Annotated in this window: 114 protein-coding genes and 1 pseudogene (2 of these 115 only partly in view); 46 read left to right on the top strand and 69 right to left on the bottom strand. The window is 62.7% G+C overall.

Annotated elements, in window-relative coordinates:
- The 10 genes from FKL89_RS04190 to FKL89_RS04145 form a co-directional block, all read right to left on the bottom strand.
- Positions 1-222, bottom strand: the 5' end (the start) of a protein-coding gene (locus FKL89_RS04190) for a hydantoinase B/oxoprolinase family protein (RefSeq protein WP_156861585.1). It extends 3,420 nt beyond the left edge of the window; the window shows 222 of its 3,642 coding nt (coding positions 1-222); the start codon lies at positions 220-222; its stop codon lies beyond the left edge, outside the window.
- Positions 219-1,202: a TRAP transporter substrate-binding protein gene (locus tag FKL89_RS04185; RefSeq protein ID WP_156861584.1), complete on the bottom strand. Its 984-nt coding sequence runs from the start codon at positions 1,200-1,202 to the stop codon at positions 219-221. The genes FKL89_RS04190 and FKL89_RS04185 overlap by 4 nt, the downstream gene beginning before the upstream one ends.
- 113 nt (positions 1,203-1,315) lie before the next feature.
- The gene (locus tag FKL89_RS04180; protein ID WP_181955217.1) at positions 1,316-2,608 is read right to left on the bottom strand and encodes a TRAP transporter large permease; all 1,293 of its coding nucleotides are present in this window, start codon (positions 2,606-2,608) and stop codon (positions 1,316-1,318) included.
- 8 nt (positions 2,609-2,616) lie between these two features.
- Positions 2,617-3,087, bottom strand: a complete 471-nt coding sequence (locus tag FKL89_RS04175) for a TRAP transporter small permease (protein ID WP_162527392.1) — start codon at positions 3,085-3,087, stop codon at positions 2,617-2,619.
- 166 nt (positions 3,088-3,253) lie between these two features.
- A complete protein-coding gene (locus FKL89_RS04170; protein WP_156861582.1) occupies positions 3,254-4,219 on the bottom strand; it encodes a TRAP transporter substrate-binding protein in 966 nt (321 codons plus the stop codon).
- 32 nt (positions 4,220-4,251) lie between these two features.
- Positions 4,252-5,073: a putative hydro-lyase gene (locus FKL89_RS04165; RefSeq protein ID WP_156861581.1), complete on the bottom strand. Its 822-nt coding sequence runs from the start codon at positions 5,071-5,073 to the stop codon at positions 4,252-4,254.
- 90 nt (positions 5,074-5,163) lie between these two features.
- A complete protein-coding gene (locus FKL89_RS04160; protein WP_156861580.1) occupies positions 5,164-6,063 on the bottom strand; it encodes a LysR family transcriptional regulator in 900 nt (299 codons plus the stop codon).
- 46 nt (positions 6,064-6,109) lie between these two features.
- Positions 6,110-7,408 carry a TRAP transporter large permease gene (locus FKL89_RS04155; RefSeq protein ID WP_156861579.1) on the bottom strand — a complete coding sequence of 433 codons (1,299 nt, stop codon included), beginning with the start codon at positions 7,406-7,408 and terminating at the stop codon, positions 6,110-6,112.
- Positions 7,409-7,425: 17 nt separating this feature from the next.
- Positions 7,426-7,935: a TRAP transporter small permease gene (locus tag FKL89_RS04150; protein WP_156861578.1), complete on the bottom strand. Its 510-nt coding sequence runs from the start codon at positions 7,933-7,935 to the stop codon at positions 7,426-7,428.
- A gap of 82 nt (positions 7,936-8,017) precedes the next feature.
- On the bottom strand, positions 8,018-8,995 hold the full coding sequence (locus FKL89_RS04145; RefSeq protein ID WP_156861577.1) for a TRAP transporter substrate-binding protein: 978 nt from the start codon (positions 8,993-8,995) through the stop codon (positions 8,018-8,020).
- A gap of 337 nt (positions 8,996-9,332) precedes the next feature.
- Between FKL89_RS04145 and FKL89_RS04140 the strand changes: the two genes are divergently transcribed.
- The 5 genes from FKL89_RS04140 to FKL89_RS04120 are packed head-to-tail and all read left to right on the top strand — an operon-like array spanning position 9,333 to position 13,432.
- On the top strand, positions 9,333-9,977 hold the full coding sequence (locus FKL89_RS04140) for an aspartate/glutamate racemase family protein (RefSeq protein WP_156861576.1): 645 nt from the start codon (positions 9,333-9,335) through the stop codon (positions 9,975-9,977).
- A complete protein-coding gene (gene xerD / locus FKL89_RS04135; protein ID WP_156861575.1) occupies positions 9,977-10,891 on the top strand; it encodes a site-specific tyrosine recombinase XerD in 915 nt (304 codons plus the stop codon). Before FKL89_RS04140 ends, xerD begins: the two co-directional genes overlap by 1 nt.
- A gap of 7 nt (positions 10,892-10,898) precedes the next feature.
- Positions 10,899-11,384: a Cys-tRNA(Pro) deacylase gene (ybaK, locus tag FKL89_RS04130; protein WP_156861574.1), complete on the top strand. Its 486-nt coding sequence runs from the start codon at positions 10,899-10,901 to the stop codon at positions 11,382-11,384.
- Positions 11,385-11,434: 50 nt separating this feature from the next.
- Positions 11,435-12,304, top strand: a complete 870-nt coding sequence (locus tag FKL89_RS04125) for a Stp1/IreP family PP2C-type Ser/Thr phosphatase (RefSeq protein ID WP_156861573.1) — start codon at positions 11,435-11,437, stop codon at positions 12,302-12,304.
- Positions 12,305-12,313: 9 nt separating this feature from the next.
- Positions 12,314-13,432, top strand: coding sequence for an FHA domain-containing protein (locus FKL89_RS04120; RefSeq protein WP_156861572.1), 1,119 nt, complete (start codon positions 12,314-12,316; stop codon positions 13,430-13,432).
- Between the two features lie 105 nt (positions 13,433-13,537).
- Here FKL89_RS04120 and FKL89_RS20205 read toward each other — a convergent pair whose 3' ends face one another.
- The 4 genes from FKL89_RS20205 to FKL89_RS04105 all read right to left on the bottom strand — a co-directional run bounded on the left by FKL89_RS20205 (position 13,538) and on the right by FKL89_RS04105 (position 17,605).
- Positions 13,538-13,678, bottom strand: a complete 141-nt coding sequence (locus FKL89_RS20205; RefSeq protein ID WP_170293812.1) for a hypothetical protein — start codon at positions 13,676-13,678, stop codon at positions 13,538-13,540.
- Between the two features lie 3 nt (positions 13,679-13,681).
- Positions 13,682-15,361: an MFS transporter gene (locus FKL89_RS04115; RefSeq protein WP_170293811.1), complete on the bottom strand. Its 1,680-nt coding sequence runs from the start codon at positions 15,359-15,361 to the stop codon at positions 13,682-13,684.
- A gap of 61 nt (positions 15,362-15,422) precedes the next feature.
- Positions 15,423-16,865, bottom strand: a complete 1,443-nt coding sequence (locus FKL89_RS04110) for a sensor histidine kinase (protein ID WP_156861571.1) — start codon at positions 16,863-16,865, stop codon at positions 15,423-15,425.
- Positions 16,862-17,605 (bottom strand): response regulator, encoded by a 744-nt coding sequence (locus FKL89_RS04105; protein ID WP_156861570.1) that lies wholly within the window; start codon positions 17,603-17,605, stop codon positions 16,862-16,864. Before FKL89_RS04105 ends, FKL89_RS04110 begins: the two co-directional genes overlap by 4 nt.
- A 267-nt stretch (positions 17,606-17,872) precedes the next feature.
- Here FKL89_RS04105 and FKL89_RS04100 point away from each other — a divergent pair, with 267 nt between their 5' ends.
- Both FKL89_RS04100 and FKL89_RS04095 read left to right on the top strand, forming a co-directional pair.
- Complete coding sequence (locus FKL89_RS04100; protein WP_162527391.1) at positions 17,873-18,937, top strand: Bug family tripartite tricarboxylate transporter substrate binding protein; 1,065 nt, start codon at positions 17,873-17,875, stop codon at positions 18,935-18,937.
- A 13-nt stretch (positions 18,938-18,950) separates the two neighbouring features.
- On the top strand, positions 18,951-19,703 hold the full coding sequence (locus FKL89_RS04095; protein ID WP_156861568.1) for a class II aldolase/adducin family protein: 753 nt from the start codon (positions 18,951-18,953) through the stop codon (positions 19,701-19,703).
- Here FKL89_RS04095 and FKL89_RS04090 read toward each other — a convergent pair.
- Positions 19,680-20,561, bottom strand: coding sequence for a LysR family transcriptional regulator (locus tag FKL89_RS04090; RefSeq protein WP_156861567.1), 882 nt, complete (start codon positions 20,559-20,561; stop codon positions 19,680-19,682). The genes FKL89_RS04095 and FKL89_RS04090 overlap by 24 nt on opposite strands.
- Before the next feature lie 101 nt (positions 20,562-20,662).
- Here FKL89_RS04090 and bla point away from each other — a divergent pair, with 101 nt between their 5' ends.
- Complete coding sequence (bla, locus tag FKL89_RS04085) at positions 20,663-21,586, top strand: class A beta-lactamase (RefSeq protein ID WP_156861566.1); 924 nt, start codon at positions 20,663-20,665, stop codon at positions 21,584-21,586.
- Positions 21,587-21,811: 225 nt separating this feature from the next.
- On the opposite strand, the gene FKL89_RS04080 is transcribed toward bla, so the two are convergent.
- Positions 21,812-22,639: a tRNA threonylcarbamoyladenosine dehydratase gene (locus FKL89_RS04080; RefSeq protein ID WP_156864536.1), complete on the bottom strand. Its 828-nt coding sequence runs from the start codon at positions 22,637-22,639 to the stop codon at positions 21,812-21,814.
- A gap of 49 nt (positions 22,640-22,688) precedes the next feature.
- On the opposite strand from FKL89_RS04080, the gene FKL89_RS04075 reads away from it, so the two are divergent.
- Entirely contained in the window at positions 22,689-23,090 is a 402-nt protein-coding gene (locus FKL89_RS04075; protein ID WP_156861565.1) for a hypothetical protein, read from the top strand.
- 21 nt (positions 23,091-23,111) lie between these two features.
- On the opposite strand, the gene FKL89_RS04070 is transcribed toward FKL89_RS04075, so the two are convergent.
- Positions 23,112-23,300, bottom strand: coding sequence for a DUF3460 family protein (locus FKL89_RS04070; protein WP_156861564.1), 189 nt, complete (start codon positions 23,298-23,300; stop codon positions 23,112-23,114).
- A gap of 426 nt (positions 23,301-23,726) precedes the next feature.
- On the opposite strand from FKL89_RS04070, the gene FKL89_RS04065 reads away from it, so the two are divergent.
- The 3 genes from FKL89_RS04065 (at position 23,727) to FKL89_RS04055 (ending at position 26,040) form a co-directional block, all read left to right on the top strand.
- Positions 23,727-24,689, top strand: coding sequence for an IS5 family transposase (locus FKL89_RS04065; protein ID WP_156861563.1), 963 nt, complete (start codon positions 23,727-23,729; stop codon positions 24,687-24,689).
- Between the two features lie 213 nt (positions 24,690-24,902).
- On the top strand, positions 24,903-25,265 hold the full coding sequence (locus FKL89_RS04060; protein ID WP_156861562.1) for a BRCT domain-containing protein: 363 nt from the start codon (positions 24,903-24,905) through the stop codon (positions 25,263-25,265).
- A 67-nt stretch (positions 25,266-25,332) separates the two neighbouring features.
- Positions 25,333-26,040: a hypothetical protein gene (locus FKL89_RS04055; protein ID WP_156861560.1), complete on the top strand. Its 708-nt coding sequence runs from the start codon at positions 25,333-25,335 to the stop codon at positions 26,038-26,040.
- A gap of 19 nt (positions 26,041-26,059) precedes the next feature.
- Here FKL89_RS04055 and FKL89_RS04050 read toward each other — a convergent pair whose 3' ends face one another.
- Positions 26,060-26,284 (bottom strand): hypothetical protein, encoded by a 225-nt coding sequence (locus FKL89_RS04050; protein WP_156861558.1) that lies wholly within the window; start codon positions 26,282-26,284, stop codon positions 26,060-26,062.
- 97 nt (positions 26,285-26,381) lie between these two features.
- On the opposite strand from FKL89_RS04050, the gene FKL89_RS04045 reads away from it, so the two are divergent.
- Positions 26,382-26,672, top strand: a complete 291-nt coding sequence (locus FKL89_RS04045) for a nucleotidyltransferase family protein (protein WP_156861556.1) — start codon at positions 26,382-26,384, stop codon at positions 26,670-26,672.
- Between the two features lie 87 nt (positions 26,673-26,759).
- On the opposite strand, the gene FKL89_RS04040 is transcribed toward FKL89_RS04045, so the two are convergent.
- The 14 genes from FKL89_RS04040 to FKL89_RS03975 form a co-directional block, all read right to left on the bottom strand.
- On the bottom strand, positions 26,760-28,172 hold the full coding sequence (locus FKL89_RS04040) for a THUMP domain-containing class I SAM-dependent RNA methyltransferase (protein WP_181955216.1): 1,413 nt from the start codon (positions 28,170-28,172) through the stop codon (positions 26,760-26,762).
- A complete protein-coding gene (locus tag FKL89_RS04035) occupies positions 28,172-28,537 on the bottom strand; it encodes a 6-carboxytetrahydropterin synthase (RefSeq protein WP_156861554.1) in 366 nt (121 codons plus the stop codon). The genes FKL89_RS04040 and FKL89_RS04035 overlap by 1 nt, the downstream gene beginning before the upstream one ends.
- A 97-nt stretch (positions 28,538-28,634) precedes the next feature.
- Positions 28,635-29,273 (bottom strand): 7-carboxy-7-deazaguanine synthase, encoded by a 639-nt coding sequence (gene queE / locus FKL89_RS04030; RefSeq protein ID WP_156861552.1) that lies wholly within the window; start codon positions 29,271-29,273, stop codon positions 28,635-28,637.
- On the bottom strand, positions 29,270-29,989 hold the full coding sequence (queC, locus tag FKL89_RS04025) for a 7-cyano-7-deazaguanine synthase QueC (RefSeq protein WP_156861550.1): 720 nt from the start codon (positions 29,987-29,989) through the stop codon (positions 29,270-29,272). The genes queE and queC overlap by 4 nt, the downstream gene beginning before the upstream one ends.
- A complete protein-coding gene (gene hemJ, locus FKL89_RS04020; RefSeq protein ID WP_156861548.1) occupies positions 29,989-30,411 on the bottom strand; it encodes a protoporphyrinogen oxidase HemJ in 423 nt (140 codons plus the stop codon). The genes queC and hemJ overlap by 1 nt, the downstream gene beginning before the upstream one ends.
- Before the next feature lie 18 nt (positions 30,412-30,429).
- Entirely contained in the window at positions 30,430-31,041 is a 612-nt protein-coding gene (locus FKL89_RS04015) for an alpha/beta hydrolase (protein ID WP_156861546.1), read from the bottom strand.
- Positions 31,038-32,162, bottom strand: a complete 1,125-nt coding sequence (locus FKL89_RS04010) for a VanZ family protein (protein WP_238363480.1) — start codon at positions 32,160-32,162, stop codon at positions 31,038-31,040. Before FKL89_RS04010 ends, FKL89_RS04015 begins: the two co-directional genes overlap by 4 nt.
- A gap of 42 nt (positions 32,163-32,204) precedes the next feature.
- Positions 32,205-33,233, bottom strand: a complete 1,029-nt coding sequence (locus FKL89_RS04005) for a DUF3426 domain-containing protein (protein WP_156861542.1) — start codon at positions 33,231-33,233, stop codon at positions 32,205-32,207.
- Between the two features lie 61 nt (positions 33,234-33,294).
- Positions 33,295-34,209, bottom strand: coding sequence for a 50S ribosomal protein L11 methyltransferase (gene prmA / locus FKL89_RS04000; protein ID WP_337786223.1), 915 nt, complete (start codon positions 34,207-34,209; stop codon positions 33,295-33,297).
- A 96-nt stretch (positions 34,210-34,305) separates the two neighbouring features.
- On the bottom strand, positions 34,306-35,664 hold the full coding sequence (accC, locus tag FKL89_RS03995; RefSeq protein WP_156864533.1) for an acetyl-CoA carboxylase biotin carboxylase subunit: 1,359 nt from the start codon (positions 35,662-35,664) through the stop codon (positions 34,306-34,308).
- Between the two features lie 54 nt (positions 35,665-35,718).
- Positions 35,719-36,204, bottom strand: coding sequence for an acetyl-CoA carboxylase biotin carboxyl carrier protein (accB, locus tag FKL89_RS03990; protein ID WP_156861540.1), 486 nt, complete (start codon positions 36,202-36,204; stop codon positions 35,719-35,721).
- Positions 36,205-36,345: 141 nt separating this feature from the next.
- Positions 36,346-36,855, bottom strand: a complete 510-nt coding sequence (aroQ, locus tag FKL89_RS03985; protein WP_156861539.1) for a type II 3-dehydroquinate dehydratase — start codon at positions 36,853-36,855, stop codon at positions 36,346-36,348.
- Between the two features lie 350 nt (positions 36,856-37,205).
- Positions 37,206-37,727: a TlpA family protein disulfide reductase gene (locus tag FKL89_RS03980; protein ID WP_162527388.1), complete on the bottom strand. Its 522-nt coding sequence runs from the start codon at positions 37,725-37,727 to the stop codon at positions 37,206-37,208.
- A gap of 21 nt (positions 37,728-37,748) precedes the next feature.
- Entirely contained in the window at positions 37,749-38,327 is a 579-nt protein-coding gene (locus tag FKL89_RS03975) for a protein-disulfide reductase DsbD N-terminal domain-containing protein (protein WP_156861537.1), read from the bottom strand.
- Between the two features lie 84 nt (positions 38,328-38,411).
- Between FKL89_RS03975 and FKL89_RS03970 the strand changes: the two genes are divergently transcribed.
- Positions 38,412-38,783: an FxsA family protein gene (locus FKL89_RS03970; protein ID WP_162527387.1), complete on the top strand. Its 372-nt coding sequence runs from the start codon at positions 38,412-38,414 to the stop codon at positions 38,781-38,783.
- A 48-nt stretch (positions 38,784-38,831) separates the two neighbouring features.
- On the opposite strand, the gene FKL89_RS03965 is transcribed toward FKL89_RS03970, so the two are convergent.
- Both FKL89_RS03965 and lgt read right to left on the bottom strand, forming a co-directional pair.
- Positions 38,832-39,965 (bottom strand): hypothetical protein, encoded by a 1,134-nt coding sequence (locus FKL89_RS03965; protein ID WP_156861535.1) that lies wholly within the window; start codon positions 39,963-39,965, stop codon positions 38,832-38,834.
- Between the two features lie 22 nt (positions 39,966-39,987).
- Complete coding sequence (lgt, locus tag FKL89_RS03960; RefSeq protein ID WP_156861534.1) at positions 39,988-40,767, bottom strand: prolipoprotein diacylglyceryl transferase; 780 nt, start codon at positions 40,765-40,767, stop codon at positions 39,988-39,990.
- A gap of 184 nt (positions 40,768-40,951) precedes the next feature.
- Here lgt and ilvD point away from each other — a divergent pair, with 184 nt between their 5' ends.
- From ilvD to coaBC, 4 genes are all read left to right on the top strand, one after another.
- Positions 40,952-42,628 carry a dihydroxy-acid dehydratase gene (gene ilvD, locus FKL89_RS03955; protein ID WP_156861533.1) on the top strand — a complete coding sequence of 559 codons (1,677 nt, stop codon included), beginning with the start codon at positions 40,952-40,954 and terminating at the stop codon, positions 42,626-42,628.
- Positions 42,629-42,773: 145 nt separating this feature from the next.
- Positions 42,774-43,226: a DUF3617 domain-containing protein gene (locus tag FKL89_RS03950; protein ID WP_162527386.1), complete on the top strand. Its 453-nt coding sequence runs from the start codon at positions 42,774-42,776 to the stop codon at positions 43,224-43,226.
- 77 nt (positions 43,227-43,303) lie between these two features.
- Positions 43,304-44,746: a pyruvate kinase gene (pyk, locus tag FKL89_RS03945; protein ID WP_156861530.1), complete on the top strand. Its 1,443-nt coding sequence runs from the start codon at positions 43,304-43,306 to the stop codon at positions 44,744-44,746.
- A gap of 159 nt (positions 44,747-44,905) precedes the next feature.
- Positions 44,906-46,171 (top strand): bifunctional phosphopantothenoylcysteine decarboxylase/phosphopantothenate--cysteine ligase CoaBC, encoded by a 1,266-nt coding sequence (coaBC, locus tag FKL89_RS03940; RefSeq protein WP_156861528.1) that lies wholly within the window; start codon positions 44,906-44,908, stop codon positions 46,169-46,171.
- On the opposite strand, the gene tfpZ is transcribed toward coaBC, so the two are convergent.
- The 16 genes from tfpZ to FKL89_RS03860 all read right to left on the bottom strand — a co-directional run bounded on the left by tfpZ (position 46,155) and on the right by FKL89_RS03860 (position 59,739).
- The gene (gene tfpZ, locus FKL89_RS03935) at positions 46,155-46,889 is read right to left on the bottom strand and encodes a TfpX/TfpZ family type IV pilin accessory protein (protein ID WP_156861526.1); all 735 of its coding nucleotides are present in this window, start codon (positions 46,887-46,889) and stop codon (positions 46,155-46,157) included. The genes coaBC and tfpZ overlap by 17 nt on opposite strands.
- Positions 46,890-47,059: 170 nt before the next feature.
- On the bottom strand, positions 47,060-47,488 hold the full coding sequence (locus tag FKL89_RS20450) for a pilin (protein ID WP_156861524.1): 429 nt from the start codon (positions 47,486-47,488) through the stop codon (positions 47,060-47,062).
- A gap of 357 nt (positions 47,489-47,845) precedes the next feature.
- Positions 47,846-48,661 (bottom strand): DUF3025 domain-containing protein, encoded by an 816-nt coding sequence (locus tag FKL89_RS03925; protein ID WP_156861522.1) that lies wholly within the window; start codon positions 48,659-48,661, stop codon positions 47,846-47,848.
- Positions 48,645-49,817 carry a zinc ribbon domain-containing protein gene (locus tag FKL89_RS03920; protein WP_156861520.1) on the bottom strand — a complete coding sequence of 391 codons (1,173 nt, stop codon included), beginning with the start codon at positions 49,815-49,817 and terminating at the stop codon, positions 48,645-48,647. The genes FKL89_RS03925 and FKL89_RS03920 overlap by 17 nt, the downstream gene beginning before the upstream one ends.
- Positions 49,818-49,832: 15 nt before the next feature.
- Positions 49,833-50,054: a hypothetical protein gene (locus FKL89_RS03915; RefSeq protein ID WP_156861518.1), complete on the bottom strand. Its 222-nt coding sequence runs from the start codon at positions 50,052-50,054 to the stop codon at positions 49,833-49,835.
- 156 nt (positions 50,055-50,210) lie between these two features.
- Positions 50,211-51,326 (bottom strand): SPFH and helix-turn-helix domain-containing protein, encoded by a 1,116-nt coding sequence (locus FKL89_RS03910; protein WP_156861516.1) that lies wholly within the window; start codon positions 51,324-51,326, stop codon positions 50,211-50,213.
- A gap of 80 nt (positions 51,327-51,406) precedes the next feature.
- Positions 51,407-52,219, bottom strand: a complete 813-nt coding sequence (locus FKL89_RS03905; RefSeq protein WP_156861514.1) for a DsbC family protein — start codon at positions 52,217-52,219, stop codon at positions 51,407-51,409.
- Positions 52,220-52,254: 35 nt separating this feature from the next.
- Entirely contained in the window at positions 52,255-53,469 is a 1,215-nt protein-coding gene (locus FKL89_RS03900; protein ID WP_156861512.1) for an FAD-dependent monooxygenase, read from the bottom strand.
- 17 nt (positions 53,470-53,486) lie between these two features.
- A complete protein-coding gene (gene hslV / locus FKL89_RS03895) occupies positions 53,487-54,035 on the bottom strand; it encodes an ATP-dependent protease subunit HslV (protein WP_156861510.1) in 549 nt (182 codons plus the stop codon).
- A gap of 55 nt (positions 54,036-54,090) precedes the next feature.
- On the bottom strand, positions 54,091-55,317 hold the full coding sequence (locus tag FKL89_RS03890) for a hypothetical protein (protein ID WP_156861508.1): 1,227 nt from the start codon (positions 55,315-55,317) through the stop codon (positions 54,091-54,093).
- A gap of 29 nt (positions 55,318-55,346) precedes the next feature.
- Entirely contained in the window at positions 55,347-55,844 is a 498-nt protein-coding gene (locus FKL89_RS03885) for a DUF3299 domain-containing protein (RefSeq protein ID WP_156861506.1), read from the bottom strand.
- Between the two features lie 6 nt (positions 55,845-55,850).
- On the bottom strand, positions 55,851-57,029 hold the full coding sequence (locus FKL89_RS03880) for an ABC transporter permease (RefSeq protein ID WP_156861504.1): 1,179 nt from the start codon (positions 57,027-57,029) through the stop codon (positions 55,851-55,853).
- Positions 57,026-57,730 (bottom strand): ATP-binding cassette domain-containing protein, encoded by a 705-nt coding sequence (locus FKL89_RS03875; protein WP_162527385.1) that lies wholly within the window; start codon positions 57,728-57,730, stop codon positions 57,026-57,028. The genes FKL89_RS03880 and FKL89_RS03875 overlap by 4 nt, the downstream gene beginning before the upstream one ends.
- Positions 57,731-57,834: 104 nt before the next feature.
- Positions 57,835-58,437 (bottom strand): superoxide dismutase, encoded by a 603-nt coding sequence (locus tag FKL89_RS03870; protein ID WP_156861500.1) that lies wholly within the window; start codon positions 58,435-58,437, stop codon positions 57,835-57,837.
- A 129-nt stretch (positions 58,438-58,566) separates the two neighbouring features.
- Positions 58,567-59,121 (bottom strand): RNA polymerase-binding protein DksA, encoded by a 555-nt coding sequence (gene dksA / locus FKL89_RS03865; RefSeq protein ID WP_238363479.1) that lies wholly within the window; start codon positions 59,119-59,121, stop codon positions 58,567-58,569.
- Between the two features lie 78 nt (positions 59,122-59,199).
- Positions 59,200-59,739, bottom strand: a complete 540-nt coding sequence (locus FKL89_RS03860) for a Fur family transcriptional regulator (RefSeq protein WP_238363478.1) — start codon at positions 59,737-59,739, stop codon at positions 59,200-59,202.
- On the opposite strand from FKL89_RS03860, the gene pyrC reads away from it, so the two are divergent.
- Positions 59,738-60,889 (top strand): dihydroorotase, encoded by a 1,152-nt coding sequence (gene pyrC, locus FKL89_RS03855; protein WP_156861498.1) that lies wholly within the window; start codon positions 59,738-59,740, stop codon positions 60,887-60,889. The two genes, FKL89_RS03860 and pyrC, sit on opposite strands and share 2 nt — an antisense overlap.
- A 66-nt stretch (positions 60,890-60,955) precedes the next feature.
- Here the strand turns inward: pyrC and FKL89_RS03850 are convergent, their stop codons facing one another.
- A complete protein-coding gene (locus FKL89_RS03850) occupies positions 60,956-61,960 on the bottom strand; it encodes a DMT family transporter (protein WP_156861496.1) in 1,005 nt (334 codons plus the stop codon).
- Positions 61,961-62,054: 94 nt separating this feature from the next.
- Here FKL89_RS03850 and FKL89_RS03845 point away from each other — a divergent pair, with 94 nt between their 5' ends.
- On the top strand, positions 62,055-62,906 hold the full coding sequence (locus tag FKL89_RS03845) for a 3-hydroxybutyryl-CoA dehydrogenase (RefSeq protein WP_156861494.1): 852 nt from the start codon (positions 62,055-62,057) through the stop codon (positions 62,904-62,906).
- A gap of 183 nt (positions 62,907-63,089) precedes the next feature.
- Positions 63,090-64,121: a Gfo/Idh/MocA family protein gene (locus tag FKL89_RS03840; protein WP_156861492.1), complete on the top strand. Its 1,032-nt coding sequence runs from the start codon at positions 63,090-63,092 to the stop codon at positions 64,119-64,121.
- Between the two features lie 209 nt (positions 64,122-64,330).
- On the opposite strand, the gene FKL89_RS03835 is transcribed toward FKL89_RS03840, so the two are convergent.
- From FKL89_RS03835 to FKL89_RS03820, 4 genes are all read right to left on the bottom strand, one after another.
- Positions 64,331-65,275: an isopenicillin N synthase family dioxygenase gene (locus FKL89_RS03835; RefSeq protein ID WP_156861490.1), complete on the bottom strand. Its 945-nt coding sequence runs from the start codon at positions 65,273-65,275 to the stop codon at positions 64,331-64,333.
- 72 nt (positions 65,276-65,347) lie between these two features.
- A complete protein-coding gene (locus tag FKL89_RS03830; protein ID WP_156861488.1) occupies positions 65,348-67,306 on the bottom strand; it encodes an ATP-binding cassette domain-containing protein in 1,959 nt (652 codons plus the stop codon).
- A gap of 485 nt (positions 67,307-67,791) precedes the next feature.
- Positions 67,792-68,259, bottom strand: a complete 468-nt coding sequence (locus FKL89_RS03825) for a hypothetical protein (protein ID WP_156861486.1) — start codon at positions 68,257-68,259, stop codon at positions 67,792-67,794.
- Positions 68,260-68,768: 509 nt separating this feature from the next.
- The gene (locus FKL89_RS03820; protein WP_156861484.1) at positions 68,769-69,545 is read right to left on the bottom strand and encodes an exodeoxyribonuclease III; all 777 of its coding nucleotides are present in this window, start codon (positions 69,543-69,545) and stop codon (positions 68,769-68,771) included.
- Positions 69,546-69,657: 112 nt separating this feature from the next.
- Between FKL89_RS03820 and pyrE the strand changes: the two genes are divergently transcribed.
- The 8 genes and pseudogenes from pyrE to FKL89_RS03780 all read left to right on the top strand — a co-directional run bounded on the left by pyrE (position 69,658) and on the right by FKL89_RS03780 (position 76,329).
- Positions 69,658-70,332 (top strand): orotate phosphoribosyltransferase, encoded by a 675-nt coding sequence (pyrE, locus tag FKL89_RS03815; RefSeq protein WP_156861482.1) that lies wholly within the window; start codon positions 69,658-69,660, stop codon positions 70,330-70,332.
- Complete coding sequence (locus FKL89_RS03810; protein WP_162527384.1) at positions 70,316-71,152, top strand: DUF4124 domain-containing protein; 837 nt, start codon at positions 70,316-70,318, stop codon at positions 71,150-71,152. The genes pyrE and FKL89_RS03810 overlap by 17 nt, the downstream gene beginning before the upstream one ends.
- 152 nt (positions 71,153-71,304) lie before the next feature.
- Positions 71,305-72,249, top strand: coding sequence for a glutathione synthase (gshB, locus tag FKL89_RS03805; RefSeq protein WP_156861478.1), 945 nt, complete (start codon positions 71,305-71,307; stop codon positions 72,247-72,249).
- 135 nt (positions 72,250-72,384) lie between these two features.
- Positions 72,385-72,840 (top strand): PTS sugar transporter subunit IIA, encoded by a 456-nt coding sequence (locus FKL89_RS03800; protein ID WP_156861476.1) that lies wholly within the window; start codon positions 72,385-72,387, stop codon positions 72,838-72,840.
- Positions 72,841-72,899: 59 nt separating this feature from the next.
- Positions 72,900-73,169: an HPr family phosphocarrier protein gene (locus FKL89_RS03795; RefSeq protein ID WP_156861474.1), complete on the top strand. Its 270-nt coding sequence runs from the start codon at positions 72,900-72,902 to the stop codon at positions 73,167-73,169.
- A gap of 110 nt (positions 73,170-73,279) precedes the next feature.
- Positions 73,280-75,061 (top strand): annotated as a pseudogene (ptsP, locus tag FKL89_RS03790) (phosphoenolpyruvate--protein phosphotransferase); the annotation flags it as partial.
- 176 nt (positions 75,062-75,237) lie between these two features.
- Positions 75,238-75,423: a hypothetical protein gene (locus tag FKL89_RS03785; protein ID WP_156861472.1), complete on the top strand. Its 186-nt coding sequence runs from the start codon at positions 75,238-75,240 to the stop codon at positions 75,421-75,423.
- A gap of 171 nt (positions 75,424-75,594) precedes the next feature.
- Entirely contained in the window at positions 75,595-76,329 is a 735-nt protein-coding gene (locus tag FKL89_RS03780) for a DUF429 domain-containing protein (RefSeq protein ID WP_156861470.1), read from the top strand.
- Here the strand turns inward: FKL89_RS03780 and FKL89_RS03775 are convergent.
- Positions 76,312-76,830: a P-loop NTPase family protein gene (locus tag FKL89_RS03775; protein ID WP_238363476.1), complete on the bottom strand. Its 519-nt coding sequence runs from the start codon at positions 76,828-76,830 to the stop codon at positions 76,312-76,314. The two genes, FKL89_RS03780 and FKL89_RS03775, sit on opposite strands and share 18 nt — an antisense overlap.
- A gap of 225 nt (positions 76,831-77,055) precedes the next feature.
- Between FKL89_RS03775 and metX the strand changes: the two genes are divergently transcribed.
- The 4 genes from metX to FKL89_RS03755 all read left to right on the top strand — a co-directional run bounded on the left by metX (position 77,056) and on the right by FKL89_RS03755 (position 81,642).
- Complete coding sequence (gene metX / locus FKL89_RS03770) at positions 77,056-78,204, top strand: homoserine O-succinyltransferase MetX (protein ID WP_156861466.1); 1,149 nt, start codon at positions 77,056-77,058, stop codon at positions 78,202-78,204.
- Complete coding sequence (gene metW / locus FKL89_RS03765) at positions 78,201-78,794, top strand: methionine biosynthesis protein MetW (RefSeq protein WP_156861464.1); 594 nt, start codon at positions 78,201-78,203, stop codon at positions 78,792-78,794. The genes metX and metW overlap by 4 nt, the downstream gene beginning before the upstream one ends.
- 89 nt (positions 78,795-78,883) lie before the next feature.
- Positions 78,884-80,980, top strand: coding sequence for a reprolysin-like metallopeptidase (locus tag FKL89_RS03760; protein ID WP_156861462.1), 2,097 nt, complete (start codon positions 78,884-78,886; stop codon positions 80,978-80,980).
- 104 nt (positions 80,981-81,084) lie between these two features.
- Complete coding sequence (locus FKL89_RS03755) at positions 81,085-81,642, top strand: superoxide dismutase family protein (RefSeq protein WP_238363475.1); 558 nt, start codon at positions 81,085-81,087, stop codon at positions 81,640-81,642.
- Positions 81,643-81,823: 181 nt separating this feature from the next.
- Here the strand turns inward: FKL89_RS03755 and FKL89_RS03750 are convergent, their stop codons facing one another.
- Together FKL89_RS03750 and FKL89_RS03745 are read right to left on the bottom strand one after the other, a co-directional pair.
- Positions 81,824-82,387, bottom strand: coding sequence for a flavodoxin family protein (locus tag FKL89_RS03750; protein WP_156861461.1), 564 nt, complete (start codon positions 82,385-82,387; stop codon positions 81,824-81,826).
- Positions 82,388-82,484: 97 nt separating this feature from the next.
- A complete protein-coding gene (locus FKL89_RS03745; protein ID WP_156861459.1) occupies positions 82,485-83,192 on the bottom strand; it encodes a pirin family protein in 708 nt (235 codons plus the stop codon).
- Between the two features lie 129 nt (positions 83,193-83,321).
- Here FKL89_RS03745 and FKL89_RS03740 point away from each other — a divergent pair, with 129 nt between their 5' ends.
- Both FKL89_RS03740 and FKL89_RS03735 read left to right on the top strand, forming a co-directional pair.
- Complete coding sequence (locus FKL89_RS03740) at positions 83,322-84,215, top strand: LysR substrate-binding domain-containing protein (RefSeq protein WP_156861457.1); 894 nt, start codon at positions 83,322-83,324, stop codon at positions 84,213-84,215.
- 150 nt (positions 84,216-84,365) lie between these two features.
- Complete coding sequence (locus FKL89_RS03735) at positions 84,366-85,643, top strand: esterase-like activity of phytase family protein (RefSeq protein WP_156861455.1); 1,278 nt, start codon at positions 84,366-84,368, stop codon at positions 85,641-85,643.
- Here the strand turns inward: FKL89_RS03735 and FKL89_RS20325 are convergent.
- The gene (locus FKL89_RS20325) at positions 85,640-85,987 is read right to left on the bottom strand and encodes a hypothetical protein (protein ID WP_238363655.1); all 348 of its coding nucleotides are present in this window, start codon (positions 85,985-85,987) and stop codon (positions 85,640-85,642) included. The genes FKL89_RS03735 and FKL89_RS20325 overlap by 4 nt on opposite strands.
- Here FKL89_RS20325 and FKL89_RS03730 point away from each other — a divergent pair.
- Complete coding sequence (locus FKL89_RS03730) at positions 85,892-86,716, top strand: tripartite tricarboxylate transporter substrate binding protein (RefSeq protein ID WP_238363650.1); 825 nt, start codon at positions 85,892-85,894, stop codon at positions 86,714-86,716. The two genes, FKL89_RS20325 and FKL89_RS03730, sit on opposite strands and share 96 nt — an antisense overlap.
- Before the next feature lie 19 nt (positions 86,717-86,735).
- On the opposite strand, the gene FKL89_RS03725 is transcribed toward FKL89_RS03730, so the two are convergent.
- From FKL89_RS03725 to FKL89_RS03695, 7 genes are all read right to left on the bottom strand, one after another.
- Positions 86,736-87,929, bottom strand: a complete 1,194-nt coding sequence (locus tag FKL89_RS03725) for a GGDEF domain-containing protein (protein WP_156861453.1) — start codon at positions 87,927-87,929, stop codon at positions 86,736-86,738.
- A gap of 10 nt (positions 87,930-87,939) precedes the next feature.
- Complete coding sequence (locus FKL89_RS03720; protein ID WP_156861451.1) at positions 87,940-89,208, bottom strand: FAD-dependent oxidoreductase; 1,269 nt, start codon at positions 89,206-89,208, stop codon at positions 87,940-87,942.
- 233 nt (positions 89,209-89,441) lie between these two features.
- Entirely contained in the window at positions 89,442-90,227 is a 786-nt protein-coding gene (locus FKL89_RS03715) for an exodeoxyribonuclease III (protein WP_156861449.1), read from the bottom strand.
- A 21-nt stretch (positions 90,228-90,248) separates the two neighbouring features.
- Entirely contained in the window at positions 90,249-90,845 is a 597-nt protein-coding gene (locus FKL89_RS03710; protein ID WP_156861447.1) for a glutaredoxin family protein, read from the bottom strand.
- Between the two features lie 98 nt (positions 90,846-90,943).
- Positions 90,944-92,971 carry a M3 family metallopeptidase gene (locus FKL89_RS03705; protein ID WP_181955215.1) on the bottom strand — a complete coding sequence of 676 codons (2,028 nt, stop codon included), beginning with the start codon at positions 92,969-92,971 and terminating at the stop codon, positions 90,944-90,946.
- 29 nt (positions 92,972-93,000) lie between these two features.
- Entirely contained in the window at positions 93,001-93,723 is a 723-nt protein-coding gene (locus FKL89_RS03700; RefSeq protein ID WP_156861443.1) for a nucleotidyltransferase family protein, read from the bottom strand.
- The gene (locus FKL89_RS03695; RefSeq protein WP_156861441.1) at positions 93,720-94,769 is read right to left on the bottom strand and encodes an aminoglycoside phosphotransferase family protein; all 1,050 of its coding nucleotides are present in this window, start codon (positions 94,767-94,769) and stop codon (positions 93,720-93,722) included. The genes FKL89_RS03700 and FKL89_RS03695 overlap by 4 nt, the downstream gene beginning before the upstream one ends.
- 143 nt (positions 94,770-94,912) lie before the next feature.
- On the opposite strand from FKL89_RS03695, the gene FKL89_RS03690 reads away from it, so the two are divergent.
- From FKL89_RS03690 to FKL89_RS03670, 5 genes are all read left to right on the top strand, one after another.
- Positions 94,913-97,381: an LPS-assembly protein LptD gene (locus FKL89_RS03690; RefSeq protein ID WP_156861439.1), complete on the top strand. Its 2,469-nt coding sequence runs from the start codon at positions 94,913-94,915 to the stop codon at positions 97,379-97,381.
- A 48-nt stretch (positions 97,382-97,429) separates the two neighbouring features.
- Positions 97,430-98,740: a peptidylprolyl isomerase gene (locus FKL89_RS03685; protein ID WP_156861437.1), complete on the top strand. Its 1,311-nt coding sequence runs from the start codon at positions 97,430-97,432 to the stop codon at positions 98,738-98,740.
- A gap of 222 nt (positions 98,741-98,962) precedes the next feature.
- Positions 98,963-99,850, top strand: coding sequence for a phytanoyl-CoA dioxygenase family protein (locus FKL89_RS03680; protein ID WP_156861435.1), 888 nt, complete (start codon positions 98,963-98,965; stop codon positions 99,848-99,850).
- A gap of 155 nt (positions 99,851-100,005) precedes the next feature.
- Complete coding sequence (locus FKL89_RS03675) at positions 100,006-100,236, top strand: hypothetical protein (protein ID WP_156861433.1); 231 nt, start codon at positions 100,006-100,008, stop codon at positions 100,234-100,236.
- A gap of 41 nt (positions 100,237-100,277) precedes the next feature.
- A complete protein-coding gene (locus FKL89_RS03670) occupies positions 100,278-100,517 on the top strand; it encodes a hypothetical protein (RefSeq protein ID WP_156861431.1) in 240 nt (79 codons plus the stop codon).
- 70 nt (positions 100,518-100,587) lie between these two features.
- Here FKL89_RS03670 and FKL89_RS03665 read toward each other — a convergent pair whose 3' ends face one another.
- Entirely contained in the window at positions 100,588-101,826 is a 1,239-nt protein-coding gene (locus FKL89_RS03665; RefSeq protein ID WP_156861429.1) for a glycosyltransferase family 4 protein, read from the bottom strand.
- Between the two features lie 105 nt (positions 101,827-101,931).
- Entirely contained in the window at positions 101,932-103,776 is a 1,845-nt protein-coding gene (typA, locus tag FKL89_RS03660) for a translational GTPase TypA (protein WP_156861427.1), read from the bottom strand.
- 471 nt (positions 103,777-104,247) lie between these two features.
- Here typA and FKL89_RS03655 point away from each other — a divergent pair, with 471 nt between their 5' ends.
- Entirely contained in the window at positions 104,248-105,318 is a 1,071-nt protein-coding gene (locus FKL89_RS03655) for a DegV family protein (RefSeq protein WP_156861425.1), read from the top strand.
- A 32-nt stretch (positions 105,319-105,350) separates the two neighbouring features.
- Here FKL89_RS03655 and FKL89_RS03650 read toward each other — a convergent pair whose 3' ends face one another.
- Positions 105,351-106,553, bottom strand: coding sequence for an ammonium transporter (locus FKL89_RS03650; protein ID WP_156861423.1), 1,203 nt, complete (start codon positions 106,551-106,553; stop codon positions 105,351-105,353).
- A 540-nt stretch (positions 106,554-107,093) separates the two neighbouring features.
- Here FKL89_RS03650 and FKL89_RS03645 point away from each other — a divergent pair.
- The 4 genes from FKL89_RS03645 to FKL89_RS03630 form a co-directional block, all read left to right on the top strand.
- Entirely contained in the window at positions 107,094-108,248 is a 1,155-nt protein-coding gene (locus FKL89_RS03645; protein ID WP_162527383.1) for a DegV family protein, read from the top strand.
- Between the two features lie 140 nt (positions 108,249-108,388).
- Complete coding sequence (locus FKL89_RS03640) at positions 108,389-109,360, top strand: TAXI family TRAP transporter solute-binding subunit (protein WP_156861419.1); 972 nt, start codon at positions 108,389-108,391, stop codon at positions 109,358-109,360.
- A gap of 105 nt (positions 109,361-109,465) precedes the next feature.
- Positions 109,466-111,667: a TRAP transporter permease gene (locus FKL89_RS03635; RefSeq protein WP_156861417.1), complete on the top strand. Its 2,202-nt coding sequence runs from the start codon at positions 109,466-109,468 to the stop codon at positions 111,665-111,667.
- A gap of 202 nt (positions 111,668-111,869) precedes the next feature.
- Positions 111,870-113,361 carry the 5' portion of a S8 family serine peptidase gene (locus FKL89_RS03630; protein ID WP_162527382.1) on the top strand. Its footprint extends 3,902 nt past the window's final position, so 1,492 of the gene's 5,394 nt are visible here — the first part of the coding sequence; it begins with the start codon at positions 111,870-111,872; the stop codon falls past the right edge of the window.

The raw sequence follows: 113,361 nt of genomic DNA, 5'->3' as shown, positions 1-113,361 counted from the left end.
GAGCTCGGCCGGGATCGCGTCGCCGGGCTTGACGCCCAGCAGCTCGCGCACGCCTTGCACGGCAGCGTCGCGATAGCGCTCCGGGTTTTCGGACAGCAGCTTGTGCGTCACCAGGCTGCCGTCAGGACGGCGGGCGACGATGTCGGTGAAGGTGCCGCCGCGGTCGACCCAGAATTGCCACTGACTGCTGCTTGCGGGCCGACCGCTGTCACTTGTTTTCATTTACTCGACGCCATGAAATAGGGAATGAATACTTCGAGTGCGTCGGCCCCTACCGCCTTTACCCACTCGCTGGAAAATCTTTCACCGATACGCTGGATTTCGCGCTCCAGTCCCGGCGGTGTAGCGCCGATCTTAACGCCGTTGCGTCGCAGCGTTTCGACCGACTCCTGCGCGGCCCGTTCACTGGCGTTCCACCCACGCAACTCGGCGCTTTCGGCCGCGCGCATCAGCGCAGCCTTTGCTTCTTTCGACAGAGCATCGAAGCGCTTCTGGTTGACCATCACGATGTTCTTCGGATACCACGCGTTGATTTCGTAGTAGTAGCGCACATGATCCCAGACACGATTTTCCACGCCAGTGACAGCCGAGGTGATCATGCTGTCCACGCGGCCGTCGGCCAGCGCCTTGCCAACGTCAACCATTGCAACATTGACTGGCGTAGCGCCGAGGAACTGCGCAATGCGCACCGTAGTGTCGTTGTAGGTTCGCATGTTGGAGCCGCGAAAGTCCTTGGCATCGGCAATGGGTCGTTTCGAATACAGCCCTTGCGGCGGCCACGGCACCGAATACAGAAGTTTCAGACCGCGCTGGGCGAGCAGCCGCTCCATCGTCGGCCGCTGCAGCGCCCACAGACGGCGGGCGTCAGCGTAACTGCCCACGACAAACGGCACGGAGTCAGCCCCCGCCAGACTCAAGTCCTTGACCATGCTGGTCATGATGGTCTCACCGGCATCGACACGGCCGTCCTGCACGGCTTGACGCACATCGTTCAATGCGACGAGACTGTTTCCCGGGTGCACATCTATTTTCAGTGCACCGTCCGTGGTCTTCACCACCTCGGCGGCGAACGACTGGATATTTTGCGTATGAAAGGACTCGGCCCGATAGCCGGTCGCCAGTTTCCAGGTGACCTGAGCAATCGCTGAACGCGATGCACAGGCGAGCAGCAGCAAAGTAACCAGGACGTGACGTAACGACATGATGACAGCCCTCAGTTGGTTTTGTTGACTACGGGTTGCTCGCTTGGGGTGGATGCTGCCGCGGCTTCTCAAATCCGCTTGCCAAAATGTGGCAGCAACCGCCTTTGGCGTGCCTACATGTGCCCCGGAAGCCAGAGCACGATGTCCTGTACGAAGTAGGTGGCCAACACCGCCACCAGCATCAGCACGAACAGCGGCAGGGCCGTACGCGCGAGATACGTGATCTCCCGCTTGGTAAGGTTTTGCAGTACGAACAAGTTGAAGCCAACCGGGGGCGTGATCTGCGCCATCTCGACCACCAGAACGATGAAAATTCCGAACCAGATCAGGTCGAAGCCGGCCTTTTGTACCGTGGGCAGCAACACCGCCATCGTCAGCACCACCATCGAGATGCCATCGAGGAAGCATCCCAGCACGATGAAGAAACCGGTCAGCATCAGAATCAGTACGAACGGCGACAGGTTGAGGCCGCCGATGAACTCCGCCAGATGTCGCGGCATCCCCATGAAGCCCATCGCCAGCGTCAGGAAGGCCGCGCCCGCGAGTATCAGGCCGATCATGCAGTAAACACGGCACGCGGCAACCAGCCCTTCCTTGAAGGTCTGCCAGCTAAGTGAACGCTCGATGGCTGACAGCACCAGTGAACCTGCAACGCCAAGGGCAGCCGCCTCGGTTGCCGTGGCTAGCCCGCTGTAGATGGAACCCAGCACCACGGCGATCAGCGAGACCACCGGGATCAGATGGCGCGATTCGTAGAGCTTGTCGCGAAACGACAACTCGCTGTCTGCGGCAGGCACTTTGTCCTTGTTGAACAATGCCCAGACAATGATGTAGCCCATGAACAATGCAGCCAGCATGAGGCCCGGAATCACCCCGGCGATAAAGAGTTTCGCGATCGACACGTTGGCCGCCACGCCGTAGACGATCATGATGATGGACGGTGGTATCAGCAGGCCAAGTGTTCCCGCTCCAGCCAGCGTGCCTATCGCAATGTCATCGGGATAGCCGCGACGTTTTAGTTCAGGCAATGTGATCTTGCCGATGGTCGCGCAGGTCGCCGCACTTGATCCGGATACTGCCGCAAAGATGGTGCAGCCAATCACATTGGTGTGCAGCAGGCGACCAGGGAGACGGTTGAGCCAGGGAGCCAGGCCCCTGAACATGTCGCTGCTGAGTTTGCTGCGGAACAGAATTTCACCCATCCACAGAAATAGCGGCAGCGCCGTCAGCGTCCAGCTGGAAGTGGAGCCCCAGATGGTGAGCATCATGCTGTCCCCCACTGGCCGCGAGGTGAACAACTGCATGGCAAGTACCGCGACACCAAGCAGGGACAGGCCGATCCACAAGCCCGAGCCAAGAACGACCAGTAGGGCAACGATCAGCGCGAACGCGATAACGACTTCCATGATGGCCTCTACTCGACGTTTGCCGCGCCACTGGCAGCGAAGAATGTGCTGCCAGTGATTCGGGCGACCAGCGCGTGCAACATGGCGAGCGCGAAGCCAACACAGCCGATCACCATGCTTAGCTGCGGGATCCACAGTGGTGTCGCGTCTGCCGCCGGGGATATGTCATGGGTTGACCATGACACCCAGGCCAGCCGCGCCGCGTACCAAGCCATGAACAGCGCCAGCGTCAGCCCGGCCAGCAAGGCCCAGTATTCGAGGATGTTCTGTATGCGAGCGGGCGAGCGCTGCAGGATCAGCGACACGCGGATGTGATCGCCATTTTGCAGCGTGCCGGGTAGCGCCAGAGAGAGCGCTGCAGCAATGGAGTAGCCGGCGTATGCATCGAGCCCCTGAATGTCCCAGCCTGCCTCACGCGCCACCACACCGAGCATGATGGTCGCAAAGGCAGCCAGCATTGACACGCAGGCGAGCAGCATCAGGCCGTCATAGATTTTGGATAAAGCATTCCCCACGTCACACCCCGACTGTAAGATTTGTTTATGTTGTGTCCGCTACACGCTTGGCCACCGCAGCGGTGTGTGCCAAGTTCGTACCGGGAGGCTGCGCCGGGTGCTTTGCCCGGCAGCGGTGTCTGCAGGACGCCTACTTCTTGCGGTAAGTCGCGATAATGGCCTGGCCGTCAGCGCCTGCTGACTTGAGCCAGTCTGCAGTCATCGAATCGCCGATGGTGACAAGCTCCTTCTTGAGCGCATCCGGCGGTACGCTGACCTTCATGCCCTTCGCTGTCAGTTCTCTGATGAATTCCGCGTCCTTCTGCTCGCTGATCTGCCAGCCGCGTTGCTCGGCAGCGGAAGCAGCCTTCAGCACAGCATCCTGCGTCGGGCGGTCGAGCGCGTCAAACGCCTTCTGGCTGACGACCGTCGCGTTGCGCGGCAACCAGGCTGCCACTGAATAGAAGTATTTGGTCTGCTCGAACAGTTTGTTCTCGATGCCACTGGCGCTCGACGTCAGAAAGTTTTCGACGGTGCCGGTCGCCAGGGCTTGCCCCAATTCAGCCAACTGGATCGTCGTCGGCTGTGCCTTCAGCAATTGGGCGATACGCGTTGTCGCGGGGTTGTAGGCGCGCATCTTGGTGCCCTTCAGATCGTCGGGGCCGTTGATCGGCTTGACCGAGTACAGCGATTGCGGCGGCCAGGGTACCGAGAAGAGCAGCTTCATTCCCTGGGTGGCCAGCAGCTTTTCTAGCGCGGGCTTCTGCGCGCTGTACAGGCGACGTGCGTCGTCGTAGCTGGTCGCGAGAAACGGAATGGAGTCGACGCCAAACAGTGCGTTCTCGTTTGCCGCACCGGAGAGAATGAACTCGCCCGCCTGCGTCTGACCCGTCTGCACCGCCCGCTTGATTTCGTTCGCCTTGTAGAGCGAACCGTTGGCGTGCAGCGTGATTTTCAGTTTTCCCGCTGTAGCCTTGTCAACATCGTTGGCAAATGCCTGCACATTCTCAGTCTGGAAACTGCCCGTGGCGTAACCCGTCGGCAAATCCCACTTCGTTTGTGCGAAGCTTGGTACCGTGGCAAGGCACGCGACGACCAACGCGAGTGTTGTTTTCATGTAATCCCCTGTCAATTGATTAGCGAGCAACGTCAGAAGCTCGCGAGTTGGTGGTTAAGCAAATCGGTGATCAGCATCGCACCCGGTGCGTGCGTAATGCAGAAGTCGGGTTTGGCCTGTGCAACGACCGCCTGCGGGGTAACGCCACAAGCCCAGAACACTGGCAGTTCATCATCACGAACCTCGGCGGCATCGCCGTAGTCCGGACGCGACAGATCATGGATACCAATCAGATGCGGCAAGCCCACGTGAACGGGCGAGCCGTGCACCTGCGGAAAACGCGAGGTAATCTGGATCGCACGTATGGCAGCGGCTGGCTTGAACGGCCGCATTGAGACCACCATCGGCCCATGAAATGGCCCCACGGCGTTCGTCGCGATGCTGGAGCGGAACATGGCAACGTTTCGGCCCTGCTCGACGTGACGCAAGGGCAATCCTGCCTCAAGCAGTGCCTGCTCGAACGAGAACGAGCAACCGATGATGAAGGTGACCAGATCGTCGCGCCAGATTGATGCGATATCGGTTGGTTCGTCGGTCAGTTGTCCGTGCTGCCAGACGCGATAGCGCGGCACATCGGTGCGGATGTCCACCTGTTGGCCGAGCGTAGGCAGCAGGTATTGTCCTGGCTCCGATACCGCGAGCAGTGGGCAGGGCTTGGGGTTTTGCTGGCAGAAGCGAAGGAAGTCGTTGGCTTGTGCTTCCGGCAGGATGACCACATTACCCTGTACGTGCTGGTCGGCCAGACCACTGGTATGGCTAGTCCAGATGCCAGCGCGAATGCGTGCCCGAACGCTGGCGGCAAGCGCCGAATTGGCGGGAGACTGTGTCCCTGATTGGATCGGTTGTACCGACATGCGGATCGTCTGCTTTCGTTACCGGATGAACTGGTAGCGATTTTTAAGCGGTCACATTTCGCAGGGCAAACACAAAATTTTTTTGTCAACTCATCGATTTTTTCGATAGCTGGACTTTTTCCCAGCGTAGTCAGCAGCGCCGGCAAGCAGTTGCTCCGCCGTCAATGCCACCGGATCCAGCCGATAGCTGACATGAATTGGCAGCGGCAGCAACGCACTGGTACAGACGAGCGGCCGAATGTGGCGCGTCTCGCTCAGGCGCTCGACGGCGGCCTTTGGCAGGGTCGCCACGCCAAAGCCGCCGTGTACCAGTTGCAGCATCGCGGAGATCGACGAGATGGTGTGCACCTTGCGCGGCTGGATCCGCTTTGACCTGAGCAGGTCGAGCAGACCGACATGCGGCTGTGAACCACGCTGAAAGGTCAGAAGGTCAAATGCGGCAATTTCCTCAAGGCTGTACTTGCGCCTGGCATGAATGGTCCTGTTGCCGACGAAACACATCTCCATGGTCGGGAACGTGCTCGTGCGGATGCCATCCCCGCTCGCAGGCAGGGCGGCGAAGGCAATGTCGAGAACGCCGCGCCGCATCTGGTCGATCAGCACCGGCGTTGTTTCAACGGTCAGTTCAAGTTCGAGCGAGGGATACTGCTGGCGCAGGGCTTCTACCCAGGGGATCAGCCACGAGTGCAGCACTGATTCGATGGCGCCGAGACGTACTGTCATCTCCGGCGCAAGCTCAGAGCCAACCTCGGCCTTTGCGGTACGCTGCAGCTCCAGCAGCTTCTGGGCGTGTACCAGGAAGCGCGACCCGGCGACGGTCAGACGGAAGGTCTTGTCACGCCGGTCAAGCAACAGCGCGCCGAGCTCATCCTCGAGTGCAGCGACGCGCGCCGACATCGCGGACTGTGTGATGAACAGCTTCTCGGCAGCGCGCGATACGGACTTGAGTGTGGCGACCCAGTAGAAAGCCTCGACAAAGCGGAGATTCATTAGGCAGCAGCGTGGAATGCCTTTGCAGCAGCGCTTTTCGTCGTGTCTAGAGCTTCATGTTGGTGGGCAACCAGGTGACCAGCCCCGGCACGAAATAGATGAGCAGCACCGCGGCGCACATCAGGAAGAACATCGGCAGTGACACCCGCGCGATGTAGGTGAGCTCGCGCTTGGTCATGCCCTGCAGCACGAACAGATTGAAGCCGACCGGCGGCGTGATCTGCGCCATCTCGACCACCAGCGTGATGAAGATACCAAACCAGATCAGGTCGAGCCCGGCCCCCGTGACCGTGGGCAGGATAACCCCCATCGTCAGCACCACCATCGAAATGCCATCAAGAAAGCAGCCGAGAATGATGTAGAAAATCGCCAGTGCGATCACCAGCGTGAACTGCGACAGACCAAGACCTTGAATGAATTCCGCCAGGTGGCGGGGCAGACCGAGATAGCCCATCGCCAGTGTCAGGAAAGCGGCACCGGTCAGGATCATCGCAATCATGCAGTAGAGCCGGGTGGCTCCCAGCAGGCTCTCCTTGAACGTCTGCCAGGACAGCGCACCTTGCGCTGCCGACAGCACCAGCGAGCCGACAACGCCGACAGCAGCCGCCTCCGTTGCCGTGGCGATGCCCGCATAGATTGACCCAAGCACGGCCACTATCAACAGCACAACCGGGATCAGGTGCCGTGATTCACGCAGCTTCTCGATGAACGTATAACGGGCCGTAGCCGCCGGAATCTTGCTGGGGTTCAGCAGAGCCCACACCGCGATGTAGCCCGAGAACAGCGTCGCCAGCACGATGCCTGGAATCACGCCGGCAATGAACAGCTTGGAAATTGACACATCTGCCGCCACGCCATAGACGATCATGATGATGGACGGGGGGATCAACAAGCCGAGCGTGCCGGAGCCGGACAACGTACCAATCACCATATCGTCCGGATAGCCGCGCGACTTGAGTTCAGGCAATGTCATCTTGCCAATGGTGGCGCAGGTGGCGGCGGAGGAGCCCGACACAGCGGCGAAGATGGCACAGCCGATCACGTTGGTATGCAGCAGACGGCCGGGCAAGCGCTCCACCCAGGGAGCAAGCCCCTTGAACATGTCCTGCGACAGACGAGTGCGGAACAGGATTTCGCCCATCCAGACAAAGAGCGGCAATGCCGTGAGCGTCCAGCTTGACGAGGCCCCCCAAATCGTAACTGCCATCGCATCGCCGGCCGGACGCGACGAGAACAGCTCCATGGCAACCCACGCTACTCCTGCGAGCGTCAGGCCAATCCAGACGCCACCGGCAAGCAGCGCAAACAACACGACAATGAGCAGCGCGGTAATCAGTAAATCCATGTCAGGCTCCCTTCGCGCTATTCGTTGTGCAAGGCTTCGTCGCTGGTGGCGACGACCCGCCTGCCCTGCCACTCAAGAACAAGTTCATCGAGGAATGCGACCGCAAGAATGACCGTTCCCAGCGCCATAGCGATTTGCGGAATCCACAGCGGCGTAGCGTCGTTACCGGTGGAGATATCGTTGAATTGCAGCGACTGCCAGCACAGCTTGACGCTGAATATTGCGAGCAACAAAGCCAGCAACAATGCCGCTGCAAGCGCCAGCAACTCAAGCCGACGCTTCGCTTTGGGGGATAGGGCCTGCAGCAGCAGTGTCACGCGAATATGTTCGCCGCGCTTGAGTGTGTGGGCAAGCGCGAGGAATCCGGCGCCCGCCATCATGTAGCCAGCGTAGGCATCCGTTCCCCGGACATGAAAGCCGAATTGCCGGCCCAGGATGGACAGCAACACCATGATCAGGAGCCCGATCATCAGCAATGCCGCCAGCCAGGCGGCAGTCATGTACATCCGATCCAGTGCAGAGCGCATTCGAACTTCCCCGGGCTTTGCTTCTTGCTGAGCGCTTGTTGCGGACGAAAAAGGCAGGTTACCCTGCCTTTCTGTTTGCAGCCTACTTGCGGTAGGCGTCGACCAGCGCCTGCCCCTCGGCGCCGGCGTTTTTCAGCCACTCGGCCAGCAGGGTTTCGCCCACTTTCTTCATATCTGCCTTCAGTTGAGGCGACGGCTGATGCACCACCAGGCCACCTTTCTTCAGTTGCTCCAGCGATTCGGTATTGGTCTTTTTGGACAGTTCCCAGCCTCGGGCTTCGGCGTCGCGGCCAGCCTTCAGCACGGCGTCTTGTGTCGCTTTGTCGAGCGCATCAAAAGCCTTCTTGTTGATCAGTACGCCGTTCTTCGGCAACCAGGCCTGAGTGTCGTACCAGTTCTTGATGTGTTCATAGGTCTTGCTGTCAACCCCCGTCGAACCGGAGCTCATGTAACTCTCCACCACCCCGGTCGCGAGCGCCTGCGAGAGCTCTGCGGCCTGCACCGTCACCGGTTGTGCACCGACCAGCTCTGCAATGCGGGCAGTTGCCGGGCTATAGGCGCGCCACTTGCTGCCCTTCAGGTCGGCAGCGCTCGCCAGCGGCTTCTTCGAATAGATGCCCTGCGGCGGCCACGGCACTGCATAGAGCAGCATCATGCCCTGCTCGCCAAGCTTCTTGTCCATCATCGGCTTCTGGGCGCCGTACAGTTTCATCGAGCTGTCATAGCTATCGGCGAGAAAGGGGACGCCATCAGCGCCGAAAAGCTGCCACTCGTTCTGGAAGTTGACCAGCAGGATCTCACCCATCTGCGCGCCACCGGTCTGCACCGCGCGCTTGATCTCGGGTGCCTTGAACAGCGACGCGTTCGAGTGCACCGTAATCTTCAGCTTGCCGCCCGTGGCCTTGTCGACGTCGCTGGCGAATTGGGTCAGATTCTGCGTGTGAAAGTTGGCCGGCGGGTACGCCGACGCCAGATCCCATTTGGTCTGGGCGAAAGCAGACATCGAGGCTATCGCGCCGGTCAGCGCCGTCGCAGCAAGAATCGTCTTGTGCAGTTTCATGGTTGGGTCTCCGGTTGATGTTGAAGGCGCGGTCGTGGAGCGCCGGTATGAGAGGACGAAAGCAAGGAACGGTCCATTTTGACGGATAGCGCCGCTGGCACCGTCACAGTTTTCCAGTTCGCGCGTCGTTGTCCCGCGCATTGCGGCAATTTAACAAAAGGCGCTGCCACAGCAAATTGGATGTCGCGGTTCGCCCCGGAAATTGCGTACGCCCCGCGTAATTGAGCGCCGACGCAAAGACCTACTGGAGGCTACCGGCTATCGGATAATTTGCACCATGCCCGAGTCGCCATCTGCGCAACATGCACCCAAGCCGCCCGCAGGCTTGGGCATCCTCATGCTCGACACCACCTTTGACCGACCAGATGGGGACGCGGGCAACCCCGCCTCGTGGCCGTTCCCGGTGCGGATTGAACGGGTGCCGGGTGCACTCGCGCGACCGGTTGTCAGCGGCGAATTTGTCGCGATCAGCGAGTTCATTGCGGCCGGAAATCGGCTGATAGAAAACGGCGTCGCGGCCATCATTACCACCTGCGGTTTTCTGGTGCGCCACCAGAAAGAACTTGCAGCTGCGCTGTCGGTCCCGGTGGAGACGTCGACCCTGATGCACTACATCGAGCTGCAGCGTCAGGTCGGGACCGGAAAACGGGTCGCCATCCTGACCATCAGCGCTGAGGCAATTGATGCGAGCGTCCGTGCGGCGGCGGGGATTGAAGGCGACGCATTGGTCTTTTCGCTCCCGGCCGGAGCACACTTCGTGACGGCAATTATGGATACGACCGCACCGTTGGACCTGCAACGTGCTGAAGCCGAGTGGGTCGATCTCGCCGTCAAGGTGCAGCGCCAACACCCGGACGTCGGAATATGGCTGTTCGAGTGCGCCAACATGCCGCCCTACGCTGACGCGGTACGTCGTGCCACTGGCTTGCCGGTGTTCGATGCACTGACCATGGGTCGCAACCTGCACGCCAGGACTTGTTGATGACGGCGACGACCGCACCGATCGGCGAGCTGATCGACCAGTTCTGCGATCACCTCTGGCTCGGCGACGGCCTGGCAACAACCACTCTCGCCAACTACCGGCAGGACATGATGCGCTACGTCGAGTGGTGCACCGGGAACAAAGTTGATCCGTTGCTGGCTGTGCGTAGCGACATTGAACGCTATCTGGCCATGCAGTTTGCCGACGGCGCCCGCGCGGCGTCGGTCAACCGGCGACTGTCGTCGCTGCGTCGCTTCTACCGATGGCGACTGGAAGCGGGGGCGATCGCCAGCAGTCCCTGTGATCTGGTTGATGCGCCGCGAGCGGCCCGCTATTTGCCAAAGACCCTGTCCGAACAGCAGGTCGAAGCATTGCTGGCGGCGCCGGATACGGCAACGGCGCTTGGCGAGCGCGATGCCGCGATGCTGGAAACGCTGTACGCAACCGGGCTGCGCGTCAGCGAACTGGTCGGGTTGAAGGTGCAGCAGATCAACCTCGAACTCGGGCTGGTGAAGATTATCGGCAAAGGCTCCAAGGAGCGGCTGGTGCCGTTGGGTGAGGTTGCTGTTGCGGCAATCCAGCGCCATCTGGCGGGGGCCAGGCTGGATTGGCTTCCGCCGCCACGGCGCAGCGACTACCTGTTCCTGACCGCTCGTGGCGAGCCGATGACGAGGCAGACTTTCTGGCATCTGATCAAGCGTCATGCCCTGGTTGCCGGAATTGATCCGGGCAGCCTGTCACCCCATACCCTTCGCCATGCATTCGCGACGCACCTGCTCAATCACGGCGCCGACCTGCGCGTGGTGCAGATGCTGCTGGGTCACAGTGACATCACGACCACCCAGATCTACACCCACGTTGCGCGCGAACGTCTGAAGCAGTTGCATCAGCAACATCATCCGCGCGGGAAATAATGCCACCATGTCCAAAAGCGAAGACTTTCCCATTACCCAGGCGGTCCGGGCGCTGCGCAGCGCAAGGGTTGAGTTCACGCCGCATGTCTACGACTACGTGGAACACGGGGGCACGGCGCATTCGGCGGCCAGCCTCGGCGTGGATGAGCATATGGTCATCAAGACCATCGTGCTTGAGGACGAACGCAAGCAGCCGCTGATTTGCCTGCAACACGGCGACCGCGAGGTCTCAACAAAAAATCTGGCACGTGCGATTGGCTGCAAGGCCATCACCCCCTGCACGCCCGAGGTTGCCAACCGCCACACCGGTTATCTGGTCGGTGGTACCTCACCATTCGGCACCCGCAAACCGATCCCGATTTACCTGCAGGAAAGTATCACCGTGCTGCCTCGCATCTACATCAACGGCGGCAAGCGCGGGTTTCTGGTCGGCATCGCTGCCGACGATCTTGTACGTGTGCTGAAACCCACACTGGTGGACGCCGCGGCGTGATTCAGAACGCCGCAGTCGCAAGACAGCGACAGCTTTAGTACATTATGCAGATGTCATCGCCACGCCCGTCGTCCGCCCCGAAAACCAAAGGAGCCGTCACCCGCCCGTGGGCGTTTGCTGGCGGTAGTGACGTCGGGCGCGAACGAGCACACAACGAAGACGCGATTCTGGTTGATCCGGAGCGCAAGCTGGTGGTGTTGGCGGACGGTATGGGCGGGTACCAGGCAGGCGAGGTTGCCAGCCAACTGGCGGTGGATGTGGTGCGCGAAGAATCAGCGGATCTGAGCATTTCCGACAGCGAATTGGGCCGGATTGACCCCGACACCGGGATGTCGGTCGCCATGCGCCAGTTGCGCAGCGCCATCGAAAAGGCCAACAACCGAATCTGCAGCGTGGCCCGTGGCAAGGAAGAGCTGAACGGGATGGGCACTACCATCGTCGCCGCCCGCTTCTATGATGGTCGGGTCGGCATCGCCCACGTCGGCGATTCCCGCTGCTACCGGTTTCGCGACCACTCGCTCGAGCAGTTGACGCGCGATCACTCGTATGTACAGGACCAACTCGAAAAGGGTCTGATTTCCGAAGAGGACGCCAAGAATTCGCCGCAAAAAAACCTGATTACCCGAGCGCTTGGCATCGATGCGATTGCCGAGGCGGATGTACAGGAGTTTCGCACGCGGCCGGGCGACATCTATTTGCTGTGTTCCGACGGCTTGTCCGACCTGGTCAATCCCGAGGCACTGCTGACACACCTGTCAACCGAACGACCACCCGGCGATTACACCAAACGGCTGATCGACGCGGCAAACGCTAACGGTGGCCGTGACAATATTTCGGTCATCATTGTGCGGGTGGGGGATCCGCCGATCGCTGACCTGTGGTGGCAAAAGTTCCTCAAGAAGCCCGCCGACAAGAAGTAACGCAGAACCATGGCAAAGCTTTTCTGGTTGCAACCAGACAACACGATCGTCGAGTTTCCGCTCAAGGCGGAACAAAATCTGATTGGGCGCAGCAGCCGCTGCGATGTACGCATCAAGCATCCCGGCATCAGCGCCGAGCACGCGCTGATCCGCGTGCTGCCAGGCTCGGCCACGGTTGAAGATCTCAACAGCACCAATGGCACACGCGTCAATGGACGTCGCGTCGAAAGCCATACGCTACGCCACGGCGACCAGATTGGTGTCGGTCGCGAGCGTCTCATGTATTTCGCTGAATTGGATGAAGCATCGCGGTTCGCCCAACCGGAGTCCATTGAGCCCTTTGCGCAGCCGGCACCCGGCGGTGAAACAGTGAACACTGACACCGGCGTTGCTGTTGTCAGCAGTAGCAGCGCCGAACTGCCCATGCCGTCGCCAGCGCTAGCACCAGCTGCGGGTGCGCCTCCCGTCACGGCGCTGAATGTGGAGCTGGATCTGCCGGTGACCGAGGCAGTCGCCCCTGCGGCGCAACCGGCAAAGCGGTCACGATCCGTCGCCGAAGCCCCCCCCGCGCCGACAACACCGGCTGCGGCCGCAGCCGACGGCATGCCCGAACTTGACCCGGCACTGCTCGCATCACTACCCCGCGGCACCGTACTGACATCTTCGCCGGCAATGCCGCGCGCTAGCGCAGCCGTGTCAGCCCCTGCCGGCGTCGTGGCGGAGGCTGCTGCTGTTCCGGCACCACAACCAGCCGTGAGTCCGCTTCCTTCGGCCGCACCACCAGTGTCTGCAAGCCCGCCCGCGCGTGCACCAGCCGCCAGCAGCAGCATCGCACCGCCTGCGCCGCGCGCACACTCGCTGACAGCGAGCGTCGCGGTGCTGTCGGGGCCGGCCGTGGGCAAGCGCTACCCACTGGACCAGCCCTCAGTCACGCTGGGCAAGGAAGGCAAGCAGGTGATTGAACTGGTCCGTACCAGCCCGACGCGCTGGCAACTGCGGCAGCGCGAAGGCGTCACGCCTGCCTACGTCAATGGCGACGCCCTCGCCGGAAACCGTGATCTGGTGGCCGGTGATGTCATCGAGCTGATCGGCGTGCGACTGCGCTTCGAGGTCACGCTCGCCACCTGAGCGGGCACCACAGCCGCTACCTGCGCCAGCGCAGCATTGGGTGCGGCAGCAATAAAAAAGGCCGGGAAATCCCGGCCTTTTGTTTCACGGTCAGTACACCGTTACTTACTTGTGCGCCTTCTCGCCCGACTGGGTGGCCGGCACTTCGTGCTTCTCACCACTCAGATCGATGTCCCCGCCACCTTTCATTAGCAGCCAGAGCGCGAGCGCAGCAAACACGACGAATGCAACGATGTACTTCCACATGATTTAGTCCTTTGCGTAGATGTCCACATCCTTGGTTTCACGGATGAACAGCATGCCGATGACAAACGTCATCGCTGCCACGATCACCGGATACCAGAGGCCGTAGTAGATGTCACCGGTCGCGGCAACCATCGCGAATGCGGTAGTGGGCAAGAGACCGCCGAACCAGCCGTTACCGATGTGATAGGGCAAGCTCATCGAGGTGTAGCGGATGCGGGTCGGGAACAGTTCGACCAGCATCGCTGCGATCGGACCGTAGACCATGGTCACCAGAATCACCAGGTAGACCAGAAGCGCCAGCACCATCGGCGTATTCATCGCCTTGTCGTCGGCCTTGGTGCTCAGACCAGCGCCGGCAACAGCGGCAGCGACGTCCTTCTTGAACGCAGCGATCGCGGCGGCACTGTCCTTGTCAAAGCCGTCGCTCTTTTCGTTCAGCTTGGCCGTCGGTGCGGTGATTTCCTTGTCACCGATCTTGATCACCGCCGGAGCACCTGCAGCCGCTTTCGCGTTCACGTACGGAACGAACGATTGCGCCATCGTACGCTTGGCGATGTCACAGGAGGTCCGGAAGTCGATCTCGCGGGCAATCGGGCTGCCCTGGAACGAGCAGGTGCCCGGATCCGCAGTGACGGTTACCGTTGCCTTTGCCTGCGCTGCAGCAAGCGCCGGGTTGGCGTACTTGAGCATCGCCGGGAACACGTAGAAGTACGTGAGCACGGCCAGCAAGCAACCCGCCATGATGATGATCTTGCGACCGATCTTGTCAGACAGCCAGCCGAAGAAAATGAAGCCCGGCGTACCGATCACCAGTGAAGCAGCGATCAGCAGGTTGGCCGTCTTGCCATCAACCTTGGCAAGGCTGGTCAGGAAGAACAGCGCGTAGAACTGGCCCGAATACCACACCACGGCCTGACCGGCGGTAAGGCCGAGCAGCGCCAGGATCACGATCTTCAGGTTCTTCCACTGGCCGAACGATTCCGACAGCGGTGCCTTGGAGACTTTGCCCTCTTCCTTCATCTTCTGGAAGGCAGGCGACTCGTTCATCGACAGCCGGATCCAGACCGAGATCGCAAGCAGGAAGATCGAGACCAGGAACGGAATACGCCAGCCCCAGTCGTCGAACTCCTTGCCCGTGAATTCGCGGGTCAGCAGAATCACGATCAGCGACAGGAAGAGGCCAAGCGTTGCCGTGGTCTGAATCCAGCTGGTGTAGAGACCGCGACGGCCTTGCGGTGCGTGCTCGGCCACGTAGGTTGCCGCGCCGCCGTATTCACCGCCGAGCGCGAGGCCCTGCAGCATGCGCAACGCAATCAGAATGATTGGCGCCGCCACACCGATCGAGTTGTAGTTTGGCAGACAGCCGACGATGAAGGTGGCCGAGCCCATGATGAGAATCGTCACCAGGAAGGTGTATTTGCGGCCGATCATGTCGCCGAGGCGACCGAACACCAGCGCGCCGAACGGGCGAACCAGGAAGCCCGCAGCAAAGGCAAGCAGCGCGAAGATGTATGCAGACGTCGGATCAAGGCCGGCAAAGAATTGCTTCGCGATAACAGCGGCGAGAGAGCCGTAGAGATAAAAGTCGTACCACTCGAACACAGTGCCGAGTGACGACGCAAAGATGACCTTCTTCTCCTCGGCGGTCATCGGACGCGTTGCGCCCGCAGTTGCAGTTGCCATAAAAATCCCCTTCGGTGAAAACCGCACGCTCGAACCTGGCGTGGCGATAGCGGAGTGAAAGTTAGAGAGCGGGGCTTACGGTGCTCTGACGAGCGACTGACGCGAAGCTGACAACAAATCGGGCGCCATTCATCGAGGAGGTCTCGATGCCGACCGTGGCGCCATGCGCCTGCGCCACCTCGCGCACGATCGCAAGCCCAAGACCGGTGCCCGGTATCGGCGTGCCCGACTCGGTGTCGAGCTGCGCCACCCGCGAGAAGGGCGCAAAGACACGCTCGCGATCAGCCTCCGCCACGCCGGGGCCGGAGTCATCGACCACGATGCGCGACGGCTCGCCGAGGACCGCCAGCACCACTGAACCACCCCGTGGCGTGTACTTGAACGCGTTGTCGACCAGGTTGCGTGTCAGCTCACCGAGCAGCGTGGCATCGCCCATCACGGCGAGTTCGGCGGGTGCCGGTTCGAAGGCGAAGTCAATTTCGCGTTCAATCGCCTGCGGCAGGACGTCGCGCGCGACACTCTCGCACAAGGCATTCAGCGGCACCGGCTGGCGAACCCCCGTCGTGCCCATGCTTTCGGCGCGGGCAAGTGCCAGCAACTGGTTGGCCAGACGGCTGGCCCGGCGCCCGGTGGCGACCAGGCGCTGCATCGCTTGGTCGCGCTCAGGTCCTTCCGGCAAACGCTGCAGCAGTTCGCTCTGGGTACGCAGCGCCGCCAGCGGCGTACGCAACTGATGGGCAGCGTTGGCGATGAACCGTTTCTGGGCACCGAGCGAGGTCTGCAATCGCTCGATCAGCGCATTGGTCGATGCAATCAGTGGCGCGATTTCGTGCGGGGCCAGCTGCTCGGGAAGCGGCGTCCAGTCGTCAGCAGAGCGCGCGTCGAGATGCTGCTGTAAAGCCTTCATCGGGCGCGCCACATAGGTGAGCCCGTACCAGAGCAGGTAGAAGGCCACCAGCAGCACGGCCGACTGCGCCAGCGCCTCGTGCAGCATGCCAGTCCGCAGCAACGCCGCCTGCCGCTCGCGCGACTGCGCGACGGCGAGGACAAACTCCTTCGGACCTGCGGTGAAACGCAGGCGGACGACACGCATCACCGCGTCATCCATGACGGTATTGAAGCCGTGCACATGGCGGAATTCGCGCGGAATGACCGGCGCTGCTTCCGGGCTGTCGGCATCGGCGGTCGCACGCAGAAACGACTGTAGCGAATCATCGCCAGCGACGGCGACGCCCGCTTCATCGACGATCAGGTAGAGCACCGGAAACTCCGGCGCCAGATTCATCCACTGCTTGGTGGGCTCCGACGGGATCGCCAGGTCAGGGCGCGTGGTGGCGCGCTGCTCCCACTCCGACATCAGCATCGCCGATACCGCGCTCAGGCCGTCGTCAAGCGCAGTGTCGACGGTGGTGCGGGCACTCATGAACGAGATGCCCAGACTCACCAGCCAGATCGACAGCAGGGGCGCGAGCAGCCATTCCAGCAGCCGCGCGGCAAGACTCATTGCGTGCGGGCAGCGGCGCGCGGCGCCTCGTCGTGACCGTTGATGGGTTTGTCGGTGCCGTTGACCAGGGGCTTGTCGATGCAATAACCGAGGCCGCGGAAGGTGCGCACCTGAATGCCAGCGGGCTCCAGCTTCTTGCGCAGGCGATGCACGTAAACCTCGATGGCGTTCAGCGAAATGTCGCTGTCCCACGCGCAGAGGCCTTCCATCAACTGCTCTTTGGTCACTGCACGTCCGGCGCGCAGTAGCAGCACTTCGAGGATGCCCGCCTCGCGCACTGACAGTTCCAGCGGCGTGCCGTCCGAGGACGCTTGCCGCGAGGCAATATCAAAGGTGAGGCGGCCATGCGCCAGCAGATTGCTGGTCGCGGCGTTGCGGCGGCGGATCAGCGCGCGCACCCTGGCGTGCAACTCGTCCAGCGCGAAGGGCTTGACCAGGTAATCGTCGGCACCGGCGTCTAGGCCTTCGACACGGTCGGTCACCGAATCCATCGCCGTGGTAATCAGCACCGGCACCGCCTTCTGCGCCTCGCCCCGCGAGCGCAACTGGCGCAACACCTGCAGCCCCGACATTTTCGGCAACCCGAGATCGAGAATGACCAGATCGTACTGGCCTGTGCTGAGCGCCGTGGACGCTGCGGGACCGTCGGTCACCCAGTCCACCGCGTAGTGCTCGCGCTTCAGGCTCGCGCAGACGCCGCTACCAAGCTCGGCGTCATCCTCCACCAGCAAAATTCGCACGATGTTTCCTCCTCGTACAAGTGTAGTGTTTCGCCACGATTTCGGCATCAGCTTTGTCTCGCAAATTGCATGGAGCAAGGGCCACGGCGCGTATTCGATAAAAAGTCGACTTCTTGGTACATATGCGACGTAGCCCTTATTGAATAAGGCTTTCAGCGGGAAAATTTGCAAAGCTGATTAGCCTCGCTGACGCAACAAAATTGCGGACCAGCCCTACATTCGGGCCGGGGACGCAGTGCTATGGTTGCCATATTGGAGGAAGTCATCATGTTGTCCCGTTTCTTGTCCTGCTTTGCCCCCGCATCGTCCGCCCCCCCCGCCGGCTGCCTGCGCGATGTATCGCTTCGGCCCCGGCGCTTCGGGCGCGCCGACCTGCTGCGCGCCGCCCTCGCAGCCATGACGCTGACGCTGCCAGCGTTCGCAGCCGCTCAGGCATTTCCATCCAAGCCGGTGAAGCTGGTGGTGCCCTACCCGGCCGGTGGCTTCCCCGATACCGTCGCCCGCGTGCTGGCCAAGGCATTGACCGAGAAGTGGAACCAGCAGGTCATCATCGACAACCGCCCCGGCGGCAACGGCGCAGTCGCGGCGCAAACGATCAAGTCCGCTGGCAGTGACGGCTACACCCTGCTGGTGACCGATGGCTCGATGTTCACCATCAACCCGGCGCTCTACAGCAAGCTCGAATACGACCACAAAAAGGATTTCGTGCCGGTCTCGGCGCTGGGCAAGGCGCCCCTGTTCGTCACCATCCACCCAAGCGTGCCGGCCAACACGCTCGCCGAGTTCATCGCCTACGTCAAGGCCAATCCCGGCAAGGTGAACTACGGTACCTCGGGCATAGGCAGCACCCATCACCTCACCGGCGAATCGTTTTCCGCCGCGCTCGGCATCAACATGGTTCACGTGCCGTTCAAGGGCATGGGGCAAGCCACACCGGCGCTGGTGGGCGGCCAGGTGCAGATGATCTTCTCGGCGCTGCCCGCCATCGCCGGGTTCGTCAAGGACAACCGCGTCAAGCTGCTGGCGCAGAACTCGAACAAGCGCTTCTCGCAGGCGCCGAATATTCCCACCATCGCCGAGACGGCGATCCCCGGCTTCGATTTCGCCCCCACCACCATCGTGATGGCGCCGTCGGGCACGCCGCCGACGGTGCTCAAGCAATTGTCCACCGACATTGCCACCGCGATTCGCACGCCGGCCGTCGCCGAGACGCTGCTCAACTCGGGCGTGGAAGTGATCGGCAGCAGCAGCGACGAGCTGGCCAAGGTGCTGGCGGAAGAAGCCGAACGCTTCGCCAAAATCATCAAGACCATCAACATCAAGGCCGACTGAGCGGAGCGCGTTCGTGACCGCAGCAACAACGGCCTCGAAGGCGCTGGTAGACGATCTGGTGAGCGCCAATCACATCCTGTTTGTCGAGGGCGTGGTGGATGGCTTCGGCCACGTCAGCGTGCGCCATGATGGCCGCGACGACCGCTTTCTGCTCGCCTGCGGCGTGGCGCCCGCCACGGTCACGGCGGACGACATCGTCGAGGTGGATTACGAAGGCACCGTGCACGACGCCGCCGGCCGCCGCAGCTACCTCGAGCGCTTCATCCACAGCGAGATCTACAAGGCGCGGCCGGACGTGATGGCGATTGTGCACAGCCACTCGCCGGCGATCATCCCGTTCGGCATCACCCGCGCCACGCTGCGACCGGTGTGCCACATGAGCGGCTTTCTCGGCTTCTCAACGGCGGTGTTCGAAATTCGCGACACGGCGGGCGAGAACAACGACATGCTGGTGAAGAACGCCGCGCTCGGCCGCGCGCTCGCGGAATCACTCGGGCCACATCTGTTTGCCCTGATGCGCGGGCATGGCTCGGTGACGGTGGCGCATTCGCTCAAGCTGGTGGTCGCCCGCGCCATCTGGGCCGAGATGAACGCCAAGCTGCAAACCGAGGCCATGCGCATCGCCGGCGGCGACAGCGGTGTGAACTACCTCACGCCCGGCGAGGCGACCGGCTCAATGACCATCAACGAAACCGTCGTCGACCGGCCGTGGGATTTCTGGAAAGCCCGCGCGAAGGTGGCGTTAGCCGGCCTGATCCGGTCGTAGCGCTTCGGCCAGCCACGTCCGAAATGCGGTCATTGCCGGCGTCTGCTGCCTTGAAGTCAGCCGTGTGAGCCAATAACTGCCCACGTCCACCATCAATGGAAATGGTTGCACCAGACGCCCCTGATCGAGTTCGCGCGTGAACATGCACGGCGGCGCCAATGCAATGCCGAGCCCCGCCATCGCAGCCTGCACCATCGTGGATGATGAATCAAACATGGCGCCACGCGCGAACACCTGCTTTACGCCCGCAGCGGCCAGCCACGTCGCCCAATCGTCGGGCCGGTACGAGCGTAGCAGCGCAAACCTGCTCAAGTCGTCCGGGTGACGTAGCAGCTTCGCCGCCGCTGGCGAACACAGCGGTGCCAGCGGCGCATTCATCAAGTGCTGCGCCTCGACGCTGCGCCACGCGCCGTCCCCAAACCGGATTGCATAGTCGAGGTTGTCGCTTGCCAGGTCGACCTTATTGTTGTTGCCCAGCAGCCGCAGATCGATACGCGGATGTTGCGCTCGAAAGCCACCCACACGTGGCAACAGGAATCCGGTGGCGAAGGTGCCAACGACACCCACCGTCAACACCTCCTGCGGGCCACCTTGCCTCACTGCATCCAGCGCGCGTTCGAGCCGCAGGAAGCTGTCGGCCACCGCAGGCATCAGCACCGCTCCCTCGTCAGTCAGCACCAGCCCACGCGCAGTCCTGCGGAATAGCACGTTGCCCAACTGATCCTCCAGCGTTTTCACCTGATGGCTCACCGCCGCTTGGGTGACACACAACTCATCCGCCGCGCGCGTGAAGTTGAGATGCCGCGCTGCTGCCTCGAAGGCACGCAGCGCGTTCAACGAAATGCCCGAGAGTGGCATGGCAAGACATTAGAAAAAGTATTGGCTGATCTCAAAGATCATACATTGCGCTCGATGCCGCTCGTGCCAAGAATGAGCGCCACCTCATCAATGGCATAAACATGGATATCAACCAGCGCAACCGGCGACAAATTCTCTTCGCAACGATCGCAACGCTCCTTTCGGCACGCGTGCCCGCCAGCGACGCCCCCGGATCGAGAAGCATCGCTGCGTCGGAGCTGGCCACACTCGAGCGCAAGGCTGGAGGCCGTCTCGGTGTCGCCATTTTGGATACGGGCACCGGGCGGTACACCGGCCATCGCCTGGCGGAGCGATTCGCGATGTGTTCGACCTTCAAGTTGCCGCTGGCGGCAATCATCCTCCGCGAGGTCGATCGCGGCAATTTGCGACTCGATCAGTTCGTGCCATACAGCAAGCGTGACATCGTGGCGCACGCCCCGATCACCAGCCGCCAACTCGCCGACGGCGGCATGTCCATCGAGGCACTCGCGCGTGCTGCGCAAATGGAAAGTGACAACGTCGCAGCCAACCTGCTGCTGTCGCTCATCGGAGGGCCGGCAGGGTTTACGTCCACCCTGCGCTCCCTCGGCGACAGCACCACCCGCCTTGACCGTACCGAGCCGAGTCTGAACCTGGTGACGCCGGGTGACCTGCGCGACACCACGACGCCGGCTGCCATGTGTCAAACCATTGCCCACATGCTGACCGCGAATTGGCTCAAGCCGGCGTCTCACGATCTGCTGGTGTCGTGGATGATGGCAACGGAGACCGGCCTGAAGCGCGTGCGCGCCGGATTCCCTCAAGGCTGGCGCTCTGGCGACAAAACCGGCACGGGGATGGCGCCAAACATGCACGACAAGTACAACGACGTCGCCATTGTCTGGCCCACCGGAAAGGCCGCAGTCGTCGTCTCGGCGTTTTACGAAGGGCCGATGGTGAGCAAAAGGATGCGCGATGAAGATCAGGCGGTGTTGGCTGAGGCGGGCCGGATCGCAGCGGCGTGGTTACAAGGCCGCAAGCAGTAATCTGCGCGAGGAGCGTGCCATTGCATCGCATACACTCCGCGCCCAAAAAGAGGTATACAACTCTTCCTCAAAACCATTATTCAACAAGGGCTTGTACGCCGATATGGCAAGAAGTCGATAAATGTCAATTTATGCCGCTGAGCCCTGTGCGAATGAGGCTTTCAGCGAAAAGCTGATACAGATATGCCCGCGCGACCGAGCGTCGCGCGAGCGGGCAGAGCGGCGTCACGTACCGCTGGTTGCCGTCGCAGTCAACGCCACGCCCGCTGCCAGCAGCCCCATGCTCGCCGTCATGTGCATCGCGGAGCCGTAGCCAGCGCAGGCGAGCCCGGCGGCGCCGTCTGCGGGCGCGCCCGCCTGCGGCTCGGTGCTGTAGATCGCGGTGACGCGAAACTTTTTGTCGCCGCGCGGGAAGGCGTATTCGCGCCGCAGCGTGGCGCGCAGCTTCGAGAGCAGCGCGTCGTGCGCCGTCAGCGCGAGGTCGCTGGTGGTCAGCCGCGAGGCATCGGTCTTGCCGCCAGCACCGCCGCACACCAGCACCGGCAGCCTGCGCGCCACGCAATGCGCCACCAGCGCCGCCTTGGCGCGCACCTGGTCGATGGCGTCGATGACGAAGCTGGCATCCGCCGGGATCAGCGCCGCCACGTTGTCCGGCGTCACAAAATCGTCGACGAGCGTCACCGCGCAATCTGGCGCAAAACTGGCAACGCGCTCCTGCATCGCATCCACCTTGTTGCGCCCGAGGTTGGCGAGCGTGGCGTGCGCCTGGCGGTTCAGGTTCGACTCGGCCACCACGTCCAGATCAATCAGCGTCAACCGCCCCACGCCGGAGCGCGCCAGCGCCTCCGCCGCCCACGAGCCCACGCCGCCAATGCCCACCACCACGCCATGCGCTGCGCGGATGCGCGCGAACCCCGCCGTGCCGTAAAGGCGCGCTATGCCGCCAAAGCGGCGGTCATCACTGTCGCCGCTTGCCGCGAGCGGGTCACCCACCGCGCATTCGGCGGCACTGGCGGCGCCGGGTGAGGCTGGCGGAGTGGCGGTGGAGCTCATCGCGGCGAGCGTATCATCGGCCAGAGTTGCAGTTTTGGTAAAGGCAGTCATGCAAAGGCAAACGCTGGTTCGGCTGTTCAACGCGACGCTGATCGCGTGGTTGCTGGTGGCCGTGCTCGCCGCAGTAGCGAGTGGCCGCTGGATGGCGCTGATCGCCCTGCCCGCCGCCGCAATCCTGTTCATGACCGGCTGCGCCGAACGGTTGACGCAGACGATGCAGCTGGCTTGGCCGGTGCTGCTGCTGCCCGGCGCCACCTTCGCCTTTATCGGCGTGATGCAGGCGCTCGGCTACGGCCAGATGGACGGCGAGCCGGCGGTCAGCGCAGCGGCGGCGAAGGCGGTGTTTTTTGCCGCCGGCCTGTTGCTGCACTTCGTCGCGTTCGCCCTGCTGGCGACCGAGGCGCGCGCCGCCGATCATCCCGGCGGTGAGTGCGCCAGGGAAATGCCCTGACGTCAGGGGCTTGCTAACGCCCTAGTTGGTCGCGTACGGATAAGGCTTCTGCGGCACGCGGGCGGCGTCCTGCTCGCTGCGCTCTTTCACGTCCAGCGGCTGCTTGTCCCACCAGATCGCGCGGCCCTTGCGCTGCTCAGCCTCAAGCTGCGGCTTCGCCGCCTTGAGCTCGGTGATGAACTGGGTGAATTCAGAAACGTAGCCGGCCATGATGGGTGCCTTGTGGTGCGCTGGGGCGCGTCAGATTTTGTGGTGATCCAAGGACGCGAAAGTTGCGCGGTCGCAGGTGGAAATGTCGATCTGCGCTCATTTTATTGAAGTGGCGCGACGCTGCGTCCTAAAGTGGAGGGCGCCATCTCACCCCCGAGCACGCCGTGACCAAGTCGCGAATCGAGGTGCCCTTCGCTCGGTGTAGCGCTAGATGCAGACTTGTTATTGACCGAGATGGTCGGTATAACGACGATGATCGAATCAAACCTTTGCATGCGGGATAGTTTGCTGCAAGCCATTGATTGTGGGTAGCCGTTATCGCCATCGCTTATTAGACAAATCACTTCGGCATCAAATACACAGTCACGGCGTGCTAAGGCAACACTGAACAAGTCCACCGTAGAGCTGTAGCGACGTTATGAATGTATGAAGCAACAGACTCTAGCTGCAGCGGCCGATCAAGGTGCCGGATTTGAACAGTACCGGCGCGCAACCAAGCGCGACGTGTTCCTCGCGACGATGGAGCAGATCGTGCCGTGGTCCGAACTGTGCGCCGTCATTGAGCCGCACTATCCCAAGCCTGGCAATGGTCGCCCGCCGGTGGGGCTGGAACGCATGCTGCGCATGTACTTTGTGCAGCACTGGTTCAACCTTGCGGACGAGGCCTGCGAGGAGGCATTGCTGGACAGCACGGCACTGCGCCGCTTCGTGGGTATTGACCTTGGCCGTGAGCGCGTGCCCGATGGCACCACGCTGTTGAAGTTCCGCCGTCTTCTGGAGCAGCACAAGCTGGGCGAACAATTGTTCGCCACGGTCGGTCGGCTACTGCAGGAGCAGGGGCTGAAGGTAGGCACGGGCACGATCGTGGATGCCACCATCATCGGCGCACCGAGTTCGACGAAGAACGCCGAGAAGGCGCGTGACCCCGAGATGCACCAGACGAAGAAGGGCCAGCAGTGGTACTTCGGCATGAAGATGCACATCGGAGTGGACAGCCGCACGGGGCTGACGCACAGCGCGGTGGTGACCGCGGCGAACGTGCACGACAAGCACCCGTTGCCTGAGCTGCTGCACGGAGCGGAGCAGCGCGTGTACGGCGACAGTGCCTATGCCAGTCAGAAGGAGTTGATCGAGTCGAAGGCCCCCAAAGCCCGGGACTTCACCAATCAGCGCATGCGCAGAGGCGGCGAGATAGACGAAGTCGCGCGGGCGAAGAACCGCAATAAGTCCAAGGTGCGAGCCCGAGTGGAGCACGTGTTCGCGGTGGTCAAGCGGCTGTGGGGTTTCACCAAGGTGCGCTACCGCGGCCTGGCGAAGAACGCCACGCGCTCGTTTGTGGCGCTGGGGCTGGCCAACATCTACCTGGCGCGCAAGCGCCTGATGGCATGAGTGCGCCCGCAGTGGGCGTAAAGCACGCCCGTGGGGCCGATACGGCACTCATTGGAGCGAAATCGGACCACTGCGGCCCAAAAATCTCGTCGTGCGTAACTTTGACTCGCCGCACTCACCGTCGCCATTGAAATCAATGGCTTGTTCAGCGTTGCCCTAAGCCCTGAGTGCAACAAAATCGCAGGCGCGCCGACTAACCGAGGAAACAATGACATGGCAAGTGAAAAGGTTACCCGCATCCTGAAAGCAAAAAGCCCGTTCACGGCGCAAGAGATTGCTGCAATGACAGATGCTCAGGGGTGGGCTTGGATCTATGCCAATGCGAAGCCTCGGAAAGAAAAACTGAGTCAAATCTGCTTCACAGGCTTCTCAGCGGCAGACAAGACGGAACTTGCAGCACTCGCACAGGCTGCGAACCTTGAGACTGTCGGCTCAGTGACGAAGAACTTGGCGTTCCTATGCGCAGGAGAGAATGCCGGTCCCGCAAAGCTTGAAAAGGCCCGCGAGCAGGGCAATCACATCCTCAATAAAGAGCAATTCCTTCATCTGCTTGAAACAGGCGAGGTACTCCAATGACACGCGTACAAAGGGGGCTCGCTTAAGGACGTTAGGTTGACTAAGAATCTTGACGTTAGCCGCCGCAATGAACGCCACCCGAGCCGCATCGAAGAACGCTGATCTTAAGAAGATTCGCGCTTTTTTGAACGATGCCCTCAACGACTATATCGCCGCCCGGGTTCTCCTTCTCTCTAAGCTACCGCAGCAGGGGGCCGTGCTATCGAGCACCGCCATCGAAAAATACTTCAAAGTTGTACTCGCATTTCGAGGCAACGAGAGTCGCGGCCATTTGAAGGCGGCGCATTGGAAGGCGGTAAGGAACTTTGATCCCAAACTGTTTTCCACACTCGACTTGAGTTTCCTTGAGCTCAATCGCAAGTGCTATCAACTGCGCTACACCGACGACATACCCGTTGGGTTCAATTTGGTGATTTCCACCAGGGAGTTTTTGGCTGAGTTAGACCACACTGCTCTATCGATCCAACGCAGTTTTGTGCTAGCGAACGACGGTAAGAAGCAAGTCACCTGGTTTGATTCGCTCCTAGCTACGCGCGATGATCGGCTTTGGCGTGAAAATCACAGTTTGCTCGGGATACCAAAGCAGCAATACATCGAACAGGCGCCGCCGTTCATTTACGAACTGCGACAAGATTCCGCGAGAGGGCTCATGGAGGCCACTTACGTCGCAGAAGGCCCTCCAAAGGTTTCAGGCTTCCTTCGCCCAGGTTTTGCACCGAAAGACACATCGGGCATGTCATATGAACTAGCCTACGGCGAGAGCGGCGAAGAATAACCTCTCCATCGAGAGGACGTCAGTGGCGTTGAACAGTCGACATGGCCATCTCACCCGGCGCCACGTGATCCGTCCACCGCGTCCCCGCGCACAGCTCAAACACAAACAACCGGCAATCCAGCGCACCGTTGAATAGCGGTGTGCGTTTAGACGGCTTGAAGCAGATGCCGCTGGGCAGCTCGCGGACTGCGGCGATGAAGCAGGCGCGCCAGCCTTCCATGGTGCGCTTGAGCCGGGCGCCCAAGGCCGGACACTGCGCCTCAGGGAGCCCGCCTTGCGTAGGCGTTGAACCGACACGCAGTGAACGTTTGCAAGCGTCGAAGTGCCCTTAAAATTGGGCCATGCGCCCGTCGGAAGCTTTGACCATTCACCGCGATGCGATTCGCGATATCGCCTTGCGTCATCGCGTTACCAACGTGCGCGTGTTTGGTTCGGTGCTGCGCGGCGAAGATACAGACGATAGCGACCTCGACTTATTGGTCGAGCCAACCAGCGAAACGACGATGATGGACATCGCGCGACTGCAGCTTGAAGTCGCGCGGGCGCTTCAGGTCGCCGTTGACGTGCTCACGCCGCGCGCCTTGCCGGACAAGTTCCGTGAGCAAGTGATTCGTGAAGCGCGCGCTTTATGAACAGACTCGTCATGCGGTTCGCAAAGCGCTCGTCGCGAATGCACGGCGCCGCCTAATCCCGTCGCGCCTCCGCTCCGCATCGGCGCGCTACCGCCGGTGGTGCGTCTCTACGTCTCCCTCCACCACCCGATCCGTCCGCCGCGTCCCTGCATACAACTCAAACTCAAACAACCGGCAATCCAGCGCGCCGTTGAATAGCGGCGTGCGTTTGGATGGCTTGAAGCCGATGCCGCTGGGCAAGTCGCGGTCAGCCGTGATGAAGCAGGCGCGCCAGCCTGCCATGGTGCGCTTGAGCCATGCGCCGACGGCCGGGTACCACGCCTTCAGCTCGGCGAGCTCGTTCAGCCGCTCGCCGTAGGGCGGGTTGGTGAGCAGCAGGCCGCTGGAGAGCGCGGCGACGGGCGCGGGCAGCGTCTCCATCGCCTCATTGGTGAGCGTGACGGCAGCGGCGGTGGCTTCGCCGCCGATGTTCTGCAGGTGGCGGCGCGTGGTGGCGATGGCGTCCTCACTGCGATCATTGCCAAACAGCAGGCCGGCGGCGAGCGGCGTGACACCTTGAGCAGCCTCCTCGCGCATTTGTTTGAACGCGGCTTCGTCGTAGTTACGCAGCTTTTCGAAGGCGAAGGCGCGCTGGGCGCCGGGCGCGACGTGCATGGCGATCATCGCGGCCTCGGTGAGGATGGTGCCGCTGCCGCACATCGGGTCGAACAGCGGCATCTGCCCCGTCCAGCCCTTGAGCGCCAGCATCCCGGCGGCGAGGTTCTCACGCAGCGGAGCCAGCAGGCCCTCACGCCGGTAGCCGCGCTTGAACAGCGCCTCACCTGCGAGGTCAAGGTACACCGTGGCCTTGTACGCGGTGAGGAACACGTGGATGCGCATGTCGGGCATGCTGGTATTCACCGACGGGCGCGAGGCCATCGCGGCGCGGAAGCGGTCGACAATCGCGTCCTTCACGCGCAGCGTGACGAACTCAAGGCTGGTGAGCGGCGAGCGGATGGCGTCCACCTGCACACGGATCGTCTCGCGTGCCGAGAACAGGTGCGGCCAGTCGATATTGCGCGCCAGCCGGTAAATCTCTTCCTCGTGCCGGTACTCGCTCTCGGCCAATTGCCACAGCACGCGGCTGGCGATGCGGCTCCAGAGGCAGACGCGGTATCCCAGCGTGAACGGCCCGCTGAAGCCGACGCCACCGTCGGTGGGTGACACCTGCGCAGCGCCAAGCGTGGCAAGCTCATCGGCGAGCACTTGCTCCAGCCCGCGTGGGCACGGCGCGAAGAATCGCTGTGCGCGGTCAGGAACCGGTTTGGCGTGGACCGACAGCGTGCCAGCGCGCGGCCCGGCCGGGCGCGGCGCATGCTGCAGCGACTGCGGGCGTTGCGGCGATTGGGGCGGCGGCGGCCGTTTCGGCGGCTGCGGCAACGGTGCTGGCTGCGCCTGCGGCGGTCGCTGCGGCAGCGACAGTGGCTTCCGTGGGCCAGGCGGTTTGGGCGGAATGGCCATCAGGATCGCGACAGCGTGCAGCCGTCGCCCATGCCTTCGCGCCACACACGCACCCGCGACACGTTGGCAAACGCGGGCTCCACCGCGCGCCAGACGTAGGTGCAGAGGTTCTCCAGCGTCGGCGCGCCGAGGCCAGCCACTTCATCCAGATAGCGATGGTCGAGCTGGTCACGCACCGCATCGAGATGCGCGCGCAGAAAGCCGAGGTCGCTCACCATGCCGGTCTGCGCATCCGGCGTGCCAGCGAGCGCCACCTCACAGTGATAGGTGTGACCATGAATGCGACGCGAGCCCTCGGCCTCAATCTTGCGCTTCAAGGTGTGCGCAGCGTCAAAAAAGAAGCGCTGCGTGATTTCGTAGTTCATGGCGTGATTATCCATCGCTTGTGGGAGCGGGCTTGCCCGCCATTCGTGGCTGACTCACACACATTCGCGGGCGAGCCGGCTCCCACCAGAAGGAAAATCAGCGGATGCCGATGACCTTGTGCGTCTGCACCGAGAGCCGCCACTCGGGATGCTGCAGGCACCAGTCGATGGCGAGCTGCGTGTTGCGCTCACGGTCGGGGCCGTCCATCGGTTGCACGAAGCGATGCTCAAAATCGAACGAGGCGAGCTCGGCAAAGTCGAGCGGCTGCGGCACTACCACCTTCAGTTCCTGACCGCGACGCTGCACGAGGTCAGCGCCGGCCTTGGGGCTGACGCAGATCCAGTCGATACCCTCAGGTGCAGCGATGGTGCCGTTGGTCTCAACAGCGATCTCAAAGCCGCGCGCATGCAAGGCCGCGATCAGCGGTGCATCCAGTTGCAGCAGCGGTTCACCGCCGGTGCAGACCACCAGCGGTTGCGCGCCTCGCGGGGATGGCGCGGGCCACTCGCTGGCGACCACATCAGCGAGCGCGTCTGCGCTGGAGAATTTGCCGCCGCGCGTGCCATCGGTGCCAACGAAATCTGTATCGCAAAACCGGCAGACAGCGGTGGCGCGATCACGTTCGAGGCCGCTCCACAGGTTGCAGCCGGCAAAGCGGCAGAACACCGCCGGGCGGCCCGCGTTGGCGCCCTCGCCCTGTAGCGTGTAGAAAATTTCCTTGACGGAGTAAGTCACACGAGCCCCGCGCGCCACTTGGCGTGGCCTGCCTTGCGCAGCGCACAGGCCGGGCATTCGCCGCAGCCGTAGCCCCAGTCGTGCCGCTCACCGCGCACGCCGTGGTAGCAGGTGTGGGTGTGCTCAACGATCAGGTTGGTGAGCGCGGCGCTGCCGAGCTGATCGGCAAGCGCCCAGGTCTGCGCCTTGTCGATCCACATCAGCGGTGTTTCAACGCGCAGCTTGCGGTCCAACCCGAGCGACAGCGCGAGTTGCATGGCCTTCATCGTGTTGTCGCGGCAATCCGGGTAGCCGGAGAAATCAGTCTCGCACATGCCGCCCACCAGCACGTCGAGGCCACGGCGATACGCGACGGTGGCGGCGAAGGTAAGGAACAGCAGGTTGCGGCCGGGCACAAAAGTGTTGGGCAAGCCGCTCTGCTCATAGGCGATGGCAACATCACGTGTCAGCGACGTTTCGCTGATCTGACCGAGCACGGCGAGATCGATCACATGATCGTCGCCCAGCCGGGTGCTCCACTCGGGAAAGGTGGTGCGTAGTTCGCGCAGGGTTTCCCGCCGCACGTCCATCTCGATACGATGCCGCTGGCCGTAATCAAAGCCGATGGTTTCGACGTGTGCGAACTGCGACAGCGCCCAGGCGAGGCAAGTGGTCGAATCCTGCCCGCCCGAAAAGAGCACCAGAGCTTTCGAAGGTATCGTCGCAACAGCAGCCATCAGAACGGCTTCACCACAACGAAGATCACGATGCCAAACAGCAGGAACACCGGCAGTTCGTTGATGATGCGGAAGTACCGGTCGGAGTGCGTGTTGCGGTCATCGCGAAATGCGCGCAGGTGCTTCCAGCAGAGCGCGTGGTAGGCGACCAGCAGCAGCACGAGTGTGAGCTTGGCATGCAGCCACGCGCCACTGATGCCGTAGCCCAGCCAGAGCCAGAGGCCGAACACGATGCTGAGCACGGCGCCGGGTGTCATGATGCCGTTGAACAGTTTGCGTTCCATGATCTTGAAGCGCTCGCTGCCGCGGGTATCGCTCTCGTTGAGCGCCTGCACGTGATAGACGAACAGCCGCGGCAGATAGAAGATCGCCGCCATCCAGGTCGTGACGAAAATGATGTGCAGGGCTTTGACCCAGAGCATGGTGATATTCCGGTTGGATTAGAGGCGGCCGTTGCGCTTGACCACCGCCTTCAGCTCGGTCAAGCGGCCATGGAAGAAATGCCCGGTGCCGGGGAACACGGTGACCGGCAGGCCCTGCGGTCGCGCCCACGCCATCACGGCATCCAGCGGCACCACGTCGTCCTCTTCGCCATGAATGACCAGCGTGTCCTTCGGTACCTCTGCCAGTTGAAAACGACTCACCGCCGGCCCCACCAGCACCAGTTGCTGCGGCTGCGAGCGCGGCAGCAGACGGGACTGCACGAAGCAGCCGAACGAGAAACCGGCCGCGATCAGCGGCAGCGAGGGCGACACCCGTGCCCGCGCCCACGCGAGCGCGGCGGCGGCATCCTCGGTCTCTCCAATGCCTTCGTCGAAGTTGCCTGCGCTTTTGCCGACGCCGCGGAAATTGAAGCGCATCGTTGCGTAGCCCAATTCCAGAAACGCCTTGGCGAGCGTCTGCACCACCTTGTTGTCCATGGTGCCGCCATGCACCGGGTGCGGGTGGCAGATCAGCGCCAGCGCGGTTGCAGCGGTCGTAGCTGGTTGCTGGAACGCGATTTCCAGCGGTCCTGCCGGGCCGTCGATCAGCGTGGGGGTGGCGGTGCTCATGCTGACATTTTAGGTGTCGCTTCTGCCCCGGTTTGTGTGGCTGCTGGCTCGGCGTCAGGCGATTTGCCCGGTGCGCCGAACCGCCACAACAGGACAGCGGTGGCGATGAAAGGCCACGCCAGGATCACCGTGTGCGTCAGCCCGTTCAGATGCAGCAAGTGGCCATAGTTCCAGCTGAAGATAGACAGCGGCGCCTTGGCGGAAATGAAGTCAGGCAACAACAGCGTAGTCAGCACGCCGGTCAGCAGCGCAATGCCCGCCAGGATCGACTTGGCGCGACGCGGCAACCAGAACAGCAGCATCAGCGCGAAGGCACCCGTCGCCAGTCCCAGCGCGTTGCCGGGACGCAGCCATTCGTCCCAGGCCACAGGCTTCAGCACCGCCTGGGCTGCAGCGGTCTTCATCAGCACAGCGATGCCAATAACCAGCACCAGCGCAACGCCGCCCAGCCAGCGCCGGCGCATGGTGAGATCGGTGAATAGCCCGATGCCTATCAGCGCCGCGGCGGTCTGGGTCAGCTCCACCACCACCACCGCGGGCTCAAACGCCGCCTGTTGTCCGGGGTGGAAAGTCGCTGCGAACAGGGGAATGGCCGGATTCACCTGCGCCAGCAGCCATACCGCCAACAGGGCGAGCATCAGATCGCCGGTGGCACCGCTGACCACCCAGCGCTCGCGTAGTGCTGCGACCCAACCGGTCAGGCGGTCGGAGGCAGTGAGCAACAAGCCAAGTAGCGCGCCGAGGAACGCGCCAGCGGCGTTGGCGAGCATGTCCAGCGTACTGGCGAAACGCGTTGGCAACCACATTTGCGCAGTTTCCATCAGGAATGACAGGATCACCGCAAAGGCTGCTGTCAGCCCCACGCGGCGCCGACGCGACAGCTGGCGTGGCCATACGAGCACGAGCGCGGCACCAAGCGGAACGTAGGCGCAGATATTGAAGGCAACGTCGTTCCAAAGTACCCGCTGCGGCAGTTGCCAGAGAAAGAATCGGGCCGTCGAAGGCAGCGCAGTCCAGCCGGTGAACGGTTGCAGGCTGGCGTAAACGATGACGCCAACACAGATGATTGCCACCCAGATTGCCAAAGCACCCTGCCGGTGCGGCGTCAGCGGGTCCGTCACCACAACCCCGCGTTATTGGGGGCGCCAGCCGATTGCTGAAGATCAGAGATAGGCGTGATCAATCTTGAAGCCCACCACGTTGGACTGGCTGGCATCGAGATAGAGCTTGACTTCAATCTCGGCACCACCGTCGAGGCCGCGACCGAGGTTGGCTGTCGCCGGCGCAAATTCCGCAGGAGTGAAGACCTTGCGCGCGACCATCTCGCCACTCAAGCCATCGAGGGTCAGAATCAGGTGGGGAAACGCCACTGCCTGCTGGCCGCTGTTGCGCAATGTTGCGGTGAACACCAGCAAACCCTTGTGGGCGGGATCTGCCGCGAGATCAGCACCGACGAAGCCCAGTGCGTCGGTGCGCCGTGGTGGTTCCAGTCGGCAACCGATGTGCTCGCAGGCGACCGCCAGCGTTGGCGCAAATGCCGGGACGCGACTCGCCAGCTCGTCACGAAAGAAATAAGCCCCCTGCGCTGAGAGCGCCACGATAGCGAGCACCGACAGCAGTCCATAGGCCAGGCGCGAGCCTCGGGTTGCCTTTTGCGGCGCTGGTCGCCAGCGATAGTGATCCGTCTCACCGGTGCTGGTTACTGTCGCTGTGCCGGCGGGATTTTCGTCAAACGCCGTTGCCGGAGTTGACGGCGCACCCGCGGCGTCCATGTTCCTGACCTGCACCTCTTGCTTGCCGGTATCGGTCGTCGGAGACGGACTCGGCGCGATGCGCAGCGGGTTCTTGCTGGAAACCGTCGTTGTCGGCGCTGCTGGGGCGGCCGTGCGGGCCGCTGACGGCGCGGGCGCCGCCGGAGCTCCCGCTGCCGTCGTTGACGGTGCAGGCGCGGGTTGCTCCACCGCAGGCATGGCCTGAATGATGGTGCGCGGTGGGTCGCCCGTCTCGTCATCATGTGTGGTGATGGGTGGCAGGGTGCCTTCAATCAGGTGTTCGACGGCATCGAAAATGCCGCGACAGGCACCACAGCGAACCAGCCCGGCGTGCGGCTTGACCTGCTCCGCGCGCACGCGGAACTTGGCGCCGCAATGGGGGCACCGCGTCACTGCTGAAACCTGGGTGATGGCCGTCATGCTGCAATCGTAGCGTAGGCACCCTCGGGTGATGGCCGCGCGCAGGTGCGTGGCTGCGGGCTCAGGGCGCTCGAGTTCCGCTCATGCACACCCAGCCGTCGCGCTCGGCGATCACCGTCATCGCGATCCATGGCGCGTAGGCGTCGGTGATCCGGTCGATCTGCGGCGGCAGGATTCCGGCGAGCGCCAGTTGCCCACCCGCCTTGACGTGAGCGCAAATGGCCGGCGCCAGCACCGTCAACGGGCCGGCGAGAATGTTGGCGACCACAATGTCGAACTGGCGATTGATCTCGGCGTCCGACACGGCGTAGCTGGCGGTCAACCTGTTTGCTGCCGTGTTCAGCCGTGCCGTCTCCACGGCCTGCGGATCAATATCGACACCGATCACCTCAGCTGCGCCCAGCGCCGAAGCAGCCATCGCCAGAATGCCTGAGCCGCAGCCGTAGTCCAGCACCGTGCGTCCGGCGAGCGGCAGATCGCTGAGCCACTGCAGGCAAAGCCGGGTGGTGGGATGGGTGCCGGTCCCGAACGCGAGGCCGGGATCGACACGCAGGTTGATGGCGGCCGGATCGGGCAGCTCGCACCAGGTCGGCACAATCCAGAGCTTTGACGTGATCTGGATCGGCTCAAACTGCGCCTGCGTCGCCCGCACCCAGTCAGTCTCCGGCACCACGCGGAATTCATGCGGACCGAGCACAACAGCGTCACCGTTGACATCGTCGCGCAACGTCTGCCACAGCGCCTCGATATCCTCGGTCGCTACATCGCCATCGAAGAGCGCCGCGATGCGGCTATCGGCCCACCGCTGGGAAAGCGGCATACCTGGCTCGCCGAAGATGGGCTGCTCGGCATCGCTTTCAGCGTGCAGGTCGGCAACATCCACTGCCAGTGCGCCGGCCTCAAGTAGCGCGTCCGCAATCGCGTCCGCTGCGTCACCCTTGACCGGCCCCGAAATTTCGATCCAAGTCATCGCCATACTTCGCGTCCTAGCGCCATGAGGCGCGTCGTCATAGGCGCCGGCGGCGCCGTCGTCTTAGCCGCGAAGCGGCGACGTCCTGCGCGCAAGCGCAAACTACTTCCGCCGCTCGGCCAGCTTCGCCATCCGCTGCTCGAGGTAATGAATCGAGAAGCCGCCCTTGACGAACTGGGCATCGTCCATCAGTTCACGGTGCAACGGAATGTTGGTCTTGATGCCTTCGACGATCATCTCGGAGAGCGCGATGCGCATGCGGGCGATGGCCTGCTCACGCGTGGCGCCGTAGGCAAGCAGTTTGCCCACCATCGAGTCATAGTTCGGCGGCACGAAGTAGCCGTTGTAGGCATGCGAATCGACGCGGATGCCAGGCCCGCCCGGCGCGTGCCAGCTGGTGATGCGCCCCGGCGAAGGCACGAAACTGTTCGGGTCTTCCGCGTTGATGCGGCATTCGATCGCGTGGCCTTTTTTGATGATGTCTTTCTGACGAAGTGTCATCTTCTGATTGGCAGCGATCTTGATCTGCTCCTGTACGATGTCCACCCCGGTGATCAGCTCAGTGACCGGATGCTCAACCTGCACGCGAGTGTTCATCTCGATAAAGTAGAACTCGCCGTCTTCGTACAGGAACTCGAAGGTACCGGCGCCGCGATAGCCGATCTTCTTGCAGGCCTCGGCGCAACGCTCGCCAATCTTGGCGATCAGACGCTCCGGGATGCCCGGCGCCGGGCCTTCTTCGATGATTTTCTGGTGACGGCGCTGCATCGAGCAGTCGCGCTCGCCGAGATAAACGGCGTTCTTGTGCTGATCGGCCAGGATCTGGATCTCGATGTGGCGCGGGTTCTCCAGGAATTTTTCCATGTAGACCGTGCCGTTGCCGAACGCCGCCAGCGCTTCACCCTTGGTGAGGGTGACGGCGTTGATCAGCGCCGCCTCGGTCTGCACCACGCGCATGCCGCGGCCACCGCCGCCGCCCGAGGCCTTGATGATGACCGGATAGCCGATGGTGCGGGCGATTTTGATGATCTCGCGCGGGTCGTCCGGCAGCGCGCCGTCAACACCCGGCACCACCGGAACGCCGGCCTTTTTCATCGCCGCCTTGGCCGATACCTTGTCGCCCATCAGGCGAATGGTCTCGGCGCGTGGCCCGATGAATACGAAGCCAGACTTCTCGACCTTTTCCGAGAAATCCGCGTTTTCTGACAGAAAGCCATAGCCGGGGTGGATCGCCTGCGCGTCGGTCACCTCGGCTGCGGCGATGATCGCCGGGACATTGAGGTAGCTCTGTGCCGACGGCGCCGGGCCGATGCAAACCGATTCGTCGGCCAGCTTGACGTACTTGGCATCGGCATCCGCTTCGGAATGCACCACCACCGTCTTGATGCCCATCTCGCGGCAGGCACGCTGGATGCGCAGCGCGATCTCGCCGCGGTTGGCGATCAGGACCTTGTCGAACATCTGTGATTCCGGCTTCTTGGCCGAGGCAAGGGAGAGCGCCATCGTGATCTTGATCTATTCGATGATGAACAAGGCCTGGCCGTATTCGACGGCCTGACCGGATTCGACCAGCGCGGCCTTGACGACGCCGGACTTGTCAGCCTCGATCTCGTTCATGAGCTTCATGGCCTCGATAATGCAAAGCGTGTCACCCGCAGTGACTGTGCTGCCCACTTCGACAAACGGCTTGGCGCCCGGCGAGGGTGCGCGGTAGAAAGTGCCGACCATTGGCGACTTGACCTGGTGGCCCACCGGCTCGGCCGGTGCCGCCGGTGCAGCGGCTGCGGGTGCGGCGGCCGCCGCAGCAACCGCCGGCGCAGCCGCCACGGCCGGCGCAGGCATGGCGCCCATCATCGGCGCGGCGTAATGCATCATCGGCGGGACAGTGTTGGCGACGGTGCGGGTAATTCGCACCTTTTCCTCACCCTCGGTCACCTCCAGTTCGGCAATGCCGGACTCCTGAACGAGTTCGATAAGTGTCTTCAGTTTGCGCAGGTCCATGCGACGGGTCTCCTCTGCTGGAAGATTGCGGTTGCCGCGGGTGGCGCCGCAGCCGTTGTACTACTGGCGTGTACTACGTGGTTGATGGGGTGTTTGCCGGAGCCGGGTGGGCGTTTGGGCAAATTGACGGCAGCGCCGCGGTCAGCGGTTGCCGTATTCCGTAATCAGGAAGTCGAGCGCGAGGTCATAGCCACGCACGCCCATTCCTACGATGATGCCGCGCGCAATGGCGCTCAGATAAGAGTGATGGCGAAATTCCTCCCGCGCATGCACATTGGTGATGTGGACTTCGATGAACGGCAGCGAAGCGCCGGCAAAGGCGTCGCGCAGGGCCACACTGGTGTGGGTGAAGGCGCCCGCGTTAATGATGCAGGCGCGGGTGCCGTCGGTACGGCTGGCGTGGATGCGGTCAAGCAGCACGCCTTCGTGATTGCTTTGCAGGCAATCGAGCTCAAAACCGGCCTTTTCGGCGCGCTTGACCAGATGCGACTCGAGTTGGGCGAGAGTCGTCGATCCGTACTTCTCGGGTTCCCGGGTGCCAAGCAGGTTCAGGTTCGGCCCGTGCAGCAGGAGCAGGCGAGGCGCCGTCTCCTTGTCCGATTTGCGTGACTTGTCGGCCTTTGCAGCGGCCGATTTAGCGTCTTTCGCCATCAAGAATGACTCGCATCGATCAAAAAAATCAAGGCGAGTTGAATTGAGATAGGCGATAGTTTGCCTGAAATCCGGATTTGTTGCCAGATAGCGACAGAATTTTCCGGGCAATTTGATCGGGGGATGCCGCCCAGCGAGCCCGCGAGGCGCGGCCAGCGATCGAGTCAATCGCCATATGGCTTTGCCACGAGAATGGCTTACAAGCTGGGCTTATAGCCTAAAATTCCATAAAGTCAACTCTTCGCTCTTTTTAGCGTTCAGCCCTTATTGGATGCGGGCTACGGCGAAAAGCTGACCATCCCGTGCCGGCCCATTCCTGCCTCAAATCGGCAGCCAGTCTGGAGCTGAAATTAGCCGATCATCGACGCAATTTCGCTGTACTTGAGGCGACCTACACGACGAAGCAACACTTCTCCGGCTGGCGAAACAGCCAACGAGAACGGCAATACGCTCTGCGGGTTACCCATCGCCTTCAGTTCGTCCAGCCACGCCACGTCAGCCAGCAGAACTGGATAGTTGACGCCGATTTCCTTGACGAATCGCTGCACGGGTTCGCGACGATCAACGGCGATGCCAACCAATTGCAGGCCTTTAGCCCCAAAGTCCTTCTGAGCCTTCACGAATTCAGGCATTTCTTCACGGCACGGCCCACACCAAGTCGCCCAGAAGTTGATCACCAGCGTTTTGCCCTGCCAGGTGGACATCGGCGTCGGTTTGCCACCGTCCAGTCCCTCGAAGCTGGCGCCCAGCAGCTTGGCCTCCTCGCCCTTCACCACGCCGCGCGTCAGCCACCAGTGCCCACCCAGCACGCCCACGGCGCAGGCCGAAACACCGGCCGCGCCAAGCAACAGGGCCCGGCGTCCGCCGCTCATCGCTTCACTCATCGCTCACTCTCACTGACTCACGCGCTTGCGAAACTGCTGCTTGAAACTGGTACTCCCGCCTTCCACCGCCGCTACTTCCTTGCCGTCAGCGGCGGGCCGGAACGTCCGCGTGGTCGGCGGGTAGCAAACCCCGGCCTCCTCCGAGCAGCCCTGAAAGACGAGTTTCAGCTCGCCTGCTGCGGCGGCGGGCGAGGCCGCAACCAGTTGTAACGGCTGGTCGTAAATCTCCACCCGGCCAAAATTCGGGTCCTGCTTCATCTTGCCCTTCGGCAGCGAGAGGTTGACAAGCGCGCGGCCGCCGGCCGACAGCTCGAAGCGGTCACGATAAAGATAGTGCCCCGGCATCACGTCAACGCGCAGCACATACTTGCCGCGTTCCAGCGCCGCCGTGATCGGAAATGCTTCATCTACCGGCAACGGTGCAGGCAATGTTGCGGGAGACGCCGAGCCCACCGGCGCCGACGCGGTGCGTGGTGCCGACGACTGGGCGCTGACGGCGAGCGAAAGCAGTCCGCAAACCGCAACAGCCACCCATGCATTGCGCCAGCCAGCCGTCGCTGGCGCACTTTTTTTGATGGCTGCTGTCATACTATGCACCACGTATTGCGTTGATTTCGGTGGCACGGACCTGCCGGCGCCGGAACCCGTTGGGAGTCATTCATGCCACTGGTAATGCTTGGAATTTTAGTTGCGCTGCCGATGCTCGACATCTACGCCACCCTTCGATTGGCCGAAGCGCTGAACGTTCCGGGCTGGGCTCTGTTTGTTCCAGGCGTCATATTCGGTGTGACCATCTTCAAGCGGGAAACGCGAAATCTGCGCAGCCGTTTCGCTGCCGCAATGCAAAGCATGACGCTGCGCCCCATCGTATTTGACAGCGGCCGCCGACTGCTCGCCGCCCTGCTACTGCTGGCGCCCGGCTTTCTCAGCGACGTTTTCGCGCTGTTTCTGCTGTTGATCCCGAGTCGCGCCGTCGCCCAACCTGCCACCGTCACCGCCAGCGGACCGCGGACGATGGATGGGGAGTTCCGGCGGGTGGAGTAGCGCGCTCAGTCGTTTTTGCGCACCTGATCCACGCTGCGGTCGATTGCTTCAGAACCTGCGGTGGAGGTTGAATTTCTCGAGGTTGCCCGATTCAATGCTGTCTCGAATTTCCGCTGCGGCCGTGTCGAGCACGTCCGGTGCGAGGCCGTCCCGACCAAGTGCCTGGCGGAGCCGCGCGGACAAAGTCGCCCCATTACAGGCTCCGTAGTCCATACAGACTGACCGCGCCGCGAACCCATCGGCGCTGCAGTCGACCGCGATGTCACACAGTGCCAGCTGCAGGGCAAGTCGCCCACCGTCCATGTGCAGCGCCGAAAGCTCCCAACCGTCAATTCCCCGACCGCCCCAGTCGACTTCGACGTTTGATGTGAAGCGCGCCCAAGTTTGAAGCGCCGGCAAGTCGCCCTCGCGAATGGCGCGTTCGATAGCCTCACGGTATATAGCGTTGGTCTTGCGGCGATCATCGTCAGACTCGGGACGCACGGTTGGTTGTCGCGCATTGAGCAAGTCCGCCAGAGGCGACCCACCTGCCTTGACCGACTTGAGTAGCGCTTCGCGCCACGCCCCCACGCCGGGTCCCGCGCACTCTGATTGGGCCGCTTCCATGAGCGAAAAGCGGTACGCAGCCTGCTCGGGCGACAGGGCCACAGGACGCGCCACCTCATCTGGTGACAGCGACGCCTGATACGCCGCCTCGTCCAACTGTTCTCCACGTGCGCGAGCCGCCGCCGCTTCCCGGTAGTACCATGAAACCGCAGCGAGTACCTTGTCAGGCCAGCGCATCGGTATTGGATAGATGCTTTCGGCCCCGGAGGCGGTTGGTCGTGCCATGTACGTCGACATGCAATACAGGCTCCACTGCAACGCTTCAGCGGCGGCTGCCGGGCTTCCGGCGATTGCTGCATCCCATTGCAGGTCCCGCACGCTAAGGTGACGCGCGCGTGTTGTGAACGGCAGTTTCTGCTCCGGCCACATGCGCACAGACGGGGTCGAAACCGATGCAATCCCGCTGTTCAGCACGCGCGAAGGCAAGCCATCCCGTGGCGGCACGCGGCTGGGCGCCGGCGCTTCTGCCGCCGCGTGAGTTTGAGTCGGCGTCGCGTCGTTTGGGTGGCCAAAGGCGAACCACAGCGCGGCGAGTACCACCATCCCGACAAGAACGACCGCCAAACGGCGCTTCATGCTCGCTACCTGCGGACGCGCACTACTTCACCCGCCGCACCAGCAACCAGACCCCAATCGCCATCAGCGGCACGCAAAGCCACTGCCCCATCGTCAACCCGAGCGACAGGAAACCCAGGAAGCTGTCCGGCTCGCGGAAGAACTCGGTGGTGAAACGCAGTGCGCCGTAGCCAAGCGCGAACATGCCGGCGACGCGACCGTCCGGGCGGGATTTGCGCGAGAACAGCCAGACCAGCACGAACAGCACCACGCCTTCTGCAAAGAACTGGTACAGCTGCGACGGGTGGCGCGGGATCTGATCTACATGCGGGAACACCATCGCCCACGGCAGTGACGGGTCGGCCGCGCGGCCCGGCAGCTCGGCGTTGATGAAATTGCCCATGCGCCCCGCGCCCAGGCCCGGTGGCACCAGCGGCGCGATGAAATCCATCACCCGCCAGAAAGGCCGCTCGGTGCGCCGTCCGTAAAGCCACATGGCAAAAAGTACGCCGAGCAGGCCGCCATGAAAGCTCATGCCACCCTGCCACACGGCAAAAATTTCCAGCGGATTGGCAAGGTAGTAGCCTGGTTTGTAGAACAGGCAATAGCCGATGCGCCCGCCGAGCACCACACCAAGAATGCCGTAGAGCAGCAGATCGTCGAGATCGGCAGGCTTCCAGCCCTTGAGGATCTGCTGCCGCGCCCGATAGCGACCGAGCAGCAGAAACATGGCGAACGCGGCAAGATACATCAGCCCGTACCAGCGCACAGCCAGCGGGCCGATTTGAACAGCGATCGGGTCGATTTCGGGGTGAATCAGCATTTGCTTCGCAGGACGAAAAGACGAATGACGAATGACGAAGTCCAGCCGCGAAACGGCCGTTCGTCACTGGACGGACTGCGAGTGTAAGGCGGACAGGGTGGGGTGAGAGAATAGCCAGCAGCAAGCGGGCGTTGCCGCGCTTCTGTTTCGTCATCCGTCCTTCGTCATTCGTCCTCCAAAGAACATGTCCTACAACCGCCGCAGCAAACTCATCACCGCGGGTGTCGCCCGTTCCCCCAACCGCGCCATGCTTCGCGCCGTCGGCTTCGGCGACGGCGATTTTGAGAAGCCCATTGTCGGCGTCGCCAATGGCCACAGCACGTTAAACCCCTGCAACGCCGGCATCCAGCCGCTGGCTGATCGTGCGGTTGAGGCAATCAAGGCCGCCGGCGGCATGCCACAGATGTACGGCGTCATCACCGTCACCGACGGCATCAGCATGGGCACCGAGGGGATGAAGTATTCGCTGGTGTCGCGCGAGGTGATCGCCGATGCCATTGAGACTGCCACGCAAAGCCAGATGATGGACGGTGTGCTGGTGATCGGCGCCTGTGACAAGAACATGCCCGGCGGCATGATTGCGATGTGCCGCATGAACATTCCGGCGATTTACTGCTACGGCGGCACCATCAAGCCGGGGCACTGGAAAGGCCAGCCGCTGACCATCGTGTCGCCGTTCGAAGCGGTAGGCAAGATGGCGGCAGGCACCATCAGCCAGGAAGATTTCGACGGCATCGAAAAGCACGCCTGCCCGACCAACGGCGCCTGTGGCGGCATGTACACCGCAAACACCATGTCGTCCTCGTTCGAAGCGCTCGGCATGAGCCTGCTCGGTTCATCGTCGATGGCCAACCCCGACCCGGAAAAGGCCGACAGCGTGGCCGAATCGAGCCGGGTTCTGGTCGAAGCGATCAAGAAGGATTTGAAGCCGCTCGACATCATCAACAAGAAGTCGATTGAGAACGCCGTCGCGTTGATCATGGCGACCGGTGGCTCCACCAATGCCGTGCTGCACTACCTGGCCATCACCCACGCCGCAGGCATCGACTGGACCATCGACGACTTCGAGCGCATGCGCAAGAAGGTGCCGGTGCTGTGCGACTTGAAGCCCTCGGGCCAGTACGTCATGACCGATCTGCACGCAGTCGGCGGCGTGCCGCAAGTGCTGAAGCTGTTGCTCAACAAGGGCTTGCTGCACGGCGACTGCATGACGATCACCGGCCGCACAATGGCCGAAGAGCTGGCCAACGTACCTGACCTGCCGCGCAAGGATCAGGACGTCATTCGCCAGCCGGACAATCCGCTCTACGCCCAGGGCCATCTCGCCATCCTCAAAGGCAATCTGGCGCCCGAGGGCTGCGTGGCCAAGATCACCGGCCTCAAAAACCCGGTGCTGACCGGCCCGGCCCGCGTGTTCAACAGTGAGCCGGAGTGCATGGACGCCATCATGGCGAACAGGATCAACCACGGTGATGTGCTGGTGTTGCGCTACGAGGGGCCGAAGGGCGGCCCCGGCATGCGCGAAATGCTGGCCCCGACCAGCGCCATCATCGGCAAGGGCATGGGCGAAACCGTCGCGCTGATCACCGACGGCCGCTTTTCGGGTGGCACCTGGGGCATGGTGGTCGGCCACATCGCACCGGAGGCACAGGTGGGCGGATTGCTGGCGCTGGTGGAAGAAGGCGACTCGATCACAGTGGATGCGCACCAGCTACTGATCCAGCTCAACGTGGACGAAGCGACCATCGCCGCGCGCCGTGCCAAGTGGACGGCACCGCCGCCCCGCTACACCAGGGGCGTGATGTCCAAGTTTGCGCTGCTGGCTTCGAGCGCGAGCAAAGGTGCCGTGACCGATCTGTAGCCACAAGGTAGCCCGGATGCTTGCGTCCGGGTTCCGGCGCACGCACCCGGCTGCGAGCAGCCAGGCTACAGTTTTCGAGGTTCTGCTTCCCGGCCCGTCGTCCCGCCACGTCAACAATTGTCTGGCCGAGGCGTTGTTGTTTGCCATGAACCTTCGTCATTTCCCCCTTCTGACGCTCGTGCTGCCGATGGCTGCGGCTTGCCTGCCGGTGCACGCGATTGATTCCATTCCGCTCGACCAGCTTCAGCCCGGCCTGTGGAAGGTGGAACGCAAGATCGAGAAGCTTGACCTCAACCCGGTTGAGTACGAAACGCGCAACACCGAATATTGCGCCAGCCCGCGCAAGGAAATCTCGCGGGTACTTTCGATCACCAATCTGCTGTGCAAGACTGAGGACAGCAAGGTGGGCGACAACCGCTACAAAGTTCACGCCACCTGCCGTTTGCCCGGCATTCGCGGCGAAAACACCACAGTGATCACTATCGTAAGCCCGACCGAATACACCGCCGAAGTCGACACCATCGGCACCAAGTTCGGCGAGAAACAGCACCGCAAGGAAGTGATTCGCGCGGTGCGTGCCGGAGACTGCCAGAGTTGATCGGGATTGCTGGTGCGACTGCGCGTCAGTGGCACTACCGCGCACTACAGACATCCGGCGAGACTACACTCGTCCGCATGAAAGCCACCAAAATCGTTGCCACGCTCGGGCCTGCGAGCGATACCGTTGACATCATTGCCGCGATGATCGAGGCCGGGGCCGATGTGTTCCGCCTCAATTTCTCGCACGGCACGCCGGAAGACCATTCGGGTCGGGCGCAGCGTGTGCGCGAGGCCGCAGCGCGCTGCGGACGCGAGGTCGGCATCATGGGTGACCTGCAGGGGCCGAAGATCCGCGTCGGCAAGTTCGACGGCGGCCGTGCTCATCTCGAGGTGGGCCAGCCCTTCATTCTCGATGCCGCGCTCGACAACAAATCACCGCTGTCCAACAGTGAGCGTGCCAGCCTCGACTACAAGCAATTACCGCAGGACGTCAGGGCTGGCGACACGCTGCTGCTGGCCGACGGCCTGATCCAGCTCACGGTGACGAAGGTAGAGGGTGATGCCGTGCATACCGTGGTCATCCACGGTGGCGAACTCTCCAACAACAAGGGCATCAACAAGCTCGGCGGCGGCCTAACGGCCCCGGCACTGACGGCCAAGGATCTAGCCGACATCAAGACTGCGGTAGATATTGACGTTGACTACCTCGCCGTATCGTTCCCGAAGAGCGCCGCCGACATGCAGACCGCGCGCACGGTGCTGGCGGCCGCTGGCGGCAAGGCAAAGCTGATCGCCAAGATCGAACGTGCCGAGGCAATCGTGCCGCAAACGCTCGACGAAATCATCGAGGTCAGCGACGGCATCATGGTGGCCCGCGGCGACCTCGCAGTCGAGGTCGGCAACGCCGCCGTGCCGGCGCTGCAGAAGCGCATGATCGTGCGCGCCCGTGACAAGAACAAGCTGGTGATCACCGCAACCCAGATGATGGAGAGCATGATCACCGCGCCGGTGCCCACCCGCGCCGAGGTCAGCGACGTCGCCAACGCGGTGCTCGATGGCACCGACGCCGTGATGCTGTCGGCCGAATCAGCTGCTGGCAAATACCCGGTGGAAACCGTGAAGGCGATGGCCGCCATCGCGCTCGCGGCCGAACGTTCGCAGGTGTACGAGCTGGACCGAGACTTCATCAACCAGCAGTTCGTTCGCGTCGATCAGGCCATTGCGATGGCATCGTTGTTCACCGCCTTTCACCTGAATGCAAAGGCGATCGCTGCGCTTTCACAGTCGGGTTCCACGGCGCTCTGGATGAGCCGCCACGACAGCGGCGTGCCGATCTACGCGCTGACACCGGAAATTGCCGCAGCCCGCCGCGCGGCACTGTACCGCGGCGTGCGCCCCGTCGTGGTGCCGTTCGACGCCGACCGTGATCGCGCCCTGCAGGCCGCTGAAGACGCGCTGAAATCGCGCGCTGCGGTCGCCGACGGCGATCTGATCGTGTTGAGCTGCGGCGAGCCAATGGGCAAAAGCGGCGGCACCAACGCACTGAAGGTCGTGCGTGTTGGCGAACACCGGAGCTAGCAGCTTTCTCCTGAACTGCCGTCGGCATTGGGCTCAGGCCCGTAAAAGGCGAGAAGTCGACTTCCGGCGGAATTGTGTTCCAGGCCCATATCAGCTGCGCTTTTCGCTGAAAAGTTGACGTCGGGAAAGCGCGCCAGCGGCGACAGCTACACTGCGCGCATGGAAGCTCAAGTCAAGCCGACGCAGCGCGTGCTGCTCGGCATCACCGGCGGCATCGCTGCCTACAAATCCGCCGAACTGGTGCGGTTGCTGGTCAAATCTGGCCGTGAAGTGACGGTCGCGATGACCGCCGCCGCGCGCGAATTCGTCGGCCCGGCCACGTTCCAGGCGCTGTCCGGCCGGCCGGTCTACAGCGACCTGTGGGACACGCGGCCGGACAACGGCATGGCCCACATTGAGCTCACCCGCAACAACGACGTGATGCTCATTGCACCAGCGTCGGCCGACTTTCTGGCGCGACTGGTGCACGGCCGCAGCGATGATCTGCTCTCCACTACGGTGCTCGCCCGCACCATCCCGTTGATCGTGGCGCCCGCGATGAACCTGCAAATGTGGCAAAACCCGGCCACCCAGCGCAACGTCGCAACGCTCAAGGCTGATGGTGTGCACATCGTCGGCCCCGGCAATGGCGACCAGGCCTGCGGCGAAATCGGCGACGGCCGCATGCTTGAGCCCGCCGAAATCATGGCCGCACTCGATGCTTGGGCGCAGCCGAAAACGTTGCTGGGCAAGCGCGTACTGATCACCGCCGGCCCCACGCAAGAGGCGATTGACCCGGTGCGAGTAATCACCAACCACTCCAGCGGCAAGATGGGCTACGCCCTCGCGCAGGCTTGCGCCGAGGCGGGCGCCGAAGTCGTGCTGGTGAGCGGGCCGACGCATCTGTCCACGCCGTTCGCTGGGGCCTCCCCGGGCGAGCCCGGCGGTGTTCGTCGCATCAGTGTCATCAGTGCAGCACAGATGCTCGCGGCGGTCGAGGCCGAAGTCGATGAAAGCGACGTCTTCATCGCCGTCGCCGCCGTCGCCGATTACCGTCCGGTCAGCAGTGCCGAGCAGAAAATCAAGAAATCAGACGCCGGGCTCAACATCCATCTTGAACCGACGGTAGACATCCTCGCTCGCATTGCCAAACACGCTCGCCGCAGCAACGATCCACGCAGGAACGGCACGCCGCCATTCTGTGTCGGCTTCGCAGCAGAGAGTGAAAACGTCGAGCAATACGGCGCCGAAAAGCGCGCGCGCAAAGGCATCCCCCTGCTCATCGCCAACCACGCGCAGAGCGCTTTTGGAGCCGATGAGAACGAGGTGACGCTGATTGATGAACGGGGGGCGGAGGGCGAAATGCGCATGCCTAAGATGGGGAAAGTGGTGCTTGCGCGTGCAATCACACGCGAGATCAGTGCGCGTCTCAATCCCAAGGTTTGAATGGTGCGATGCCGATGACCTTGGCGGTCGTCGCGTCAAGGACGACTGCCATGTCTTCGCCACGCGCCTTCAATCCCTGAAACAAAACCGATTCGTCGGTCAGGCCGCGGGCTTGCAGCCAAGCAGTCAGTTCGCCGTCGCGCCCCTTGTTGCGCATGCGAAGTTCGGCGATGGGCTTCGCGAACTTCAGTATTTCCTCACGCATGCTCTCTATCGGAGCGTGATGTTGCGGCATGTGCCCATAGTCAGCTCCCGCGAGAGCGCTCATCAAGATCCGTTCGCGCTCCGCACGATCCGTCGCCTCCCTGATTCCAACCCATTCAGGGCCCCACATGGGGAGCGCCCTCTTTGCCGCAACTAGATCTGACTCCGCAACTTCGCTGGCCCGAATCACGTCGAAACGCGCGCCCAACGCGGCAACGTAAACGGGACGCCCCAAAAGCAGTGTCGATGTGCCGTATAGCAAGGCTGCCACCTGGACGATCGCGATGATCGCCAGATCCATCTTGAGCGATTTTTTGCCCGGCTTGAATACTGTAAGGGTGAGTGCAGGCCCCAGCACCACATCGACGGCCAGTACCACAAGGAAAACTTCGAGCCCACCTACCGCGCGGAACAACGGATCGGGATACCAGACGAACCAGAAGAGCGCAAGCAGGATCCCGCCCACGACCGCGCAAACACCCAGATGAATCGCTGCAGCTTTGAAGCGTGTCATTGGTAATCAAGTGACCGAACACAGTGGGAATTGTTGCGCAGATGGAGTTGCGTCGCGACGATCACCTGACGCGGCGCGTGCCAAGTGCACAGCCGTACTGGTGGTCAACAAAGGAAAAAGCCCGCCGAAGCGGGCTCTCTCGACTTTGCGTGATCGCAAAGCATCCGACATTAGGTCTTCGTGCCACGGCAGCTAGTCGGCAGGTAAGCAACGGCAACCGTCGTGCCCGCTCCGCCGCAAACCCAGTCAACCGCGCCGGTTACCGCTTGAGGAATTAGGGTCACAAGGCCGGCAGCGCCAGTCACTTTGCTCGTCACCTCAATTCGCGTACCGGTCCAAGTGAGGCCGTCGACATATTGGTTGGTAACGACAGTCTGACAACCCGACGCAACCATGTCCGGGGGCAACGTATTGTTGTTTGAGGACATGTACTCAGCAACCGACAGCTTGCACGGCGACGCTGCACCGATAACTTCAGAAACCTTAGCACGCTTCGTGTAGTCCTGATACATCGGAATAGCGATAGCCGCCAGAATGCCGATGATCGCGATCACGATCATCAATTCGATAAGGGTGAAGCCCTTCTGAACACGTTTCATAGTCAATTTCCTTCCCGGGAGGTTTACTTGGAGATTCAGCGACGGACGCTGGATGGGCTCACTATTGCAGCGGGCGTGCCAGCGGGATTCGATTATGGCAACGTCATAGGCAAGTGATTGTTTTTGCTGACTTTTGTGAATAATCCGAAATGTCACAACTTGGTTTGTCGTTTACAAACATCAAGAGCATTGCCGCGCGCGAGCATTTCCATTGACGAAATTTGTCACTCGCCTGCCAACGTATGGCGCAACCATGCACCGACTTTACGGACATGTGGTCCATGTGAGTCTTCATGCTCTTCTGGGAGTTCGGTTACGAAATGGGCGTCCTCAAATCGACGGCGGCGGAACAATCCGCTATCTACTCTCGCCGGCTCGTACACGGCGGGCGACCAGAGGGGTTCGAAGCGGCCTGAACACATCAACATCGCCGTAACAAGCCGGCGCTTCGCTTTCGGCAAACCAGCCCGGCACCCCAAGAATCGGTAGCGCAAGCCGTCGTTCGTTGGCGGCAAGTGACGTGCCGCTGTCGACGCCCTGGGCAAGTAGTTCGTCGATTTCGTCTAGCGATACCTCCGCCGCCAGCCGCAACCACAGCGCCTTCACCGTCAAGCCGCGATGCGGGTTGCTGGCAAGTTGCTCCAGCGTGCCGTGGCCAAACAGGATGACGCGGCAGTCGCGGATGAAGTGGGCGCGATGCTCGACGAACAGCCGCTTCCATTCGTGTGCTTCGTGCAGCGCCCGCAAATCGCTGCGCTGGCTGATGATCAGCGCGCCGGCCTCGTCAAACAGCGTCAGGATGTCGCGCCGCCGCGGGCGGCCGTTGGCGGTGGCCGCTGCGCCGAGCGCCACATGGGCTTCGCTGATGGCGCGTTTGGTTTTGGGAAAGGCGTGCCAGACCAGCGCGTTGACGGTGTCGTGCAGATTGTTCGGGCGAACGATCAGCTCGTTCTGTTCGACAATGCGGCGCTCGAATTCCATTGCACCGGCTGCCCGCACGGGTGGTGCAACCAGGCGAGGAATCACACCGGTCGAGGGTGCACAATCTGCTGCGGACGAGGCCTCAAGCGTTGGCAAGTACTCACGGTAGGGCGCGAACGCGGGATGCTCAAGCAACGCCGCAGGAATCGGCGCCAGCGATACGCTGTCGGCTCGATCAGCGATGGCGGCCACCACCCATGCCACCCAGCACGACGAAGATCACGATCAGCACGGCGATCACGGCCAGCGCGATCTTGATCCAGCTCTTCGGATACTCACCGTCGATCTTGCCAGTCACTGCGTTGATGATGACCTGATAGTCCTTGCTGGAATACACGTAGGTCATCAGCCACACCGGCGCCAGGATGTGCTTGAACGTTTGCCGCGAGAAGTTGGCGTTCACCTGCAGGTTGCGCTGCGTGTCGCCGGGCACCTGCTGCGAGCAGAGCGTGCGGGTTGCATCCATCATGCGCTCCCGGCTGGTCTTCGCGGCGGCGATCAGGTCAATCTGATAGCGCTCAACGGTCCAGCCGCTGACGTAAGCGGGGTCGTACGGCTTGAGCGCACCGGTGCCCTTTTCCGTCGTCGGGAATGGCTCGATATTGCGCAGCAGCCCCTGATGCACGCCCTTCGAGCCACACACGAGTGTGTCGTCGAAGAAGTGGTTGAGGCTGCCCGAGGCGTACTCCCAGCGCACTCGCTGCGCCTGCCGTGTCTTCTGCTCACCGTTGTCGTAATAAGTCTCGGTGACGTAGTAGTAGTACCCGGCCTCGGCCTGCCAGCGGGCATCGACCAGCGCATCGAACGTCCAGTACGGCAGGTAGACGCCCTTGACGGTGTCGGTCATTGCCTTCTTTTTGAGCGCGTTAGGCGCCCACCAGAGCTTGCCGTACCAGCCGCGGATACGATCGCGGGCCTGCGGTTCGCTCACCCGGATTGGAAGAATCGCCTCGGGTCGAATGACGTCGCCGGACTCGTCGTAATCAACTATTGCCGAGGCGCCGCAGAATTCGCACGACTTGGCCTGTTTTGACGCGTCGAAAACGCTGATCGCCTGGCACTGCCGACACTTGATCATGCGCGTGGCGCGCGCCCAGCCACGGGATTCGCCCTGAATGTCGCGCAGCGCGGCCACCAGATCGTGCTCGACGATGTCGGTGGACTGGATGCCGGGCATCGTTTCCGATTCTTTCGGCATCGGCGCTTCGGTGCCGCAAAAGGCGCAGATGAGCTTTTGCTTGGCAGGGTTCCATACAGCCTCGCCGCCACAGGCGACGCAGGAATATTTGCTGCGGGCCTGCTTTTCAGGGGCCGTCGCGGCCGTGTGAGTGGCGGTTTCCTGATTCATTGCTGCGAAACTGTATTAGTCGAGACGCGTTTTGGCGCGCAGATAGGTCATGCGCAGACACACGTACACACCGAGCGCACCTTGTCCGATGGCCGCCGGCAGCCCGGAACCCGGCACCGCCAGCGGCAGCAACGCTGCCACCGTGCAGAGCGCTGCGAGTACTAGTTTTTCCGTCACGCCAGCGTCACTGACCATCACGAACCACGCGAACACAATCAGAATGAAGATGGTGGACACAGGGGACCAGTTATGCGTGATGCGTTGACCAGCGACTTTTCACCAAAAAGACCATTTCACGGGGCCTGAATTCCGATTTCAGGAAAAGTCGACTTCGTCGAAAAACCCGCCTTCAGCCCTGGTTCAATGGTTCTTTCAGCCAAAAGCCAATAGTGCTTAGCCCTTCAGGAAGGTATCCACCGCATCCTTCGTGATGCGCCACTGGGTGCCGATCTTGCGGCCCTTCAGGTTGCCGGCATCCAGTTCAGCCAGCACATCGCTCTCGGCCACGCCGAGCACCTGCGCCACTTGCGCCGGATTCATCAGCTCCATTGCAGGCGCCGCTGCGGGCGCCGCTGCGGCAGCTGCAGCGGCTGCTGCGACGGGCGCCGCCATCGCGCCCGGCACCATGCCGCGCGGCGCGTTCGGGTTGGCGCCCACCGTGCCGCCAGGCTGGTTGATCATTTGCTGGCCAACGCCCATCGCTACCGCGAATTCGGCACCAAAGCCCATCGTGCCTGCCTTGCCCTCGCCGACGGCATTGGCCATGTTGTAGCGGATGTATTCCCCCATGTCGCCAATCGTGGTCATGGCGCCGCGCTTGTCGATCGCCTGCTCCACTTCCGGTGGCAGCGAGACGTTCTCGATATTGAACGAGGTGACCTCAATGCCATATTTCGCCGTCGTGATCGGATTGATGGCGGGCAACAACGCGCTACCGATCTCGCTGTAGCGGGCAGCAACGTCAAGCGCTGGCACCTTGGCATTGGCGATCGCCTCGGTGAACACCGTCACGATCTTGGAGCGCATCACGTCCGCAAACTCGTCGAGACGGAAGTGATTGTCGGTGCCCGCCACTTCCTTCAGGAACAGCGGCGGATTGACGATCTTGAAATCGTACTGACCGAACGCGCGCATGCGTACCACGCCAAAGTCCGCGTCGCGCATCATGATCGGGTTTGCCGTGCCCCACTTGTTGCCAGCAAAGGTACGGGTGGTGACGTAGTAGACGTCGGCCTTGAACGGTGTCTCGAAGCCGTATTTCCAGCCGAGGATCGTCGACAGTACCGGAATATTCTGCGTTGACAGCGTGTGCTTGCCGGGGCCCATCGTGTCGGCGTATTGGCCAAGGTAGACAAACTGCGCGACCTGGCTTTCGCGAACGATCAGTTGCGCGTTGTTCTTGATCTGCTTGTCGTCGTCCGGCCAGCGATACGAGAGCGTATCGCGCGAATCATCCTGCCACTCGATGATCTCGATCAGCTCTTTCTTGATGAAGTCCATGAGGCCCATTGTGATTTCTCCCTGCGGTCAAATGACGAAAGACGAGTGACGGATGACGGACTGCGGCGCTACAGCCGCAATCAGATTATTTACTTCGCGGCGACCTTGGTCTGCGCCGCCTTCAGACGTGCTTCCAGCTGTTCGCGCGGAATCGCACCCGCGATCATGCGACCATCTGCCAGGAAGAACGAAGGCGTGGCTCGCACGCCGAGCTTCTGGCCCAGCTCAACCGTTGCGTCGACCGGATTGCTGCAGTCACTCTTTGCGGTTGCATCAAATTTCTTGCGTAGCACTGCGTCCTGCCATGCCGCAAGGCGATCCTTGGCGCACCAGATCGCCTTCTGTTTGTTGCGGGCAGCCGGATGCAGCGAATCAATCGGGTACATGAAGTTGTAGACGGTGACGTTGTCCACGTCCTGCAAAGTTTGTTCGAGGCGCGTGCAGAACGGGCAATCAACGTCAGTGAACACATACATCACACGCTCACCCTTGCCGCGCACAAATTTAATCGAGTCGGCCAGTGGCAAGGCTTTGATGTCGATAGCGCTGAGCTCGGACGTGCGTTCCTCGGTCTTGTTGGTCATCGTCGCGGTTTCAATCAGATTGCCGACGATGAAGTGCGTCAGTTTTTCATCGAAGTAGATGAGGTCGTCCCCAACCATCGCCTCAAAGGTGCCAGGAAACACGGACGCGCGCAGGCCCTTGATCGGCGCCCCTTTGAAGCGCTCTTCGAGCACGGTTTTGACCGCGTTCAGCTTTGCGCTGTCTCCTTCATTGCCACGTGCGGCAGCGACTGGTGACGCCTTGGCGGCCTTGTCGGTTTTGCCAGCTGGCGGCTGTTGCGCGTTGCAGGCACCGAGCAGGACGCCGGAAGCGAGCAAGGCGACAATGATGCGTTTCATGTGGGACTTTCCTTCGAGTGCGCGGATTTAAGCGTTCATTGCATCGCTGCGGTAGACAGCGTGCGACGAAACGCGGGTACGCGGCCAAAAAGACGCATTCCAGCGTCGCCAGCCGCCATCAGCCATGGATGTTCGGGTTGATTGTAGAGGCGGAAAAGACCGTCGGTCGTCATCTGCATCGCGAGCGTCGGGCCGTACCGATGCCGTCGATAGCGGCCCAACAGCAGGGGATGGCCGGGATCGTCCGCCGCCATCGCGACACCACGCCAGAGGTCAAACAGGCAACGGGCGTCGGCAAGCCCGACGTTGACGCCCTGCCCCGCCAGCGGATGCATGGCATGCGCAGCGTCGCCTACCACCAGGACGCGCTTGCCAGCGGGATTGCCCACTCGCAACAAATTGAGCGGGAAACTGCGCGGCTTGCCAGCCACCGCACGCAGGCGGACGGTTCCTCCGCAAGCCGCGTTGATCGCCCGCAGCAGTTCGTCGTCGGCCATCGCACAGAGCGCAGCAGCGCGTCGGGGATCGGTTGACCACACCATCGACACAGCCGGCGCGCCGGCAATGTCCGGCAGCGGCAACAGCGCGAGAATCGAGCCGTCCGGCACGAACCATTGGGCCGCGGTACCGCGATGCGCGGATCCAGCGATCAGGTTGGCGACCACGCCGTGCTGCGGATAGGCATGATGCGAGGTCATCAGGCCGGCCGCGTCGCGCAGGCGCGACTGCACGCCGTCCGCAACAACAACCACGCGAGCCTGCAGCAGGTTGCGGTCTGCCAGTTCGAGCAGTTTCGCTTCGACGCCGATGTCGCCGCCGTCGTACAAGTCCACGCCCTCACCGCGCACCAGCAGCACGCCGGCCTGCACCGCCGCCCGTGCGATGGCGAGGGTCAGCGCCTCATGCTCGATGACGTGTGCGAGCTCGTCTTCACCGGTGTCTGCCGCCCGGATATGCAGCGACTCTGCGCCGTTGCGGCCGTGCACACGCATCTCGGACACCGCCGCACAACGGGCCGGGTCGAACGCAACTTCCTGTCCGGCCAGCCAACTCAGGTTGCCTGCGGCGACGGTGTAAACGCGCGCCGACAGCGGCTTGTCTGCCGTCCATGACTTCGCATCGGGCAAGGCATCGCGCTCAACCACAGCGACACGCGAGGCGTTACCCAGCGCGCATCGGGCGGCCAGCGCGCAAGCCCAACCGACCGGGCCGCCGCCGGCCACCAATACATCGAACGAGGTAGTGTTCAAAGCGCCGGGCTACGCGACTACCACGTCAACTCTTCAATGACGTGGTTCTGGTTGGTATAGATGCAGATCTCGCCGGCGACCTTGAGCGATTCAGCAACGATCTCGCGCGCCGTGAGCTCGCTATGCTGTGTCAGCGCCCGGGCTGCCGCCTGGGCGAAGCCGCCACCGGAGCCGATCGCCACGATGCCGTGCTCCGGCTCAAGCACATCGCCGTTGCCAGTGATAATCAGCGACGCGCTTTGATCGGCCACCGCAAGCATCGCCTCCAGGCGGCGCAGGATGCGGTCCTGCCGCCAATCCTTGGCCAGCTCCACAGCGGCACGCGTGAGGTGCCCCTGATGCTTTTCCAGCTTGCCCTCGAAACGCTCGAACAGCGTGAAAGCGTCAGCCGTCGCGCCAGCGAAACCCGCCAGGATGCGATCGTGATATAGCCGACGCACCTTGCGGGCCGTCGCCTTGATCACCATGTTGCCCAGGGTTACCTGGCCATCGCCGCCAATGGCGACGGTATTGCCGCGGCGCACCGAGACAATGGTGGTGCCGTGAAAATCGAGTCTGGAATCCATGAAAACTGGCCGCCAGGCGGCGATAGGAAAAGTTGGCGCTACCTGGCCAATTGGCTCAGGCCGTCTTCACAAACAGGCTGGCCGGCGCACCAGTGAGCTGCAGCAGCACCTGAATGATGGGGGTTGCGCCGAGCACGCGAACGTCGATGGCCTGCGCCATGAGCCGGGTAAACGCATTGGCAATGGCGCCGCCACAGACAAAATCAACGCGCAACACCTGCCGCATGTCGACAACAACCGGGTTGGTGGTCACCTTGTCCACGGCCACAGTCTTCAACGACGGATCGGCGGCGCCCTTGAGCTCACCCACCCAGATCACACGATCATCAACCAGCGCTTCGTCGGGCTCATCGGCCTCGGCACTTTGGGTGGTCAACACGCTGCGCTGCAACGGCGTCAACGCTTCCAGCGACGGCGGTGAGATCTCGAAGGTGACTGCGAAGTCCACCGCGCGATCATCGAATGTTGCCGTTTGCGCCGACCATTGCAGCAGTTCAAGCACGAGATACCACTGGCCTTTGCGCGTACGTTCACCGGCTTTGAGTGGTGCAGACAGGCGGCGGATCGTGGCGTCCAGCGCCCGGAACGAGATCACCGCGCCTTTGCGTCGAAGCGCCGCCAGCGCACCGGCGAGCAGCGTGCCGCAAACATCGTTAACACCATTCAGCTCGGCGATGTCGAGGTCGAACCGTTGCGGCGCCGGCGAGGTTTCTTTCCGCTTGGCCGCCTCACTTAGCGCCACGATCACCGGTGCGTGCGGATCGGTCAGGTCGCCGCGTAGCAATGACTTGGGCTTGGCGCGCACCGCTGCCGTTGCGGTGGGTTTGCTGGCGGCGTTGCTGCCCACCGCCATCTCATCCCACGCCGGTGCCGAACGTTCAAACTGCACCACAAAACGCAGCGCAAGCTCTTCAAAAGACGCCCGGTCGTCCGCCCTCGCGTAAAGGTCAAACAGGCACATCCACACCATCGGCTGTGAGCGCTCGGCAGTATCGAGCGCGTGGACCAGCGCGGCGGTCGCGGCTGTTGCATTGCCATGCGCAAACATCAGCGCCGCATTTTCGAGCGACGGGCCGAGCGCGCCTTCCTCTTCGACCTCGATACGGGCCGCCTGCGGTGCCCAGCCGCCAAGCTCGGTGTCACCATGATGGCGCGAGATTGTGGTGGCAGGATCAGCGAGATTCCTGCCATCCTTGCCTGGCTTGCCCGCCGCATCGATTGGGGCCAGCTCCAGTTTTGGGCTGCCTACCTTCGGCGACTTCGGAAAGATCTTGAATGCCATCTCGAATGTTCGTTTTCTTCAGCGACCGTTCAAGGAACCGGTACCGCGTCCACCAGCCGGTAATAGAGCCCTGCCGGATCATCCTTGAGCACCTGCAATGTTCCGGACAACGCAACAGCGTCGAAGCCGTAACGCACATCGGACTTCGCCCGCACCTCAATCATCGCGTCCGGCCCGGCGGGCAGGCAAAACGAACAGTGCGGCGGCGCCGCGACCAGAAGGAAGCGACGCTGCTTGTCACCGATGTCAAGCGGCATCATGAAGCCTTGCACCTTGATCGCCTTGCCATCAAGCGCCGTCACCACCTGGGCGAAGGCAGGCACCATCTTGCGATCCTTTTTCACCAGCTCCACTTGCCCGAGCGTACGCCAGGAGGTGAAACCCGGCTTTTCGGGCAGGAATTGCGACGGTGGCATCAGCGCCCCATTCGCTGGTACGGGGGTTACCGCGACCGCAGGCAACCAAGCGAACAGTGTGACGGCCGACAGCGACGCGAGGCAGCCTGAAAGAAGTGAGCGAATTTTCATTTTCAATTACCTCGACGAAAGTTGCGCGGCAACGTCAATGGAAACACTGCGCCAGAGAACTGGGATAGTAGCAATAACTGCGAGGCAAAGCGCAGCAATCAAGGCAATTCCCCAGTACCCGCTGCCAACCATTGGATCTACCGCCAGGCCAGGAAGCACGCCATGCGACAGCAGCCACGCGCCCACCGCCAGCAGCACAGCCGCCACCAATGACGCGAGCAACACCAATGCCACTGCCTCGGCAAGCACCAGCAATGCCAATTGCCACCGGCTCGCCCCCATCGCCCGCAGCACCGCCATTTCCGGTTCCCGCCGCGCCAGCGCCTGCATCAGCGCTCCCAGTAAAGACGCCATTGCGGCCGCAATCAGGACAACGGCGAACGCTTTGATAATGATTGCCACCCAGTCAAAACTGGTCAAGAGACGAGCCGACTCCAGCGCCGGCACGGCGGCCTGCAGTCGGGTGGTACTGTTGATCATGCGCGGAAGCGTCGCCACACCTAGTGGCCCCCTGGTCTGGACCAAGGCAAACGTAGCCTCACGTTCACTGCTCGCCGCATGGCCCTCGTGTACCAGCCACACACTCTCTATGGGCGTGACTGCAACTTGGTCGATCACCCGCCCACTTGCCTTGAGAATGCCGACGACACGATAAGGATTGCCATCATGCTCGGCCGCCGCGTCGCCACTGCTCATGCCGTGGGCACCAATGAAGCTGTCGCCGACGCGCAGCCTGGCACGGGCGGCCAGCGCTGATCCGACCACTGCCTCCATCGGCGCAGCGGGTAGAGCCCCTTCCGTCAGCTGGGCGCCGTAGAACTCGAGAAAGTCGTTGCCTGCGCCAACTATGCGAGCACCCGCAACCGAGTCTCCCATTGCCACGGCAATGGCCTGCGCCACCATCGGATTGGCCCGCAGTGCAGCCACTTCATCCAGGCGAATATTGCCGTTCGGTACATCCAGATAGTAAACAGCGGCCAACACGTTCTGCAGCGCCGAGCCCTTGGCGCCGACCACGATGTCAATGCCTTCGGCCTGTCGCCGGGCATGCGATTCGAGCGTTGCCTGCAGCCAGACAATGCCGACCGCACTGGCCATCCCCAACGCGCAAAGCGAGACAGTCAAGGCGAACTGCCAGGGGCGCGTGGCAAGAAAACGGCTCACCAGGCGCACGATGATGCTCATCGCGGCAACTCCAGCGTATGGACCGAGCCTTGCGGCAGACACTGACCCAGCATTTCCCGCAATTGCGGGTCGTGGCTTGCGACCACAGCGGCGCCACCCGATTCGGCATACGTGGCAATTGCGTGGGCAACCAGATTCGCACTGGTTGCATCGAGTGCGGCGGTGGGCTCGTCCGCCAGCAGAAGTTTTGGCCGCGCCACCAGTGCGCGGGCAAGGCTGGCGCGCGCGGCCTGGCCCACCGAGATGGCCACCTGGCGGCGCGCAGCCAGCATCTCGATGTCCAGTGTCCTCAACAGCTCATCTGCTCGCCGCCGGCCCTCGGCATCGGATTTGCCAGCCAGCGCCAGCGGCAGCAACACGTTTTCGCGCACCGTGAGGGTCTCGATCAGGCACAGCCGCTGCGGCATCCAGCCAACCACGAAGGGCCGCAGTTGATCACGTCTGGCAACGGATAGCCCGGCAATTTCTGTCGCCGCAATCGATACCGTGCCGGCCTCCCTCGCCAACGGCAACACACCGGCGAGCAAGTGCAGCAATGTCGATTTGCCTGCCCCGGAAGCCCCGCGCACCAACAGCACCGTGCCAGCGCCGACATCAAAACTGCCGAATTCCAGCACCGCTTCAGCGCGCTCCGGTTGTTGCCCGGCACGCGCTGCGGCGCCTCGCGGCGAATAGTGATGACGCAAGTTGCGAACACTCAACAAGGTCGTCTGCGAAGCAGGTTGTGGCAACTGAATCCCCGACAGCAAAAATCAAAAAGGCCGGAAACCCGGCCCTTGTGACAGCGTTTTTGCTACGACTACGATCAGCCGGCGAAGTTCGCGTTGGCGAAATCCCAGTTGAGCAGCTTGTCGATCAGTGTCTCGACATATTTGGCGCGCAGGTTCTGGTAGTCGAGGTAGTAAGCATGTTCCCAGACGTCGATCGTCAGCAGCGGCTTCTGCCCCTTGGTGAACGGCACTTCGGCGTTGCCGGTCTTGACGATCTTGAGCACGCCCGCGTCCGACACCAGCCACGCCCAGCCGGAGCCGAACTGCGTGACTGCAGCGTTGGCGAAGTCAGCCTTGAACTTGTCGTAGCCGCCGAGGTCCTTGTCGATCGCTGCAGCAATCGCGCCGGTCGGCTTGCCGCCGCCATTGGGCTTGAGGCTGTTCCAGTAGAACGTGTGATTCCAGATTTGGGCAGCGTTGTTGAATACGCCGACCAGCGCCGCGTCACCTGCCGACTTCTTGATGATGTCCTCAAGCGACAGCTGCGCCAGATCCTTGCCTTCAACCAGCTTGTTCAGATTGTCGACGTAGGCCTTGTGGTGCTTGCCGTAGTGAAACGACAGCGTGTTGGCCGAGATCAGCGGCTCCAGCGCGTTGTCGGCGTACGGAAGCGGCGGCAGGGAGAAGGGTGCACTCATGGGATTTCCTTTGGGTGAGACTGGCTGGCAGTCGCGCGTTTGAAGCAGGAATGAACAATTATGGCCGCTCACGGCAAATCCGCGAGTGGCAAGGGGTCATTGCAGCAGGCCAACAGCGGCCAGCGGCGATCAATCCCCAAACAGTTTCTGCATGCGCTCGCGGCGTTCCTGCGCCTCGATGGAGAGCGACGCGGTCGGACGCGCAATCAGGCGTGCGATGCCGATCGGCTCGCCGGTCTCTTCGCACCAGCCAAAGCTGCCATCGTCAACCATGCGCAGTGACTTGTCGACCTTCTTGAGCAGCTTGCGCTCGCGGTCACGGGTGCGCAGCTCAAGGGTGTATTCCTCTTCCTGCGTCGCCCGGTCGGACGGGTCAGTGGCCACCTCGGTATCGCGCAGGTGCTCGCCGGTATCGGTCGCGTTATGCAGGATGTTGTCGCGCAGTTCGACCAGCTTCTCGCGGAAGAAAGCGAGCTGCGCCTTGCTCATGTATTCCGATTCCGGCTGTGCGAGGATTTCCGCCTCGGTCAATCCGCCGTACTTCTTCTGACTGTTCATCGTCAGCACCGGCGCTGGTTTGCTTGCCGGAGCCGGCGCTGCGGCCGGTTTGGTCGTTTTGCCAACCGTCGCGGCCGGGGCCGCTTTGGCTGCAGGCGCAGTTTTCGCCTTGCTCGTAGTAGCCATAAAACTCTTCTGGAACCTTATCTGTCGATCTATCGAGTGTCTGGTCGGTCAGCCGCAGTCTTACCAGGCGGCGCCGGATTATAGCGGCTGACTCCCTGCCCCCGCCGCCGCTTCACTGCGACAATGCGAGCATCGGCCAAAGGCCGCCAGCTCGATACCCTGCAGCTCAACGCCCGCCGGCACCGCCAGCGCAGGTGCCGCCACGTCATCCAGGCAGATCGTTCGACCGCATTGCGTGCACTGAAAATGGGCGTGAGAATGGGGCTTTTCTGGTCGCGTGAAGGCAAATCGCATCGCCCGCTCAATGCCGGTTGCGCCACCGGCCGTACCTACCCGATGCGCCAGTGAATGCTCGACCAGCCAGTCCAGCACACGATAAAGCGTCACCCGGTCGAGCCCGGTGTCGGCGAGCTGCACCTCAATATCCGCATGCGAAAGCGCGCGGTCCGACGCAATCAGACACGCCAGCACGTTGCGCCGGGCGCCGGTGTTGCGACCACCACTCGTCATCACCAGTCGCCGCGCCAGCATGATTGCCGCCGACGGCAGCGGCACCGGTGCGGGTGCGGGCGGCGTGCTTGCAGGAACGGACGCTGCGGTTGCGGGAGGTGAGCCCATGATTAAATCCTACCAGTTCAGCGCCAAGGCCTCAGCAACGACGGTGCCGGGCGCCTATCAATCTGCCGTCCAGTTCGGGCCACTCATCGTGCAATCCACTGCAACCACTGCCGCGCCGTTGTCCGCCCTCACGCTCGGCCGACCGGATGATTTTCACGTCCATCTGCGCGATGGTGCCGGGCTCGCCTCAGTGGTGCCCTTCACGGCCAGGCAGTTCGGCCGGGCGCTGGTGATGCCCAATCTGAAGCCACCGGTAACGTCGGTGACGATGGCGGCAGGGTATCGCGACCGCATCCTGCAGGCACTTCCGGCGGGCTCGACGTTCGAGCCGCTGATGACGCTATATCTGACTGATCGCACCGCTGTTGACGAGGTGGCGCGAGTGGCCGAATCCGGCTTCGTCAAAGCTTTCAAGTACTACCCGGCGGGCGCCACGACCAATTCCGACTCCGGTGTCACTGCACTCAAAAACGTCTACCCGGTGCTCGATGCCATGCAGCGTCACGGTGTGGTGCTGTGCATTCACGGCGAAGTGACTGATCCTGCCACCGACGTGTTCGACCGCGAGGCGATCTTTGTTGAACACTCGCTGGCACAAGTCGTGCGCGATTTCCCGGCGCTGAAAGTCGTGGTCGAACACATCACCACGCGCGAGGCGGCGGACTTCGTCAGTGCGGCCCCCCCCAACGTCGGTGCCACCATCACGCCGCAGCATCTGCTCTACAACCGCACGTCCATTTTTACCGGCGGTATTCGTCCGCACTTCTACTGCTTGCCCATCCTGAAGCGCGAGACGCACCGGCAGGCGCTGCTGGCCGCTGCGACATCGGGGTCGCCAAAATTCTTTCTCGGCACCGACAGCGCGCCGCACTCGCGCAACAACAAGGAAACCTGCTGCGGCGCGGCCGGCTGCTTCACCTCGCACGCTGCGATTGAGCTTTATGCCGAGGCGTTCGACGCCGCAGGCGCACTGGACAGGCTTGATGCCTTCGCGAGCCGCTTCGGAGCTGAGTTTTATGGCTTGCCGCGCAACGCAGGCACAGTCACCCTGCAACGCGACACCTGGACACCGCCGGAAGAATTTGCGTTTGGCGATGAAACCATCGTGCCGCTCACGCAAGGCCGGACGCTCGCCTGGAAGCTGCTGTAGAAGCGGCTCTGCCGAGACAGCGCCAACTTGACGTAGCGCAGGTCGCGGCCGACCCGCTTCTGCGAGCTACTGCCGTGACGCCAGCGCCCGCACCCCGACGATCACGCCGAGCACCAGCAGCACGATGCCGGCGATCTCGAAGCCACTGGGCGAGCGCTGATAGACCAGATAGGCATAGGCCAGCGCGGCCAGTGTTTCGAACACGATCAATTGCCCGGTCAACGCCGTCGGCGTATTTTTGCTCGCGATATTCCACAGCATGGTGCCTAGCCATGACGCGCAAAAGCCGATCACCGTCATCAGCAGCCAGAACTTGAGCGGCTCCGGCCCTGACAGCGACTGCGCAAAGCGTGGATCGCCAGTGAGGCGCAGCCACAGCAAGGAAAGCGCAAGCCCGACGGCCGCAATCGGCAGCGTGGTGATGCCCTGGGCCGTCGCCCAGGTGGTCGACGTGTGCTGACGATGTGCGTTCAACCAGCGCGCGTTGTGAATTGGATACCAGGTCCACGCTGCATTGGCCACAATGGCCAGTGCCGCGCCTCCCAGATATGCGGTCAGAGCGCCTTCGGCCTGCAGGCGCGCAACCTGATCGGCATTGACACACAGAAGGCCGCCCGCGATCAGCACCAACGATGGCACCAGCCTGGCCCACGAGAAGCGATGCTCGCCGTGGCTGCCCAGATTGGAGACCACCGCAATCACCACCGGCAAGGTACCGATGATCAAGGTCGGCAACGGAGCACCGGCCAGCTGGATCGCCGCCGAGAGCGTGAGGTAATAAATGAAGTTGCCGACGATGGAGAGTTTGGTCGCCAGCCACCAGTCAGCCCGCGTTAGCTGACGCAGCGCTTTGCGCTGCCACCACGCGATCGGCAAGGTCACCAGACCAAAGGCAAAGTAGCGCCCAAACGACAGCAGCGTCGCGGGATAGTCGGGCAGCAACAGCGGCGCCACGAACACCAGTCCCCACATCAGGCCAGCGCCGAGCGCGGCGCCGATGCCGAGTGTCAGGTGCTGTGGGTGCGGGGTGGCCGCAGAAGCGGCATCAGGAGTGGCGGACGAAGAGGACATCGAGTCTATTTTGCCCGACGCTTTGGCCGGCACCGCTGTGACGCCGCTCCGTAAAATCGCCTTCAGTTCAACAGAAAAGGTCACGGAGACTCACATGACGATCAAAACAGTCGGCATCATCGGCGCTGGCACCATGGGCAACGGCATCGCGCAGGCCTGCGCCGTGGCAGGCATCGACGCGTTGATGCTCGATGTCAACCCGGTTGCGCTCGACAAGGGTGTGACCACCATCAGCGGCAGTCTCGACCGTCTGCTCAAGAAGGAAAAAATCACTGCCGAGCAAAAAGCGGCTGCGATGTCGCACGTCAAGACCACCAGCACGATGGCCGATCTTGCCAAGTGTGACTACGTGATCGAAGCCGCGACCGAGAATGAAGGCCTGAAGATCAAAATTCTCAAGGATCTCGACGCGCTGCTGCCGGCCAGCACAATCATTGCGACCAACACCTCGTCAATCTCGATTACGCAACTGGCTGCCGCAACCAAGCGCCCCGACCGTTTCATCGGCATGCACTTCTTCAACCCGGTGCCGATGATGGCGCTGGTCGAGCTGATCCGTGGCCTTGCCACCAGCGACGCGACACTTGCGACGGCGCAGGAACTGGCCAAGGCACTCGGCAAGACGCCGATCACCGTCAAAAACTCGCCCGGATTCGTGGTCAACCGCATCCTGTGCCCGATGATCAATGAGGCAATCTTCTGCCTGCAGGAAGGACTCGCCACGGCCGAAGACATCGACAACGGCATGAAGCTTGGTACCAACCAGCCGATCGGCCCCCTTGCTCTCGCCGACATGATCGGTCTCGACGTGATGATTGCCGTGATGAACGTGTTCTACGAAGGCTTCAACGACCCGAAGTACCGCCCGGCGCCGCTGCTGAAGGAGATGGTCGCGGCGGGTTATCTGGGCCGCAAGACCGGGCGCGGTTTTTACACTTACGCCTAATTCGCGCCGTTCGTGGTGATCCTTTGTCAGGCTCAAGAGTAAACGCGGCACTCACCACTCTGTCCGTTGGTGGTGCCCCTTCGACTTCGCTCAGGGGTAAACGCTGCGCTCATCACTCACTCCGTTCGTGGTGAGCTTGTCGAACCATGAACGTCACTCCCTCTGACAACCACGAGAGCCCCCATGCCCGCTGACAAAAAACTCCGCATCGGCGTCCTCGGCGCCGCCAACATCGCCCGTAACTTCACTGCGGCACTGCGCGGCTCCGACAAGGTTGACGTGTGCGCCGTTGCCAGTCGTGACGCCGCCAAAGCCGCCGCGTTCGCGGCCGAGGTGGGCATCATGCAGTCGTTCGGCAGTTATGAGGCCATGCTGGCGGACCCGTCGATCGAAGCGGTCTACAACCCGCTGCCGAACAACCTGCACGCCGAGTGGACGATCAAGGCGGCTGAAGCCGGCAAGCATGTGCTCTGCGAAAAGCCCTTCGCAGCCAACGCGGCCGAGGCGAAGGCGATGTTTGACGCGGCGAAGCGCAACAACGTGATTGTCGTCGAAGCGTATCCGTATCGCGCGCAGCCGCAGACCATCAAACTCGCGCAGTTGTTGCGTGAGGGTGCGATTGGCAAGGTGCAGTTCGTGCAAGCGTCGTTCGGCTTTCCATTGGCGATGGGTAGCAATATCCGCTGGGACCCTGCACTCGCGGGCGGCGCGCTGATGGACGCCGGCAGCTATCCGGTCAGCCTGGTGCGCATGATCGCTGACGAACGGCCGGTGCGGGCGCATGCGATGGCGCGCTTTGCCGAGGGCGCGAGCGGTGGTACCGGTGTTGATCGCACGCTGTTGGGCACGCTGGATTTTCCGGGCGGTGCGCTGGCGCAGATCGCCTGCAGCTTCGGCACCTCGCGGCACCGCACCGCGCTGATCGTCGGCGATGCCGGCACCATCGAGACCACGTTCTACAACGACACCTCGGACAAGCTGCCGCCGACGCTGGTCATCCGTCGTGGCATTGCGCTCGATGCACCGCGCGAGACGATCGTGTGTGACGCAGCCGCCGGCTTCCGCGCTCAGGGCGAGGCCTTCCACGATCTGCTGCGCCATGGCTGGTCGCAATGGCCGGGCGCCACGCCCGACGAGACGCTCGACATCATGCTGGCGATTGATGCACTGGCGGCTAGCGCGCGTAGCGGCAGCGCGGTCTCCATCGTAGCCTGACCGTTTTCCAGAGCGCCGGCTTGAGGGTGACTTTCGCCGAGAACGACGGCTTCGTCATCCAACGTCAGCGCTGCGACGACAGACATACAGCTTTTTGCTGTGTAGTCCATGGAATATGGGCTCAGCGCGCAAATCGCCGCATATTGACATTTGCCTATTTTTCGCTTTTAGCCCTTATTAAATAAGGATTTCAGCGAAAAGCTGTTACTTCAAATGAGCTGTGCATACGTCGCGTCCAGCCGTGACTTGAGGTAGTCAGCACCAGTGGTTGGCCGATATCGCGCCGGGCGTTCAGGCGTGGCGCAACTGGGCAGGCAGCTCACTACCGCATCGGGATTGGGATCCAGAAAGAACGCCACGGAAAAGCGCTCACGACCGACCGGATTGACCACACGGTGCGGCGTCGACACATAGACATCGTTAGTCCAGCGCATCAGGCAATCGCCAATGTTGCAGATCAGGGCACCGGGGATGGACGGTGGCGAAACCCACTGCCCATCCCGCGTACGCACTTCCAGCCCGCCGGCATCGTCGGTCGCCAGCAGCGTGAGATTGCCGTAGTCGGTGTGCTCGCCCGCACCCGTCTGGCCCGGTTCAAAGCGGTCGGGACGCGGCGGATAGTGCAGCAGACGCAAGGTTGCCAGCGGCTGATCAAGTTTGTCGTCGAAGAAGTTTTCGGCAGCACCAAGGTCGTATGCCAGCGCCCGATGCAGGCGCATGCCCAGACGGTGACAGGCGTCGAAGTACGCGAGCATCGTCGCCCGAAAGCCGGGCAATTGCTGCTTGCCCGGCCACACGTTGACGCCGCGAAACGGTTTGCACGCAATCACATCCGGGTGGTCCGCCGGCAAATCCCAACCGATGTTGAACGCTTCCTTCACATCGCCGGGCTTGCTCGCGTCCAGCCGCTCTTCGCCGAGCGCCACGTAGCCACGATTGTTGCCCGTACGCTTGATGGACAGTGCGGCCTTTGTGTCCGGGTCGGTCGCGAAAAACCGTTGCGCTTGCGCAAAGACGGCGTCGGTCATTGTCGGCGCGATGCCGTGTCCGGTGATGACGAAGAACCCGGTGTCACGTGCAGCTGCGCCAAGGGCACGACCGAGGCTCGCATGGTCCGCGAAACCGGCGATGTCGATCAGTGGAATCTCAGGCAATGTGCTCGCCCCGATTCACGCTTGCCGACCCCGCCTCCGCGGGAGAGAAGCCAGACAAGGAGGCAGACACATCTAGCGCACCCACTGCATCGCTTCCTGCTTCTCCATCCACTCTTCCTCCAGCGCATCGACCTTGGCCGCAAGCTCACCGCGTTCGCGTGTCTTGTCGCCGAGCGACGGAGCGTTTTCCTGCGCGTAAGCGGCTTCGCTCGCGAGCCATGCGTCTAGCGCGTCGCGCGCACCGGTAAGCTTGGCCAGCTCCTTTTCGATGGCGTCGATGCGCTTCTGGATCGGTTTGCGCAGGTTGGCGAGGCGTTGCCGCTCCTCGGCCTCGGCGCGTTTGTCGTCCTTGCGTGACGGTGCGGAATCGCCGCCCGCTGGTTTGGCGCGCTGCTCGCGCAACCAGTCGCGATAGTCGTCGAGATCGCCTTCGAACGGCGCCACCCGATGATTCGCCACCAGCCAGAGCTCGTCGCAGCAGGCACGCAGGATGTGCCGGTCATGCGCCACGACCACCAGTGCGCCCTCATAGTCCTGCAGCGCCAGCGTTAGCGCCTGCCGCATCTCGATGTCGAGGTGATTGGTCGGCTCGTCGAGCAGCAGCAGGTTCGGTCGCTCGTAGACCAGCATCGCGAGCACCAGTCGCGCCTTCTCACCGCCGGAGAACACACCCACTTTTTCGCCCACGCGATCGCCACGAAAGTCGAAGCCGCCGAGGAAGTTGCGAATGTCCTGATCGCGAGCGCGCGGGTAGCCACGCTCCTCAACAAGCTTCTTGTCGAGCTGGTCGAGATGCCAGAACGGCGTCTCATCTGTGCGCAACTGCTCCAGCTGGTGCTGCGCGAAGTACGCGATCTTGAGATGCTGGCCCTCGATGCGTTCGCCGGCGAGTGGCGCAAGCGCGCCCGCCAGCGCCTTGACCAGCGTGGACTTGCCGGCACCATTGCGGCCGAGCAAGCCGATGCGCGAGTTCGGCAATATCGAAAAGCTCACGCGGTCGAGGATGACCTTCTGCGCCTCGCCTTCGCCGTAGCCCAGTTTCATGTCGGCGAACTTGAGCAACTGGCGTGGTTCGCCCTCGGGCTTCTTGAACTCGAAGGTGAACGGTGAATCCACGTGCGCCGGCGCGATGCGTTCGAGCTTTTCAAGGGCCTTGATACGGCTCTGCGCCTGCGCCGCTTTGGTCGCTTTCGCCTTGAAGCGCGTGATGAAGGATTCGAGATGCTTGATAGTGCGCTGCTGCTTCTCGAACGCCGATTGCTGCACCGAAAGCTCGGTCGCGCGCTGTTCCTCGAACGAGGCGTAGTTGCCGGTGTAGAGCTTCAGCTTGGAGCCAGCATCGCCCGCGGAGGTGTCAAAGTAGAGAATCTGATCGGCCACACGATCAATGAAGTCGCGGTCATGGGTGATCACCAGTAGTGTGCCCGGGTAGCGAGCCAGCCAGTCCTCCAGCCACATCACGGCGTCGAGGTCCAGATGGTTGGTCGGCTCGTCGAGCAACAGCAGATCACTGCGACACATCAGCGCCTGCGCAAGGTTGAGGCGCATGCGCCAGCCGCCGGAGAATGTCGTCACTGCGCGCGACTGCATGTCGTGCTCAAAGCCGAGCCCCGCCAGCAGCTCGGCCGCACGCGCAGGCGCTGCGTAGCCGCCAATCGTCTCCATCCGCGCGTACAGGTGCGCCAGCTCCTCGCCATGCTTCGCGGCGTCCGGGTTCGGATGCTCGGTCTCGCGCGCGATGGCGATCTCCAGCTCGCGCAATTCGACGTCGCCATCAAGCGCGTATTCGAGCGCCGTGCGATCCGAGGGCGGCGTCTCCTGCGCCACATGCGCGATCACCCAACCATTGGGCATCGCGATATCACCGCGCTCGGCGTGCAACTGCCCACGTAACGCCGCGAACAAGGTGGATTTGCCAGCGCCATTGGCGCCAATGATCCCGACCTTGCGGCCGGGGTTGATGGTGATGTTGGCGCGGTCGATGAGCGGCGTACTGCCGCGGGCAAGAATCAGGTCGATAAGGCGAAGCATGGCGTAATTTTGCCGTGGCGAAGGCAATTCGCCCGGGGCTTGGCCCCGGAGCCCCGTTTCACCGTTCGTGGTGGGCGCGTCGAACCACGGGCCGTGGTGCGTAGGGCGGGCACTGCCCGCCGCAAGCTGATACCAGCCAAACTTGTTCTTCGGGGAGATGGTTGGTTTGCCGCCAGCGCGCTCGTGCCGCGCGTGGCAGTAACTTTCTTTTGCTTCGCCAAAAGAAAGTCACCAAAGAAAAGGCGACCCCAGGCGATTCGCTGTTTCCCTGCGGTGCTCGCAACGCGCGGGACCCGCACAAATCGCCCGAAAGTTGCGCTGCACGCAACCAGTGGGCTCATGGTGCGGGTCTACGACCGCGCGTTGCTCCGCTCCTCGGGGCGAATCCATGGGGACCCCTTGGAACCGATACTTACTTGATCGCTTCGCGATAGAGCACGGGAACCCGGATGCAAGCATCCGGGCTACGCCACTAAAGTGCGGTGCTATCGACGGAATATGTCAGCCTCACCTTGATTTGCAATTGGATCTCCAACGACGAGCTTCGCGCTCTCGAATTTGTAGGGAAAGAAAACCACAACGGAATAGTTGTCACGGTGATTCAGCGACACCGCGATCGCATCAGACTTGGCGCCCGTTCCCGGCAAGTTGATTCTTACGTCATACACAAGCGCTGTTGCCTTGTACGCACCCGACTTTGCGCCGGAAACGAAGACTTTTTTCAACTGCCGAATCAAGTCAGACGACGGCGGACGTTCACGCGAGTCATAACCGGACACCGCAACCGTCTTGCCGTTTTTGTCCATCGCATATCCGTACGGAAAAAATTCGCGGTGCTGTTGCAACATCTTTTCAGCAAATGGCAACGCCGCATCAAGCAAGGCCTCTGCTTCTTTCTTGGCAACACTCAAGCCTTGCGCGTCGGCGAGTAACGGCAAGACGAGAAACAACAAGGGCCATCGCCAAAAAATCTGTCTCAACATTTATTGCTGCGCACTCAGAAGCTCCATTTGGATACTCGCGTCAAGATTACCGCCCCATCGCGAAGCGATCAAGCTTCGGTTCGACAGGGGCCCCATGGATTCGCCCCGAGGAGCGGAGCAACGCGCGGTCGTAGACCCGCACCATGAGCCCACTGCGCGCAGACTTGCGCGCCCTCGGGCGATTTGTGCGGGTCCCGCGCGTTGCGAGCACCGCAGGAAACAGCGAATCGCCTGGGGTCGCCTTTCTTTGGTTACTTTCTTTGGCGAAGCAAAGAAAGTGACTGCCCTGCGGCATGAGCAGCTCGTCGCAAAGAGCAAACTTCATTTCACCGTCACCCTCTCCCTAGCCCTCTCCCCTCAAGGGCGAGGGGACAAACTGCGTTCATGGTTCGACAAGCTCACCACGAACGGACATTTGTGCTTCGCGTGGCGTACGCGCTTGATCCTCTGCGGCGCCGAGGAAGACGCCCTCGCGGGCGTCATAGCGCAAAGTCGTAATCAATAATCAACGGCGCGTGGTCGGAGAACTTCTCTTCGAGATAGATCTGCGCCTTTTTCGCAGTAGCCGCAATCCCTGGCGTGGCGATCTGATAGTCGAGCCGCCACCCCACGTTGTTGGCGTAGGCATTGCCGCGGTTGCTCCACCACGTGTATTGCTCGGCGCGCTGGTCGAGAGTGCGGAAGACATCGACGAAGCCAATTTCGTCGAACACGTGGGTCAGCCACTCGCGTTCGTGCGGCAGGAAGCCTGAGTTCTTCTTGTTGCTCTTGTAGTTCTTGAGGTCGATTTCCTTGTGCGCGATATTGAAGTCGCCGCAGATCACTACCTCCTTGCCGCGCTTGCGTAGCGCCCGCAGATGCTTCGGGAACTCCACCAGAAAGCGGTCCTTGCTGGCCTGCCGCTCAGGCCCGGCGGCGCCCGAGGGCAGGTAGAGCGAGACGACGGCAACATGGCCGAAATCGGCTTCGAGGTAGCGGCCTTCACGGTCGAACTCACCGACGCCAAATTCCTTGATGACATTCACGGGTTTCTGTTTCGACCACAGCGCGGTGCCGGCGTAGCCTTTCTTTTCGGCCGGATGGAAGTGTCCGTGGCTCTTCTTTGGTCGCAGCAACTCTTCCGGTACGTCCTCGGTGTTGGCCTTCATTTCCTGCAGGCAGAACACGTCCCAGCCACGCAGGCTGTTCATCCAGTTGGCGAGGCCCTTGTTGTTGGCGGAGCGGATGCCGTTGGCATTGAGGGTGACGATGCGCATGGATTTGCTGGCCTTGCGTCGCAGGACGCGAGAAAATACGGTGTTCCCCATTTTCCATGAACGGCGCCATTTGGGCGCGGTTCACGTCTGCCTGAAAGGAAAGCATTTGCCCATGACCGCAACCACGCCCGACTCCCGCTCGCCCGACGCCTTCCGCCAAGACTTCCTCCGCTTCGCACTTGCCTGCGACGTGCTCCGCTTTGGTGAATTCAAGACCAAATCCGGCCGCCTGTCGCCGTACTTTTTCAACAGCGGTTTGTTCAATACCGGCGAGTCATTGCACCGGCTTGGCCGCTACTACGCCGATGCCGCGCTGGCGTCGGGCGTGGCCTTCGACATGACCTTCGGCCCGGCGTACAAGGGGATTCCGCTGGTATCGGCACTGGCCATCGGACTTGCCGAAAAAGGTCACAATTTGCCGTATTCGTTCAACCGCAAAGAGGCCAAGGACCACGGCGAAGGCGGCTTGATCGTCGGCGCGCCGCTCAAGGGGCGGGTGCTGATTGTGGACGACGTAATCACCGCCGGCACCAGCGTGCGCGAGTCAGTCGCCATCATTCGCGCGGCGGGCGCCGAACCGGCGGGCGTGCTGATCATGCTCGACCGCATGGAGCGTGGCACTGGCACACTCTCTGCAGTACAGGAGGTTGAAACAACAGTCGGCATCCCCGTGATCGCCATCGCTGCCTTGCCAGATGTGCTGCAGCTGGTGGGCAGCGACGCCGGCCTCAGCCAGTTCAAGGACAAGATTGAAGCCTATCGTGCTCAGTATGGAGTGCTCGCCTAGCTCGCCGCTTCAGGCGCTGGTTACGCGTTGGTGGCCGCTCGCTGCGGCCTGCGCATTGCTGGCGGCGGGAACGTGCGAGGCCCAGCTCTACAAGTGGGTCGATGAAAACGGCAAGGTGCAATACAGCGACACCATCCCGCCGGCAGCAAACGACCGCGCCCGCAAGGAGCTGCGCGCCGACGGCACGCTCAAGCGCGAGACCGAGCGCGCCGCGACGATCGAGGAAAAGCGGCTCGCTGCGCAGCGCGTTGCCGACGAGGCCAAGGCCCGCGAGGCCCGCCTGGAGCAGGAGCGCAAGGACAAAGCGCTGCTGACCACCTACGCCGACCTGAAAGATTTTGATCGCGTTCGCGACCGGGCGCTGGGCAATCTGGAAACCGAGATCCGCAACCTGACCGAACGCGAAGCGATCCTCGCCAAAATCGTCGCCGGCCAGCAAGCCACGCCGCAAGAGATCGCCAAATTGGCTTCGCCTGCCAGTGCACCGGCGACCCCAATCGCAGCACCCGCGGCAGCGCCGGGCACGCCGCCGGCTCCCGGCGCGGCCAAAGCGCCGCCCCCGGCCCCGGCGAAGCCCGCTGCCCCCAAGTCAGCCAACGCGTTGCTGCTGGAGGCGAAGTCCGAGCTGCCGCGCGTCACCGAACTGCTCACCCGCAAGCGCCGCGACCGTGCCGATCTGGCAACGCTCTACGCCGCCGAACGCATCCGGCTGGCCAATCTGATCGATGCCGAGAACGCCAAGCTGGCGGCGGCAACGGCAGCCTCGGCGGCAGCCAGCAAGTCAGCCGCCGCAACCAGCCCAGCGCCGGTCAGGAAGTAGCGGCTTTTCGCGGGATCCCTTATTCAACGCGGGCTAACCGCCTTTTCTGGCGGAAGTCGAGTTTTTCCATTTTTGGACCCTGAGCCCTTATTCGGCGGTTGTTTCACACAAAAGCCGTACGCCTGACTTCGACGCGGCTATCCTCCTCGTCCATGAAGATTGCATTCCACGTTGACCCCATCGCCAAGCTGAAGGCGTACAAGGATTCCTCCGTCGCCATGATGCGCGCTGCCCAGGCGCGTGGCCACCAGATCTTCGCCATCGAGCCGGGCGGTGTTTTTTCCAGCCGTGGCGTGGTGCAGGCCTTCGCCCAGCCGATCGCGGTAAGCGATGACGACCACGACTGGTACGAGCTGTACGAAAAGGCCACTATTCCGCTCAACGAATTTGACGCTGTGATCGAACGCAAGGACCCGCCGTTCGACATGGAATACATCTATCACACCTATCTTTTCGAGCGTGCCGCCGATCAGGGTGCGCGGGTGTTCAACCGCCCTGGCGCCATTCGCGACAACAACGAAAAGATGGCGATCCTCAAGCACCCGGACATGATCGCGGCGACCACCGTGACGCGCTCAACGCAGGTGCTGCGCGACTTTGTGCACGAGTACGGCGACGCCATCTTCAAGCCGCTCGACGGCATGGGCGGCAGTGGCATTTTTCATGTCCGCGACGGCGACAAGAACCTGTCGGTGATCATCGAAACCCTGACCCGCCATGGCACGCAAACGATCATGGCGCAACGGTTTCTGCCCGAGATCGTCGATGGCGACAAGCGCATCCTGCTGATTGGCGGCGAGGTGGTGCCGTTCGCGCTGGCCCGCATCCCGATGATCGGCGAGACGCGCGGCAACATGGCGGCGGGCGGCCGCCCCGAGGCGCGCCCGCTGACCGACAGCGATCGCCACATCGCCGAGACGATGGCCAAACGGCTGTGGGCAGAAGGCCTGTTTCTGGTTGGCCTCGACGTGATCGGCAGCAAGGTCACCGAGATCAACGTCACCAGCCCCACCGGCTTCGTCGAAATCAAGGCGCAGACCGGTTTTGACGTTGCGGCGATGTTTATCCGCAACCTGGAGTCGGTGCTCCAGTCCTGAATCGGCATTTTTGCCGCGCCGCAGCAATTTCCCTGTTACCATCGCGCCAAATTAGTCCAGAAGTGCCACATTTCAGGGCATGATGTGACCTTCGGCCAGCGGCCTGATGCCGCCGGCTGAACGTGAGGGCGAGGCATGATCGGTATTCTCATCATCGCGCATGGCAATCTGGGTGACGCGCTCATCAATTGCATGACGCACGTCCTCGGCAAGCGGCCGGAGGGCATCGCGGCCATGCAGGTCGCCGGCACCGACACGCCACGCGAGCTGATGCCGTCGGCGCAGCGCATGATCAACGCACTGGACGAAGGCGACGGCGTGCTGCTCATCACCGACATCTTCGGCGCCAGCCCATCCAACCTCGCCTGCAAGATGCTGGTACCGGGGCGCGTTGAGGCCGTTGCCGGCGCCAATGTGCCGATGCTCGTGCGTGCCATCACCTATCGTACCCGCGGCATGGAGACCCTGCTGAAGCGCGTGGTCTCCGGCGGCTGTGAGGGCGTGTTCCACATCGCGGCTGACCCGATCCTCGGCCCGCAGATCGCCCATTCCGCCGCCAATGAGGGCGTGCCGGCCCTCAATCGGCATTAGCCTGGGCCACAACGCACCGTGCGAGGGCATTTCCTGGCAAGGCTGGTATAACTGGACGCATGCAAAAGCGCGACATCGAGATCACCAACAAGCTGGGGTTGCACGCAAGGGCCTCGGCCAAGCTCACCCAGACAGCCACCCGCTTCAAGTGTGAGGTCAATCTCGAACGCAACGGTCGCCGCGTCAATGCCAAGAGCATCATGGGTGTCATGATGCTTGCCGCCGGCAAGGGTGTCACCATCCAGATCGAAACCGACGGCGAGGACGAGGCCGACGCCATGCGCGATCTGGTCGCGCTGATCGAAGACAAATTCGGCGAAGGCGAGTAGCCGCGTCGCGCCGGTATCACCGGGGCGTTCTCCAGAACACAGGTTCGCCAGGCGGCGCCGCCCTTAGGCTGTCTTCGCGCAATCGCGTCGTCGTCACTTGCTAGCATTGGCTGGTGAACGCCGCCGTCGAACCCGTCCAGCCCGCCGCGCCCATCAGCCAGATATCGTTTGTGCTGCACGGCGTCGCAGCCGCGCCGGGCATCGCCATCGCGCGGGCGCAACTGGTCTCGCACGCCACCCTGGAGGTGGCGCACTACGACGTTGCGCCCGAGCAGATCGAGGCTGAACTGGCGCGCTTCGACACCGCACTGGCGGCTGTTCGCGCCGATTTTGAGGCGTTGCACGAGCGCATGAAGGGCGAGGACGCGCCTGCTGAGTTCGGCGCCTTTCTCGATGTGCACTGGATGATCCTGACTGACACCCAGCTGTCGAAGGACCCGAAGCTGCTGATTGAAGAGCAGCGCTGCAACGCCGAGTGGGCCGTTACCCAGAAAATGAACGAATTGGTGGAGCAATTCAGCCAGTTCGACGATCTCTACCTGCGCGAGCGTGCCAACGACGTGGTGCAGGTGGTGGAGCGCATCGTCAAGGCGCTGATGGGCAAACCGAGCGAGTTGCCGCTGATCAACCCCGATCACGCCACCGCGCTGATTGCGCACGATCTGTCGCCGGCTGATGCCATCCATTTCAAGGAATCCGCCTTCGCGGCCTTCGTCACCGACGTCGGCGGCGCCACCTCACACACCGCGATTGTTGCGCGCTCGCTGGGCATTCCGGCGGTCGTCGCCCTGCACAACGCGCGCTCGCTGATCCGTGAAGCGGAGCGGTTGATCGTCGACGGCGACAACGGTCTCGTCATCGTCAACCCGGACCAGCATGTGCTGGCCGAATACGAGCTCAAGCAGGGCAGCCAGCGCATCGAGCGGCAGAAGCTGAAGCGGCTGGTATCCACCCGCGCCGTCACGCTGGACGGCATGGCTGTCGATCTCAACGCCAACATCGAGCTGCCGACCGACGTCAAGGGCTGCGTGGAGAACGGTGCCGACGGCGTTGGCCTGTTCCGCAGCGAGTTCCTGTTCATGCACCGCGAGGATCTGCCCACCGAGGATGAGCAGTTCGAGGCCTACCGCGCTGTCGTTGAGGGCGTGCAGGGTCGCCCGGTCACCATCCGCACGTTCGATCTCGGCGCCGACAAACGCATGCCGGGTCTCGGCGACCGGCCCAGCGAGAACCCCGCGCTCGGGCTGCGTGCCATTCGCCTTTGCCTCGCCGAGCCGAAACTGTTCATGACGCAGTTGCGTGCGATCCTGCGCGCCAGCGCCTACGGTCGCCTGCGCATCCTGGTGCCGATGCTGGCCAACGCGCATGAGATCCGGCAGACGCTGGCGTTCATTGAGCGAGCCAAGGCCGAACTGCGTGCGCAGAAGATCGCGCACGACAACGATGTGCCGGTCGGTGGCATGGTCGAAATTCCGGCCTCCGTGCTCTCGCTGGGCTACTTCATCGAGCATCTCGACTTTCTCTCGATCGGCACCAACGATCTGATCCAGTACACGCTGGCCATTGATCGCACCGATGACGCCGTGGCGCATATGTACGACCCGCTGCATCCGGCGGTGCTGAAGCTGATTGCGCAGGCGATCCGCACTGCCAACAAGGCGAATACGCCGATTGCGGTGTGCGGTGAAATGGCTGGTGAACTGCGTCTGACCCGTCTGCTGCTCGGCTTCGGGCTGCGCAATTTCTCGATGCACCCGGCGCAACTGCTCACCATCAAGCAGCGCGTGCTCACCTCCAGCATTGCCGATTGCGAAGCCGCCGCCAACCGCATCCTTCGCACCGACGATCCGGACAAGATTGCAGCTGCACTGGTGCGTCTGAACGCACTCTAACCCGCCAGATCTCGCCCCCCGGCTGCGCCAGTTCGCGCCGTTTTCCCGCAATTCGCGCAGCACGCCTGCAACTCATCGCACGCCCCTCGCGGCCCGGATTTGCTGCGTCTACAGTTCGCTCCATCGACGAATCGCACTCTTCTTACAGGGTGATGCAACAGACCAAGGAGCAAACCATGAGCCGCAAGTTTTCAATCCTCTCCCGCACCGAATCCGCTGTCTCCGCACTCGCTGCATCGGCGTTTGCCGTGGTAACCGTGGGTGTCGTACTTGGCGCATTCGCCAGCGTGGCGCCCACCCCCGTCGCACATGAAGTGATCGTCTTTGACCACGTGACGATCACCGCACCACGTTCGGTCTAACTCGCACAGATTTGCCTGCCTCTGCAGGCTCCCTCCTCCCTTCCCCCCGGTTCACCCCCGAGACCGGGATTTCCGCCACCCGTTCCTCCGACGGGTGGCGTTTTTCTTTCCAGTTCCGCCGCATGCGATGTCGGGCACACTTGCGGCTTGTCCTGCTTGCTGTGAGCACCGATGATCCTGCTTGGCCTTGATGCTGCGTCCGATCTGCGCAAATTTGGTGTTGTCATGTGCCGGTGGACACATGGCAAGTTGTCGCTGCTTGCCCACGGCACGCTTGATCAGACCAGCATTCGAGATGCGATCACGCAGCAGTTGCGAACGGCCGACCGGGCACTGCTGGCGATTGATGCGCCGCTGGGCTGGCCAGCGGCACTTGGTCAATCACTCGCCGCTCACCAGGCGGGGCAAGGCATTGCAGTTGCGCAGAACACGCTGTTTCGTCGCGCCACCGATGTATCGGTGCATCAGCGTACCGGCAAGCTGCCGCTCGAAGTGGGTGCTGACCGCATCGCGCGCGCCGCGTGGCAGGCGCTCAGTGTGCTGCAGCAACTGCGCGCGGCCACCGGCCACGACATCCCGCTGGCGTGGGCGCCCGATTTTGCGGACCGGATCGCTGCGATCGAGGTCTATCCGGGGGCACTGTTGAAGGCGACCGGCGGCAATCCGTCTGGCTACAAGGAGCAGGTGGAGGGCGTCGCAGCCCGCGCCTTGATCGCCACACGCTTTGCCGAGCTGGCCCCGTGGCTGGGCAATCTGGTTGATCAACGTGCTGACGTGTTTGATGCCGCGCTATGCACGCTAGCCGGTATCGACTTTCTGCGTGGCGAGGCCATCCCGCCAGACGAAGTCGCACTGGCCCGCAAGGAGGGCTGGGCGTGGGTGCGCCCGCTAACGCCCCACACCTGACAACCAGGCGGCGGTGTCAGCCGGCGAACGGAAAATCAGGGGGTTCAGATGCGGGTGCTGCGCCAGCGCCTTGGGATAGTTGCGGCGGTTACGCCAGTACGTTTTCAACAGCCACAGCAGAATTGAGTCGCGCCCGAGGCTGCGCGCGAGCGATTCTTCGTTGCCATTGCAGCAGCGTTCGCCGTCAAACACGCGCCGCCGGGTACGCCGCAGCAGTTGCCATGCCGTACGCGGAAAGCTGTAGTCGAGCCAGATGAGGGTATCGGCCCGCGGCCAAACCAGATCGCGCGCCACGCTGTAGTTGCCGTCGATCACCCAGGCCGACTGCGCGGTGAAGGCATCCACCAGCTCACGAAAGGTCGCGTCGTCGCGCTCGATCCATCCGGGCAGCCAGTGCAGCGTATCCATCTCGGTATGGGGTACGCCGAACTTCGCAGCTAGCGTTCGGCCGAGCGTCGATTTGCCGGAGCCGGTGGAGCCGATGATGACGATACGTTGCATGGGCCGCGCATTTTGCATGAAGCAGAGAAGCGTGCTCCGATCGGACGTGCAGTAAAATTCACAGATCGCCGATTTGAAGATTCAGCTTGCGGGCGAGACAAAACATGGAAGCGTGATTTGTCGAAATTGCTAAAGCGTCGTTGGATGACCTGAGAGCTTTGCGCTCCAGTCATCACCGCCCAGCCCGCAAGCCGTCATCAAAGGCTCCGGGCTTTTTTGTTGACCATGTCGACCACTCCGATTCCGCATGACTCCGTAGGGTACGTCTCGCCGCAGAAGATTGCGTTCGAGACGCCCATCCAGTTCGCGTCCGGCGCCTCGCTGCCACGCTTTGATTTGATGGTGGAGACCTACGGCGAGCTGAACGCGGCCAAAAGCAATGCCGTGCTGGTCTGCCACGCGCTCTCCGGCCATCATCACGTGGCGGGCTACTACAAGGATGCGCCGGACCCATCACGCAGCGAGGGTTGGTGGGAGAACCTGATCGGGCCTGGCCGCCCGCTGGATACCCGCAAGTTCTTCGTGATTGGGCTCAACAACCTCGGTGGCTGCCACGGCTCCACCGGGCCGGGCACGATCAATCCTGCGACCGGGCAGCCGTTCGGGAGTGACTTCCCGGTGGTAACGGTACCGGACTGGGTAGAAGCGCAGCGCCTGCTTGCCGATCATTTCGGGATCGATTCTTTCGCCGCGATTCTCGGTGGATCGCTGGGCGGCATGCAGGCGCTGCAATGGTCCATCCTGCATCCCGACCGTGTGCGCAACGTGCTCGCCATCGCAGCGGCGCCCAAGCTTTCAGCCGAGAACATCGGCTTCAACGAGGTGGCGCGGCAGGCCATCCGCACCGATCCGGACTTTCACGACGGTCATTTCTACGCGCACGGCGTGGTGCCGCGGCGCGGGCTGCGGCTGTCGCGCATGCTTGGCCATCTCACCTATCTGTCGGACGACTTGATGGGCGAGAAGTTTGGCCGTCTGCTCAAGGGTGAGGACTACCAGTTCGGCTTCGATGCCGAATTCGAAGTGGAGAGCTACCTGCGCTATCAGGGCGACAAGTTCGCGGGCTACTTTGACGCCAACACCTATCTGCTGATGACCAAGGCGCTCGACTACTTTGATCCGGCGAAAGATTTTGGCGGCGACCTCACGGCCGCATTCGCCAACAGCACGGCGAAATTCTTCATCGCCGCCTTCACCAGCGACTGGCGCTTCTCGCCCGCGCGCTCGAAGGAGATCGTGCGCTCCCTGCTCGCCAATCGGCATGACGTGAGCTACGCCGAGATTGAATCGGTGGAAGGGCACGATTCCTTCCTGATGCCCATCCCGCAATATCACGCGCTGCTGCGCGCCACGTTCGAAGGGATCCGCGTATGAGCGCCGCCTACATTCGCCCCGACTTCGACGTTGTCACCCACTGGGTGCCGCAGGGCGCGTCGGTGCTTGATCTCGGCTGTGGCGACGGCGAGCTGCTCGCACGCCTGGTCCGCGAGCGCAACGCGCAAGGCTACGGCGTCGAGATCGCCGATGCCGGTGTACTGGCGTCGATGCAGCGCGGGCTCAACATCGTGCAGGCCGACATCGAAGGCGGACTCAATCTGTTCGGCGACGCTGCGTTCGATGTGGTCATCCTGTCACAAACGCTGCAGGCCACGCGCCATACCGAAGCGCTGGTGAGCGAAGTGCTGCGCGTCGGCAAGAGCGCCATCGTGACGTTACCCAACTTCGGTCACTGGTCGGTGCGCTGGCAGCTCGGCATCGGTGGTCGCATGCCGGTGTCAAAGCGGCTGCCGTATCAGTGGTACGACACGCCGAACGTGCACTTCTCCACCATTCGCGATTTCGACGTCTTCTGCGCCGAAAAAGGCATCAGGGTTGAACGTCGCGCGGTACTAGCGGGTGGCCACGAAATTTCGCTATTGCCCAACGTGCGTGGTGAGACGGCCGTATTCCAGATCCGGCGCTAAGACTGAGTGTGACACGGCGCCAAAGTCCTGTTGCGGCGGGATAATCTGCGCTTGGCCCGCCACGACGGGCAGAGGGTGACGAGGGGTTCATGAGGGTTTTCTTTCGCACATGGCTTGCTGCCGCGCTGCTTGCGGTGGCCGCTGGCGCTGCCAGCGCCGCGACGGGTAGCTGGCTCACACTGGCAGGCACAGCCAACGGCGCCGCGAAGGGCGCGCTGGTTGCACCGGGTGAGCGTGATGTCAGCATCAACCTCGACGCACTGTTCTCTCACGCACATGGCGAAACACGCAACGTTGCCGTGTCCGATACGCGCGAGCTCGCGCTGACGGGCCTGCGCGTTCTCGACGGCGCATCCGGCGCGCGCACCTGGGTGGGCATGCATCGTGACGGCGACGCCGAGCACAACGTCTTTGTCACCGAGCATCAGGGCTACGTGTACGGTACGCTGTACGCATCCGACACCACTTACATCCTGAGTGGCGACAGCAAGCGCGGCAGCGTTCGCCTGCTCGACCAGCGCGCAGCAGGGCATACACTGGTGCCGCCGACGGCGCATGATTTCGTGGAGCCCCCGTTGTTGCCGCAAGCACTTGCGGAGCAGCACAAGCTCAGTGATGAGGCCACGGTGGTGTTCGCTACGCCAGCGCCACAAAGCGTGATCGACCTGCTGGTGGTGTACACCGAGGGCATGGTGACCCGATACGGCAGTGTGGCCGGCGTGCTCGCGCGCATCAACAACCTGGTGGCGCAGGCCAACACCGGCTACCTGAACAGCGAGGTAGCGATCACGCTGCGGCTGGTAGCAACCTATCGCAGCAGCTATTCCGAGACAACTACCGACGGGCAGGCGCTTGATCACATCACGCCGTCGATCCCGGCCTTTGGACGCGTGGTGGTGACGCCGCCCGAACTGACCGCAGTCGCGCCGCTGCGCGATTCCAGCCAGGCCGATATCGTGGTGCTGATCCGTCCGTTCCGGCGCAATGCGCACGCCGCCTGCGGCATGGCCAACCGCAACGGCACCGTGGGCTTCGACATGGCGCCGTACGAGGGCTGGGCTTATGCCGTGTTCAGCGACGGACTCGATCTGGAGGCTGGCAACGGGACCTGCCCGGACACCGCCTTCTCGCATGAAATCGGACACGTCATGGGCATGAACCATGATCGCGGCAGTCTCTCGGTGGACGCGCCCAATGCAACGGTGCCGCCGGTCTCTTACGGCTATGGCTTCGGTTACGGCTACAACGCACCGGGCTGCCCGACCGGCTATTGCTACATGCCCACCCATGGCGACATCATGTCGATCGCCTACGTTAACCGCAACCTCAACTGTTATTCCCATCCCGGCATCCGCATTGCCAGCGATGGCCTGTCGTGCGGCTTGAACGTATCGTCGGGCACCATCGCCGGGGTCGCACCCGACACCGCCGAGGAAGCCTGTATCGGCTCGGCGGCAGGCTGCGGGCCGGCGGCGGCGTCCTGCGCGAACAACCCGACCTGCGCCTATTCGGCGCGCGGCCTCAACTACGTTCGCGTGAAGGTTTCGCGCTGGCGTGATGCGCCGATCAGCGGCACCATCACCCAGGGCGCGACCGGCGTGGCCAATCTGTCGTTCTGTACGTCAAGCCCCGACATTCTTTGCACGGCATCCACCGGCAGCTACCGCTGCAGCGGCCCGGCCGGGTGGACCGGCTCGATACATCCACGCGCGGCAGGCTACCGTATCCCTGCGGTCGTGGTGCCGGCTGCATTGACGGTGGGCGGCATCACCAGCAACCTGAGCGCCCAGCTCGACAGTGCCTTCCCGAACTGCAACCTCGATATTGACGGCAACGGCCTCATCGACGCCTCGACCGACGGCGTGGCGACGCTACGCCGGTTCCTCGGTGTCAGCGCAGCCAACTTCGGCACACCGGCAGGTGTCTGCGCGCAGAACACCACCGCGGCGACCCTTTACGCCCGCAGTGCGTTCGCGGCGGTACCGGCAACCGGCGCCACCAGCAGTAACGCGACCGGCGACGGCCTGGTGATCCTGCGGGCCATGCTTGGGCTAACTGGCAGCGCGGTGACGCAAGGCGCGGTGCCGCCCGGCGCGGCGCGCGGCCAGTGGAACACGCCGGCCGGCGTCAACAACAACATTCGCGAGTGGCTGAATGCCAATTGCGGCAGTGCCTTCGTCCCGTAAGAACGGGCTTGTTCGGATAGCGAAATCAGGGCGCGGCGTGACACAATCCGCGCGAGTGGCGGCCGGAGTCTGCCGCAATCTTGAAGTCTTGAAGGAGTGAGTGCATGAAACGTATTTCCCTCGTCGCTGCTGCCGTTACCGCTGCGGCCGTTGCAGCCGGTTGCCAGAGCATGATGGGCGGCGAGAAGCCGATCGTCGCCGTTGCTGAAATGAAAGCCACCACGGCAGCCGGCCCGGCGAATCTGAATCCGGTCGGCGTGGTCCGCTTCAGCCAGCTCGGCGCCAGCAAGGTGATGGTCGAGGCCGAGATCAAGGGCCTGAAACCCAATTCAGAACATGGCTTTCACGTGCATGCAGTGCCGGACTGTTCCGGTGACGGCACCAAGACCGGCGCCCACTTCAATCCCGACGCACACCCACACAATCATCCGGGGCAGATGATCCGCCACGCCGGCGCGATGTTCAATCTGAAAACCGACGCCAACGGCACTGGCACCACCAAACAGATGGTGGACACCATTACGCTGACGCCCGGCAAATACAGCATCGTCGGCATGCCGCTGATCACCCACCGCGATCCGGATGACTACGTGTCGCAGCCGCTCGGCAACGCCGGCCCGCGCGTAAGCTGCGGGCTGATCACACTGGCGCCGGACAAATAGCGGGACCGGTCCCGACCTGTCTGCCGTCGATAGTTGACGGCAGCGACTTTTTGCTGAAAGCCTTATTGGATTGGGGCTAGGCAAACAAAAACGGTGAAGTCGACTTCGCCGTTTTTTCGTTTCTAGCCCGCAAGCAGGCTTGATTTGCGCCAGGTGCTGATCGCCAGCGCTGGCGCTGTGATCAGGCTGCGAAACGCTTCGCCAGCGTGGCGATGCGCGCGCCGAAGGCTTCGGCGGTCTTGAAGTCGCTCGGCGCGATGCCTTCCGGGCCCTGATCGAGGTTGGCCTGCACCATCAGGCCGCTGTAGGAACCGACGCGGTTCAGGTCTTCAATGCTGCCCTTGCTGGTGTTGAAACCCGGCATGATGCCCTGCGACGCCCACAGCATCGAGTGCTGGCCCGCGAACAGCATGAACTGCTGCAGCGTCGAGAGCTTGTCGCCCGAGTACGCGCCCGATACGGTGAAGCCGGCGGCGAGCTTGTCTTTCCAGCCCTGCGTGAACCAGACCTTCGAGCTGGCTTCCATGAATTTCTTCATGTCGGCTGACACTGAGCCCATGTAGGTCGGTGCGCCGAAGATGATGGCGTCGGCCTTGGCCAGCGTGTCCCAGTGCTGTTCGGCGTCGGTGACGCTGACCAGCGTGACGTTGCTGCCGGCGACGCTGGCAGCGCCCTTTTGAACGGATTCAGCGACTGCCTTGGTGTGGCCGTAGCCGGAGTGAAAAACGATTGCGACGTTTGCCATGATGATTCCTCTGGTTGAAAAAAATGCGTTGTTGGAGCGGCGCTGCTGCGACCCGCCACCGGGTTGGTCGCGGCGGAGCCGCTCCTGCATGGGTTACCTACTGCAGCGGCGGCAGATCAAACAGCAGCACTTCGGCCTGGCTGCCTTTGTCGATGCGCACGCTGGCCTCGTTTTCGATCTTGACGGCGTCGCCTTCGTTGAGCGCGACGCCATTCACCGTGACCGCACCGCGCGCCACGTGCACGTAGGCCAGCCGCCCGGCAGCGAGTGTGTGAGTGGCTGACTCATCACCGTCGAACAGACCGGCATACATGCGGGCGTTCTGCTGGATGGTCACCGAGCCCTCGGCACCGTCGGGTGACGCCACCAGGCGCAGCTTGCCGCGCTTTTCGCTGGCGTCGTAAGCCTTCTGCTCGTAGGACGCGCTGCCACCCGTGCGGTCCGGGATGATCCAGATCTGCAGCAGATGCGTGCGCTGCCCGACGTTCGGGTTGAACTCGCTGTGCATGATGCCGCGCCCGGCGCTCATGCGCTGCACTTCGCCGGGCACAATGTTGCCGGCATTGCCGAGTGAGTCCTTGTGCGCCACCGCGCCTTCGAGCACGTAGGTGACGATCTCCATGTCCTTGTGGCCATGCGTGCCGAAGCCCTGCCCTGGTGCGATGTAGTCGTCGTTGATGACGCGCAGCGGCCCGAAGTGGATATGCGCCGGGTCGTGGTACTCGGCGAACGAAAAGCTGAAGCGGCTTTGCAGCCAGCCATGATCGGCGTGGCCACGGTCTTCGGATTTTCTGATTGTCAACATGGGGGACTCCTTTCACACGGGCCGAGGTGCCTGCTGCAGGCGGCACTTACGGCATGAAGCGAAGTATGGTGGTGCCCGCCGGACCGGACAAGCTTGCCGGGTTGACGCACTTGTTCGAAAATACAGAACATGTTGAAACTGAGCCTGGAAGCGCTGGAAATCCTCGACGCCATCGCCCGTCACGGCAGCTTTGGCCGCGCCGCCGAAGAACTCGGCCGCGTGCCCTCGTCGATCACCTACGCGGTGCGCAAGCTGGAGGACGACCTCGACACGCTGATCTTTGATCGCAGCGGTTACCGGGCCGAGCTCACACCCACCGGCAAGGTGCTGCTGGAGCAGGGCCGGGCGCTGTTGCAGCAAGCCGACCAGCTGCAGTCGCAGATCGCCCAGGCCGCCAAAGGCTGGGAGCTGGAGCTGACCATCGTGCTCGACGCCATCCTGCCGTGGCGCTGGCTGCAACCGCACGTCGAAGCGTATTTCCGCGAAAGCTGCCCGGCGAAACTGCGCATCAACGAGGAAACTCTCGCTGGCTCGTGGGAGAGCCTGCTGGATGGCCGCGCCGATCTCATCATCGGCGCCACCAATGATCCGCCGTCAGGCATGGGCATCAGTACGCAGCCGCTGTTCAACGTGCCGTTTTCCTATTGCGTGTCACCAGCGCATCCGCTGGCCAGCGCTCCGGAGCCGATCAGCGATGACTTGCTGAAAGCCCATCGCGCCATCGTGCTCGGCGACAGCGCTCGCCGCCTGCCGTTGCGCAGCAGCGGCCTCTTGTCCGGGCAGGACACGCTCGTGGTGCCGTCAATGCAGGCCAAGGTGGATGCGCAGATCGCCGGGCTCGGCGGTGGCTATCTGGCCAACTGGTTCGCGACCGAACACCTGCGCGAGGGGCGGCTGGTCAGCAGGCAACTGCAGGAGCCGAAGCCGCCTGGCCCCACCGTGCTGGCATGGAAAAGCGGCAATCGCGGGCGCGCGCTGACCTGGTGGCGCGAGCGGCTGCGAGACGTGCGACCGCCGCAGTAACCCACTCTACGCTCAAGCTCGCTCGTGCATACCCTCGTAACGCGCACACGAGCGCGCCCACAAATCGTACTGCTCTGCAAACGGGCTGCGGTCAGCCCCCGCTGGTTTGGGAAGTGTCAGAATGCGTTTTTCATCGCCTGGCTGACAATCATGCGACGCCCCATCAAATTCCTGCTTGCTGCGCTGGTCCCGGCCCTGATGCTGGCGGGTTGCGCCAACTCACCAACCACGTCTTCCGGCAACGAGACCGCGAAGGCACTTGGATTCTCGCTCCGCTTCATCGGTGAAGCCACGCTGCCACATCGCGCACTGGTCGGTGGCACCACGTTCGGGGGCATCTCCGGCATCGACTACGACGAAGCGCGCGACCAGTATTACCTGCTCAGCGACGACCGCTCTGATCACAATCCGGCGCGTTTCTACACCGCGAAAATCGCCGTCGACGCAAAAGAGATCAAGACACCAGACTTGCTCTCCGTCGTCACGCTGAAGAAAGCCGACGGCAGCACCTATGGCGGCAAGGCCGAGAAGGCGACCGACATCCCCGACCCGGAAGCGATCCGCTATCGCGCTGACACTGACACCCTGTTCTGGACCAGCGAGGGTGACAAGAAGCTCGGCCTCGACCCGGTGATCCGCGAGATGAAGCTCGACGGTACGCTGATCCGCGAGCTGCCGAAACTGCCGATGTTCCGCATGCAGCCGGGCGACAGCGGCCCCCGCGACAACCTCACCTTTGAAGGCATGACGCTGACACCGGATGGCAAGGCGCTATGGGTGTCGATGGAAGCAGCGCGCTTCGAGGACGGCATCGATCCGACGGTCGACAAGCCCGGCGGCCCGGCACGCATCACGCTGTATCACACCAATTCCGGCAATCCGATCCGTCAGGTCGCCTATCTGCCCGACGCCATTCCGCACCGACCGATGCCACCTAACGGCGAGGCCGACAACGGCATCCCGGAAATCCTGATGCTCGACCAGTTCCGCATGCTGGTACTGGAGCGCAGCTATTCGCAGGGCATCGGCAATTCACTACGCGTCTACCTGATCGACACCCGCGACGGCAGTGATGTGCTCAACGTGCCGGTGCTGCGCGACGGCAACTACACGTCGGTACAGAAGCGGCTGGTGATCAATTTCGACTCACTGAATCTGAAGAAACTCGACAACACCGAGGGCATGACCTTCGGGCCGCGACTGCCGAACGGCAACCGCACGCTGATCTTCGTCAGCGATGACAACTTCCGCAAATCACAGATCACGCAGTTTCTGGCTTTCGAGGTCGTTGAGCCACGCCCGGCAGTGTCTTACGTCGTCGAGCCACCGCCTTACTGGTGGCCGTACCCGTACTACGGCTACCGGCCCTGGATCTGGCCGCGCCCGATCATCATTCCGCGTCCACATCCGCGGCCGAAGGCAGACTAGCCGGCGGCGAGCTTGTTCACGCTGGCAATCGAGCCCACCACCTTGCCCGTGGCCACCGCCTCGTTATGATGAAGATTCCCATCAACGAGGAGGAGACGAACATGCAGCCCCCCATCAATCGGCGTCGCCGCCAGTTGCTCGCGGCCTCTGGCAGCGCGCTTGCGTTCGGCGTGCCATTTGCGCAATCTGCATACCCCAACCGACCGGTCGAAATCGTGGTGCCTGCGGGTGCCGGCGGTGGCACCGACGTGCTGGCCCGTGCATTTGCCGAAGCCGCGAAGAAACATTTCCCGCAGCCATTCACGGTGGTCAATCGTCCTGGCGCCTCCGGCATGATTGGTCACGGCGAGATGATCAACGCCAAGCCCGACGGCTACAAACTGGCGATGGTCTTCGCCGAGATCGTCATCGTCCCGCATTTGGGCCTGACCAAGCTGAGCTATGAAGACTTCGCACCGATCGCGCTGCTCAACACTGACCCGGCCGCCATTACCGTGCGCGCTGAGGCGCCGTGGAAAACGATCGACGAATTCATCGCTGACAGCCGCAAGAAAAACGGCGAGATGAAGATGGGCAACTCGGGTTCCGGCTCGATCTGGCACCTCGCACACTCGGCGATTGAAGCCAAGGCGGGGGTGAAATATACCGCCGTGCCGTTCGGTGGCGCGGCGCCAGCAGCGGTCGCACTCCTCGGGGGACACATCGACGCGGTCGCGGTCAGCCCGGCCGAAGTTGCCGCCCAGGTGCAGGCAGGCAAGCTGCGCATGCTCGCGGTGGCGGCCGACAAGCGCCTGCGCGGGTTCGATCAGGTGCCGACCCTGCGCGAGCGCGGCATCGACATCTCGCTCGCCACCTGGCGGGGCCTCGCCGCCCCGAAGGGCACGCCGCCGGAGATTATCGGCATGCTGGGTGATGTCGCCCGCAAGGCAGTGGAAGAGCCTGTCATCAAGGAAGTGACGGATCGGCTGAGCATGGGGCTCGGATATGTCGATGCCGAAGGCTTCCGCGCCATGATGAAGCGTGACAACGACACCTATCGGGCACTGGTGCAGCAGCTCGGATTAAAAGGATGACGGGCTGACCCCAGCCATCTCACGCCGTCGCGATATCGCTCGCAACCGCCACGCGGTTGCGGCCGTCGCGCTTCGCCTGATAGAGCGCCTGATCCGCCCGTGCCATCAGCGGCACCAGCACACTTAGTGGTGCCGACGACGAAGCGACGCCGACGCTGACGGTGTGCTGCCGCGAGTGCCCGAGTGCCGCACTCTCACGGTGAAATGCCTCGCGTAAGGATTCGGCGTGGGCTCTGGCGACATCCAGGTCGGCACCGGGCATCAGTGCGCAGAATTCTTCGCCGCCCAAGCGGGCGATCAGCGCGTTCGGCGGCAAATTCGCCTGCGCACAGCGGGCCAGCAGTTCAATCACACGATCCCCCTGCTCGTGCCCGAAGTCGTCATTGATCGACTTGAAGCGGTCGAGATCCAGCATCAGCAGGCTGCCCGGCGCCGACGCCAGGCTGGCTGCCGCTTCCGTAAAGCCACGACGGTTGAACAGCCCGGTCAGGGTGTCGCGCGACGCGAGTGCTCGCAGGTCGTGATTGAGTTCGTCGAAGATGACGACCACCATCCCGATCAGCAACAACAATCGGCCGCACAACCCCGCCGAATAAACCAGGAAAACTGTCTGCGGCGCACCACTGGGTGGCAATTCGGTAATGCCACGCGCAAGCAGGATTGCGGTTTCTGCTCCACGTGCCACAAACACGCCCGCCACCATCAGCAGACCAAGGGCCATGATGGCATGCGGCAGCCGGAAGCGGCGTTGCACCACGCCACGGGCACCCGGCCACACGGGAGAGCCGGCCAGCAGCAGGCCAATGTGCCACAGGCAAATCAGCGCCGTAGGCACCGCGACCACCAGCGCGCGGATGGCGTTGCTCGGGATGATGTAGGCGTAAAACGCGATGATCAAGCTGATCGCCATCGCCAGGCCAGCCAATGGTTGCCACGGCAGCGGTCGATGCAAGCGGTAGTCACGAGTACCCAGCGCCGACACGGCAGCGCCAACCACGATCAAAGTATTGCCGAGGACAAAGCTCAAGAATGGCGACAAGGACTCCTGGGACGTATTGAGCGCGATCCCGAACGCAGCGATCACGGTGCTCCATAGCCATGGCCGGGCGCCGCGCATGTTCCCGCTTTGCCGCATGGTCAGCAGCAGCATGATGGACATGAAGAGGAACAGCGCCGAAGCGATGTAACCGAGCAGTTTGATGCCGCTATCCACTGCTTCGCACCTATACCCGCTGCATGTCGGCCAGATCGAACGATGGCGCACGGCTGGCAATCAGATCAGCCAGCACCCGTGCTGAGCCGCAACTCATCGTCCAGCCGATGTGGCCCTGGCCACAGTTCCAGTAGAGATTTGCGTGCGTCGGGTCGCGCTGAATGATCGGCAGCGTCGAAGGTGTCATCGGTCGCTGGCAGGCCCAGCGCTCAATCGATGGATGGTCCCAAGCCAGCGCGCCGGGAAACAACGCCTCGAAATGCTCGCGATGGGCGCGGAAATCTGCGTCGCGGTAACTATTGTCGTCACCGCAGAACACGGCGCCTGTAGTGATGCGCATCGTCGGCCCATCGGGTGAATTGAGCGGGCACCAGGCGATCAAAGAATCCTCGCAAATCCCGCCGCGCGTTGGTGCTTTGCCCGGGTCGCGCACCGGCACAGTCAGCGAGAACCCCTTGACCGGATATATGGGCACCCCGCGCCCGAGTGAACGGCCGAACGCTGCGGTATGCGGACCCAGCGCAGCAACATAGGCGTCTGCCTGCAGTCGCCCGGCGCCGGTCGATAGTTCCAACGCACGCATGCGCTGCAGTGGTTTCGCAGTAACCGTTTCGCCAAACCGAAACCGCACCGGGCGTTCACGCCGGGATGCCAGCCACCGTGCCAGCGCCCGCGTGAAACAGCGCGAATCGCCCTGCGCATCGCTCACGGCCAGCGTGGCGCCCACGACGCCCGCACCGGAAAGCGCTGGCTCCAGCGTCACGGCGTCGTCACGACTGAGCAGACGGACGTCGTAACCCTGCGCGCCGACCAGCGCCACGCGGGCACGCGCGGCCGCGAGCGTGGCGTCGTTGCGGCAGACGTAGAGCAACCCGTCACGGCGATACCCGCAATCAACATCGGTCGCGGCGAGAGTTGCTTCCAGCTCGTCCTGGCAAAACCTTGCAAATCCAAGCTTCGCTCGCGCGAGTCGCGCAAAGTCGGCTTCGTTGGCGTACGACATGAACTCACGTCCCCAGCGCCAGAGCGTCGGGTCAAGCCACTTGGTCACCTTCATCGGCGCATTGGCATCAGTCAGCGACCGCCATAACGTGCCGCGCGAGCCCGGGTTCGGCCACGGCAGCGCGCGCGAAGCGGAGATCAGGCAGGCGTTGGCGTAGCTCGTCACACTGGCGGGCTCGGGCTCGCGCTCAATGACCTCGACATCGTGCCCGTCTTGCCAAAGGTAATACGCCGTCGCCACACCGATCAGGCCGGCACCGAGGATGATGATCTTCATGCTTCAGGAATGACTTTATCACCCCGACAGCACAGGTCGCTGTTCGCCAATCCGCTCTGGTGACCAATGTGGCAAATGGCTAGTCGTCAGGCATGGCCTGGTAGCGCGAAACCTGCGGTGCCGTCCTGGTCGCAGAGAGCCGCTCAACATTCGGTGCAATACGCCATCGCGTTCGGCGCGAACCATCAGCGTTCCGCCCTACGACGCCAATCGCGCCGAATTCGAACTGACGGTCAAACCGCAAACGTGGCGGTCACCGGCGCGTGATCCGACGGCCTGTTTTCGGCGTTGCCCTTCCGCTCGTTGCGGTCGACTACGCACGCGGTGCAGGTATCGGCCAGTGCGGGCGTAGCGAGGATGTGGTCAATGCGCAGGCCGTTGTTCTTGGGAAACGCGAGCATGCGGTAGTCCCACCAGGTAAACGTCTTCGGTGGATGTTCGAACTTGCGGAAGCAATCAACCAGCCCGAGGCTCAACCAGTGATTGAACGCGGCTCGCTCCTGATCGGTGCAGAGCACCTGCCCGGCCCACGCGGCCGGGTCGTGCACGTCGGCATCGGTAGGGGCAATATTGAAGTCACCGACCACCACAAGCTTGGGGTGCTTCGCCCGCTCTTCTGCGAGCCAGGCGCTCACGGCGTCCAGCCAGCGCAGCTTGTATTGAAACTTGTCGGAATCGACAGCCTGGCCGTTGACGACGTAGAGGTCGATCACCCGCACATCGCCGACGGTGGCCGCGATGGCCCGGCACTGCTCGTCCTCGAAACCCGGCACGCCCATCTGCACGTCGGCAAACTCGGGCAGTGTGTTCTTCACGATGATGGCGACACCGTTGTAGGTCTTTTGCCCGTACACCGCCGCGCGATAGCCGAGCGCGGCGAACATCTCATGCGGAAACTTGTTTGTTTCGAGCTTCAGTTCCTGCAGGCAGAGCACATCGCTCTGGTTGGCGCGCAGCCAAGCCTCAGCGCGACCGAGCCGCGCGGTCAGCGAATTGACGTTCCAGGTGGTGATCTTCAATCGTGATGACGGGCGGAGCGGCTAGCTGGCAGCCTTCGGATTGGGTGTATTCGCACCAGCTGGGCTGCCGGGCTCCTTCGGCGCCGGCTTGTCGAGCCCGCTACGATCCTCCAGTGGCTTCGGTCTGGCGAAGGACGGCGTCTTCGGGTAACCCGCGGCGTCCAGCGCGGATGCCCAGCTCGACTCGCTCCAGCCGGAAACCCGCTTTTCGCCCACGCGGATGACCGGTACGACTTCGCCGCCGGTCTCGTCCTTGAACTTCTTGTTCAGCTCCATTGAGCGCGTCGGATCAACCACGGTGTGCGGAATGCCGCGCTTGTTGAGATAACCCTTGGCCGCGTCGCAGGCCTCGCCGCATTCACTGACGTAGAGTATGACGGGGTTTTTCTTCTGCGCGTCCTGCGCAGTCAACGACAGCTCGTTGTTCTGGATCGAATTGCCGGTGACGCTACGCTGCTGCACATTCTTGGCATCGGGAGGCGGCGGTTGGTCGGAATACTGCACACGGCCATTGGCGTCAACCCAGCGGTACACCGACTGCGCCGAGGCGATCCCGTAAAAGGCGAGCGTGCCGATCAGCGCGGCGGAAAACGGACGAAACAGATTCAGGCGATTCATTTGCAGAGCTCCAGCGTTCTTCCGGTCTGACGGATTGAATGGGACTGAATGGCGCGATTGCACGTGCCAGGGACGCGACAACGCGCCCGGGCGCCCGTCTACTGCGGGCTGACCATGCCATTGTGCCGCAAAAGCGCATCCACCGTGGGCGAGCGCCCGCGAAATGCAACGAAATTGGTCATCGCGTCGCGGCTGCCACCGCGCCCGAGCACTTCCTTGCGGAAGGCGTTACCCGCCACCGGCGACAACACACCTTCCTCTTCAAAACGGCTGTAAGCATCGGCGGAGAGCACTTCCGCCCACTTGTAGCTGTAGTAGCCGGCGGCGTAGCCACCGCCAAAAATATGCCCGAACGACCACGGCATGCGGTTGTAGGCCGGGGGCTGCATTACGGCCACTTCAGCCCGTACTTCGCCAAGCAGCTTGAGCAGGGCAGCGCGATCTGCGCCGATGTTGTCGGCGTGCAGCCGCATGTCGAACAGCGCAAACTCCATTTGTCGCAAGGTGCCAAGCCCTGCCTGGAAGTTCTTCGCTGCCAGCATCTTGTCGAACAGCGCGCGCGGCAGGGGTTCGCAGGTTTCGACGTGCTGTGTCATGTGCGAGAGCACGTCCCACTCCCAGCAATAGTTCTCCATGAACTGGCTGGGCAGCTCGACTGCGTCCCATTCGACGTGCCCGAATCCGGAAATACCGAGCGTGCCAACCTCGGTCAGCAGCAGATGCAATCCGTGTCCGAACTCGTGGAACAATGTGATCACGTCGTCATGCGTGAACAATGCCGGCTTGTCACCAACCGGCGCCGGGAAGTTGCAGGTCATATAGGCAACAGGCGTCTGCAGTTGTCCGTTGCGCACGCGGCGATCACGCGCCGAATCTGCCCAGGCACCGCCACGCTTGCTGTCTCGGGCATAGAGATCAAAGTAGAACTCGCCGATGCGACTGCCACTGCCGTCGAGCACCTCAAAGAAGCGCACGTCCGGATGCCACGCCGAGGCTTTGCCCTCAACGATGCGCACCGAATAAATGCTTTCAACCACGCGGAAAAGCCCGGCCAGCACACGGTCCTCAGGGAAATACTGGCGCACCTCCTCGTCGCTGAAAGCGAAGCGCTGCTGGCGCAATTTCTCCGAGGCGAAAGCGACGTCGGGAGATGCCAGATTGGCAATGCCCAGCTCGGCGGCGGCAAAGGCTCTCAGCTCCGCCAGATCGCGCTCGGCAAAAGGACGCGCGCGCCGTGCGATATCGCGAATGAAATCGAGCACCTGCTGCGGCGAATTCGCCATTTTCGGTACCAGCGATACCTCGGCGTAGTTCTGGAATCCGAGCAGCTTTGCTTCCTCAGCGCGCAACGCCATGATTTTGGCGATGGCCGCACCATTGTCGAAGCGCACCTCTCCCTCATCGCTGGCGCGCGTGGCGTAGGCCCGGTACATCAGCTCGCGAAGCGCAGCCGATTCGGCGTATTGCATGACCGGCAGGTAACACGGTCCCTGCAGGGTCAGTCGCGCAACACCGTCGGCCAGCCCCGCCTCTTTCGCCTTTGCCTGAGCGGTCGCGACTACATCAGCGGGCACGCCAGCCAGATCAGCCACCGGCACATCATGCGTCCATGCATTCGTCGCGTCGAGCACATTGTCCTCAAACTTCGACTGCGTCTCGGCCAGCTCTTCCTGGATTGCGGCGAAGCGCTCGCGTGCCTGCCCCTCGAGTTCGATGCCGCTCAGGCGAAAGTCCTTCAGTTCGTGCGCGAGCAGCGCACGCTGCTCGTCGCTGAGCGATGCTGCGTCCTCCGACAATGCCTTGTAGCGCTCGAACAGCGCCCGATTGAGCCCGAGCTCGGTGAAGAACTGGGTGACTTTGGGCAGTGCGGTGTTGTGCGCATCGCGCAGCGCCGGGCTGCTGATGACAGCGTTCAGATGCGCCACAGCCCCCCATGCCCGTCCCAGGCGTTCGGTGGCGTCCTGCAATGGTTCCACGACAGTTTGCCAGGTGATTGACTCCGCCTTTTCAACGACCGACACGGCGGTTCGCGCGTCGGCAATGAGTTGTTCAATGGCCGGATTGACATGCTCCGGCAACACCTCCGAAAAGCGGGGCAACGAGGCAAAGTCGAGAAGAGGATTCATGATGATTTACTGCTTGAAATTGGTTGCTATTACTGCCGGATTCCGCCACTGTTCAGTGCTTCTACATCGGCCACGGAGGTCACATTCCGCCACGGGCCGGTAAACAATTCGCCGGTCACTTCGTCTGCGGCAGCCCACTGTTGGTAGTGCGGCAGCAGCTTGAAACGTACGCCGCGCGGCCACGCCTGACAAGGTGCTGTCGCCAGCACGCCGATGTTCGCCAGCGTCAGCCGCGGCTCGCCCGTATGGATGCGACCGACACCATCATTTGAACGTTCGTCCAGCGCAAATTCACCGCCAGGCTCGCCCGGTGTCGGCGGCACCATGACGAAATGGGCGCGCTGCCGACCTTTTTCAATGGCTGCCGCCGGTGCCAGCAAGCGCGCGTAGTCAAAATCGGAATAGATGTCGGCGCTGATTATCAGGACCGAAGTCGAGCGAAAGTAAGCGCTCGCAGTGGCGACACCTCCGCCGGATTCAAGAGGCTCGGCTTCCACCGAGTAGATCAACTCGCAGCCGAAGCGACTGCCGTCACCCAGCGCAGTTTGCAACACATCGGCGAGATAACTCACGTTGATGACGATACGACGGACACCAATCGCCACCAGTTTGCGGACGTGGTGCTCAATCAGTGGCTCCCCGCGCACCCGGATCAGCGGCTTCGGCAGGCGGTCAGTCAGCGGCCGCATGCGCTCACCACGCCCGGCGGCGAGGATCATCGCGTCTGGCACGCCACTGGGCGATGCGCTCAAAACGTGTAGCCCACTTTGGTTGCCGTACCTTCAATCCGGTCCAGCAGCGAACCCAGTGGCGCGAAGGCCTGATACCGCGTCGCCGCGTGACGCACGTAGTTCACGAACCGTGGTGTGTCGGCAAGATAGTGCGGCTTGCCATCGCGATAGTTGATGCGGGCGAAGATGCCCAGCACCTTGAGGTGCCGTTGCAAGCCCATCCACTCGAACTCGCGATAGAACTCGGAAAAATCCTCGCGCACCGGCAAGCCGGCCTTGCGGGCACGATCCCAGTAACGCGCCACCCAGTCGATGATCTGCGGTTCCTCCCAGCTCAGGAAAGCATCGCGCATCAGCGATGCGACGTCGTAACTGACCGGGCCGATCACCGCGTCCTGATAGTCAAGCACGCCGGGATTGCGCTCACCAGTCACCATCAGGTTGCGCGGCATGTAGTCGCGATGTACGAGCACCGTCGGTTGCGCCAGGGCGCCGGCAATCAGCACGGCGTAGATGCGTTCCAGGGCATTCTTCTCATCGTCAGTCAGCTCAATCTGGCAATGACGGCCGAGATACCACTCGGGGAACAGGTCAATCTCCCGCCGCAGCAGCGCAGCGTCGTAACGTGCGAGTGGTACTTCCGCCTGTGCCGGATCGATTTGCTGCAACTGCACCAGCGTGGTGATGGCGTCAGTGAACAGCCGCTGTCGTTCACCGTCTGCCGCATCGGTCAAAGCGCGCAGATACGTCGTATTGCCGAGATCCCCCAGCAGCAACAGACCGCGTGCTTCATCGGCTGCGTATACGGCGGGGACGTTGACACCGCCACTGGCAAGCAACCGGCTGATGTTCAGGAACGGCCGCACGTCTTCCTTCGGCGGCGGTGCGTCCATCACAATCGCCGTCGAGTCGTCGTTGGCTGAACGCACCCGGAAGTAACGGCGGAAACTGGCGTCGGCCGATGCCGGTTCGATTGATGACCACCTGGCGTCGAGCGTCGCAAGCCAGTCTGTAGCGTCAGCCAGACGCTGGTCAGCCTGTGCGGGGGGAATGTTGATTCGTTGCATGGAAACTGCAGATGGCGACCACTCGCCGCCGGCGACGGCCTGTGGCATGGCGATGCGCCCGTAAGCGCTTGATTTGTCGGCTAAACTTGCAAGTCTATCAACCAGCGACCGGGCTTATCCCTGGCCTCGCCAACGACTGTTTCGTGACTGCCAAGCGCCATTCGCCCGTCCCTGCACTCGTGTTCGCGGTTGCACTCTGCGCGTCGGCGGGCGCGCAGGCAGCAGTCGCGTGCCAGGCCGGGGCTCTCGGCGGCGCAGCAGTGGCCGCTGGCGCGGCGACGGCGACGCCCATTGCCGCAGCGTTGGCCGGGCAGCTTGGTGCGCCCCAATTCGCGCCGATTTATTGCCCTTCGGCGATCACGTCGAACGGCAGCTTCCCGTTGCAGCTGCGGCCGCCACCACCTGACGGCAAGGAAACCACCACCATCTTCGCCCGCGAGTCGCAGGGGGAAGACAACCGTTTCGTCGAGGCGACCGGTGCCGTCGACATGCGCTCACCGTCAAAGCAGGTGCTGTCCGACTGGTTGCGTTACGAGTTCGACATCGACACCATCCGCGCCCGCGGCAATGTCGTGATCCGCTCCTGGCAGGATCTGGTAACCGGGCCCGAACTTGAATACCGCCGCGATACCGAAACCGGCTTCATGAAGCAGCCGACCTTTGTGCTGGGCCTCTACAAGGGTCGCGGCAAGGCAGAGGAGCTGCAGTTCACCGGGCCGGAGCAATACCGTATCCAGCGTGGCACTTACTCCACCTGCGTCGGCGACGCACCGGCGTGGCGGCTGGAGGTGGCCCAGCTGGATCTCGACGAAAACACCTCGGTCGGCGTTGCCAGGGATGCGCGCATCTATCTGGGCAATCTGCCCGTGGCCTGGCTGCCGCAGTTCAGCTTCCCCTTGCGGAACGAGCGCAAGAGTGGGTTTCTGGCAGCGACTTACGGCACCAGCGGCAATCGCGGTCTCGATATCCAGTTGCCGTACTACTTCAATCTGGCGCCAAATTACGACGCGACGCTCACGCCTCGCCTGATGAGCAAGCGCGGCGTGCTGTTCAATGGTCAGGCCCGCTACCTGTTCGACACCCCGTTGGGCCGCGCCATCGGTGACTGGAACGGTGAAATACTGCCGCGCGACCGTCTCGCTGACGCCTCGCGTGACGCCACCAATATCCGTCACACGCAGTTCTTTACGCCCAATCTGACTCTGACCGTGAACTACAACCACGTGTCAGATTCACGCTACTTTGTTGATCTCGCCGACTTTGTGTCGATTACGTCGATCACGACCTTACCGCGCGATGCCACGCTGGTCTGGCGCAACAACGACTGGCTGCTGACCGCCAAGGCGCAACGCTTCCAGACGCTGCAGGACCCGGGCGCGCTGGTGCTGCCGCCATACGATCGGGTGCCACAGCTATCGGCCGAATCGCCGGTGTACAAGCCACTCGCCGATCTTCCGCTTGAGCTGAAACTGAGCAGCGACGTCACCCGCTTCCAGTATCCCAACGCGGCGCTGCCGTCCGGTTACCGCGCTTATGGCTATGGCACGGTCGCCTGGCGGTATGACACACCGGGTTTCTTCGTCACGCCCAAGGTCGGCCTGCATGCCACCCGCTACCGCCTGACCGGCACCTTCGACGACTACCGCGACTCCACGCGAGTGCTTCCCGTCAGCAGCATCGACGCTGGCCTGCGCTTCGAGCGCAATGCCTCGATCTTTGGCAGCAGTTTCGTGCAAACGCTCGAACCGCGCGCGATGTTCACCTATATCCCGTATCGCAATCAGAGCGAAACGCCGGTATTCGACACTGCACTGGCGGATTTCAATCAGCTGCAGTTGTTCAGCGAAAACCGCTACGTCGGCCAGGATCGCATCGGCGACACACGCCAGTTGTCGGTAGGGCTCACCTCACGCCTGTTCGACGCCGACTCGCAAAAGGAACGGTTGCGCCTCACGGTGGGCGGGCGGGTCTACTTCGCCGACCAGCTGGTCACCCTGCCTGGTGAAAGCAAGCGCGACAGCAACAGCTCCGACCTGCTGTTCTCGGCCAACGGTCGCATCACCGACGCGCTGTACGTCGAAGGCAACGCGCAATACAACGCCAATCAGGGCCAAACCGAGCGCTACTCCCTTGGCTTGCGCTACACCCCCGAGCGATCGCGGACCCTCAACATCAACTATCGGGCAATCCGCGAGCTGGTCACCAACACCGGACCGGTGCAGGTCAAGCAGGTCGATATCGCCGGGCAGTGGCCGGTCTACCGCAATATCTACGCCGTTGGCCGCGTCAACTACTCAATCGCAGACCGCCGCCTGACCGAAAGCGTGCTCGGCCTGGAATTCGACGGCTGCTGTTACGTGGTGCGAGCCGTCGCGCAGCGCATCGCCACCACCACCACGACAGCGACCAATACCTTCTTCCTGCAGCTCGAGCTCAACGGCCTCGGCCGGGTGGGATCGAATCCGCTCGACGTGCTGAAGCGGAACATTCCGGGCTATTCTCTGCTCTATGAAAATCCGACGCGCCGTCGCATCGACGAGCCGGAAGCCCCCAGCAGCCCGATGTTCGCTCCGTGGAATCCGGGAACGCCCTACGCACCGTACATTCCATAATTCGCCGCCAGGCCCCTGCCTGCTACCCAAGTCAATGCTCCGTACCCTATGAAAACGCCCGCCCTTGCCCCGATTGCTGCCATCCTCACTGCCCTGGCCACGATCAGTCTTCCGCTGCACGCGCAGAGCGGACGCGTCCAGCTCGTTGATCGTGTTGTCGCCGTAGTAAACGATGAGGTGATTACCCGCTATGAGCTGAACGAGCAGAAGCGTGCCGTTGTCGCCCAGCTCAAACGGCAGGGCGTCGCCACGCCGCCGGAGGCGGAACTCGACGCCCAGGTACTGGAGCGCTTCATCAACGAGAAGGTGCAGCTGCAGTACGCCAAGGAATACGGCATCCGCGCCGATGATGAGGTGGTGAATGCGTCGCTGCAGCGGATTGCAGCGGAAAACAAGATGTCGATGCAGCAGTTCGCCGCCGCGCTGCGCAATGACGGCGTCACCATCGAGAAGTTTCGCGACGAATTGAAGAACGAGATCATCATCAACCGCGTGCGCGACCGCGAAATCGAGTCTCGTGTGGTGGTGACCGACAGCGAAATTGACAACTATCTGGCGCTGGCCAAGGCGCAGGGCGCCAATCAGGCCGAGTATCAGCTCGCCCATATCCTGGTGCTGGTGCCCGAGCAGGCCACGCCGGATCAGGTGGAAACCCGCCGCAAGCGCGCCGAAGAGGCACTACGCCAGTTGAAGACCGGCACGCCGTTTGGCCAGATCGCGGCCGTGTTCTCTGACTCCAACGATGCCGCGCAGGGTGGTTCGCTCGGCTGGCGGCAGGCCGACCGTCTGCCGGCCCTCTACTCCGACGCCGCCAGCAAGCTGCAGGCTGGCCAGATCAGTGACGTACTGCGCAGCGCCAATGGCTTTCACATCGTTCGTCTGATCGACAAGCGTCAGGGCGAGCAGAAGGCGGTCGTCGAGCAGAGCAAGGCTCGTCACATTCTGGTGCGGGTGAACGATCTGGTCAGCGAAGCCGAGGCAAAGGCGAAGATCGAGCGCCTGCGTGACCGTATCGCCGGTGGCGCCAAATTTGAAGACGTGGCCAAACTGGGCAGCGAGGATGGAAGCGCACAAAAGGGCGGTGAACTCGGTTGGGTATCGCCGGGCGAAACCGTACCCGAATTCGAAGCCGCGATGGCAAAGGCGGCGCTGAATACCGTCGTTGGCCCGGTCCGCACGCAGTTTGGTTACCACCTGCTCGAGGTCACCGAACGTCGCAGTCAGGACGTCACCCGCGAACGCACGCGGCAAAGCGCACGTGTCGCCCTGCGCGACCGCAAGGCAGACGAAGCCTTCCAGACCTGGCTGCGCGAACAGCGCGACCGTGCAACCGTCGAGATCAAGCTGAACGAGAGCTAGCCCTTGGTGGCCGCTGCGCCACCGGGCACAGCGCTGCGCTCAGTTGACGCAACAGCTTTTGGGTAGAGACGCCGAAAACAAAGGGCGTGCAGCGTCTTTTCCAAAAAAGTCGACCCTACCGCTTTTCGGCGGCTCGGCCCCGGCTGAATGGGGTTCCTGGTGCAAAGCTGAAGGAACGAGACGCAGCGCTTCTGAACTCGCTGCGACGCCTATGATGCAGGGGTGATTGAGTCTCAGATTCGTTCTACCACCCCCGCGCTGGATGCGATAGCGCACGAAAACTATCGCCAGCAGGGCTTGATTGTCGCTCCCGTCCGCCTCGCTGCGGACGTGCGGACAGCGATGCAGCAATCGCTCGAAAAGCTTCTCGCGTTTCGCGACGATGTGGCGCCGGAATCACTCATATGCCCGCACATCCCGGCGCTTGGCCTTGGTAACGACCACGCCGCGATAGCCATCGCCGCCGAATGGTTCGGCTACGCGACCCGGCCGGAAATTCTCGATTGCGTGGAAGCGTTGCTCGGCCCGGACATCGTGCTCTGGGGCTCGCAGGTATTCTGCAAACCCGCCCGCACCGGGCGCAAAATCCCGTGGCATCAGGATGGCAAATATTGGCCGATGCGCCCGCTGGCTACGGTAAGCGCATGGATCGCCATTGACGACGCCACGCCCGAGAACGGCAACATGCGCTACCTGCCCGGCTCGCACCGCGATGGCCGGGTGCTCGCGCATCGCCACAACGCCGACCCGGGGCTGGTGCTGCCCGAGGAGGTCGTGCCCGAGGCGATTGATGAATCGCTGGCCCGTGACGACAGCCTGCGCGCCGGCGAGTTTTCGTTGCATGACGTGTATCTGATCCACGGCTCGGAGGCCAATCGGAGCGACCATCGCCGCGCCGGATTCGTGGTGCGCTATATGCCAGCCAGTTCGGTGTTCGAGCGTGGCGCGGCCGACAACGTGATGCAGAGCGCACAAGGCGCGGTGCGCGTGGACTACGCGACGCGCCCAATCTGGTTATTGCGCGGCACCGATGCGTCCGGCCGCAACGACTTCCGCGTCGGCCACGATGGCAGCTATCGTGGTGGGCGCCGCCTCAGCGACGATCTCTGAACGGCTTTGCAGGCTGGTACCCGTGGTGGTCACAATTGGCGCCTTGACAATGGCATGGGTGGCTCCGATACTCGCGGCGCGATCAGAACCGGTTAGTACGTGTGCTCTGCAGCGGTTAGTTGATCGGCGCCAATAACCAACCCCGGAGGGAAGCAATGCTGTTAGTGAATGAAACCGGCGTGCCGGTGCAGTACTGGATTTCGGCAGCCGGTATGGGTGACTGTGGTTCGATCGCTGTGGATGGTCTCGTTGACCTGCCCGGCTATGACAACCAGACCAATGTCACGGTCGAATTTCTGCCGTCGACAGGCAATGCCTACTTCGAGGTGACCATCCCGCAATCGCAAACCGGCAATCAGGTCGAGATGGCCCTGGTAGCCCCCTGAGCGCAGACGCCCGGAACGACGCACTCCATTCAAGGAACATCATGCTGCTCGCCAACAACACGCCACAACAACTGTTTTATTCGATCAGTAACGCGGTTTCGGCCGATTGCGGATCAATCAATGCCGGGGATACCGCCAGCCTGCCGTACTACGACAACCAGACCAACGTACAGGTCGGTTTTTCAGTCAACAGCACTGGCCCCAACGCGACGCCATTCACCATCGTCATCCCCTCGACTGGAACCGGCAAGGCAGTGACGCTCGGGCTCTACGTCGAGTAGTTCGCCTGAATAAATGTCCGGCGTCGCTCGACAGTGGCGGTTACGCCACGTCGGCGCAGTCGTGGTGAGATCAGCGCGAGATCGTATCGTCGAGCAAACGCCGCCACTGCGCGGCGACCGCATCCCATGCGAACTCCGGCCGGTGTGCGTTTGCGTATGCGCGGTGGGCAAGACTGTCGCGGTGCGCCGAATCCTCGTACAACCGCTGCAGCGCCGCTGCCACGCCCTCTGCTGACACCACCTGCCCTTCGGTCAGATTGCCCGGCCAGGTCATGCTGCTGACCGGCTCAACGAATTCGGCCGCACCATCCCACAACTCGGCGAGCGAGGTGTGCCGCGGCATCACCTGCGCCGCACGGGTGGCGCCATGCTCAAAGGCGACCATGCCCCAGCCCTCGCCAGTGCTGGTAGTCAGCCCGACGTCACAGGCGTTGTAGAGCAGATTCATCGTCGCATCGTCGAATGCCGGCCGCTGGTTGTCGGCGCGGGTCATGATCAGGCGGTCGAAGATGCCGTAACGCTTTGCCAGCAGCAGAACATTCCAGCCACTGTCCTCGGTCGCCATGTGCAGATAGAGTTTGACGTTGGCCGGCTTGTCGCGCGCGAACTGCGCGAAGCCCTGCAGCGTGAGATCAATCCGCTTGCGCGGCATGTTGCGATTGGCGTTGAGCACGATGAAGGCACCGCGCGTCTCCGGCGTATCAATACCCAGTTGCTGCCGCGCGGCGAGGCGGCGGGCCACTTCGTTGGCGGAGCCGGCCGCCGATGCTGATAGCGGAAAAAAGTGATCCTGATCCACGCCGTGCGCAATCACGTCCAGCGGCGAAAAGCCGAAGTCCGGTCGTCGCGTGCGAATGGCTGCCAGCGAATCGGCGATGACACCGCGCCCGAATTCGTTGTACATGACGTAGCGGGCGACGCCCTCCAGCGGCTCAATGATCTCTGGCGCGATCGGCCCCGCCTCCACCGGCGTGTACATCACCACCGGCGGTCGCCAGCTCGCGCGGCGCAGTTGCGCCCAATAGACGGGCTGGAACGAAATATCGTAAAGCAGAAAGACGAGCGCTGGCCGCAAGGTCTCCACCAGCGGCACCACCTGATCGTAGCCATAAACACTGGTGCCCTTCGAGGCGATGTGCAGAGTCCACGGCCAGTCATGCGGCCCGCCGTCGTAGCGGGTGGCGAGCTGGTGCAGCTCGTAGTGGTCCGTCAGCCGCGAGAACACGCTGCGGATCACCCGCGCGAAGCCGGTCGGTGCGACGGCTTCGCCGATGATCAGGATGCAGGGTTTTTGGGAGGCGTCGCTCACCGGGGGTGAGCGCGCCGTACGCGGGGCGGGCAGATCATGCCCGCATTCAATCATCAAACGGCCCGCGCGGCACGACTGCTCGCGCCGGGCCGCGATCGTTCCGGACTAGACGGCGACTGCAGCCGCCTCGGCGCGCCGCGCAGCCGCCTTGCGCTCGTGCTCAACGAGGAAGCGCTTGCGCAGCCGGATCGATTTCGGGGTCACCTCTACCAGCTCGTCATCCTCGATGAACTCCACCGCGTATTCGAGCGTCAGCTTGACCGGCGGCGTCAGCAGGATGTTCTCGTCCTTGCCGGCCGAGCGCACGTTGGTGAGCTTCTTTTCCTTGATCGGATTCACGACGAGATCGTTGTCACGGCTGTGAATTCCGACCAGCATGCCCTCGTAGACGATGTCGCCGGGCGCCACGAACAGACGACCGCGTTCCTGCAGCGAGAACAGCGCATAGCCCACGGCATTGCCGTCGTCCTGCGAGATCAGCACGCCATTGCGACGACCGGGAATGTCGCCACGATGCGGGGCGTAGCCGTCGAAGATGTGCGAGATCAGCCCGGTGCCGCGCGTGAGATTCATGAACTCGTTCTGGAAACCGATCAGGCCTCGCGCCGGAATGCGATATTCGACCCGGGCACGACCACGACCATCGTTTTCCATGTTGGTCAGCTCGCCACGACGCTCGCCGAGCGCCTGCATCACGCCGCCCTGATGGCCTTCTTCCACGTCCACGGTCAGCGCCTCCATCGGTTCGCACTGCACGCCGTCGATCATCTTGAACAGCACTTCGGGCTTGCCGACCGCGAGCTCGTAACCCTCGCGGCGCATGTTTTCGACCAGGATCGTCAGATGCAATTCGCCACGGCCGGAGACACGGAAGATGTCGGCGTCCTCGGTGTCTTCCACTTTCAGCGCCACGTTGGCCAGCAGCTCTTTCTGCAGCCGGTCGCGGATCTGCCGCGAAGTGACGAATTTGCCTTCGCGGCCCGCCTGCGGCGAAGTGTTGACGCAGAAGCTCATGGTCAGCGTCGGCTCGTCAACGGCGATCGGCGGCAGGCCTTCTGCGTTCTCGCGGTCACAGATCGTGTAGCCAATCCCGAGGTCGGCGATGCCCGTAATCGCCACGATGTCGCCGGCGCTGGCGATTTCCGCCTCGGCGCGTTCCAGGCCCTTGAAGGTCAGCACCTGATTGACCTTGGCGATACCGCGCTCTTCGTCGCCGTAGCGCAGCGCATACTGCGCGCCGGGCTTGATGGTGCCGCGATGGATGCGGCCAATGCCGATGCGGCCGACGTAGCTGTTGTAGTCGAGGGCAGAGATCTGCAATTGCAGCGGCGCCTTGTCATCCAGATGCGGCGCCGGGATCTTGCCGAGCACGGTGTCAAACAACGGCTCCATGTTGGTGCCGGTTTCGCCCTCGGTCAGGGTCGCCCAGCCATTGAGGCCGCTGGCAAAAACGACCGGAAAGTCGAGCTGTTCTTCGGTCGCGCCGAGCTTGTCGAACAGCTCGAAAGTCTGATTGACGACCCAGTCCGGACGTGCGCCCGGACGGTCGACCTTGTTGACCACCACGATGATCTTGTGACCCAGCGCCAGCGCCTTCTTGGTCACGAAGCGCGTCTGCGGCATCGGGCCTTCGACCGCGTCAACCAGCAAGAGTGCGCCGTCAACCATCGACAGCACGCGCTCGACCTCGCCACCAAAGTCGGCGTGGCCGGGGGTATCGACGATGTTGATCCGGGTGCCCTTGTAAGTGACCGCACAGTTCTTGGCGAGGATGGTGATGCCGCGCTCTTTTTCGATGTCGTTGCTGTCCATCACCCGCTCGCCGACCTGCTCGTGCGCGGCGAAGGTGCCCGACTGCTTGAGCAGGCAGTCGACGAGGGTCGTCTTGCCGTGGTCAACGTGGGCAATGATGGCGATATTGCGAAGACCGGAGTTCGCGCTGGTAGTCATGAGAGCTGCCTGAAGAGCCCGGCTCGCAAGTGGCCACGGAAAGTGAATGTGGCGGGCGGCAGCAGGGCAAAGAAGTTAACCTGTTATTTTACTGCGCCGCAGCATCGGCGTATATAGAGCCGCGAACCTATGCCAGTCGCGCCACTAGCCAGACTGCTTAATCTGACGGTGGCCGCGCCCCCGTGAACCGCCGAAATGCCCGAAAACCAGTTGGCGCTGCCAAGCCCGTACTGGCCGCCAACCGATACACGCACCAACGAACGGAACGATCGCGAATGAGCCGCTGCACGGCCTGCCACCATGCCGTCCGCATATTCCCGGGGATTGCTCTGATGCAAACATTCTGAAAAGCAAGTTCGTGGCCGGTTGTTTGAACATACAACCAAAAACGGCCCGTAACATCCGGCGCAGTGTGCTGTTGCTGCTTGCAAAGTACACCTATCGCATCTGCAGCACCGGAATACGGCCGTCATGTCACAACAGTCCCTCGCCAACGCGTACGAATCACCACTCAACGTCAATACGGCCGCCAATGACCGCCGCTTCGCGACCCTCGCCGAAGCCGTCGAGGCCTCGATCGTGGAGCACCCGGCGACCGACCGCAAGCGCACCCTGCTGGTGGTGGATGCTGCCTGCGACCTGCCCACTGAATGGCTGCGCCAGCACAATGTTTGCGTGCTGCCAATCACCGTGCAGGTGGACGACTGGACGCTGATCGATTCGCACGATGAGTTCGACACCAGCGAGTTTTTCCACAAGGATCTGGCCGCCCGCGGTGTGCGCGCAGCAACTGTGCCACTCAGCCCGATCGAAACCCGCGCCTATCTGCAGTCGCATCTGGAGCCGCACATCGACTATGTGCTGCAACTCACCATCACCGCCAGCCGCAGCAAGATTTATCTCAACTCGCTGGCGGCGATGCAGGCGCTGACAACATCACATAACCGTGTGCGCCGCGAGCTGGGCAATCGTGATCCCTTTCGCACCTGGGTGGTTGATACCGAGACCGGCTTTACCGGGCAAGGCGTCATGGTGGCCGAGGCAATCCGGCAACTCGACGCAGGCGTGCCGGCACCACACGTCGCAGCCGCGATGGAGCGCCTGCGCCGGCAGGTGCATACGCTGGTAGTGCCGAAGGACCTGTTCTATCTCTACACCCGCGCGCGCGAAAAGGGCGACAAATCGCTGTCCTGGCTGGGCTACAACGTTGCGCAACGGCTCGATATCCGGCCGGTGATCCATGCCCACGCCGGGCACACCGGGCCGCTGCTGAAGGTTCGCGGTCACGAAGAGGCGCTGGACCGCACCATCCGGCTGTGCATTGACCAGGTCAAGCGCGGACTCACCGTACCGGTGGTCTGCCTCAGCTATGCCGGCGATCTCGACGACGTTCGCGCACTTCCGGCCTTCAGCGACCTGCGAGTCGCCTGCCAGTGGCATGGCGTGCAGATGATCCTGTCGACGATGAGCATGACCGGCGGGCTCAATGTTGGTGCCGACGCCTTCTCCATCGCGTTCGCTACGCAATCAGTGATTGCGTAGCGCTCCCCGCGCAGATTCGCGCTAGCCGGCTGCTAGGCGCGCGGATCAAGCCCGGGCGTCGCCGAGATCTTGTGGATGGTCAGGTCGGCGCCGTTGTATTCCTCCTCGGCGTCCAGGCGAAGCCCGGCGAAATTCTTGATCGCACCATAAACGATGGCGGCACCAAACACCGCAATCAGGATGCCGATCAGTGTGCCGACCAGTTGCGACGCGAATGCGACGCCACCAATGCCGCCCAGCGCCTTGCTGCCGAAGATGCCCGCCGCGACGCCGCCCCAGGCGCCGCAAAGTCCGTGCAGCGGCCAGACGCCGAGCACGTCGTCGATCTTCCACTTGTTCTGCGTCAGCGTGAACATGTAGACGAAGATGGCGCCAGCGATGCCACCCACGGCGAGCGCGCCCAGCGGATGCATCACGTCCGAGCCGGCACACACGGCGACCAGCCCGGCCAGCGGCCCGTTGTAGGCAAAACCGGGGTCGTTGCGGCCGACCAGCAGCGCCACCAGCGTGCCACCGACCATCGCCATCAGCGAGTTCACCGCAACCAGACCGCTGATTTTGTCGATGGTCTGCGCACTCATCACATTGAAGCCGAACCAGCCGACCGCCAGCACCCAGGCGCCCAGCGCCAGAAACGGAATCGATGACGGTGGATGCGCGGCGATCTGGCCCTGCTTGCCGTAGCGCCCTGTGCGCGGCCCGAGCAACAGCACCGCAATCAGACCGATCCAGCCACCGACTGCGTGCACCACGACCGAGCCGGCGAAGTCATGGAACTCCTCGCCAAACGAGGCCTTGAGCCAGGCCTGGACGCCAAAGCCGCCGTTCCACGCGATGCGTTCGAACAGCGGATAGACCAGCGCGACGAGGAACAGCGTGGCAACCAGCTGCGGGCCAAACTTCGCCCGCTCGGCGATACCACCGGACACAATCGCCGGGATCGCCGCCGCGAAGGTCAGCAGGAAGAAAAACTTCACCAGCTCGTAGCCGCTCTTGGCCGCCAGTGCTTCGGCCGGACCGAAGAAGTTCGCGCCGTAGGCGATCCAGTAGCCGACGATGAAGTAAGCCACGGTTGACACCGCGAAATCAGCCAGGATCTTCACCAGCGCATTGACCTGGTTCTTGGCACGCACGGTGCCGAGCTCCAGAAATGCGAAGCCGGCATGCATCGCCAGCACCATGATCGCGCCAAGCAGGATGAAGAGCGTGTCGTTGGCAGTCTTCAGTGCTTCCACCGTTCCCCCGCATCAAGAAAAAGTCTTGTACGGATTAGCAATTAGCGTGCCCGATAATGGTGCATGCAAGTCTTTGTTTTATTGACACTTTTTCTTCGCGCACCAGAACGACATTTTCCGGGGAGCGCTTTCACGGTGCATCAGAAGCGCTTGAGCACTATTTTTGTGCGGACGATCCTGATGCGACAGACTCCGCAGCACGCTGCCGCTGAACTGCCAGCACGGGGCATGGGGTTGCTGCGGATAGGCATCTTTTTATGCCAATGAGCTTTGTGAAAGGGCCTGTGGCCCCATTTTGCTCAAAGTCGACTTATGAGCTTTCCACGCTTCAAGCCCTTATCGAATATAGCTTTCATTGAAAAGATGCTCACGTCGAAGTACGCCGATTGGCCATGCACAAACTGGCGCAAAGCGGGCCACGAATGCGTTTTTTCAAGCAACCGGCTGATCGGCGTAACGAGACTTCACCGGCGCATCGCGCCGACTCGCGCCATCTCCCATCGCGCGCAGGAAGACTGCAACCGGAGATTTTTTCGACTCATGAGCACGACACCCGCCAGCGCCCGTTTCCGCACCAACGCCCAGGGTGCGCCGGGTGAAGTCGCCCGCTACGTCGCTGACGCCTATGCCTACAGTCTCTCGGGGGGACTGGTCGCTGTCCGGAAGCCGCGCCAGGAAGTCGCTGCGACCACGCCCGCGACTCATCACGTCAGCGACAGCGTGGCAGTGCCCGGCACGGGTGGCCATGATGCCGCGCGCGCTTTGCTGGTGACCGACGCCGCCTGCGATCTGCCCGAGGATTGGCTGGCCGCCCGGCGCGTATTGGTGCTGCCGTTTCGGGTGCGCAACCCGCGCGGCAGCCAGACCGATGGCCGCAATGGCGCGGCCGATGTCGAGCGGCGCCGCGAATTCTTCGACCACGAGCTCAACCGCGCCGAGCCCGATGCGCAAGTGCTGCCGCTGAGCGTTGCCGGCACCGGTGACTGCGTACACGAACGCCTGCTCGCCAGCACCGACTTCGTGCTCGAAATCGCCCAGGCCTCGCGCCGCGGCAACGCCTACATGAACTCGCTCACCGCTGCGCAAAACCTGATGCTGCAACACGGGCGCGCGCGCCGCCAGCAAGGCATTGCGCGGCCGTTCAAGATGTGGGTGATCGACTCGACCACCGCGCTGAACGGTCAAGGGGTGCTGGTCTGCGAGTGCGCACGGTTGCTTGATGACGGCATCAGCGTGCCGCGTGTAGTGCAGCAGATCGACGGCCTGCGGCAACAGGTGCGCACGCTGGTGGTTCCGGCTGACGTTTCATTCTTTCAGCGTCGCAGCCGTCTCGACGGCGAGGCACCGTTGGCGTGGTTGAGCTATGGCGTCGGCAAGGTGCTCGACCGTACGCCGCTGGTGCGCGCGCAAGGCGCCGAGCTGTCGGTCGTCACCCAACTGCGCGGCTTCGACGCCGCCGTCGCCCGCGCCTTCGAAAGCGTGACACAGCAAGTACGCACCGGGCTCGCTGCGCCCTTCGTCTGTGTCAGCTTCGCTGGTGACGAAACCAGCGTGCGTCAATTGCCCGCCTTCATTGCGCTGGAAGACGCCTGCCTGCGCCACCAGGTGACGCTGCATCTGGCCAGCATGAGCATGGGTAACGCGCTGCTGGTCGGCCGTGGCGCGCTCGCGGTCAGCTTCGCCAGCGATCCGTGAGGCGACGGAAGCACGTATCTGCGCCTGGCAGACCGCCATGCAAAACCTGCATGCGGCTTCTGCGCACGCGCCCATACAATGGTTGTCAGGCGTCGCACCACCGGCGCAATTCCTTTCCAGTAATTTTCGAAGGATTCCTGATGATCAAGCGTTCACTCATTGGCGCACTCTGTGCCGCGACCGGACTGTTTGCTGTCACCGCAGGCAGCATTGCGTCGGCACAAACTTTCTTCCGCATCAACACCGGCGGCACGGCGGGCACCTACTACCCGATCGGCGGCCTGATCGCCAACGCCATCTCGCAACCGGCAGTGCCGAATCTGGTGGCGACGGCGGTCGCTTCCAACGGCTCGGTCGCCAATGTCAACGCCATTCAGGGCGGCGGCGCCGAATCCGGCTTCTCGCAGGCCGACGTGGCCTATTGGGCTTACACCGGCACCGGCACCTTCGAGGGCAAGCCGAAGGTGGCCGATCTGCGACTGATCGCGAACCTTTATCCCGAGAGCTTCCACCTCGTGGTGCGCAAGGCGGCCAACATCAAGAGCGTCGCCGACCTCAAGGGCAAGCGCGTTTCGCTCGACGAGCCGGGCTCCGGTACGCTGGTGAACGCGCGTGCGATCCTCGCCGCGTACGGGGTGACTGAAAAGGACATCAAGCCTGAATTCCTGAAGCCGAACGCCGCCGGCGAAAAGCTCAAGGACAATTCGCTCGACGCCTTCTTCTTCGTCGGTGGCTACCCGGCCGGCGCCATCGCCGAGCTGGCCGCCACCGGTGGCATTGACGTGCTGTCGATCAGCGGCCCGGAAGCCGACAAGCTGGTCAAACAGTTCGGCTTCTACGCCGTCGACAACATTCCGGCCGACACCTACAAGGGCGTAGGCGCCGTGAAGACGCTGGCGGTTGGTGCGCAATGGGTGACCAGCGCCAAGCAGGATGCGACGCTCGTCTACAACATCACCAAAGCGCTGTGGAGCGACAACGCGCGCAAGGCGCTGGATGCCGGCCATGCCAAAGGCAAGGCCATCGTACGCGCCAACGCCGTCGCTGGCGCCGGCATTCCGCTGCATCCGGGTGCCGAGAAGTTCTACAAGGAAGTCGGTCTGGTCAAGTAAACCAGACAGGAAGCCAGCAGAAAAGGCCGGCGATCACCGGCCTTTTTTGTTTGCTGCAACCAGTACCTGCTGGCGCAGCATCAAGCCACAGCATCCGGGGGATCCATGAGCACTTCAAGCAATGACCGCGCTGACCGTATTGACGAAAAGGCAGTCGCCGAACTCGAAGCAAAGTACGACAACGAGATGCGTTTTCGCCCGATGGCAAATATCGCGGCGACCACGGTCACCACGCTGCTGATTGCGCTCTCCTGCTTTCACTACTACACCGCAGGCTTCGGCCTGCTGCGTGAAGCGACGCATCGCGGCGTGCATCTGGCCTTCGTGCTCGGCCTGATTTTTCTGGTCTTCGCCTTCAACAAAAAAACCGCAGCGCAACAGCAGTCAAGCTGGCACCACCCGCTCGGTCTGCCGCTCTACGACTGGCTTTGCGCCATCGCGGCCGTCGCCGCGGCGCTCTACATCCCCTACGTGTTTGACGATCTGGCGTTTCGCGTTGGCAACCCGGACACGCTCGACGTGGTCATGGGCACCACGCTGATCGTATTGCTGCTCGAGGCCACGCGCCGCGCGATGGGCTGGCCGTTGCCGATCATCGCCATCGTCTTCATGCTCTATGCGATGTTTGGCCCGGTGTTTCCGGGTTTGCTCAAACACGCGGGGGCAACCTGGTCACAGGTGGTCAACCATCAGTACCTCACCAGCCAGGGCGTCTACGGCATCGCCGTCGGTGTGGTGGCGACCTACGTCTTTCACTTCGTACTGTTCGGTGTTCTGGCGACGCGCATCGGTCTCGGCCAGTTGTTTCTCGACGTCGCCTCCTCCATCGCAGGAAAATATGCCGGTGGCCCCGCCAAGGTGAGCGTGTTCGGTTCGGCAATGTTCGGCATGCTGTCCGGGTCATCGGTCGCCAACGCGGTGACGGTGGGCTCGCTGACCATTCCAGCAATGATCAAGGTGGGCTATCCGCGCCATTTCGCCGGCGGTGTTGAAGCCGCGGCGTCCACCGGTGGCCAGATCACACCCCCCATCATGGGTGCGGCCGCTTTCCTGATGATCGAGTTCCTCGCGCTACCGTATTCCACCATCGTCATCGCCGCCATCGCGCCCGCCTTCATGCACTTCTTTGGCGTGTTCTGGCAGGTGCATTTCGAAGCCAAACGCACCGGGTTGCGCGGCCTGTCGGCTGACGAACTGCCGAGCGTCAAGGAGAGCTTCCGCAAGCGCTGGCCAACGTTGATTCCGCTCGTGCTGCTGGTCGGTACGCTGATGAGTGGCTTCACACCGTACGTGTCGGCCTTCGCAGGCATCACCAGCTGCATCATCGTCGGGCTCACCACGTCCGAGCAGGGCAACAATGCCAAAGGCCTTGCCGTCATGCTGGTGCTGCATGCCGTGCTGGCCATCATCATTTCCGGCCAGCTTGAGAACTACGGCGTCGTGCTGTTCGCGGTGGCGGCCGTGGTCTTTGTTGCATTGCTCAAGACGGTGAATCTGCCCGCGCGCTTCACCCGCGCAGAGCTGATCGACGCCTTCTCCACTGGCGCCAAGTACGCGCTGGCAGTGGGCGCAGCGGCAGGCACCGTCGGACTGGTCATCGGCGTGGTGACGCTCACCGGCGTTGGCTTCAAGGTGAGCTACATCGTGAATGCGGCAGCGGCGTCGATGGCGGAATTTTTCACTTCGTTCCTGCCCGCCTGGCTCGCCAGCAAGCAGACGCTGATGCTGCTCAGTGCGCTGTTCATGACCGGCTTTGTCTGCATCCTCATGGGCTGCGGCATTCCGACCACCGCCAACTACATCATCATGGTCACCGTGGCAGCGCCGGCGCTGGTGCAGATGGGCGTGGAGCCGATCGTCGCCCACTTTTTTGTTTTCTACTACGGCGTACTGGCCGACATCACACCACCTGTCGCGCTCGCGGCCTACGCCGCTGCGGGCATGGCCAACTCGGATCCGTTCAAAACCGGCAACACCGCCTTCCGGCTCGGGCTCGGCAAGGCACTGGTGCCCCTTATCTTCGTCTTCTCGCCGGCACTGCTGATCGTAACCAAGGGATTTACCTGGGAGGCATTTGCCGTGGTGTTCACCGCCTGCATCATCAGCATCCTGCTGCTCGCGGCGGCGCTGTCGCGCTTCCTGCTGGTCGAAATGAAGGGGTGGGAGCGGGCGCTTACTGTTGTCGCGGCGCTGGTGATGATCGCCCCAGGGGTCAAAATGTTGCTGCTTGGCATAGCGCTGGCCAGCCCGATGCTGCTGTCGCAGGCGTTGCGCCACCGGGAGGCGCTGCGGCGGCAAGCCGCGTAGCAGCGCCCGCGCTTTCGCTGTTTCAGCCAAGGGTGCACCCGCTGGCTGGGCGCCGCGCCGCTTAGTAAACTGCCCCGGTATCGTTGTTGCCCGCACGTTGCGTCTCGCGCGGCGGGCTGCAGACCACACAAGTTGTCTTTTGGGGGCATTTATGTCAGGAATTGGATCGGACACGCGCTCGGCGCGTTCGCCCGGACGCTGGTTGGCGTCCACCACCGCGCTGGTAGCCGGTTGTATGTTCGCCGCAGGTGCAATCGCACAGGAAATCAGCGGTCTTGTTGTGCCACCGGCACCGGCAACGAGCACGGCAGTGCTGGTTGAATTGACCGGCGAGGCCGCTGCGCGCGTGTACGGTTCTACCTACGACGTCACTCGCGCAGCCGGCCGTCAGGTGGCAACCGAAGCGGCGGTGGGCGCCGCACGCGCGCAGGTTGCCCGTAACCTCGATGAGCAGCAGACATTCCTCGCTGCGCTGGTCGGCAAGGGGCTCGCGCCAACGCCGCTCTATCGGGCGACCAAGGCGGTCAACGGCCTGGCCTATGTGGTGGACAACGCCGCCACCATTGAGCAGCTTCGTCTGTTGCCCGGGGTGAAGAACGTCCACATCATCGAGCAGGAATCGCCGTCGATTTCCACCAGCGTGCCGTTCATTGGTGCGCCAGCAGCGTGGAGCGGGCCGCAACCGCTGGGCGTTACCGGCCAGAACGTGCGCATCGGCATCATCGACACCGGCATCGATTATCAGCACGCCACGTTCGGCGGCACCGGCTTGCTGGCCGATTATCAGGCCAACGACCGGACGGTCGCACCCGACGCGTACTTCCCGAACGCTCGCGTTGTCGGCGGCAAGGACTTTGCTGGCGACGGCTACACCGGGGCCAATGCGCCGGTGCCGGACAACGACCCGATGGACTGTAACGGCCACGGCACGCACGTAGCGTCCACCGCAGCCGGTGGCGGCGTCAACGCCGATGGTTCTCCTTACGCCGGGCCGTACAACGGCAGCACGCCGTTCGCCAGCATGAAACTCGGCCCCGGCGTCGCACCGCGCGCCAATGTCTATGCACTGCGTGTGTTTGGCTGCGCCGGAAGCACCACGCTGACGGTCGCCGCGATCGAATGGGCGGTGGACCCGAACAACGACAGCGATCTGTCAGACCGGCTCGACGTAATCAACATGTCGCTCGGGTCCAACTTTGGTTCGCTGGCCTCCACCTCGGCCATTGCCGCGGACAATGCAGCACGCATGGGCGTGATCGTCGTTGCCTCGGCTGGCAACGCGGGCGACACTTACACGATCAGCGGCTCCCCCGGCTCCGGCCAGCGGGTCATCGCGACCGCAGCGACCTCAGACGGTGCGGCACCAGCTTCCGGCCTGCGCCTGAACGCGCCGGGCGGTATCGCCGGGGTTTACAACGTGGGGCAGAGCGCCATGACCAGCAGCACCAGCATTGGCGAGCCGAGCGCTGCCGGCAGCGGGCAGACTGGCAACATTGTGGTCGGCCTCGACGCGTCCGATGGTGCCGGACCGTTGACGACGGATGGCTGCAGCCCGCTGACCAACGCCGCAGCCGTCGCTGGCAATATTGCGCTGATTGACCGCGGCACCTGTGGCTTCGGTGTCAAGTATGCCAACGCCCGCGACGCTGGCGCCATCGGCGTGATCATCGCCAACTCGGCGGCCGGGGTGTTTG

The sequence above is a fragment of the Casimicrobium huifangae genome (genome assembly GCF_009746125.1).
Lineage (GTDB): Bacteria > Pseudomonadota > Gammaproteobacteria > Burkholderiales > Casimicrobiaceae > Casimicrobium > Casimicrobium huifangae.
This window is presented reverse-complemented; position numbering and strand designations above follow the sequence as displayed.

What these genes read in the sequence shown, in the direction of transcription:
- tfpZ (WP_156861526.1), bottom strand. Translation starts at nt 46,889, where the DNA reads ATGACACGCTTCAAAGCTGCAGCGATTCATCTGGGTGTTTGCGCGGTC.
- FKL89_RS03965 (WP_156861535.1), bottom strand. Translation starts at nt 39,965, where the DNA reads ATGAAGCGCCGTTTGGCGGTCGTTCTTGTCGGGATGGTGGTACTCGCC.
- FKL89_RS03795 (WP_156861474.1), top strand. Translation starts at nt 72,900, where the DNA reads ATGCAAAAGCGCGACATCGAGATCACCAACAAGCTGGGGTTGCACGCA.
- FKL89_RS04045 (WP_156861556.1), top strand. Translation starts at nt 26,382, where the DNA reads ATGCGCCCGTCGGAAGCTTTGACCATTCACCGCGATGCGATTCGCGAT.
- pyk (WP_156861530.1), top strand. Translation starts at nt 43,304, where the DNA reads ATGAAAGCCACCAAAATCGTTGCCACGCTCGGGCCTGCGAGCGATACC.
- FKL89_RS03775 (WP_238363476.1), bottom strand. Translation starts at nt 76,830, where the DNA reads ATGCAACGTATCGTCATCATCGGCTCCACCGGCTCCGGCAAATCGACG.
- hemJ (WP_156861548.1), bottom strand. Translation starts at nt 30,411, where the DNA reads ATGCTCTGGGTCAAAGCCCTGCACATCATTTTCGTCACGACCTGGATG.
- FKL89_RS03880 (WP_156861504.1), bottom strand. Translation starts at nt 57,029, where the DNA reads ATGAGCATCATCGTGCGCCTGGTGAGCCGTTTTCTTGCCACGCGCCCC.
- FKL89_RS20205 (WP_170293812.1), bottom strand. Translation starts at nt 13,678, where the DNA reads ATGTGGAAGTACATCGTTGCATTCGTCGTGTTTGCTGCGCTCGCGCTC.
- FKL89_RS03640 (WP_156861419.1), top strand. Translation starts at nt 108,389, where the DNA reads ATGATCAAGCGTTCACTCATTGGCGCACTCTGTGCCGCGACCGGACTG.
- FKL89_RS03870 (WP_156861500.1), bottom strand. Translation starts at nt 58,437, where the DNA reads ATGAGTGCACCCTTCTCCCTGCCGCCGCTTCCGTACGCCGACAACGCG.
- FKL89_RS03745 (WP_156861459.1), bottom strand. Translation starts at nt 83,192, where the DNA reads ATGTTGACAATCAGAAAATCCGAAGACCGTGGCCACGCCGATCATGGC.
- FKL89_RS03860 (WP_238363478.1), bottom strand. Translation starts at nt 59,739, where the DNA reads ATGGGCTCACCTCCCGCAACCGCAGCGTCCGTTCCTGCAAGCACGCCG.
- FKL89_RS03670 (WP_156861431.1), top strand. Translation starts at nt 100,278, where the DNA reads ATGCTGCTCGCCAACAACACGCCACAACAACTGTTTTATTCGATCAGT.
- FKL89_RS03820 (WP_156861484.1), bottom strand. Translation starts at nt 69,545, where the DNA reads ATGCGCATCGTCACCCTCAATGCCAACGGCATCCGCTCCGCCAACAAC.
- accB (WP_156861540.1), bottom strand. Translation starts at nt 36,204, where the DNA reads ATGGACCTGCGCAAACTGAAGACACTTATCGAACTCGTTCAGGAGTCC.
- FKL89_RS04090 (WP_156861567.1), bottom strand. Translation starts at nt 20,561, where the DNA reads ATGCCACTCTCGGGCATTTCGTTGAACGCGCTGCGTGCCTTCGAGGCA.
- FKL89_RS03750 (WP_156861461.1), bottom strand. Translation starts at nt 82,387, where the DNA reads ATGGCAAACGTCGCAATCGTTTTTCACTCCGGCTACGGCCACACCAAG.
- hslV (WP_156861510.1), bottom strand. Translation starts at nt 54,035, where the DNA reads ATGGATTCCAGACTCGATTTTCACGGCACCACCATTGTCTCGGTGCGC.
- pyrC (WP_156861498.1), top strand. Translation starts at nt 59,738, where the DNA reads ATGATTAAATCCTACCAGTTCAGCGCCAAGGCCTCAGCAACGACGGTG.
- pyrE (WP_156861482.1), top strand. Translation starts at nt 69,658, where the DNA reads ATGACCGCAACCACGCCCGACTCCCGCTCGCCCGACGCCTTCCGCCAA.
- FKL89_RS04005 (WP_156861542.1), bottom strand. Translation starts at nt 33,233, where the DNA reads ATGACGGCCATCACCCAGGTTTCAGCAGTGACGCGGTGCCCCCATTGC.
- FKL89_RS03840 (WP_156861492.1), top strand. Translation starts at nt 63,090, where the DNA reads ATGCCCGCTGACAAAAAACTCCGCATCGGCGTCCTCGGCGCCGCCAAC.
- FKL89_RS03920 (WP_156861520.1), bottom strand. Translation starts at nt 49,817, where the DNA reads ATGAATCAGGAAACCGCCACTCACACGGCCGCGACGGCCCCTGAAAAG.
- ilvD (WP_156861533.1), top strand. Translation starts at nt 40,952, where the DNA reads ATGTCCTACAACCGCCGCAGCAAACTCATCACCGCGGGTGTCGCCCGT.
- FKL89_RS04015 (WP_156861546.1), bottom strand. Translation starts at nt 31,041, where the DNA reads ATGAGCACCGCCACCCCCACGCTGATCGACGGCCCGGCAGGACCGCTG.
- FKL89_RS03695 (WP_156861441.1), bottom strand. Translation starts at nt 94,769, where the DNA reads ATGCAACGAATCAACATTCCCCCCGCACAGGCTGACCAGCGTCTGGCT.
- prmA (WP_337786223.1), bottom strand. Translation starts at nt 34,209, where the DNA reads ATGGCGATGACTTGGATCGAAATTTCGGGGCCGGTCAAGGGTGACGCA.
- FKL89_RS04110 (WP_156861571.1), bottom strand. Translation starts at nt 16,865, where the DNA reads ATGAGTCTTGCCGCGCGGCTGCTGGAATGGCTGCTCGCGCCCCTGCTG.
- FKL89_RS03785 (WP_156861472.1), top strand. Translation starts at nt 75,238, where the DNA reads ATGAGCCGCAAGTTTTCAATCCTCTCCCGCACCGAATCCGCTGTCTCC.
- FKL89_RS04180 (WP_181955217.1), bottom strand. Translation starts at nt 2,608, where the DNA reads ATGGAAGTCGTTATCGCGTTCGCGCTGATCGTTGCCCTACTGGTCGTT.
- FKL89_RS03850 (WP_156861496.1), bottom strand. Translation starts at nt 61,960, where the DNA reads ATGTCCTCTTCGTCCGCCACTCCTGATGCCGCTTCTGCGGCCACCCCG.
- FKL89_RS04080 (WP_156864536.1), bottom strand. Translation starts at nt 22,639, where the DNA reads ATGAGCTCCACCGCCACTCCGCCAGCCTCACCCGGCGCCGCCAGTGCC.
- FKL89_RS04175 (WP_162527392.1), bottom strand. Translation starts at nt 3,087, where the DNA reads ATGCTGCTCGCCTGCGTGTCAATGCTGGCTGCCTTTGCGACCATCATG.
- FKL89_RS04120 (WP_156861572.1), top strand. Translation starts at nt 12,314, where the DNA reads ATGGCAAAGCTTTTCTGGTTGCAACCAGACAACACGATCGTCGAGTTT.
- FKL89_RS03885 (WP_156861506.1), bottom strand. Translation starts at nt 55,844, where the DNA reads ATGAAAATTCGCTCACTTCTTTCAGGCTGCCTCGCGTCGCTGTCGGCC.
- FKL89_RS03845 (WP_156861494.1), top strand. Translation starts at nt 62,055, where the DNA reads ATGACGATCAAAACAGTCGGCATCATCGGCGCTGGCACCATGGGCAAC.
- FKL89_RS03975 (WP_156861537.1), bottom strand. Translation starts at nt 38,327, where the DNA reads ATGACAGCAGCCATCAAAAAAAGTGCGCCAGCGACGGCTGGCTGGCGC.
- FKL89_RS04115 (WP_170293811.1), bottom strand. Translation starts at nt 15,361, where the DNA reads ATGGCAACTGCAACTGCGGGCGCAACGCGTCCGATGACCGCCGAGGAG.
- FKL89_RS20450 (WP_156861524.1), bottom strand. Translation starts at nt 47,488, where the DNA reads ATGAAACGTGTTCAGAAGGGCTTCACCCTTATCGAATTGATGATCGTG.
- FKL89_RS03970 (WP_162527387.1), top strand. Translation starts at nt 38,412, where the DNA reads ATGCTTGGAATTTTAGTTGCGCTGCCGATGCTCGACATCTACGCCACC.
- xerD (WP_156861575.1), top strand. Translation starts at nt 9,977, where the DNA reads ATGACGGCGACGACCGCACCGATCGGCGAGCTGATCGACCAGTTCTGC.
- coaBC (WP_156861528.1), top strand. Translation starts at nt 44,906, where the DNA reads ATGGAAGCTCAAGTCAAGCCGACGCAGCGCGTGCTGCTCGGCATCACC.
- FKL89_RS04150 (WP_156861578.1), bottom strand. Translation starts at nt 7,935, where the DNA reads ATGCGCTCTGCACTGGATCGGATGTACATGACTGCCGCCTGGCTGGCG.
- FKL89_RS03980 (WP_162527388.1), bottom strand. Translation starts at nt 37,727, where the DNA reads ATGAGCGGCGGACGCCGGGCCCTGTTGCTTGGCGCGGCCGGTGTTTCG.
- FKL89_RS03655 (WP_156861425.1), top strand. Translation starts at nt 104,248, where the DNA reads ATGTCACAACAGTCCCTCGCCAACGCGTACGAATCACCACTCAACGTC.
- FKL89_RS04035 (WP_156861554.1), bottom strand. Translation starts at nt 28,537, where the DNA reads ATGAACTACGAAATCACGCAGCGCTTCTTTTTTGACGCTGCGCACACC.
- FKL89_RS04100 (WP_162527391.1), top strand. Translation starts at nt 17,873, where the DNA reads ATGTTGTCCCGTTTCTTGTCCTGCTTTGCCCCCGCATCGTCCGCCCCC.
- FKL89_RS03685 (WP_156861437.1), top strand. Translation starts at nt 97,430, where the DNA reads ATGAAAACGCCCGCCCTTGCCCCGATTGCTGCCATCCTCACTGCCCTG.
- FKL89_RS04140 (WP_156861576.1), top strand. Translation starts at nt 9,333, where the DNA reads ATGCTCGACACCACCTTTGACCGACCAGATGGGGACGCGGGCAACCCC.
- lgt (WP_156861534.1), bottom strand. Translation starts at nt 40,767, where the DNA reads ATGCTGATTCACCCCGAAATCGACCCGATCGCTGTTCAAATCGGCCCG.
- FKL89_RS04185 (WP_156861584.1), bottom strand. Translation starts at nt 1,202, where the DNA reads ATGTCGTTACGTCACGTCCTGGTTACTTTGCTGCTGCTCGCCTGTGCA.
- FKL89_RS04060 (WP_156861562.1), top strand. Translation starts at nt 24,903, where the DNA reads ATGGCAAGTGAAAAGGTTACCCGCATCCTGAAAGCAAAAAGCCCGTTC.
- FKL89_RS04160 (WP_156861580.1), bottom strand. Translation starts at nt 6,063, where the DNA reads ATGAATCTCCGCTTTGTCGAGGCTTTCTACTGGGTCGCCACACTCAAG.
- FKL89_RS04055 (WP_156861560.1), top strand. Translation starts at nt 25,333, where the DNA reads ATGAACGCCACCCGAGCCGCATCGAAGAACGCTGATCTTAAGAAGATT.
- FKL89_RS03950 (WP_162527386.1), top strand. Translation starts at nt 42,774, where the DNA reads ATGAACCTTCGTCATTTCCCCCTTCTGACGCTCGTGCTGCCGATGGCT.
- FKL89_RS03780 (WP_156861470.1), top strand. Translation starts at nt 75,595, where the DNA reads ATGATCCTGCTTGGCCTTGATGCTGCGTCCGATCTGCGCAAATTTGGT.
- typA (WP_156861427.1), bottom strand. Translation starts at nt 103,776, where the DNA reads ATGACTACCAGCGCGAACTCCGGTCTTCGCAATATCGCCATCATTGCC.
- FKL89_RS03755 (WP_238363475.1), top strand. Translation starts at nt 81,085, where the DNA reads ATGAAACGTATTTCCCTCGTCGCTGCTGCCGTTACCGCTGCGGCCGTT.
- FKL89_RS04125 (WP_156861573.1), top strand. Translation starts at nt 11,435, where the DNA reads ATGTCATCGCCACGCCCGTCGTCCGCCCCGAAAACCAAAGGAGCCGTC.
- FKL89_RS03705 (WP_181955215.1), bottom strand. Translation starts at nt 92,971, where the DNA reads ATGAATCCTCTTCTCGACTTTGCCTCGTTGCCCCGCTTTTCGGAGGTG.
- FKL89_RS03760 (WP_156861462.1), top strand. Translation starts at nt 78,884, where the DNA reads ATGAGGGTTTTCTTTCGCACATGGCTTGCTGCCGCGCTGCTTGCGGTG.
- FKL89_RS03735 (WP_156861455.1), top strand. Translation starts at nt 84,366, where the DNA reads ATGCGACGCCCCATCAAATTCCTGCTTGCTGCGCTGGTCCCGGCCCTG.
- FKL89_RS03910 (WP_156861516.1), bottom strand. Translation starts at nt 51,326, where the DNA reads ATGGGCCTCATGGACTTCATCAAGAAAGAGCTGATCGAGATCATCGAG.
- FKL89_RS04145 (WP_156861577.1), bottom strand. Translation starts at nt 8,995, where the DNA reads ATGAAACTGCACAAGACGATTCTTGCTGCGACGGCGCTGACCGGCGCG.
- FKL89_RS04165 (WP_156861581.1), bottom strand. Translation starts at nt 5,073, where the DNA reads ATGTCGGTACAACCGATCCAATCAGGGACACAGTCTCCCGCCAATTCG.
- FKL89_RS03675 (WP_156861433.1), top strand. Translation starts at nt 100,006, where the DNA reads ATGCTGTTAGTGAATGAAACCGGCGTGCCGGTGCAGTACTGGATTTCG.
- aroQ (WP_156861539.1), bottom strand. Translation starts at nt 36,855, where the DNA reads ATGGCGAAAGACGCTAAATCGGCCGCTGCAAAGGCCGACAAGTCACGC.
- FKL89_RS03810 (WP_162527384.1), top strand. Translation starts at nt 70,316, where the DNA reads ATGGAGTGCTCGCCTAGCTCGCCGCTTCAGGCGCTGGTTACGCGTTGG.
- FKL89_RS04170 (WP_156861582.1), bottom strand. Translation starts at nt 4,219, where the DNA reads ATGAAAACAACACTCGCGTTGGTCGTCGCGTGCCTTGCCACGGTACCA.
- FKL89_RS03905 (WP_156861514.1), bottom strand. Translation starts at nt 52,219, where the DNA reads ATGAAACGCATCATTGTCGCCTTGCTCGCTTCCGGCGTCCTGCTCGGT.
- FKL89_RS03720 (WP_156861451.1), bottom strand. Translation starts at nt 89,208, where the DNA reads ATGAAGATCATCATCCTCGGTGCCGGCCTGATCGGTGTGGCGACGGCG.
- accC (WP_156864533.1), bottom strand. Translation starts at nt 35,664, where the DNA reads ATGTTCGACAAGGTCCTGATCGCCAACCGCGGCGAGATCGCGCTGCGC.
- bla (WP_156861566.1), top strand. Translation starts at nt 20,663, where the DNA reads ATGGATATCAACCAGCGCAACCGGCGACAAATTCTCTTCGCAACGATC.
- dksA (WP_238363479.1), bottom strand. Translation starts at nt 59,121, where the DNA reads ATGGCTACTACGAGCAAGGCGAAAACTGCGCCTGCAGCCAAAGCGGCC.
- queC (WP_156861550.1), bottom strand. Translation starts at nt 29,989, where the DNA reads ATGGCTGCTGTTGCGACGATACCTTCGAAAGCTCTGGTGCTCTTTTCG.
- FKL89_RS03830 (WP_156861488.1), bottom strand. Translation starts at nt 67,306, where the DNA reads ATGCTTCGCCTTATCGACCTGATTCTTGCCCGCGGCAGTACGCCGCTC.
- ybaK (WP_156861574.1), top strand. Translation starts at nt 10,899, where the DNA reads ATGTCCAAAAGCGAAGACTTTCCCATTACCCAGGCGGTCCGGGCGCTG.
- FKL89_RS03635 (WP_156861417.1), top strand. Translation starts at nt 109,466, where the DNA reads ATGAGCACTTCAAGCAATGACCGCGCTGACCGTATTGACGAAAAGGCA.
- FKL89_RS04040 (WP_181955216.1), bottom strand. Translation starts at nt 28,172, where the DNA reads ATGGCCATTCCGCCCAAACCGCCTGGCCCACGGAAGCCACTGTCGCTG.
- FKL89_RS04070 (WP_156861564.1), bottom strand. Translation starts at nt 23,300, where the DNA reads ATGGCCGGCTACGTTTCTGAATTCACCCAGTTCATCACCGAGCTCAAG.
- FKL89_RS04155 (WP_156861579.1), bottom strand. Translation starts at nt 7,408, where the DNA reads ATGGATTTACTGATTACCGCGCTGCTCATTGTCGTGTTGTTTGCGCTG.
- FKL89_RS03800 (WP_156861476.1), top strand. Translation starts at nt 72,385, where the DNA reads ATGATCGGTATTCTCATCATCGCGCATGGCAATCTGGGTGACGCGCTC.
- metX (WP_156861466.1), top strand. Translation starts at nt 77,056, where the DNA reads ATGTCGACCACTCCGATTCCGCATGACTCCGTAGGGTACGTCTCGCCG.
- FKL89_RS03740 (WP_156861457.1), top strand. Translation starts at nt 83,322, where the DNA reads ATGTTGAAACTGAGCCTGGAAGCGCTGGAAATCCTCGACGCCATCGCC.
- metW (WP_156861464.1), top strand. Translation starts at nt 78,201, where the DNA reads ATGAGCGCCGCCTACATTCGCCCCGACTTCGACGTTGTCACCCACTGG.
- FKL89_RS04075 (WP_156861565.1), top strand. Translation starts at nt 22,689, where the DNA reads ATGCAAAGGCAAACGCTGGTTCGGCTGTTCAACGCGACGCTGATCGCG.
- FKL89_RS03710 (WP_156861447.1), bottom strand. Translation starts at nt 90,845, where the DNA reads ATGAATCGCCTGAATCTGTTTCGTCCGTTTTCCGCCGCGCTGATCGGC.
- FKL89_RS04065 (WP_156861563.1), top strand. Translation starts at nt 23,727, where the DNA reads ATGAAGCAACAGACTCTAGCTGCAGCGGCCGATCAAGGTGCCGGATTT.
- FKL89_RS03890 (WP_156861508.1), bottom strand. Translation starts at nt 55,317, where the DNA reads ATGGCATTCAAGATCTTTCCGAAGTCGCCGAAGGTAGGCAGCCCAAAA.
- FKL89_RS03645 (WP_162527383.1), top strand. Translation starts at nt 107,094, where the DNA reads ATGAGCACGACACCCGCCAGCGCCCGTTTCCGCACCAACGCCCAGGGT.
- gshB (WP_156861478.1), top strand. Translation starts at nt 71,305, where the DNA reads ATGAAGATTGCATTCCACGTTGACCCCATCGCCAAGCTGAAGGCGTAC.